A 102,793-nucleotide genomic window follows, 5' to 3' on the forward strand; every position below is an offset into this window, starting at 1 on the left:
GAGAGTGCTCGGCGGCGGCAGTTCCATCAATGCGGAGATCTATACGAGGGGTTGCCCGGAGGATTACGACGGCTGGGCAAGCCGGCATGGCTGCGACGGCTGGAACTGGGCCGACCTCAAGCCATACTTCATCAAGTCGGAGGGCAATACGCGGCTCGGCGGTCCGGAGCACGGCATCGACGGTCCGCTCGGGGTTTCGGACCTGCAGAGCTACAACGTGGTTTCCCAGGCCTATGTGCAGGGCTGCATGGACTTCGGCATGCCTTACAACCCCGATTTCAATTCGGGGCGCCAGGAAGGTGCGGGCCTCTACCAGACGACGACGCGCAACGGCCGGCGCTGCAGTGCCGCCGTCGGCTATCTGAAACCGGCGCTGAAGCGGCCCAACCTGACGCTTCGGACGGGCGTGATGGTGAAGCGCATCATCATCGAGAACGGCCGCGCGACAGGGGTGGAGATCGCCGATGGCGACCGCATCGAGCGCATTGACGCGGCGAGCGAGGTGGTTCTGACGGCAGGCGCCATCGGCTCCCCGAAGCTGCTGATGCTGTCCGGAATCGGACCTGCCGGGCACCTCGAGCAGGTGGGGCTGAAGGTGGTGCATGACCTGCCCGGCGTGGGCGAGAACTTCCATGACCACTTCTCGACCGACGTGACCTGGGTTCTCAACGGCCCGCACTCCTATGACAAGTACAAGAAGGCACACTGGAAGCTGTGGGCCGGGCTGCAATATGCGATGTTCCGCAGCGGCCCCGTGGCCTCGAACATCGTGGAGGCGGGCGCCTTCTGGTGGAGCGACCGCTCCGAGAAGACGCCTGACCTGCAGTTCCACTTTCTCGCCGGCGCCGGGGTGGAGGAGGGGGTGGGCAGCGTGCCGGGCGGGAATGGCGCCACCTGCAATTCCTATCACGTGCGGCCGCGCTCGCGCGGGTCCGTCCGGCTCCGGTCTGCCGATCCCCGCGATCCGCCGCTCATCGATCCCAACAGCTTCGCAGAGCCCTACGACCTCGAACGCCACATCGACGGCATCAAGATCACCCAGGAGGTGGGCCGCACCCGCGCCATGCGGAAGTTCGTGACGGCCGAGCATTTTCCCGGTCCTGCAGTCAAGACGAGGGCTGATTACGAGGCCTGCGCGCGGTCGAACGCGCGGTCGTCCTATCACCCGGTCGGCACCTGCAAGATGGGACGGGACGAGATGGCGGTCGTGGACCCCTTGCTGCGCGTGCGCGGCATCGAGCGGCTCCGGGTCTGCGACAGCTCGATCATGCCGGAGCTCGTCTCCTCGAACACCAATGCCCCGACCATCGCCATTGCAGAGAAGGCCGCGGACTTGATCCGCGGCAACAGGTGAAAGATGCCGAAGATCGTTGCCGCCGCCGATGCAGTCAAGGCCATCCCCGATGGCGCGACCGTCGCCGTCAACTCCTCCTCCGGCCTCAACTGCCCGGACGCCGTGCTGAAGGCTCTGGGCGAGAGGTTCGACAGGGAGAGCCACCCGCGCGGCCTCACGATGATCCACCCGATCGCCGCCGGCGACATGTTCGGAATCCGCGGTGTGGAGCACATCGCCAAGCCCGGCCTCATCGGCCGCATCATCGGGGGGTCCTACCCCTCGGGTCCCTCGACGTCGGAACCGCCGATGATCTGGCAGATGCTCGGCGCCAACGCGATGCCTGCCTACAACGTGCCTTCCGGCATCCTGTTCGACATGATGCGGGAAGCGGCGGCGAAGCGCCCCGGCGTCATCACCAAGGTGGGGCTCGACACATTCGTCGACCCGGACCGCGAGGGCTGCGCCATGAACGCCCGGGCGGCGGAAAGCCCCATCGTGCGCAAGATCTCCTTCGAGGGCGAGGAGTGGCTGTTCTTCCCGACGATCGTGCCAAGCGTGGCCATCATCCGTGCCAGCGCCTGCGACGAGCGGGGCAACATGAGCTTCGAGCAGGAGGGTGCCTATCTCGGAGCCATGGAGCTGGCCCTCGCCGCCCACAACAACGGCGGCATCGTCATCGCGCAGGTGCGCTCCATCGTCGAAAACGAGACGCTGAAGCCCCACCAGGTGCGGGTTCCGGGGATCCTCGTCGACTACATCGTCGAAGCGCCCGACCAATGGCAGACGACCCAGACACCCTACGACCCGGCAATCTCGGGCGAGGTGTTCAAGCCCATTTCCAGCTTCGGGCTGATGGAGTTCGGAACGGGCAAGGCCATTGCGAGGCGCGTGGCGCAGGAGCTGAGGAAGGGCTGGGCCGTCAATCTCGGCTTCGGCGTGTCGGCCAACGTGCCGCGCATCTTCATCGAGGAGGGCCTGCACGGGCAAGCTACCTGGGTGATCGAGCAGGGGGCGGTGGGTGGCGTGCCGCTGCTGGAATTCCAGTTCGGTTGCGCCTCCAATGCCGAGGCCTTCGTGCCCTCCGCCTACCAGTTCACCTATTTCCAGGCGGCGGGGTTCGACTGTTCGCTGCTCTCCTTCCTGCAGATCGATTCCCACGGCTCGGTGAACGTCTCGAAGCTGGGTGCGAGGCCGCATGTGACGGCGGGGGCGGGCGGCTTCGTGGACATCACCTCGCGTGCCCGCAAGATCGTCTATTCCGGCTTCTACAATGCGGGCGCGAAGATGGAGATCTCCGGCGGCCGGCTCAGAATCGAAAGGGAAGGCAAGGTCAGGAAGCTGGTGAAGGAGGTGGAGCAGGTCTCCTTCTCGGGAAAGCGCGGCGTGGCGCAGGGCCAGGACGTGACCTACGTGACGGAGCGCTGCGTCATGAAGCTCGCGCCCGAGGGCATCGTGCTGACCGAGATCGCGCCCGGCGTCGATCTCCAGGCCCACATCCTGGATCAGTCCGAGTTTCCGCTCATCGTCTCGCCTGATCTCAAGGAGATGGACAAGCGCCTGTTCCAGCCGGAGAAGATGGGGCTGGCACTCGATGGCTGACACGGGCGACAGCCGCATCAGGCTCAGCTTCGAAGGGCCGCTTGCCACGATCGTGATCGCGCGACAGGACAAGCTCAACGCGCTCGATTACCGCATGGTGCTGGCGCTCGAGCAGGCCGCGCGGCTGGTCGAGGAGCAAACGGCCGTGCGGGCGGCGATCATCACCGGCGAGGGCGAGAAATCATTCTGCGCCGGAGGCGACATCGAGGCGTGGTCGGCGCTCAGCCCCGGCGAATTCGGCCTCGCCTGGGTGCGCCACGGCCACCGCGCCTTCGATGCCCTGGCGCGACTCAGGCAGCCGCTCATCGCGGTGCTGAACGGGCACACGCTGGGAGGCGGGCTCGAACTCGCCGCCACGGCCGATTTCCGCATCGCCGAGCAACACGTGAAGATCGGGTCTCCCGAAACGGGGCTCGGCATCATACCCGGCTGGTCGGGAACCCAGCGCAGCGTCAACCGCTTCGGGCCGCAGCTGGTGCGGCGCATGGCACTCCTGGGCGAGCTGTTCACGGCCGAGGAGGGCCTCGGCCTCGGGCTCGTCGATGCCCTGGCCCCGCGCGGGCGAGGGATGGCGGCGGCCACCGAAATGGCCCAGAGAATCATGCACCGGGGCCCGCTCGCCACCCAGTCCGCCAAGATGCTGATCAATGCCGCCGAGGGGGAGGAGGTCCACCGGCCCCTGGAGGCGCTGGCCGGCGGGCTCGCCTCCTCCAGCGAGGAGCTGAAGGAAGGCCTCGCCGCCTTCCGCCAGAAGCGGCCGCCGGAGTTCTGAAGAAATCCCGTTGCGGGAAATCCGGCAAGACGATAAGGTCGTAACGAGCTGGTTACTTAATTGATGCGTGCGAGGCCCTGCGGCCTGGCACGACAGGGCGCCCGAGGCAAGCTGCCGAAGGGTGCCGATAATGCCGGCTTTGGAGCAACTCAGGGAGGTTTCACATGTTGCGCAGGTTCTTGCTTACCACTGCAGCCCTCGTCGGGATCACTGCCATGGCACAGGCCGACGAGGTCGAGGTGCTGCATTGGTGGACATCCGGCGGCGAAGCGGCCGCACTCGACGTCCTGAAGAAGGATCTCGAATCGAAGGGCGTCACCTGGAAGGACATGCCGGTCGCGGGCGGCGGCGGCGAGGCGGCGATGACGGCACTCCGCGCCCGCGTCACGGCCGGCAATCCCCCGACGGCCGTGCAGGCCCTGGGCTTCGACATCACCGATTGGGCCCAGCAGGGCGCCCTGGGCGACCTCAACGAGGTGGCCACCGCCGAGGGCTGGGACAAGGTCGTTCCCGCCGCCCTGCAGAACTTCTCAAAGCACGACGGCAAGTGGATCGCGGCGCCGGTGAACGTCCACTCCACCAACTGGGTGTGGATCAACAAGGCGGCGCTCGACGCAGCCGGGGGCAAGGCGCCCGAAAGCTGGGATGAGCTCGTGGCCGTGCTCGACAAGATGAAGGCCAACGGCATCACGCCGCTGGCGCATGGCGGCCAGCCCTGGCAGGACGCCACCATCTTCGACGCGGTCGTGCTCTCCATGGGGCCGGACTTCTACAAGTCCTCCATGATCGACCTCGACCCCGGGGCACTCTCCGGCGAAAAGATGGTGGAGGTCTTCAACCGCATGGCCAAGCTCCGCAGCTATGTGGACGACAACTTCTCCGGCCGTGACTGGAACCTCGCCTCGGCCATGGTCATCGAGGGCAAGGCCGGCATGCAGATGATGGGCGACTGGGCCAAGGGCGAATTCCTCAAGGCGGGCAAGAAGCCCGGCGCGGACTTCGTCTGCATTCGCTTCCCCGGCACGCAGGGCGCCGTCACCTTCAACTCCGACCAGTTCATGATGTTCAAGGTGGGCGAAGGACAGCAGAAGGCCCAGCTCACCATGGCCTCGGCGATCGAGAGCCCGGCCTTCCAGTCTGCCTTCAACGTGGTGAAGGGTTCGGTTCCCGCCCGCACCGACGTTCCGAACGACGCCTTCGACGATTGCGGAAAGAAGGGCATGGCGGATCTCGCCGAAGCCAACGAGAAGGGCACGCTCATGGGCTCCATGGCGCATGGCCACGCGGCCCCCGCTTCCATCAAGAACGCCGTCTACGACGTGGTGACGCGCCACTTCAACGGCGAGATGGACGCGGCCGCCGCCGCCAAGGAACTGGCGGACGCCGTTGCCGCCGCCAAGGGCTGACGACAATGCGGCCCCGGCGATGCCGGGGCCGCCGCCTCCCATGCCGCTTGATCGAAGGAATATTCCTGATTGCGGAAAATAATCCTTGACAGCGCGCGATCAATCCGGCACGAAGGGGGATACTCCACACATGGGTGAGACGATGAGCGGCGCAGGTGCCGCTCGCAGACGAGGTGAAGAGGACAACGCTCCGTGACCGCCACCGCCGCTCCACGCGCCGTGCTCCAGGCCTGGCTGCCGCGCCTCGTGCTCGCACCGAGCTTTGCGCTCGTCCTGCTGTTCATCTATGGCTTCATCGTCTTCACGGGCGTCTTGTCCTTCACCGGTTCGAAGATCCTGCCCGACCTTTCGAACTGGGTCGGCTTCAACAACTACATCCGCCTGTTCAACCATCCGAACTGGCTGACGGCTCTCAAGAACCTCGCGATCTTCGGCACGCTCTACATCGCGGTGAGCAGCGTGCTCGGGCTGGGCCTCGCAATCCTCCTCGATCAGAAGATCCGCGGCGAGGGCATGCTGCGGCCGGTCTATCTCTATCCCATGGCGCTGTCCTTCATCGTCACCGGCGTCGCGTGGAAATGGTTTCTCGATCCCGGCATCGGCCTCGAGCAGGTGGTGCGGTCCTGGGGTTTCGAGTCCTTCTCGTTCCGATGGATCAAGGAAGGGAGGATGGCGATCTACACGGTGGTGATCGCCGCCGTCTGGCAGTCATCCGGCTTCGTGATGGCGATGTTCCTCGCCGGTCTCCGCGGGGTCGACAACGAGATCATCAAGGCCGCGCAGATCGACGGCGCGACGAACTGGACGCTGTACCGCCGCATCATCATTCCCATGATGCGACCGGTCTTCCTCTCGGCCTTCGTGGTGCTGGCGCATCTCGCCATCAAGTCCTACGACCTGATCGTCGCGATGACGAGCGGCGGGCCCGGCACCGCCACCTGGACGCCGGCGCTCTTCATGCAGAACTTCACCTTCACGCGGAACGAGATGGGCATGGGTGCATCCTCCGCCATCGTCATGATGATGATGATCGCCGCGATCATCGTGCCCTATCTCTATTCCGAACTCGGCCAGGGGCAGCGCAAATGAGCGGCGGGCAGCAGGAGACCGCAGTCCGCACCGGAGCCCTCGTGCGGGCGCTCGTCTACGGGCTTCTGATCCTGTTCGCCGTCTATTACCTGCTGCCGCTCTACGTGATGCTGGTCAATTCGGTGAAGCCCCTGACCGAGATCCAGCAGGGCCGCATGCTCGCGGTTCCCCTGCAGTTCACGCTCGATCCCTGGTCCACCGCCTGGTCGACCGCGCAGATCGGCGTCCAGCCCACCGGCCTCAAGCCCTACTTCCTCAATTCGCTCATCATGGTCGTGCCGGCGGTGGCCATCTCCACCTTTCTCGGCGCCCTCAACGGCTACGTGCTCACGAAGTGGCGCTTCCCGGGCGACAACGTCGTTTTCGCGCTGATGCTGCTCGCCTGCTTCATCCCGTTTCAGATCGTGCTCATTCCTTCAGCCCGGATCCTCGGACTGCTGGGCCTTGCCGGCACCACGTCGGGGCTGGTGCTGGTGCACGTCGTCTACGGCCTCGGCTTCACCACCCTGTTCTTCCGGAACTACTACGAGGCCTTTCCGACGGAACTCGTGCGCGCCGCCATGATCGATGGCGCGGGCTTCTGGAAGATCTTCACGCGCATCCTGCTCCCGAGCTCAGGCCCCATCGTCATCGTGACGGTGATCTGGCAGTTCACCAACATCTGGAACGACTTCCTGTTCGGCGCCTCGTTCTCGGACGCGGATTCGATGCCGATGACGGTGGCGCTCAACAATCTCGTCAACTCGTCGACGGGGGTGAAGGAATACAACGTGCATTTCGCGGGCGCCATTCTCGCCGCCCTTCCCACGCTCATCGTCTATGTCGTCTCTGGCCGTTACTTCGTGCGCGGCCTGATGGCGGGCTCGGTCAAGGGTTAGCGCATGGCATTCCTCGAAATCGACAATCTCGAAAAGAAGTTCGGCGCCGTGGACGTGCTGAAGGGCATCACCCTCGAGGTGGAGGAGGGCGGCTTCCTGGTGCTGGTGGGCCCGTCGGGCTGCGGCAAGTCCACGCTGCTCAACACCATCGCCGGCCTCGAGTCGATCACCTCGGGCGAGATCCGCATCGCCGGGCGCAGGGTGAACGATCTCCACCCTTCCGCGCGCGACATCGCGATGGTGTTCCAGTCATACGCTCTCTACCCGAACATGACCGTTGCCGGGAACATCGGCTTCGGCATGGAAATGCGCGGCGTTGCCAAGGCGGAACGGGAGAAGGCCATCCAGCAAGTGGCCGAGATGCTGCAGATTTCCCATCTTCTCGAACGCAAGCCCTCGCAGCTTTCCGGAGGCCAGCGCCAGCGCGTGGCGATGGGGCGCGCGCTCGTGCGGCGCCCGCAGGTCTTCCTCTTCGACGAGCCGCTTTCCAATCTCGACGCCAAGCTGCGCGTGGACATGCGCACCGAGATCAAGCGGCTCCATTCGCGGCTCAAGACCACCATCGTCTATGTGACGCATGACCAGATCGAGGCGATGACTCTCGCCACCAAGATCGCGGTGCTGAAGGATGGCGTTCTCCAGCAATCGGGGACGCCAGCCGAAATCTACAACCGGCCGGCCAACATGTTCGTCGCCGATTTCATGGGTTCGCCCGCCATGAACCTTCTCTCGGCCAAGGTCATCGGCAGCGGATCGTCACTGTCGCTCGAGGTTGAGCAGCGTGACCGGGCGCCGCTGGCGCTGCAGCTTCAAGACGCGCAACTTGCCCCTTGGGCCGGCCGCAAGGTCGTCTTCGGCATCAGGCCCGAGGCCATCACCGATCCCGAAGGCGCAGACCGCCTCTCGCGCAACATCGTCGAGGCCGACTGCCTCATCGAAGTCGTCGAGCCGGCCGGCGCGGATACCTATGCGGTCACGTTCCTGGGCGGAAGGGAAGCTGTGGCCCGGCTTCGGGCGGACGCCAAGATCCAGCCCGGAAACGTGAGCCGGCTCGCCTTCAATCTCGACCGCGCGGTGTTCTTCGACCCCGAAAGCGAAGCCCTTATCGCCTGAACAGTGCTGCAGGTGGAATAAAAGGGCACGCCCGTTCGTCCATGTGTAAGGATGGGCTTGAACTTCAGGGCAACCACAAGAAAAGCCACTGACCGCGATGCATTTGCCGGTTGAAAAGAGGCTCGAGGCCTATAGTGCGCGGTTGCTGGCCTACGCAAACGCGTTGTGCCGCGACCGTGAGGCTGCTCAGGATCTCTTTCACGAGGGTGTGGTGCGGGCACTCCAGGCCAGGAACATTCCGGACGCCGAGCCGGCGTTCCGCGCCTGGCTGTTCACCATTCTGCGCAACGTCTGGATTGACCAGCTGCGGTCAATCAGGCGCAAGGCCGAGATCGAAGAGGAGTTTGCCGCCGACCTGGCTCCGGCGCCGGTCTCGCTCGAGACGGTGGTGGTCGATGCCTTTGCGATACGCCAGGCCTATGCCTGCCTCAGCGTAGGCCATCGCGAGATCTTGGCGCTCGTCGACGTTACCGGTTTCAGTTACGAAGAGGCCGCGGCCATCATCGGGGTGCCGGCCGGAACCGTGATGAGCCGGGTAAGCCGCGCCAGGAGGGCTCTCGCCGCCCGGCTGGCAGACGACAACATCGTGTCTCTTGCCCGGCGGCGGGCGGGTGGAAAATGAGCGGCACCGAGGACATATTCGACTCATTGAGTGCGTACATCGACGGCGAGCTCGACCCGGTGGAAACCGCCCGCATCGCCCATCGGATCGCATCTGACGAAGCGGTGGCGCGGAACGCCGCCCGGCTGGCGGAAATGAAGTCCGCAGTCGCAGGACTTCTCGAGCCGGTCGTGGTGCTTCGCCTTCCCAGGCCTCGCGGGCGGAAGCACCCTCTGATCCGCCCCCTGACGGCTGCATGCCTTGTCGCCGCCCTCGCGAGCGTGATCCTGGCAAGCCTCCTGCTGAATGGGCAAGGCCATCGACAGGCCAACGCCATTGTGGAGGCGATCGCGCGCCATGACGCGTGGCTGGAGAGCGTTGACCTTCCGGGAACGCCGTCGTTCTCTCCTGCGGCAAGCCCGACTGCGCCCGATCTGCTGGCCGCTGGACTCTTCCTCGCCTTCGAGCACCCCGGCCTGCACATCGATGGACGACCCGCGACACATACGGCCTACGTCGGCCGCAACGGATGCCGGCTCAGCCTGTTCTCTCTGGCTGGAGGGGCTGCGCGCGAGAGCTTCGCGATCTCAGGCGAAGAGGGCTTGCTGCGCGCCTCCTGGTCGGACGGCGCGATCGATCATTTCCTTGTTGCCAGGGCCATGTCCGAAGCACGATTTGCCGCGATCGTCAGCGTTCTGCGGTCGGGGCAGCGGCGCAAGGAGGAGGCGGTCGCCGGCCTCGACGTGATGCGCCAGCCCTGCATCGGTTGAAAGAACGTCCGGCCATTCTGCGGACGGAGGGAATTTTTCCAGCACTTCCATCGTTTCGTCCACTTGTCGGCACCCGTTGAACTGCACAATCGAGGACACAGCCGTGCCTCGGCAAGGGAGGATTTGACAATTGGAAAATAATCTTACGTTGAAGCGCCGTGGATTTCTCGTGGGAAGCGCAAGCGCGCTGGCTGCAGCCGGGTTCGGCGCGCCGGTGCCGATCGCCGCGGCGCAGGAGGCGAAGCCGCTGCCGGATTATGTCGCCTGGAAGAATGCCGGATCGCTCATCGTACACAGCGACAAGACGCTCGAAACCAAGCGCGGCGAGATCGGGGCGGGGATCATCACGCCGGCCGACCGGCTCTACATCCGCAACAACGTGAACGTGCCTGACGATTCGATCGTTGCGGACCGGGATGGCTGGATGGTCGAATTCGCGGGCGTGAAGGAGCCTCGGTCCATAAGCGTCGGTGAGTTGAAGACGTTGGGCGTCGAGACTGTGGCGGCAGTCCTGCAATGCTCCGGCAACGGTCGTGCATACTTCGAGCACAAGCCGAGCGGAACCCCCTGGACGGTCGGTGCTGCAGGATGCGTCCTCTGGTCTGGTGTTCCGTTGAAAGCCGTCATCGAAGCAATGGGCGGTGCGGTCGAGGGAACAAGATTCGTCACGGGAACAGGTGGAGAGGTGATCCCGGAGGGCCTCGATCCAAAGGACCTGATCGTCGAGCGCTCCGTGCCGGCCGAGGCCTTGGAGAGCATCATACTCGCCTGGGAAATGAATGGCGCTCCCGTTCCGCTTGCTCATGGCGGCCCGCTGCGCATGATCGTTCCCGGTTACACCGGCGTCAACAACATCAAGTATGTAAAGAAGGTCGCCCTGACGGAGAACGAGACCGACGCCAAGATTCAGGCGACGCGCTATCGAATCTACCCCGTGGGCGGCAAAGCCTCGACGAGCGATCCGTCGGTGTGGAAGATGGAGGTCAAGTCCTGGATCACGTCTCCGCTCGAGGTGGCGAAGGCTGGAAAGGTGCAGGTCACCGGTGTTGCTTTCGGCGGATTCCATGCCGTTTCGAGCGTCGAGGTCTCTGCCGATGGCGGTGAGACGTGGAAGAAGGCCGATTTCGTCGGGCCGGATCTTGGGCGCTATGCTTGGCGGCCATTCGTGATCAGTCTCGATCTGCCGGCCGGGCGCCATACGCTCGTCAGCCGCGCAACGGACAGCGAGGGAAAGAGCCAGCCCCGCGAGTTCGAGCCCAACCAGTCCGGGTACAGTCACAATGGCTGGCTTGCCCATGGCGTCACGGTCGATGTGGCGTGATCGACGCAGCCCCTTGCGCTCAGCGAGGGGCTTCTCCAGCAACTTGTGGGAAGCTTCATGAAGCATCCGGTCCCGTTGCGGCTGGCCTGTCTCGCCTGGCCGCTGTTTCTTGGCCTGAACGTAGCTCGGGCCGACCAGGCCGAGATCGATCTCGGAAGGGAAGTGTTTCTCACGATCTCGGAACCGGATTGCGCCCTGTGCCATACGCTTGCCGATGCGGGATCGAAGGGCAAGGTGGGCCCAAGCCTCGACGATCTCATGCCTGACGCGGATCGCGTCCGGAAGGCGGTCACAGAGGGCGTGGGCGTGATGCCGCCAAACGAGGTCCTGACGGCAGAGCAGATCGAAGCGGTCGCGCGCTACGTCTCCACGGTCGCTGGCAAGAACTGACAGACTCCCCGCGTGGCGCCTGCCTTCAGAATGGCGTCACTCCGCGGCTTCGACGACCGTTCCGCGCTTCGTCCCCGCGAGGGCGAGGCCGAAGGCCCTGGCGCTGGCCAGGGTGATGGCGCGCAGGTCCTCGGGCTCGATGTTGCGCACGTCGGTCTTGCCGGTGCAGCGCGCCATGATCGAGGCCTCCGCCGACATGGCGTTGATGATCGAGGCCGCGGCATCGACCCGCTCGTCGTGGCTGCGATCGCCGAAGAAGGCGAGGCCGCGCGGCCCCAGTTCTCCGCCGAGCGCCATGGCCATGGTCATGCCGATGGCGCCGGCCTTGGCGCCGAGGCCGATCAGCTTGGCCACGTCCGTGCCGGAGCGCACGCCGCCGAAATAGACGAAGTCGATGTCTTCCTCGCGGTTCAGCTTGCGCACGATGCGCAGAGCGTCGCGCAGCACGGTGAAGTCCGGGTAGCCATTGAGCTCCGGCCACTGCCCGGTGAGTCCGGACGAGCCGTCGAGCAGCACCATGTCGAAGCCGTGCTCGAGGGCGAAGGGGATTGCCGCCTCGAGATCGGCGGCGCGCGCCACGAGGCCGAGGATCAAGCCCTGCTGCTTCTCGGGCGCAAACGCGGCGAAGCCCCCCGGCATGGCATAGACATGGCCCGCGGCCGCCCCGTCCGGCGTGTCCTCGCCCACACGTACGAGCTGCAGCCAGGGCGCCTTGCTGCCGGGAAGGGCGCTCCGGCCCAGATAGGCGGAGCCCACATTGGCCAGCGCCGCACCGAGCGCCGTCTTCGCCTCGGCGGGAAGCCCGTCGAGGCCGGCGGCGATCACCGGAATGTCCAGCTTCACCTTGCCTGCGATATCCGTCGCCGTGTTGCAGGCGTCGCGATAGGGGTCGATCACCAGGCGCGAGAGGTTGGCGGGGAGCAGCACCAGGTCGTCGAAGGAGGCGTGGTGGTTCTCCGGGAAGGGGTTGGCCTTGGGCTCCAGCCGCTTCTCGAGAATGGCCTTCTGCGTGCGGAGGTCGCTCACGGGGGTGCGCGCCATGACGAAGATGTCCTCGCGCGTCTTCACCGAATAGTCGGTGGAGCCGGTCTCGGCGTCGCAGCGGTAGCAGCGCGCCGCCTCCTCCTTCGCGGTGACGTCGTCGTAGGTGGTCTCGATCTCGGGGAAGGCGACCGGGTTCGCACCAAGGCCGTTGAACGTCTGCTCGCGGCGCGGAAAGATTTCCCAGTTGATGTCCTGCGCCACCGGCACGCGCCGGGTGCGGTAGGGGGTGCGGTAGGGCAGGGGCTCGGCGATGCCGTCGAGATGCGCCTTCACGTAGTGCGCGGCGCGGTGGCCGTGCATCATCGCCATGACGATGGTGGAGCCGCCGAAGGCGCCGTCGCCCGCCTCGAACACCTGGGGGTCCGCCGTGCGCATCGAATCCCAGTCGGTGCGCACGCGGTCGCCCGCCATCAGGCCCCTGGCTTGGAGCTCGTCCGATTCCGCCTTCTGGCCCACCGCCATGATCACCATGCCGCAGTCGAGGTCGCGCTCGGAGCCGGGCACCGTCTCGGGCTTGCGGCGGCCGTCGGCGCCGGGCGCGCCGAGCCGCGTCTCCACGCAGCGCAGCGCCAGGCCGGCGCCATTGCTCACAACCTCCACCGGCTGGGTGTTGTAGACGATCTCGATGTTCTCCTCGATCGCCTGCTTCAGCTCTTCCTTGCGGGCGGGGATTTCCTTCGGGCCGCGGCGGTAGACGACCTTCACCTCCTTCACGCCCGGCATGCGCAGCGCGGCGCGGCAGGCGTCCATGGCGACGTCGCCGCCGCCCACCACGATCACCTTCTCCGGCAGCGTGGGGCGCTCGCCGGCGTTGATGCGGCGCAGGAAGCCGACGCCGTCCACGACGTTCGGATTGTCCTCGCCCGGAATGCCCATGGGCTTGCCCCACCAGGAGCCGATGGTGAGCAGCACCGCCGCGTGGCGCTGCTTCAGCTCGTCCAGCGTCACGTCCTTGCCGAGCGCCACGCCGCAATGGATGGTGATGCCCGGGCAGTGCTTCAGCATGCGCTGCATGTCTTCCTCGATGATGCCCGGCGGCAGGCGGAAGCCCGGAATGCCCCACACCATCATGCCGCCCGGCTTGTCCATCATCTCGTAGACGTGGACTTCGAAGCCGGCCTCGGCCAGGTCCTGCGCGGCGGTCAGCCCGGCGGGACCTGCGCCGACGATGCCCACCGTCTCCTTGCGGGTCACGGCGGCGGGCGGAAGGTGATGGTCCTCGCCGAGCTTGTCCATCACGTAGCGCTTGAGGTTGCGGATGGCCAGCGGGCCGTCGCTCTCGGTGCGGCGGCAGGCGGGCTCGCAGGGCGCATCGCAGACGCGGCCGCAGATCGAGGAGAAGGGGTTCGTGGCGGTGATCGCCTCGAAAGCCTCGGCGTATTTCTCCTCCCAGATGTAGCCGATGTAGGAGGGCGCATCGGTGCCGACGGGGCAGGCCACCTGGCAGGGCGCGGGCACGAAGTGGGGGTCCTGCGTATCGTCGCGGGCGGGGGCGCGGGGCGGCCGCACGCGGTTGATGTCATAGACGGTGATGACGTTCGTGCTCATCGCGGGTGTCCTGTCGTTGTCTGGCGGTGTCAGGAGGCCTTGCGGAGGTCCTGGTCGCGTTCGCGGTATTCCGGGTGATAGGGCAGCCTGGTGATGGCCGCCGCCTCGGGCGTCAGCGCCACCAGATCGTCGCGCGAGATCTGGTGCGGGTTGGCATAACCCAGCGCCTGGGTGATGGCGGCGATCTGCCAGCGCACGGACTCGAGGAAGCGGTGGATGTTCTGCGCCTCGAGGGGGACGTTGTAGCGCTTCTCATGCTCCGGGTCCTGGGTGGCGATGCCGGTGACGCAGGTGCCGACATGGCACTGCAGGCAGGCGATGCAGCCGCCGGCGATGATCGCCGAGGTGCCGAGCGCCACGGCGTGCGCGCCGAGCGCCAGCGCCTTCATGGCGTCGATGCCGTCCTTGATGCCGCCCATCAGCACGATTGGCATGTCGAGCCCTCCGACCTCCGTCAGCGCGTCGCGCGCCTCCTGGATGGCGGAGAGGGTGGGAATGCCGACGAACTCCAGAACCTCGTTGCCGGCGGCACCGGTGGAGCCCTGCATGCCGTCGAGCTCCACGAAATCGAAGCCGTCCTTCCAGGCGATCTTGATGTCGTCGCGCACGCGGCCGGCGCCGAGCTTCACGGAGACGGGGATGCGGTAGCCCGTCGCCTCGCGGAATTCCTCGACCTTGATGACGAGGTCGTCCGCGCCCAGCACGTCCGGGTGGCGCGAGGGCGAGCGCAGGTCGATTCCCGCCGGGATGCCGCGGATGCGGGCGATCTCGGGCGTCACCTTCTTGGCCATCAGCTGGCCGCCGAGGCCGGGCTTGGCGCCCTGGCTGATATAGATCTCGAGGCCGTTGGCCTGCTGCATGTCATGGATGTTCCAGCCCAGCCGGCCCGCGAGGCACTGGTAGATGAGCTGGTCCGCCTCCTTGCGCTGCTCCTTCGACATGCCGCCCTCGCCGGTGTTCTCCGAGATGCCGGAGAGGCGGGAGGCGATGGCGAGCGCCAGCTTGGCGGACTTCGACAGCGCGCCGTAGGACATGGGCGCGATCATCACCGGCATCGACAGCTTCAGCGGGTTGGCGCCGGAGCGGCCGCCCACTTCGGTCTTGAGGTCGACCTTCGACAGCACGTCGGGGTCGGTGCCGATGGCCGGCAGTATGTCGCGCTTGAAAGCGATGTCGGAGAGGTGCGGCATGGGCCGCGCCGCGCCATATCCGCGGATGCGGTAGCGGCCGATCTGCGCCTTGATGTGGATGTCCTCCTGCACCTTGGCGTTCCAGTAGGCGTTGTCGGCGAAGCTCTCGAAGAAGGGAATGGCGCGGCGGCGCGGCTCGCTGCGCGGATAGCGCAGCTTCTGGCCGGCGTTCACGATCTTCTGGAAGGTGCCCTTGAAGGGGATCTCGTACTTGTCGAGGAAGGCCATGATCTCGTCGCGCTCGGCGGCGGGGAGGTCGATGAGCATCGCGTCGGTGCCCATCTGGCCGAGCTTTCCTGCCACGTAGATCGAGCCGCCGGTCATGTCCTGGCCGACCTTCTCGCCGGACTCGCCCAGGATGATCAGGCGGCCGCCATACATCATGTAGCCCGCCATGAAGTTGGCGTTGCCGCAGGCCAGGAGCGTGCCGGCCTTCATCACCTGCCCGGCACGCGAGCCGATGTTGCCCTTGACCACGATCTCGGCGCCGCGGATGGCGACGCCCGGAATGGCGGAGGCGTTGCCGTTCACGACGATGGAGCCGCTCAGCATGTTGTCGCCCACGCCCCAGCCCACGTTGTTGTCGACGAGGAAGCGCGGGCCGTCCGTCAGGCCGCCGCAGAAATAGCCGGCGGAGCCGCGGATGTGCACGTTGATGGGATGCGTCAGCCCGACGCCGATGTGGTGGCGCGCATCGGGGTTGAGCACCTCGACGTCGACACCTTCCGCTCCATGCTTGCGCAGGAGCTCGTTGGCTTCGCGGACGGGTGTTACGCTGAGGTCGATCGTTGCCATGTATCGTAGGTTCCGGGAGCTGGTTCGGAGGTGTTGAGGGCGCGGCCGGGGAAGAGGCGGTTGAGCGAGACTTCCTCGGAGGCGATCGCGATGATCTTGTCGTCCTCGTACTTCACCATCGGCTTCGCCGCGAGCTTGTCCTTGGCGTAGCCGATCTCGTCCTTCGTCGAGACGAGGAAGGAGAAGGTGCCGTCGAGATCGTCGATCGAGGTCTTGAGCGCCTCCTTCAGCGTGTGGCCGTGCTTCAGCTTGTCGGCGAGGTAGACGGCGATCAGCTCGGAGTCGTTGTCGGTGTTGAAGAAGTAGCCCTGCTTCTCGAGGCGGCGGCGCATCTTGTAGTAATTCGTGATCTGGCCGTTGTGGACGATCGAGATGTCGGCGAAGCCCGTCGCCCAGAAGGGGTGGGTGGCTTCGGGCGCCACGTCCGACTCCGTGGCAAGCCGCACATGGCCGATGCCGTGCGTGCCCTTGAAGTTCTCGATCTCGTAGACATTGTCCACGTCATGGGCGCCGCCCAGGTCCTTGATGATGTCGAGGCTCTCGCCGATCGAGGAGAGCTTGGCGGCGTGCTCCATCTCGAAGGCGAATCTCTGCAGGTCGCCGTCGAACTTGACGAGAACGGCAAAGGATGAGCCCTTGTGCTCCTCCTCCACGATGCGGGCCTGGAACTCGGCGAGCTTCGCCTTAACCCGCTCGATGCCCTTTTCGGCTGCCTCGCCCGAGCCGACGATGAAGCGCAACCGCAGATGGCCGGGCACCGGGTCCCGGTAGAGCGAGAAACCCGTTGAGTCCGGACCGCGGTGCTGGCAGCCGTCCAGCATGTCGATCAGCGCCTTTCCGACCTTCGCATCGGCCGAGGAATTGCCCTTGTAGAGGATTCCAGCTATTCCACACATGGTGAGGCTCAGCTCCCGTTCTGTTGTCGGCGTCACCCTAGGGCAGAGGCCTTTTTCGCGCAATAGGAATTCAACTTTTATTCCCCTCAGGAAAGCACTGGCCTGGGGACTGGCCCTTGCCCGATGCCCTCCGCGCGAGGAATTCCGCTGTGGACGGGCCTTGCCGAAACCGGAACCAAATCCCCCGCCAGCCATTCCTGTGAGGCTGCCTGTGTCTCATACGTGACACAGCCACAGCGGCGCGCGCAACAGGGGCCAGGGCACCCGTCGCAGTTTTCAATCTCATTTCCAATCGTTGAGACGTGACAGAGCAAGAAGATCATTTCGACAGCAACTACCCGCGCCCGCAGTTTCGCCGCGCTCGATGGCTCGACCTGTGCGGGGAGTGGGGCTTCGCCCATGACGATGGCGACCGCGGGGTGATGGAGAAGTGGTTCGGCACCCCGGCGCCGTTCACCCGCAAGATCGCCGTTCCCTATCCGCCGGAAAGCCGCCTCTCCGGAATTCACGAGCCAGGGTTTCATCCGGTCGTATGGTATCGCCGCGAGCTTCATCTGGAGGAGCCGGAGGCCGCGGGCAGGCTCATGCTGCATTTCGGCGCCGTCGACTACAAGGCTTCCGTTTGGGTGAACGGCGCTCTCGCCTGCAGCCACGAGGGGGGACACACGCCATTTTCCGCCGACATCACGCCCTATCTGCGGCCCGACGGCCTCCTGGTCATCACGGTGCGTGCCGAAGACGATCCGCACGACCTCCAGCAGCCGCGCGGCAAGCAGTACTGGGAGGAGAAGCCCGGCTATATCTGGTATCACCGCACCACGGGCATCTGGCAGCCGGTCTGGCTCGAGCCGCTTCCCCCCGTGGCAGTGGCGGAGATTCGCTGGACGCCGGATCTCGACCGGTTCGGGGCAGGCCTCACCCTGCGGCTTGACAGGGAGCCGCCCATCGGCTGGCGCGTGAGGATCAGGCTCAGCGGAGGCCGGCCGGCCGGGCTGCTGCTGGAGGACGTGTGTCTCCTCACCGGCAGTGAATTGCGGCGGGATCTGCTTCTCAACATCAGCAATGCCGCGGTGCGGCGGCGCCGGAGTCTCATCTGGTCGGCCGAAAATCCCAATCTGATCTGGGCAGAGATCGAGATTCTCGACGAGGAGGGGCGGGTCGTCGACCGGGTGGAGAGCTACTTCGGCTTGCGCCGCATCGAGCTCAACGACGGCTATTTCATCCTGAACGGCATCCCGACTTTCCTCCGCCTCGTGCTCGCACAGAACTACTGGCCGGAGTCCCATCTCGCGGCACCCTCGGGCGAGGCGCTGCGGCGCGAGGTGGAACTCGCGAAATCGCTCGGTTTCAACGGCATCCGCATTCACCAGAAGGTGGAGGACCCGCGCTTCCTCTACTGGTGCGACAGGCTCGGCATGATGGTGTGGGGCGAGACCGCGAATGCGTATGTCTATTCCGACCGCGCCGCCACGATGCTGACGCGCGAATGGATCGAGGTCCTGCGCCGGGATTACAACCATCCATCGATCGTCACCTGGGTGCCGCTGAACGAGAGCTGGGGCGTGCCCGATCTCGACCGGTCCGAACAGCAGCGCGCCTTCGTGCGCGCGCTCTATGCCCTGACCCGGGCGCTCGATGCCACAAGGCCGGTCATCGCCAATGACGGCTGGCAGCATGCCGTCGGCGACATCTTCGGCATTCACGACTATGCACCGCATGCCGACATGCTGCGCGAACGCTATGCCGACAGGCGGGCGATCGAACGCACCCTGAAGGAAGTGCGGCCGCATCACCATCCACTCCTCGGCGAAGGCGGGGCACTCTCGGGCCAGCCCATCGTCATCAGCGAATATGGCGGCCTGTCCCACAAGCCGGAGGCCAGCGAGGACTGGTTCGGCTACGGCCAGTTCGAAAGCACGGAAGACCTGCTCGAACGCTACGAAGCCCTGACCGCCGCCCTGCTCGAATCCACCGCTCTTGCCGGCTATTGCTACACCCAGCTCACCGATACCGAGCAGGAGTCGAACGGTCTGCTCACCGGCAACCGCGAACCGAAGCTCGACCCCGACAGGGTGCGCGCGATCAACAGCCGGCCTTCGCGCGCGGTGCCGAGCGAAATGCTCGATGCTCTGATCAAGCAGGAGGTGGAGCTCAGGCGGCGGAAGCGCGGGCAGGAAAGATGAGCACCGCGCAGCTTCCGCGCCGCTCGGAACTCGGCAGTCTGCGCGCGCCGGACACGTTCTGGTGGGCGACGGGCATAGAGGACACGTTCATTACCGCGCCCCACCCGATCACGTGGCGGACACTCGACGAGTATGAGCTCACCGGCCATTACCGGCGCTGGCGCGAGGACCTGGACCTCATGGCAAGCTTGGGCGTCAAGGCCGCCCGATACGGAATTCCGTGGCACCGGATCCAGCCCGAAAGGGGCACGTGGCAGTGGCAACACGCCGACGAACCGCTCGAGCGCCTGCTCGAACTCGGGATTTCGCCGCAAGTCGACCTCGTCCACTATGGCCTGCCGAGCTGGATCGAGGACGCCTATCTCAACCCGGATTACCCGCAGCACGTGGCGGAGTATGCCGCGCGCATCGCAGAACGCTTCCGCGGGCGCATTCACTGGTACACGCCGCTCAACGAGCCGCGGATCACCGCCTGGTATTGCGGGCGGCTGGGCTGGTGGCCGCCGCATCACCGCAGCTGGCGCGGCTTCGCACGGGTGATGCTGAACGTGGCGGCGGGCATTCAGGCGACGGTTTCGGCACTGCACGACGTCGACCGCGAGATCGTGGCCTATCATGTCGATGCCACCGACCTCTACGACAGCGAGGAGAAGTCACTCGCGGAGGAGACGGAGCGCAGGCGCCAGATCGTGTTCCTCGCCCTCGATCTCGTCTCCGGGCGGGTGGATGAGAGGCATGCCCTGCATGGCTGGCTCTCCGGATTGCTGGGGAGCACCGCAGCCATCGAGCGGCTGACGGAACACCCGACGCCTCCTGAGGTGATCGGCCTCAATCTCTATCCGATGTTCACCAGCAAGCGGCTGGTCCGTGACAAGAACGGCAAGCTTCGCATCCGGATGCCATACACCGAGGAGGGCCTCGTGGAGGGTGTCGCACGGGGCTACCACGAGCACTTCCGCGTGCCCATGATGATATCCGAGATCGCGACGGCAGGCTCCGTGCAGCGGAGGCTCGCCTGGCTGGACGCCTCGCTCGAGGCGGTGCGGAGCCTCCGCGCGGATGGAGTGCCGATCGTCGGCTATACCTGGTGGCCCATGTTTGCGCTCGTTACCTGGGCATGGCGGCAGGGGCGAAGGACAGTCGCCGAGCATCTCCTGCAGATGGGGCTGTGGGATCTCGACCCCGATCTCAACCGCATACCCACTGCGCTGGTCGAGGCCTATCGCAGCGTGGTGGCGCCCGACGCCGTGTCGATCGGCAGCCTCAGAACCGATCCTCCCGAGAAGACATGAGGAGAAACCCGATGTTCAACAGCTTCTTTCTTGCCGGCTTCGAAGGATCGACCGGGTACAACAGGAACGGCCACTGGTTCGACCAGGTGGTCGCCACCGGGCATGACGGCAGGGCCGACGGTGATTACCGCGACATCGCTGCAATAGGGCTGCGGGCAGCACGCGAGACGGTGCGCTGGCCGCTGGTGGACCTGGGGAGGGGGCGCTACGACTTCTCGAGCATCGACCCCTTCCTGGAAGCATCCCGCCGGCATGAGGTTGAGGTGATCTGGGACCTGTTCCATTATGGCTACCCGCGCGACCTCGACCTGTTCAGCCAGGACTTCCCCGATCGCTTCGCCGACTACTGCCACGCAGTCGCCCGATACATCGACCGCCGCACCGAGGGCATCTGCTATTTCACGCCCGTCAACGAGCCGAGCTTCATGGCCTTTGCAGGCGGGCATGCTGGTCTCTTCGCGCCCCATCTCACGGACCGCGGGGAGGACCTCAAGATAGCCCTGTGCGGGGCGGCCATCGCCGGAATCGAGGCGATCTGGGCAGCCAGCCGTGGTTCGCGGATCGTCAACGTCGATCCGCTGTGCCGGGTCGTGGCCCATCCCGAACGTCCGCATGAACAGGGTGCGGCCCAGCATTTCAACGACAGCATCGTCTTCGAATCCTGGGACATGCTGTCCGGCCGGCTGCACCCCGAACTCGGGGGCTCTCCCGCCCACCTCGACGTCGTCGGCATCAACTATTACTGGACGAACCAGTGGGAATGGGGGCGCGAGCCGCTTCCGGACGGGAGAATTCCCCCGCTCGACGATCTCGACCCGCGCCGCGCCACCCTTGGGGAACTGGTGCGCAGCGTCCACCAGCGCTACGGCCACGAACTCATCATCAGCGAAACCGCACATGTGGGCGAGGAACGGGCCCCCTGGCTTCTCGAGGTTGCCCAGCAGTCCGAGGTGCTGCTGCGGGAGGGCATCCCGCTGCGCGGCGTCTGCCTCTATCCCATTCTTGGAATGCCGGAGTGGCACGAGCCGGAGGTGTGGACGCCGATGGGGCTCTGGGACCCGGTCTGCCATCGCGAGCCCGGAGGCGAGCGCCTGATCTGCGAGCCGATGCTCGAGGCGCTCCGCAGTGCTGCGCATCTGCAGGTGCCCCGGCACGCAAGGCCGGGAGCGCGGCCGAACCTTCGTCTTCCCGCCTGACGAACAGGGCCGAGAGGCCGGATGCATGTGATCCATCGAGGCGTCTGGCGATTGACCCTCGCCGCCGCTCACCGTGCCATGGACTGTGCCCGTGCCATCATTTCGGGGGTTACATCCGTCCCGATCGGTGGCAGTGGATCACCGTCTCTCCTGAGGTCACCCTCCATGCCGGACAGGAGGAGCTTCATCGCCGTGATTTCAACCATCTGAGACTCGATGATGCCGTCGGCGAGCCGGCGGACACGGGGATCTCTGAGGGTGGCCTTGCGTGCGTTGTTCACGGCAATCGAGTGATGAGGGATCATGGCGCGCAGGAAATCCGCATCCTGCACGAGAGCTTGCGACCTGTTCACGAAGAGAAGGGCTGCACCCGCGATTGCAGCAATCGAAAGGACGGCAATCTTCAGCTTAACACCGGAGTACATCGACCACATGAACGCCAGCATGACGATGGTCATGACACAGGCCATGATCAGGGCGGCCAGGAGACGGTTCACGCTGAACGTGGCGTGGTCGATGGAATAGACGAGCTGATACATGAGGAAGAACATCAGGACGGTCGAAACCGCTATCATGGCGGCAAGGCGGCTCCACCCCATCTGCATCGAGTGCTGTTGCCGGTTCGCTTCCACGTTGCTCAAGCCCCATGTCGAGGTTCACAGCTTTCACAACCATTCCTTCCGGTGCGGGTTCCCGGCAAGCGGCGTGAGTTGCCTTTCTATCCGTATCCATCAGTAGTGCTGCCTATGGCGCTGGCCGCACGGGATGGCCAGTCTTGCCAAGCGATGCCGCCTCGGGGAACTTTTGCCGTGCTGCTGCGTTTTGAGCCCCGGTGACGCCTTGGGGAGATGAGCACCCGTTCAGAGTGGATGATAACGAAAAAGCTGCACAACCTTCCTCCGCCGCCGCCGGACCTGCTCCGCGGCGGGAGCCTCTTCCTCGATTTCGATGGAACTCTTGTCGACATTGCGCCCCGGCCGCAGGACGTGACGGTGAACAGCCGTCTGAGCCGGCTCATGTCCTCTCTGGTCTCCAGATTGGAAGGCAGGGTGGCGATCGTGACTGGGCGTCCCCTCGAAGAGCTGCGCCAACTCTTCAAAGGACCCGAGTTCGCCGTGGCCGGAAGCCATGGCGCCGAACTCTCATGGATGGACGGGCGCATCCGCAGGCCGACGGAGGCCAGGCTCGACGATGAGCTTCTCGCCCAAGTGGGAAGCCTCGAGGCTTCCCACCCCGGCGTGATTTTCGAGCGGAAACCGTTCGGCCTTGCGCTTCACTACCGGCTGGCGCCCCAGGCGGAGCACGCCTGCCGGCAGCTGGCGCAGAGGCTTGCGGAAGAAAGGGGATTCATCATTCAGAACGGGAAGAAGGTGATCGAACTGAAGGCCGTCCCCTACCACAAGGGCGATGCGGTGGACGCCATGATGAGGGAACCGCCCATGGCCGGTACCTTTCCTGTGTTCGTGGGCGACGACGAGACCGACGAGGCGGCCTTCCTCGCCGCACGCCGGCACGGCGGTGCCGGGATACTCGTTGGGCCATTGCGGCCCACATCGGCCAACTATCACCTGGCGGACGTCGGGCAGACGCTGGCCTGGCTCGACGCGGCGGGAGGAGAGGCGTGGTGACGACCTCCCTCGACCTGTGGCTGATCGGGAACTGCCAGGTGAGTGCGCTCATCGACCGCGCCGGCCGCTTCGTGTGGGCCTGTGTGCCGCAGGTCGATGGTGACCCGCTGTTCTCCTCGCTTCTGAGCGACAGGGACCCTGCGGGCGAATCGGCCGCCGGGCTCTGGGCGGTGGAGCTCGAAGGTTGCGTTTCGGTGACGCAGCACTATCGGAGAAACACGCCCATCCTCGTCAGCATTCACCGCGACGAGGCAGGGAACGCGATCGAGGTGATCGACTTCTGCCCCCGCGTCCAGCGCCTCGAGCGCGTGTACAGGCCCATCGCCTTCGCGCGCATCGTTCGCCCGCTTTCCGGCGTTCCGCGTATCCGGGTGCGCCTTCGCCCGACATACGCCTTCGGTGAACGCAGCGCCGCAAGGACCTTCGGTTCGAACCACATCCGCTATGTCACCGACAGCCATGTCTTCCGGATGACGACGAATGCCGCCGTGAGGCTCGTCTCCGAAGAGCTTCCCTTCCGCGTCGAACGGCCACTGCATTTCTTTCTCGGACCCGATGAGGGCCTATCCGGGCAGATCGGCGGCACGGTGGACCAGATGCTGGCGGACACCACCGCAGAATGGCGGCTCTGGGCGCGCGGCCTCGCCACGCCGCCGGATTGGCAGGAGGCGGTGATCCGCGCCGCCATCAGCCTGAAGCTGTGCCAGCACGAAGAGACCGGAGCAATCGTCGCCGCACTCACCACGTCGATTCCGGAACATGCGGGTTCACAGCGCAACTGGGACTATCGCTACTGCTGGATCAGGGACGCCTACTACACCGTCCTGGCACTGAACCGCCTCGGCGCACTCGACGTCCTCGAGGGCTATCTGAGCTACCTGCGCAACATCGTCGATGCGGCGAAGGGCGGGCATATCCAGCCGCTCTACAGCGTTCTCGGCGAGGCCGTCCTGGAAGAGCGCATTGCGCCCAGTCTGCCGGGCTACCGCGGATGCGGGCCCGTGAGGATCGGCAACGAGGCGTTTATCCAGCTCCAGCACGACGTCTATGGGCAGATCGTTCTTTCCAACGTCCAGGCGTTCTACGATGCCCGGCTCCTGCGCATCTCGGGGCTGCAGGACCTCGAGGCTCTCGAGCGGGTGGGCGAGCGGGCGTGGCAGCTCTACGATCAGCCGGACGCCGGACTTTGGGAGTTGAGGACGCAAAAGGCGGTGCACACCTATTCCGCCGCCATGTCCTGGGCGGCCTGCGACCGCCTGGCAAACGCGGCCAAGGCCCTGGGCCTCGCGGAGAGGCATGGGCTTTGGGCAGAGCGCGCGGCCCGGATCCGGGAATTCATCGAGGTCAACGGCTGGCGGCCGGACCGGCAGACGATGTCTGCAACACTCACGGGCGATCATCTCGACGCGAGCCTCATCCAGCTTCTCGATCTCAAGTTCTTCAAGCCGGACGATCCGCGCTTCCAGGGCACGATGAAAGCCGTCGAGACGGGGCTTCGCCGCGGTGCCTACATGCTGCGCTACGCCACGGAGGACGACTTCGGCCTGCCCAAGACCGCCTTCAATTTCTGCACCTTCTGGCTGATCGAGGCCCTGCACATCATGGGGAGGCAGGAGGAGGCGCGAGCGCTGTTCGAGGAAATGCTTTCCCGCCGCACGGCGTCCGGACTGCTGTCCGAGGACATCGATCCCGAGACGGGCGAGCTGTGGGGGAACTTTCCCCAGACCTATTCCCTGGTGGGGCTGATCAACTGCGCGCTGCTCCTCAGCAGGCCATGGAGCACCGTGCGATGAGGGTATCGACTCTCCTGCCGATGCGCGCCGGCCACCTTCTGCGGTATTCCGCGATCGGCATTTGTCTGGTCCTCGCGCTCGCAATCCTGGCGCTCCCGGCATCGAAGCTCCTGCTCGAGCAATGGTCGCGGAGCGATGTCGAGGCGAGGTCGCGGCTCGTCTACTCGGCGGTTCAGGTTTCGGTGCAGCGGGCATTGGTCGCGCGTGACGACGCCCGGCTCGCGAGCATATTGGAGGGCGTCGCCCAGGACGACCGCATACTTGCCGTCGGCCTGTGCGATCGTGCCGGAGTGCTCACCGGGGCAACTCCGCTGATGCCTGAGAACTTCTCGTGCGAGAGCGTTGCCCGCACGGGGGGCGAGAGCTTTTCCAGCATCGTGCACGACGGCAGGCGGGTGCTGGTCGCGGCCTTCCCGATCGCCGTGCGCGAAGCACGGATCTACCTCGTGGTGCTGCATGACCTCACCTACCTCGACGAGAGGGTAGGGCAGGCGCAGACCTACCTCATCGCGGGCCTCTTCGGCTTTGCCTTCGTCATCGCCGGCTCGGGCGCCGTCCTCATCTTCCTGTTCATCAGGCGCTGGATCGCGTCGCTCCGCCAGGCCATCGACGACGTGCGCGAAGGGAGGCTGCTGCCCGGGCCGGCCCACAACCGCACGGCCATCGAACGGCAGGTGCAGCAGCTGTTCAAGGAACTGGAAGCCTCCCGGGCCAAGGCCGAGGCCTCGGACGTCAGGTGGTCGCCCCAGGCGCTGCACGATCTCCTGAGCACGGCACTGCCCGATGCGCAGGTCATCATCATCTCCAATCGGGAACCCTACATCCACAACAGGACGGAGACGGGCATCGAGCTCCAGACACCGGCAAGCGGGCTCGTCTCCGCGCTCGAGCCCGTGATGCGGGCGTGTGGCGGAACGTGGATCGCGCATGGCAGCGGTACGGCCGACAAGGAAACCGTCGACCGGGACGACCGGCTCCTGGTTCCTCCTTCGGCCCCCAGCTATACCTTGCGCCGCGTGTGGATCACGGAGGAGGAGCAGAACGGCTACTATTACGGCCTCGCCAACGAGGGGCTCTGGCCGCTGTGCCACATCGCCTTCGTCCGCCCCACGTTCCGTGACGAGGATTGGCGGTACTACAAGGAGATCAATGCGCGATTCGCCCAGGCGGTGGCACGCGAGGCTGCCACCGAGGATCCGATCGTCCTCGTTCAGGACTATCATTTCGCGCTGGCGCCGCGCATGATCCGCGAACTCCTTCCCAAGGCAACCATCATAACGTTCTGGCATATTCCATGGCCGAATGCCGAAACCTTCGGCATCTGTCCCTGGAAGGAGGAGATCATCGAAGGGCTGCTGGGCAGCAGCATTCTCGGGTTTCACACGCAGTTTCACTGCAACAACTTCCTGGAAACGGTCGACAGGTTCATCGAGAGCCGCATCGACCGCGAACACGCTGCCGTCACCCTGCAGGGGCACGAGACGAAGATCCGGCCATACCCGATCTCGATCGAGTGGCCTCCGGCTGCACTCGAGCAGCAGCCGCCAGTCGAGGCCTGCCGCAGGAGGGTACGCGAAAGGCTCGGCATCGAACCGGACATGCGAATCGCAGTCGGCATCGAGCGCTTCGACTACACCAAGGGCATACTCGACCGCATGCGCGCGATCGATGTGCTGCTCACCGAACGGCCGGAATGGAAGGGGAGCTTCGTGTTCGTGCAGGTGGCTGCGCCTACGCGGAGCAAGCTCGCAAGCTACAGCACCCTCCAGGAGGAGGCGATCGGGCTGGCGCAGGAAATCAACGCGCGTCACGGCAGCAGCGGCTACCAGCCGATCAGGCTGATCGTCAGGCACCATGAGCCGCATGAAGTCTACGAGCTGTTCCGTGCTGCCGATCTCTGCGTCGTCAGCAGCCTGCATGACGGGATGAATCTCGTGGCCAAGGAGTTCGTGGCCTCGCGTGACGACGAGGAGGGCGTCCTGATCCTCTCGACCTTCGCCGGCGCTTCACGGGAGTTGACGGAGGCCCTCATCGTCAATCCATACGATGTGCATGCGATGGCGGAATCCCTGCAGATCGCACTGCGGATGCCGCAACAGGAGCAGCGCGAGCGCATGCGTCTGATGCGCCAGCAGGTAAAGGAGCAGAATGTCTACCGATGGGCAGGCCGGATGCTCGTCGACGCCGCCCGCATCAGGCAGCGGCAGCGAATTCTGGCTCTGACCGAAGGCTGAGGCGACTTACTGGCTGGCCCAGACGATGCGGCCCATGTACTCGACATCCCCGGGCTCGACGAGCACGTCGCGGCGAGACTTTCCCCCGAGCATGAGGGCTATGCATTTGCCATCCCGGTAGAGAAGCGTTCCGCCCAGCGTGCCGTGCACGGACGATTCGACCACGATGCGGTCGCCGACGGAAATCGGAACCTGATCGGTGACGATCAGACGGTCTCCGTGGCGGTACAGCGGCATCATAGAATTGCCCTGGACGGTGATCGTCTTGCCGCCGGCGACGAAAGGCTCAGCATAGGTCATGGCGAATCTCCAGGCTTGGTCGTCCATCGAAGGATGTCGCCCGGGGCGGAGCGCTGCCATAGGCAGAGGTACCTACACGTCCTGAGACGTCCTGGCGTCGTTTCGGGCGAGCAGAAGAAAGCGCAGGAGTTGCGGCAGGGACGTGGCCTGCATCTTGGCGAGAATCGCGGCGCGATGATGGTCGACGGTCCGCACGCTGATGTTCAGTTCCGCTGCAATGGCGGAACTCGCATAGCCTTCCACCACCAGCGCTGCGACGTCCTGCTCCCGGGGCGTGAGGGTGGCGAAGCGCTCGCGGACTTCGCGGGCGAGCCCGGTCTCCTCGACCGCCCGCCTGTGCTGGGCCAGAGCCGCCTCGATGCTCTGCGCAAGATCCTCGTCGATCACCGGCTTCTCGAGAAAATCGACGGCCCCGAGCTTCATCGCCTGAACTGCCATCGGCACATCTGCATGACCCGTGATGATGATCACCGGAATCTGCACGCCCGCCGATTGCAGGAGCCGCAGGGCGGTAAGGCCATCCATGTCCGGCATCCTGACATCGAGAACGATGCAGTCGCATTGTATTCCGGAAATTGCATCGATGGCCCGTGCCGCCGAACCGAAGCAGGTGGTCTCATAACCATAAGTGCCCAGCACGGAAGAGAGCGAGTGTCGTACGGCCTCCTCGTCGTCGATGATCACGATGGAAGGCTTCGAGTGTCTTCGGGCTCTGGACATGGCAGCGTGAACACGAAACGTGCACCCACCAGTGCGCTCCCGTCAAGCCAGAAGTCTCCGCCGTGGCTGCGGATGATGGTGCTGCACAGGGAGAGACCGAGACCCAGCCCTTCAGGCTTTGTGGACTGAAGAGGAAGGAAGAGCAGCGATTTGAGCTCGGGCGGAACGCCGGGTCCCGTGTCGGCGATCGACACTTCGACGAAGCCTGGCCTGGTGGAGCGCGAGGCCGTCACTTCAATCACGCGCTTCGCGCTGCCATGCGCAACGATCGCTTCCCTGGCATTCTTGATCACATTGAGAAGAACCTGCTGAATCTGCACCTCGTTGCAGAGCACGGGAGGCAGCGCGCCCGCGCCCGACGTCACCAGCGTGATGCGCGCGCGCTGCAACTCTGGTTGCACGAGGGCGGTGCAATTGGCGATGATCGACTGGATGTCGTGCGGAGCGCGGTGAACCGTTCCGCGTTCGAGGAAATTTCGCGTCGAGCGCAGCAGGGAGGCGGCGGCGTCCACCTGGCCCACTGCCGCGTCGATGTCCGAGATCAGCGCATTGCGGTCGATGCGCCTCGAATCGAGCTTGCGCCTGACGGCCCGCACGAAGTTCCGGACGGAGGATAGCGGCTGGTTCAGCTCGTGGGCCAGTGCGGCCGCCATTTCGCTGGCCAGCGAAAGGCGCGAGGCCTGCAGCAGGGCCAGTTGGCTTTCCTGAAGGCGGACATGGCTTTCCTTGAGGTCCTTTACGGCTCGCGAGCGGTCGGAAATGGCAGTCCCGAGCAGAAGCCCGGTTATGGAGAGCGAGAGCATGAGGAACTGGAGTTCAACCATTGTGGAGGATTCGAAATCGCGCCAGTAGAGAATGGCGATCATCAGCAGGTCGCTGACGAATACGGAGAAGGCAGCGGCCGTGAAGCCGTCTCTCACGGTGAAGGCGATCACCGGCAAGAAGACGAGATAGAAGAACTTGAATTGGTCGACGCCGCGGATTCCGAATACGATGAAGGAGATGATCACCAGGCCGCCGAATGCCAGCCAGTGGAAGGCTGACCAGCCGGAGAGATAGCTGGTGATGCGCGAGCTCTTTTCGGTGGGCATGAAAAGCGGGACGACGGTGAGGATGCCTACGAGATTCCCGATCGAGAGGGTCACGGTGAAGGGCAGCAGGTATTTCGGCTCTATGCCCACGCTCAGCCAGAGCGTTCCTATGCGTATGATGGCGTAGGCGGCGGTGACGGCCGCCGAGAAGGCGAAGAAGAGCAGCAGCGATGGAAGAGAGGGAACGGAGCTCCGCAAGACGACGGGTGCCGCCGCCGCTGCGGCACCGGTGAAGATGGCTGCGCGCGAGATCGCCGAAAAGTGCTCCCAGACGCCGGGAAGCGGCCATCCTCCCAGCCGCGTGCTGACCAGGATCGCGAGGCTCAGTGTCACCACCGCGGGCCAGCGCAAAATGAATCCGGCGGCGACGGCTATGCCCGTTTCGGGATTCCACGGCGTGGCCCTCAGCTCGGTCGTCTGGAACACGAACGACAGGCGTGAGACCGCCAGGAAAGCGATGAAGAGGCCAAGGTGAATGAGCAGGTTGCGAAACGTGAGATGCAGCCGGAGCGCATCCAGTGTGGCTCGAATATTCACCTCAGCTTCGCTCCGATGCCAGACCTGCCATCCTCGAAGCGAGCCTAGTGCGAAGCTGCAACCCCGGCAATGGAGGGCCGCGCATCACGTGGGGATGAGGCAGGAGAATGCGCGGCCCTTCCCGGGTCCTCCCCGACCTGGGCAATGCCGGTGACGAGCGTCATCGGCCACATCTTCTTGCAGCCGTCGGCCCGTTTTTCCAATGGGCAGCACTACCTATGGCCCGTTCGATGCGCCTGGCTAAGCTTTCGGGGAAAGCGAAAGCCTGCCTCGCATTCACGAGGAGACCGGGAATTGTTCCGTCCACGTCAGCAGAGTTCCACCGCCGCTAGAATTCTCAATTGGATCTGGCCGCGGATCGGCATTCGCCGGGCATGGGAATACCGCATGCTGAAACTGTCGCGGCTGCGGGTCAGCAGCCACACCCTCTCCCTCGGGTTTGCCGCCGGCGCGTTCGCATCCTTCACGCCCTTCATCGGATTTCACTTCCTCATCGCAGCCCTCATCGCGCTGGCGGTGCGGGGGAATGTGGTGGCCTCGGCAGTGGGAACGGTCGTCGGCAATCCCCTGACCTTTCCGGCGATCTGGCTTGCCACGTACGAACTCGGATCGGCACTCGTGGGCGGTGGGGCGGCAGGTACTGCGGCCGCCGCGAGCCCGGAAGGCGCCATGAGCGCCTTGATGACAGGAACGCTGTCCGAAGCGTGGAACATCGCGGGACCGGTGCTGTGGCCGATGCTCGTCGGGGCCGTCCCGCTGGGACTGGCCGGAGGGGCGGCATCCTACGCTCTCGTCTACCTTTCGATGTGTCGCATGCGCGCCAGGCCCATCTTCCGCTTACGCTCCCTGGCGGTGCCCGGACGCGAATGAAGTTGTTGCGCGGCTCACGTGCCGCGCGAAGCCTGGGCCTTGGAAGTGACGGGGCGCAGGCACTTCGACGGGTACACGTCGCTCGTTCCACAGCGGCTGCAGCGCAATTCCAGGAGGGAGATCGCGGCGCCGCCCGGAGGCAACAGGATGAGCGCTCCGCAGGCACTGCAGGGCAGACCGACCCGTCGCGCAGCGAAGTCGTCTGCCTCTGCAGTCTTGCCTCCTGCCGCCGCGAAGTCCTTCTTGAGACTGGCTGCCGTCACGAGTGCACCACGAAACAACAACGGCAACCGGAGACGCCCGTGCGGGCCTCTTTCACCTCGATCCACACCGGCGTGCTTCCCTCGAAGACAAGCTCCAACGGTTCGCCGCTGTTGATCGCCTCGAAGGCCCGGCAATCTTCCGAGTGGAAATGGCCCTCGCCCGCCACGGAAAAGAAGGAGCGTGACAGCCTGAGCTCCGCCGTGATCGGAATGCTGCGTCCATCAGGGAAGACGAGCCGGGCGCGGCCCTGCAGCGCCTCGCTTGGCCGCGGACCCACTGAAGGCGCCATGTCCAGAAGCCACCTGCCAACGCCCCGTTCGATTTCTTGAAGCGACATGCCATCGGGCTCCCTGTTCGATGCGATAGGGCGATGACACCACCATCGACACCGCGCCACCATAGGCAATGGTGCCTAGCATTTGTCGCAAAGGGGAAGCTTCCTCCTGGCGCGGGAAATGTGGGACGTATCAACGGCTTGGGGAGCAGGCTGCGACGCGGTGCGGTTCTGTGCCGCCAGGCCGTTCACTGCCGGCTCATGCTCCTGGAATGTCTGCGGACACGAGAGCGATTCGCATGCGCGGCGTCCACGGCAGGAACGTGGGTCAGCGTGGTTACCAAACCCTTCGCGGTTTCACTCGGATTTTGCAGCCAGAGTTTGCATGATCGTGAGAGTTTCAATGTACAAACGTTTTCAGGTGTCCAGCACCTCATAGAGAAAGAAACACAGGAGAACTCGACATGAAGACCCTCTTTCGCTTCCTCGCCAACGACAGCGGCGCCACTGCAATCGAATACGGCCTGATCGCCGCGGCTGTCGGCGGCGTTCTGCTGGCCGTCATGCCGAGCCTCGCCGGCTCGCTCAACACGACCTTCAGCAGCATCGCCACCGGCATGTCTGGCGGCGCGCCGGCCCCCTAATTCGAGCTCTGGTCTTACAGCACCAGATCTTCAAATTCCCGCAGGCGAAAGCCTGCGGGATTTTGAGTCTTGTGGCTTCGCGTGAAATGCGTTTCACCGTTCCGGCGCGCCGCCTGCGGGCGCTCGGGCGCATCACGGCATAAGGAAATCTCAACTGCTTTCCACGATTGTCCCACGCGTCAGCGTTGCAGGGATCGATCGAAATGGAGCGCGCAGTGGAGGAAGATGCCGGACGGTTGCGCGATCGCGTTCTCACTTTACTCGCAGCCGGAGGCAGCCTCCTTCTCGTCGCCGCGCTGATCTTCAGGGCCTGGACGGAAGAGGGCGGAACGAACTCCTACGCGCTCGTGGCGGAGAGCCTGCTGACGCAAACGCCCTGGGCTTCCGCCTGCTTCGATGGGGACTGTGCGCTCCGCGACGGGCTTCCCTATGTCGTTTTCCCGCCCTTTCCGGGCTTTCTCGCAATTCCGCTCGTTCTGGCGGGCGGCACCGGGCAGGCGGGTTTCGTCGCGATTTCAGCCCTGCTCTATGCAGGATCGCTGCTGCTGTGGAACGGCATCTTTCGTCACTTTGGGCTCGATTCCGCCTGCCGGGCCTGGGCTCTGGCGGCTGTGGGACTTGCAAGCCCCCTCTATTACGTGAGCCTGAGAGGCGACGGCGTGTGGTTCTTTGCCCAGTCGACGGCATTCTTCTGCCTCGCCCTGGCCCTGCACCAGGTGCTGATCAGGCGCAACCTCGTTCTGGCGGGCGTGGCGCTTGGCGCCGCGATGCTTTCGCGGCAGATGTCGGTCTTCTATCTTCCGCTGCTGTTCCTCATCTTCTTGCGGGAGGAACCGCTGTTTCGCATCACCCCCGAACGGCTGAAGGCTGCGGCGAGCCTCTGCGCTGCACCCGCTTTCGCCCTCCTGCTTTATTTCGCCTACAACCACTGGCGCTTCGGCGATCCTCTCGACACCGGATACGACTACATCTTCGCCGGCGGCGAGACGAACTCGATGCTTGGCAAACGCGTGGCCGAACATGGGCTGTGGAGCGCCGCTTACGTTCCGTTCAACCTGTTCTACACTTTCCTTCAGGGCTTCCACGCGGAATTCGCGGATCCCGCGAGGCTTGACCTCACCGGCCTCGATCCCGCCGGCAGCTCGCTCCTGGCGGCCAGTCCCTGGCTCCTTCTCATGTTCTTTGCGCCGGCGCGGCGGCTGACCTTCGCCGCCGTGGCGATGGCGGCCTCGTTCACGCTCATGATGCTGTTCTATCACTCGAACGGCTTTTCCCAGTACAACACCCAACGTTACGCGCTCGACTGGCTGCCTGCGGCCCTCTGCGTGGCGGGGCCACTGGTCACGCCCGAGCGCCTGCCGTGGGTGCGCCTTCTTGTGACGTGGGGCATCCTGCTCAACGTCGCGACCGTTGCCGTACTGGGTCTCACGCAGGCCAGCTGAACCGTTCAGCCGTGGCGGAATGTGACCCGGGAATGGCCGGCGAAATTCGCGACCGCCCCCAGTGCGAGCGCGGCGGCATGTGCCCCTGCTTCCACCAGTGGCGAGGCAGGCAGGACCAGGCTGGCCAGTTTCAGCAGCAAGATCGCGGCGATGGTGACGAGGGCACCGGATGCGGCATTGACCGCGACGAAGCCGGCGAGCTGATGCAGAAGAGGAGTCCTGCTTCCGGGCCAGACCAGGCCGCGGTAGAGAAGGAAACCTGCCGCCATGCCGATCAGGAAGGCGAGGATGACCGCGTCCCGGAACTCCAGCCAGTTGGAGAGGAGAATCCGCGCCAGCCAGTTCACCAGCGCCGCCGCCGCTCCACAGAGGAGGAACAAAAGGCTCGTGCGAGACATCACGTCACGCTCCACTGGAGCGGAAGTGACACCGTGGAAGCAAGGATAAACGCCGCCGCCACGGTGCCGCCAAGTGCGAGGGAAGGGCGGTCCCTCACGGCGAACGCGACCGGGTCGTCGTTCAGCTGTCCCCGCTGCGACAGGAGCCAGACGCGGCCGAGCCACAGGAACACGGCCACCGGCGCAATCCACAGGAAGGCGGGAGAAGCATAGAGTGATGCATGCGCCATGTCCGACATCAAATAGAGCGAGAGGAATGTAATCGATGCCAGCGCCGCGCCCGTGCCAAGTCCCAGCACGAGGGGCTCGTCCACCGCGCCATAGCCGCGGCCCAACAGCGCCCGCTCGCCCGAGCCCTTGAGCTTGACGACCTCGGTGTGGCGCTTGGCGAGGGCGATCGAGAGAAAGAGCGCGGTCGAAAACACGAAGAGCCAGGGAGAGAGCACTGCGCCGATCGCCACCACGCCGGTGAGCAGCCGGAGAGAGAACAGGCCGGCGATGATCAGCGTGTCGAGAATGGGAATGCGCTTCAGCCAGAATGAGTAGGCGAGAGTGGCGGCGGCGTAGAGCGCCACCAGCGCCAGAACAGCGCCTCCCGCTTCGAAGGCCGCCATGCCGCCGATGAAGGACAGGACGGGAATTGCCAGGAAGGCCGTGCGAAGGGGCAGGGTGCCGGAAGCGAGCGGGCGGAGGCTCTTCGTGCGGTGTCGCCGGTCATGTGCGAGATCGAGAATATCGTTCACGAGATAGGTGCCGGCGGCCACCAGCGAAAAGCCGAGAAAGGCGAAAAAGGCCAGATACCACGCCCCGGCATCGCCGTAGCGGCCGGCAAGAAGCAGGGGCGCGAAGATCAGCACGTTCTTGACGGCCTGCTGCAGGCGGACAGCCCGTGCAAAGGTTTTCCAACCGTGCTGGGGGCCGGCAAGCTGATGCACGGGAACGCCTGCTCGCGTAACGGCGGCGACGAGCGAGGCGGGTGCTCCGACCGTTACGGCGGCTGCCGATCTCTTCCAGACGGGTAAATCGGCCGTACTGTCGCCCGCATAGATGAAACCGCCCGGGAAGGATTCCATTAGCACGTCGCGCTTGCGGCCGCCCTTGAGGTTCCGCGTGGCGTCGCTGGCGAAGACACGGGAGATGAAGGGGAAGCGCTGAGCGAATCGGCGGGCGATGAGCTCGTTGGCGGCGGTGGCAAGCACGACGGGCCGGCCAGCTGCGTGCTCCCTTTCCGCGAGGCTTGCCACAGCGGCATTGACCGGCACGAAAGCGATGTCCGGGTAGGCGATGTCGGCGAGCTTCGCCTTCAGCAATGGCCGCCCGCCGCTGACAAGCCACCAGATGCAGAGAATCACACTGAGCGGATTGCGCCGGACGACAAGTGCCAGGCTCTCCAGCAGCATGTCGCCCAGCAAGAGCGTGCCGTCGAGATCGAGAATCAGCGGGGCGCTGAGCGGCACCGTCCTGAACTGGGACGGGGGAGGGACGGCGTCATTGCGGGTGCTTGTCGTAGGGTTCAGCACTGGGACCTCTTCGGTTTTGAGATGCCCAGCCCTGCACGCCGCATACCAGAAAGTGCATTTCCTGCCGAAAAGGCACCCTTAACCTTACTCCGGCGGCCCTAAACCCCGGTTTAGGGCGTGCATCTCCGCCTTCAGGCGAGCCCTCCTAAACCCCGCGCCAATGGTGTCTGCCGGCCATGCGCCCGATAGCTCGGCCACCGGTGCATCCGCCCGGCGCACAAGCAAAGAGGTTCCCACATGACGATCAAGATCACCCGGCTCTCCCTCGCCATGGCGCTGCTCCTGCCCGCATCCGCCGCATTGGCCGAGGCTGTCCTGACGCCCGAGACCGAGCAGAAGGTGCGCGATACCCTGACCGCGCAGGGCTACGAGGTGGCAAAGGTCAAGATCGAGGACGGCCTCTTCGAGGCATACGCCAAGAAGGAAGGCGAGAAGCTCGAGATCTTCCTGAACGAGAAGATGGAAATCGTGAAGACTGAAAAAGACTGATCGGCAGTGCGGGCGCGGTCCCACCGGCTGCGCCCTCCTCTTGAACCCGGAGAAAACCGATGACGTCGAAAAAGGTCTGGGACCCGTTCGTGAGGGTCTTTCATTGGTCGCTCGTCGTGCTGATGACGGCCAACGCATTCGTGCTGGACGACGAGTCGAAAACTCACCAGTGGGTGGGCTATGCTGTCGCAGTCCTGGTGATGGCCCGCCTCGTCTGGGGGTTCGTGGGCCCGCATTATGCCCGTTTCTCGAGCTTTCCGCCCAGCGCAAAAGCCTCGGTCGAGCAGCTGGCGGACATCGCCAGCGGTCGAAAGACCATTCATTTGGGCCACACGCCACTCGGCGCCCTCATGATCTACAATCTTCTGGCCGCAATTCTCGTCATCTGCGTTTCTGGGCATTTGATGACCACGGACGCCTTCTGGGGCGAGGAATGGCCGGAGGAGCTGCACGAGGCGGCGGTGACATGGGTCGAACTCTCCGTCCTGGCCCATGTACTGGCCGTGATCCTCGAAAGCCTCCGGACGAAGGTCAATCTTCCCCGTGCCATGATTACGGGCTACAAGCGCATTCCGTGAAACGGTTGACGGTTGGTGAATGAAGACGGGCCTGCCCACGCTGGTTGTGGGGCTCATCGCGGCGCAAACGGTTTGCGCCGCGATATTCCTGGCCGATGTGGTGGCCGACTACTCCGAGATGCTGACGATGGATTGGCATCTCGTGCCCGAGGCGCTCGCCAGCATTGCGCTTTTCGTGGGGATCGGCTTCGAGATCTTCTACCTCATGCATCTTCTGCAGCGGAAAGCGAGCCTCGAGCGGAGCGTTGGCATGGCTTCCGCGGCACTGCAGGACGTCATCCAGAGCCACTTCGACGAGTGGAAGCTTACGGCGAGCGAGCGCGACGTCGCCGCCCTCATGGTGAAGGGGCTCAGCATTTCCGAGATCGCGGGTGTCCGCGGCACGGCGGAGGGCACGGTCAAAGCCCATCTCAACGCCATTTACCGGAAAGCGAATGCGAGGAATCGCGCCGAGGTTCTGAGCACCATCATGGACACGCTGATCGACAAGCCGCTGCTCGCGCGGGCGGATTAGCTCTCAGGCTGCTTCCCCGAGAATCGCCAGGTAGTCGCCCGGCGTTGGGGGGCGCGGGTTGGTGGCGTGGCAATGGTCTTTCATGGCCTCTTCCGCGACGTGCCGCATCATCTCTTCCGTCACGCCCATCTGCGACAGTCCGGCGGGCATGCCGATGCGGTCATTGAGCCGGACGATGGCCCTGTCCGGTGCTTCTCCGAAGAAGGCTTCCAGCTTCTGCCATTTCTCGCCGATCGCAGCCCGGTTGAAGCGAAGGACGGCAGGCATCAGAACGGCGTTGAGCGTTCCGTGGTGAAGGTTGAGTTGCCGGATCGCGCCGAGCGGATGGGTGAGGGCATGAACTGCGCCCAACCCCTTCTGGAAGGCCATCGCGCCCTCCAGAGCGGCCATCATCATGGCGTTCCTGGCCTTTCTGTCGGACCCGTCCCTGACCGCCTTCTCCAGGGCCCCCCAGCCGCGGGCGAGCCCGTCGAGGGCGATGGCGTCCGCCGGCGGGTTGAAGGCTGGCGCCATGAAGGTTTCGAGGCAATGCGAGATCGCGTCCATGCCGGTTGCGGCCGTGAGGCCGGACGGCAGCCCGAAGGTGAGTTCCGGGTCACAGAGCGCAATCGATGGCAGCATGTGGGGCGAAACGATGCCGAGTTTCCTCCCCTCCGCGGTGATGATGACGGCAGCACGGCCCACTTCCGAGCCTGTGCCAGCGGTCGTCGGGACGGCGATCATGGGGCAAATGCGCCCATGGATGCGGGAGATTCCGCCCGCTACCAGCGTATACTGCGAGAGCGGCCCCTCATGGCCCGTGAGAAGCCTCACTCCCTTGGCGAGATCGAGTGCCGAGCCTCCGCCGAGGCCGACGATGCCGTCGCAGCGAGCCTCCCGATAGAGCGAATGGGCTGCCGTCACCGCCTCTTCGGTGGGGTTTGCGGGAGTCCCGTCGTACACCACGGGGTCCGAGTTCAGGAGGCCCAGGACCTTGTCCACCAGCCCCGTCGCCACGAGGCCGCGGTCGGTAGCAATGAGGGGACGCTGCACCCCCAGCACATCGAGGAACTCCTGAAGCCGGGAGATCTGGCCATCCCCGAATTCGATGCGGGTGAGATAGGAAATGGTGCTCATGAAGGAATCCCGGACGAGGCGGATCTGCTCGCCGCCGACCAGACACGCAAGGGGGCGGGGGTGTCAATCCGCCGATCCGGCATGGCAGGTTGCAAGGGCAGGGCGCAGGTCGCGAGCAGCTTTTCCAGCGCGCGGTGAAAATTCTGCTTTACTAATATTAGAGAAGCATAATATACAAGGGGCGCCGGGCAGACCGGCCACGTCAAGAGGGAAATTCCGTATGAACATCGATCGAGCCGTACTGGCCTTTGCGGGCATCATGGTGCTGGTTTCCGTGGCGCTCGCGCATTTCGTGTCACCGTGGTGGCTGCTGCTCACCGCCTTCGCAGGCCTCAACATGCTGCAGGCGTCCTTCACCGGCTTCTGCCCAGCCGCGATGATCTTCAAGGCGCTGGGTTGCCGGGCCGGCGAGGCCTTCCGCTGACAGCCTGAGGTTCCGCTCCGACATTCGGCGCGCCCACTGAGGCGGGCCGGGAGGATTAGCATGCCAATGACACTCAGAACGATACCTCACCGCGCGCTTGCAGCGGCCCTGGCCCTCGCTCTCCTTGGCGGCTCCGCGCTGGCGGAGGAATTCAAGGTGAAGGCCGCAGACACGCCGGAACTGAAGGCGGTGTTCGGACGGGTGGAGAGCCGCGACATCGTGCCCGCCCGGGCGCGGATCGGCGGCACCATCGTGTCGCTTGCGGTCGAGGAGGGCTCGGCCGTCAAGGCCGGGGACGTGGTGGCGGTGGTCGTCGACGACAAGCTCGCCCTGCAGCTCGGGGCGGTGGACGCCCGGCTCAAGGCCCTCGGTGCGGAACTCAAGGATGCCGAGACCGACCTCGAGCGGGGCAAGAAACTGCTCGAGAGCGGCGTCGTATCGAAGCGGCAGGTTGATGCGTACCAGACCAAGGTCGACGTGCTGACCAACCAGATGGCCGCGGCCGAGGCCGACCGTGCCGTTCTCGACCAGCAGCGCACCGAAGGTGAGGTGATCGCGCCAGCACCGGGCCGCGTGCTCAGCGTTCCGGTCACCAAGGGCTCCGTCGTCATGGCCGGCGAGACGATCGCGCGCGTGGCGGGCGGGGGCTATTTTCTGCGTCTCTCGCTTCCCGAACGCCATGCCGCCCACATCAAGGAGGGCGACGACGTGACGGTCGGCAGCCGCGGGATGTCCAATCTCGGGGAAAAGGCACCGATCGGCCGCGGCCGCGTCGTGAAAGTCTATCCGGAGATCGAGGGTGGCCGCGTGCTCGCCGATGTCGAGGTCGAGGGGCTTGGCGACTTCTTCGTGGGCGAGCGCACCCGGGTGTGGATTCCGGTGGGTTCGGAACGGATGATCGCCATCCCCGCCGCGGCCGTCACCACCCGGGCCGGCGTCGACTACGTGCGGGTTGCCCTGCCAACGGGGCCGATGGACGTCCCGGTCATCGTGGGTGACAGTTTCGAGAAGGATGGCAAGACCTACTTCAAGGTGCTGACCGGCCTTGCCGATGGCGACACCGTGGTGCTGCCATGAAGCTCGGGATTGCCGGCAGCCTGACAAAGGCGTTCATCCAATCGCCCCTGACGCCGCTGATCCTGCTGGCTTCCTTCGCTGTCGGCCTGGTGGCGCTGCTGACGCTGCCGCGAGAGGAAGAGCCGCAGATTTCCGTGCCGATGGTGGACATCATGGTTCGCGCCGACGGCCTCAAGGCGGAAGATGCGGTGAAGCTCGTCACCGAACCGCTGGAAACCATCATCAAGAGCATCGATGGCGTCGAGCACGTCTATTCGCAGACGCGCGACGACAACGTGATGGTCACCGCCCGCTTCCTGGTGGGTACGAGCTCAGACGCTGCCGTGCTGCGCGTGCACGAGAAGGTTCGCGCCAACCTGAACCGCATTCCCGTCGGCATCCCCGAGCCGCTGATCGTCGGGCGTGGCATCGACGACGTGGCCATCGTGGTGGTGACGCTCGCTCCCAAGCCCGAAGCTGCAACGCGCTGGACGGCGAACGGGGTGAGCCGAGTCGCGCGCGAGCTTCAGGTGGAGCTGGCAAAGCTCGACGACATCGGCCTCACCTACATCGTCGGGAACCAGCCCGAGGAGATCCGAATCGCGCCGGATCCGGAGCGCCTCTCCCTCTACGGCGTCACGCTGCAGCAGCTCACGGGCAAGATCGCTTCCGCCAACCGCTCCTTCGAGGCGGGGCAGCTGCGCGACGGCGGCCGCCAGATCTCGCTCATGGGCGGCCAGACGCTGCAGTCGCCTGCCGACATCGCCAACATCCTTCTATCCGCGCGCGACGGAAGGCCGGTCTATGTGCGCGACGTGGCGGACGTGTCGCTGATGCAGAACAGCCGCGAGGTGCGTGCCAGCAATGTGCAGAAGGTGAATGGCGAACTCGTCGCCACCCCTGCCGTTTCGCTCGCGCTCGCCAAGCGGCCCGGAACGAATGCCGTCATCATCGCCGAGCGCATCACCGAGCGCCTGCACGAGCTCGAAGGGCAGATCATTCCCGAAGACATCGCCGTCCAGATCACGCGCGACTATGGCGAGACGGCGAACGAAAAGGCCAACGAGCTTCTTTTCCACCTTGGCCTCGCGACGGTATCCATCGTGCTGCTGGTGGCGGTCTCCATCGGCTGGCGCGAGGCGATCGTGGTGGCGATCGTCATCCCCTCGACGATCCTTCTCACCCTCTTCGCCGCGCGCATCATGGGCTATACGCTGAACCGCGTCAGCCTCTTCGCGCTCATCTTTTCGATCGGCATCCTGGTCGACGACGCCATCGTGGTGATCGAGAACATCGCGCGGCACTGGGCGATGAAGGATGGTCGGAGCCGCGTCGAGGCGGCAATCGACGCGGTGGCGGAAGTCGGCAACCCGACGATCGTGGCGACGCTCACCGTGGTGGCGGCACTGCTCCCCATGCTCTTCGTCTCCGGGCTGATGGGCCCCTACATGAGCCCCATTCCCGCCAACGCTTCCGCGGCGATGATCTTCTCCTTCTTCATAGCGGTGATCGTCACGCCCTGGCTGATGATGAAGTTCGGCGGCGGCCAGGGCGACGGAAGCCACGCCTCGCATGGCGCATCCGACGGCGGCGTTCTGGGGCGGATCTATCTCGCCTTCGCGCGGCCGATCATCAAGTCCCGCGCCCGCGCCTGGATCTTCCTCGTCATCGTGGGCGTGATCACGCTCGGTTCGCTCTCCCTGTTCTACACCAAGAGCGTTACCGTGAAGCTCCTGCCTTTCGACAACAAGTCCGAGCTCCAGGTGGTGGTTGACCTGCCGGAGGGTTCCTCGATCGAGGACACCAACCGCGTGCTGAGCGAGGTGGCGCGGGTGGCGCTGGAGCTTCCCGAGGTGCATTCCGTCCAGACCTACGCGGGCGAGGCCGCGCCGTTCAACTTCAATGGCCTCGTGCGGCACTATTACATCCGCAGCTCACCCGAGCTCGGCGACGTGCAGATCACGCTCTCCGGCAAGGATGAGCGCGAAAGGACAAGCCACGACATTGCGCTTGAGCTGCGCCGCAACCTGGGTTCCCTCACGGTGCCGGAGGGCACCTCGATCAAGGTGGTGGAGCCGCCACCGGGCCCGCCCGTGCTCGCGACGCTCCTTGCGGAAATCTACGGTCCAGATCCCGATGCACGCCGCGCAACCGCCGCCAAGGTGCGGGAGGCCTTCGCCAAGGTGCCGTTCATCGTCGACATCGACGACAGTTTCGGGCAGCAGACGCCACGCATCCGCATCGCCATCGACCAGGACAACCTCGAATACCAGAAGGTTGAGGAGGGCGACGTCTATGATACGCTGCAGGGCCTCTATGCCCAGAACACGGTGGGCTACTCGCACCGCGGCGGCGGCAGGCAGCCCATCCCCATCACGCTGGGGCTGCCAAAGTCGCAGAAGCTCATCGACGAACGCGCTCTTTCGACGCCCGTACCGGCCAATGCTCTGCCGGGCGACAGGGGCGTGGTCGAGCTTGGCGACGTGGTGAGCATCGAGCGCGAGCTCTCCTCCTTCCCGATCTTCCGCCACAACGGCAAGCCCGCGGAGATGGTGACGGCGGAACTGGCCGGCGCATTCGAGGCCCCCGTCTATGGCATGATCGAGGTCGGGAAGGCTCTGGATTCCCTGGACTGGACCGGCCTCGAGAAGCCGACGATCGCACTCCATGGCCAGCCCATCGACGATTCGAAGCCGGTCCTGCTGTGGGACGGCGAGTGGGAGGTGACATGGGTGACCTTCCGCGACATGGGCGGAGCCTTCATGGTGGCACTGCTCGGCATCTACATTCTCGTCGTGGCGCAGTTCGGCTCCTTCAAGCTGCCGCTGGTGATCCTGACACCCATTCCGCTGACGCTGATCGGCATCATGTTCGGCCACTGGCTGTTCGGCGCGGCCTTCACCGCCACATCGATGATCGGCTTCATCGCGCTTGCCGGCATCATCGTGCGCAACTCGATTCTGCTCGTCGACTTCGTGAAGCATGCCAACGAGCCCGGTGCAGACCTGCGCGAGGTGCTGCTCAGGGCAGGCGCCATCCGCTTCAAGCCGATCCTGCTCACCGCCATCGCCGCCATGATCGGCGCGGCGGTGATCCTTGCCGATCCGATCTTCCAGGGCCTCGCCATCTCGCTGCTGTTCGGGCTCGCGTCCTCGACGCTGCTCACGGTGCTGGTGATCCCTGCCATCTACATGGCGCTCCGGTACCGGGCGCCCAAGAACGAGAGTGCAGTGCCTGCCGCCTGAAGACAATCAACATGGGAGAGTGAAACATGGCGCATGTCGTCATCCTCGGTGCCGGATTGGGCGGCACCATCATGGCCTATGAGATGAAGGACCAGCTGCGCCCCGGCGACACGCTCACGGTCATCACCAAGGACCCGAAGTATCATTTCGTGCCCTCCAACCCGTGGGTGGCCGTCGGCTGGCGGAAGCCCGGCGACATCGAAGTCGACCTCGCGCCCGTCTTCGCGAAGAAGGGCATCGCCTTCCGCCCGGTGGCGGCCAGAAAGCTGTTTCCCGACGAGAGCCGCATCGAACTCGAGGACGGCAGCAGCGTCTCCTACGACTATCTCATCAACGCCACGGGCCCCGAACTCGCCTTCGACGAGATCGAGGGGCTGGGGCCGGAAGGGGCCACCCAGTCCGTCTGCCACGTTTCGCACGCGCTGAAGGCGCATGATGCTTTCGAGGAATTCTGCAGGAATCCGGGGCCCATCATCGTCGGCGCGGTGCAGGGTGCCTCCTGCTTCGGCCCGGCCTACGAGTTCCTGTTCATCCTGGAGACCGAGCTCCGCCGGCGCAAGATCCGGGACCGTGTGCCGATGACCTTCGTCACCGCCGAGCCTTACATCGGGCACCTGGGCCTCGACGGCGTGGGTGACACCAAGGGCCTGCTCGAGAGCGAGATGCGCTCGAAGCATGTCAAGTGGATCACAAGCGCGCGCGTCAAGAAGGCCGAAGCCGGCAAGATGACGGTCGAGGAAGTGGCGGATGACGGGGCGGTCAAGGCCACGCGCGAGCTGCCCTTCGGCTTCGCCATGATGCTGCCGGCCTTCCGCGGCGTGGCCCCGCTCCGCGGCATCGAAGGCCTGTCGAATCCCAGGGGTTTCACCCTTATCGACAAGTTCCAGAGGAACCCGAAGTACCAGAATATTTTTGCGGTCGGCGTCTGCGTGGCAATTCCGCCCACGGGCCCAACGCCGGTTCCCTGTGGCGTCCCGAAGACCGGCTTCATGATCGAATCCATGGTGACGGCGACCGCGCAGAACATCGGCCTGCTGCTGAGGGGAGAGGAACCCCGCCACCAGGCCACCTGGAACGCGGTCTGCCTCGCCGACTTCGGCGACTCTGGCGTGGCTTTCGTGGCCCAGCCGCAGATTCCGCCGCGCAACGTCAACTGGTCTTCGTCAGGCAAGTGGGTGCATGGCGCCAAGATCGGCTTCGAGAAGTACTTCCTGCACAAGATCCGGCGCGGAACCAGCGAAACCTTCTATGAAAAGCTGGCCCTGGATATCCTCGGGATCGACAAGCTGAAGCAGACGGTGGAAGTGCGCTCCTGAGCTTCCGTTCCGACGCTGAGTCATAAGGGAACCTCCTTCCGGCCCGCCGGGTTTTCCCCGGTGGGTACGGTTCAGCCACAGCGAAAGGAATCACACATGGCTCAGAACAGGGATCGCAACTGGCAAGACGAGCGTGACCAGCAGCATGGCGGCAGCACTGGCCGTGGTGGCTGGCAGGGTGGCGATGATTTCGGCCAGGGAGAGCGTGGCCAGCAACACTATCAGGGCTTTGACGAGGAGTCCCGCGGACGCGGCCGGTGGAGCGAAGGCCGCGAGAGTTTCGGCGGGGGCCAGGGTAGCTGGCAGGGCCGCGGCTTCGGCGGCAGCCAGGGCGGCGAATGGAACCGCATGGGTCGCTACGGCGAGGAAGGCTGGCAGGGCGGCGGACAGGGCCGCTGGGGCCAGGGCGGAAACTATCGCATGGACAGGGACTACGGCCAATCCGGCATGCGCAGCGGCAGCCAGGGTGAGTGGGGCAGTCAGCAGGGCGGCTTCGGAAGCGGACACGAGCCCTTCGGCGGAAGGTCATACGTTGGCGAATCGAGCTATGGCAGTTCGCGCGGCGGATCCGGCGGCGGTTTCGGTTATGGCGGCGGCGGCTTCGGCGGAACCTCCGGCCGGTATGGATCCGGCTATGGCGGGTCGAGTGGGGGCTATGGCTCCGGTTCGGGCGGCTATGGCTCCTCCTGGGGCTCCGGCTACGGTGCCGCGGGCTACGGCTCTCGCGGGCAGGGCGGCTCGCAGGGTGATCGCGGCTTCTGGGAGAAAGCGAGCGATGAGGTCTCATCCTGGTTCGGAGACGATGAAGCCCGCCGCCGCCGCGAATTCGACGAACATCGCGGACGCGGCCCGAAGGGCTACACCCGGTCCGATGACCGCATCCGTGAGGACGTGAACGACCGGTTCACTGACGACGGCTGGCTCGATGCCTCCGACGTCGAGGTTCAGGTGTCGAACAGCGAGGTCACGCTCACTGGCTTCGTCCACAGCCGCGAGGACAAGCGGCGGGCTGAAGACATCGCCGAGGCGGTGTCGGGCGTCAAGCACGTCCAAAACAATCTGCGCGTGAAGGACCGCACGCAGTCCGCGAGCGAGACATCCACCGCTCATTTCGGCAGCGGCTCCTCCGGGACTTCCACGGGTTCAACCACGGGCAGCACGGGTACGGGCAGTTCGACGTCAGGCTCGAGCACCAGCCAGTCCTCCACCTCGCGGACAGGCGGCACACGCTAAGCCCTTTTCAACCCCGGGCCCGGCAGGAGGAGCGCCACTCCCCCGCCGGGCCGTCTTGATTTGCGAGGATGCGATGGATGCGCGAACACTGAAGATGCAGGACTGCATCGACGACTGCCTCCGCTGTTACGCCACCTGCTTCGGCATGGCGATGACCCACTGCCTCGAGGCAGGTGGAGAACACGTGGCGGCTCCGCATTTCCGGATCATGATAGCATGTGCTGAAATCTGCCGCACGGCGGCACACTTCATGCTGATGCGATCAGCGCACGCGGGCCATGTCTGCCGCGAGTGTGCCGAGATCTGCGAGCAGTGCGCCGCCGACTGCGAAAAGCTCGGCGACATGGACGATTGCGTCGCCCAGTGCCTCCGTTGCGCGCGGAGCTGCCGCGCGATGGCGGATCAGCCTTCCGCCTGACCCACACTGTCCCGCCTCGGCCGGACGGTGGGAAAGCGAAGCTCGAAACATGTGCCCTCGCCCGGGCGAAATTCGCTGGTGCCCTCGAGCTGCAGCGTCAGCGCCCGTATGAGCTTGAGGCCGAATCCCTTCGTTTCCCGTTCCGGCGAGGCGGCGAACTTGCCGTTGTCGCACACGCGCAGCAGCAGATCCTTGCCCTCACGCCTGAGGTTTACCCGTACCGTAAGACGATCACCGCCGCTCTCGGCATGCTTCAGGGCGTTCGTGACGGCTTCGCTCAGGATGAGGGCGAAGGGAACGGCGCGTTCGAGATCGATGGGCGTCGGCTCGGCCTCGACCTCACAGCGCGCCTCGCGGTCCGCGGCGGCGGTGAGGGCGGAGCAGAGCGTGGGGATGTAATCCGCGAGATCGAGATCGGTGGCCTCGGCTCGCGAGTAGAGGAGCTCGTGCACCAGCGACATGGCCTGGATACGCCGTTCAAGGTGGCCGGCGCCCTCGCCATGGCTTTCCTGGAGCCGGGCAAGGCTCGAGATGATCTGGAGATTGTTCTTCACGCGGTGGTGCACTTCGCGGAAAAAGGCGGTCTTCTCTTCCAGAGCGCGGTTCAGGTGGCTGGTCCGCTCTTCGACAAGTCGCTCGAGGTTGGCGGCATTGGCGAGCAGCATCCGGTGTTGCCGCCAGGCGAGATAGCCCAGAGCAAACAGGATGATGAAGCTCGTCGCGAAGAAGGCGACGTAGGAAACGACGTTGCGCCGCCAACGCGCGGTGATGGCCTCTTCGCTCATGCCGCGGCCGACGTAGACCGGATACCCGTCGACCCGCGCAAAGGCATAGCTGCGCCAGACCCCATCCAGCGCCGAAATCCGCTGCAGGGTACCGCGGTCACCGGCGGCGAGAACTGCCGTGAACCGGGGGTCGGAGGCATAGTTGCTTCTGTTGAGGCTTGCGGGGTAGCGCACGAGAACCTCACCATCCTCGCGAAACAGGCTGGCGGAGCCCTCCGGATCCCCCGAGGTCTCGAGAGACTTGAAGAGCTTGCGAAAATATTCTGTCGAGATCACCGTTCCCACGAAGCCGCCGAAGGAGCCGTCCGGCGCATCGATCCGGAAGGACACGTTGAACACCTCTTCCTTTGCGCCGCTGATAGGACTGAACGGACGCGTCACCACGACCTTTCTCGTCGTGGTCTTCAGGTTTCGGAAATATTCGCGGTGGGAGACGTCCGTCGGCGGCTGAGGAAAGGCAAGGCTGCTGGCCCTCGCGATGCCGTCTGCATCGTTCAGCCAGATCGAATGGACCTGCGGGAACTGCCGGGCAGTCTCCGCCAGGTAGTCGTGGATTTCTCGTGAATCGCGGATCTCGTTCCAGTCCATCCCGCGGATGCGGATCATGATGCTGCGCGCAATCACCTCATGCGTCAGGAAGATCGAAAGCGCGTGCTGGTGCAGCAGGTCCCGGCTGCTCGCCACCTCCGCCTGTGCCTGGGCCCTGACGCTCTGGTAGTCGCGCCAGGTGGCAAGCGCCAGAAGAAGGATCGGCAGCACGAGCACGGCGACGATGAGAATCCCCGCGGCAAGCAAGCCTCCGGGCTTCCTGCCGGACTCCCGGCCACGGGGCCCCTGGTGATGTGCAGTCACAGACCGCTTAACTCGCCGTTCGCCTGCCGAGAGGGGCCACACCCATCGCGGCCGCCAGGCCTCGCGCCAGCTTCTCCTGTGTATAGGGCTTGTCGATTACCGTCGCCGCGGCGCCGCTGGCAAGACGCACCTCGCCATACCCGGTGGCGAAGAGCACCGGCACGCCACGCTCGATCAATACCTCGGCCACCGGATCGATCCGCTCGCCGCGGACGTTGACGTCGAGAACCGCAGCGTCGATGGCTTCCTCCCGCGCCAGCGCCATGGCTGCATCGATGGTCGCCGCGGGGCCCACGACCTCGCTTCCCAATTCCGTAAGCATATCCTCCACCATGACGGCGATGAGAGCTTCATCTTCCACCACAAGGATGCGCTTTCCCCTCAACCACGGCATGCATGTCCTCCCGGCACTGACAACGGCATTTCTATCACGCAGACCACGCCGGCCGGATCAAAAGACATCTCGACGCTGCCGTCGAGGTCACGCGCCAGCGTCCGTTCGAGAAGCAGCGAGCCAAATCCGCGATGGGCCGGCTTGCTCACGGGCGGACCGCCCGTCTCGCGCCAGGCAATCTGCAGCTTGCGTTCGCTGTCGAGGCAGCGCCAGCGCAAGTCCACCTGGCCTTCGTCATTGGACAGGGCGCCGTACTTCATCGTGTTGGTGAAAAGCTCGTGCAGCGCGAGCGCGATCGAAAGGGCGGCATGCGGACTGAGCAGAATGGGCGGTCCGTCCGCCGTGATGCGCTGGCCGGCCGCGCTGCGCAGCTGCAGCGCGTCCGTGACCAGCTGGTGGAGAGAGGTGTTTTCCCAGTGCGAGCGGGTGAGAAGGTCGTGGGCGCCGGACAGGGCCTGGAGGCGGCCCTCGAAGGCCTTCCTGACCTTTCCGTCCGTTTTGCGGAAGGTCTGGTAGGCAATTCCCTGCACGACGGAGAGCGTGTTCTTCACACGGTGGTTGAGTTCCGCGAGCAGCAGTTCGCGCTGCTCCTCGGCATGCTTGCGCTCGGCAATGTCCGCCACGGTGGCGATGACGCGCATGCCTTCGGACGTGAGGATCGGGTTGACGCCGATTTCGAGTGGAATGTCGCGACCATCCTTGCGCCTACCCGTGACCTCGCGGTTCACGAGGTGCGGTCCGGGGCCCCAGACGTGCCGGTCCCGGAGGGAGGGGTGCTGCTCACGCATGGCGGGCGGCACGAGCACCTCGATGAACTGGCCGATGAGCTCGCCCCTTTCGTAACCGAACAGCCTCTCGCAGCGCGCGTTGATCATCATGATGCGGCCGTCGCCATTCGTCATCACCATGCCGCTGGGGGAGGCCTCGACCACAAGGCGGAAGCGCTCCTCGCTCTCCCGCAGGGCCTTCTCGGCCCGGATCCGGTCTGTGGTATCGGTATTGACACCGGTGAGGCCCATGAAGGTGCCATCCACCGAAAACCGCGGGTGCGCCACGGTCTCCAGCGTGCGGTATTCGCCAGCCGCATTGCGGTATCGGCCGGAGACGGTGACGCTCACATGGTCGCGCAGGGCGGCGCCCATGTGGCCCATCACGTGGTCGATGTCCTCGGGGTGCATCGAACTGCGCCAGTCGAAATTCTTGATATCGGCCTCGCCGACATTCCAGAAGCGCCGGAGCATGCCGTTGAGGTGCAAGCACCTTCCCTGCATGTCGCACATCCAGATCATCACCGGCGCATGCTCGGCCATGATGCGGAAGCGCTGCTCGGATTCCTGGAGCTCTTGCAGGACGGCGAGCCTCGCCTTCTCGGCCTGGGCACGCTCGAGGCTGAAACCCAGCTGCCGCGCGATCGTCACTGCCAGCGTCTTCGCCGCATCGCTGTAGGTGTGGGGCGCGGCATGGTAGGCCATGAACTTGCCGATGACCTTGCCTTGGGATGTGAGTGGAATGAAGGCCAGCGCACGGATGCCTTCCGCCTCGATCGTTCGCTTCACCGAGTCGCTTTCCTGCGTCTCCCGGATGTCGGAGACGAAGATGGGTGGTGGATCGACCGTTCCGGGCCGCCAGGGCGTGTGGCCCTCGAGCGACTTGCGATAGTGCTCGGAGAGGCCACGCCAGGCGACAAAGCGCATCACCCCGTCCGGATCGAAGAGGAGGATGGAACACTTGGGGCAGCCGAGGCCTTCCGAGATGGCGTCGAGACCCGCTTCCAGCATGGCTCCGACGTCGTTGGCGCGGTAAAGGCTGTCAGTGAGGCGGTAGAGTGTTTCAAGATGGGCGGCGCGGCCCTTACCGCCAAAACGCAAGCGTCCACGCGGTGCTGGTCTTGCACCTGCGGCGTCCGTCTGGTCTGTCCGTCCCAGAATCAATCGACCCGTTCCCGGCACTGCCAACCGCTTCCGGCCAGCCCCCAACATAAACCCGTTCTTTGTCTTAGTCCCTCTGCACTGGGCGCAAACGCGAACGGCGCGGAAAGGTTCCCTTGCCGAGGAACTCTTGTTCCAAACCATCGTTTGCCGCGGATGTATCTGGCGCGCTTCTATCTCCCGCTCCGCGACAATGAAGGCGAACCCTTCCCGACCCTGATGTTCAGGGTGGTCGAGGCCGAGTTGTCGAGGCACTTCGGCGGTGTCACGGCCCACCTCGAATCCCCGGCCAGCGGGCTTTGGCGCGAGAAGGGCAAGACGCACGCCGACGAGGTCGTCATCTTCGAGGTGATCGTCGAAGATCTCGACCGGTGGTGGTGGACGTCCTACCGCGAGAGACTGGAACGGGATTTCCGGCAAAAGCGCATTCTGCTGACTCTCCAGCCAGTCGAGGTGCTCTAGGAACTCCCCGCGGCCTGCAGCATTGAACACCCCATGGCAATTGTAAGGCCGAGCAAGACTTCCACGCGCCGCCGCGTCCCGGCGCACAGTTCCGGGCGGTCCAACCGGCGCATCCGGAATCGCATGGAAGAGCGTGTCTCCCTTCTCTCCCGCCGCAAGGCTGCGATACCCCAGCGGCTTTCGGACCTCGACCGAGAATGGGACATTGAACGCGCCATCGAAGCCAATGCCGCAGTGATCGCGATGAGCGGGGTGGCGCTCGCGGCTCTGCATGACCGGCGCTGGCTGGCCTTGCCGGCACTGGTCACGGGTTTCCTGCTGCAGCATGCGGTGCAGGGCTGGTGCCCTCCGGTTCCTGTGCTGCGCGGCCTGGGATTCCGCACTGCAGACGAGATCAATGCAGAGCGAATGGCGCTGAAGGCAATTCGCGGCGATTTCAGGGGTCTCGAGAAGTCGCCGCAGAGGGCGCTCGAGGCCGCCCGCCGCTAGCCCGCCCGAAAGACATCCCCGAAGCGCTTGCGAAGCTCTGCCTTCTGCACCTTACCCATTGCATTCCTCGGCAGTTCCGAAACCGCGAAAATGCGTTTCGGAACCTTGAACTTCGCAAGGTTCCTGGAGAGGACGGCGATGAGTTCCGCCTCGGGCGGTATGGGTCCGCTCGCCGTCACCACCGCAACAACGCCTTCGCCGAAGTCCGGATGATGCACGCCTATGACAGCGGATTCGGCAATCCCCTCAAGCCCGTCGAGGGCTTCCTCTATCTCCTTGGGATAGACGTTGAAACCGCCGCTGATGATCAGGTCCTTGGCACGTCCGACGATGCTGACGCGGCCTTCCTGATCCATCGTGGCGAGATCGCCCGTGATGAAATAGCCGTCTGCGCTGAAATCCTCCCTTGTCTTCTCAGGCATGCGCCAGTAGCCCTTGAAAACATTCGGTCCTTTCACTTCGAGAACGCCAGGCTGCTCGCCCCGGATGCGTACCGATACGTCGGGCAGCGCAAAGCCGACCGTGCCCGGCACCCGCTCCCCTTCGTAGGGATTGGACGTGATCATGCCCGTCTCCGTCATCCCGTAGCGCTCCAGAATGGCGTGGCCGGTGCGCGCTGCGAATTCCCTGTGCGTCTCGGGGAGAAGCGGTGCCGAGCCTGAAATGAAGAGGCGCATGTTCGAAGCCGCCGCGCGCGTGAGGCCACCCTCGGCGAGGAGCCGCGTGTAGAAGGTGGGCACGCCCATCATCAGCGTGGCAGAAAGCATTTCGGCCAGCATGGCCTTCGCATCGAACTTCGCAAACCACACGATTTCGCTGGCTGCGAGGAAGGCAGTATTGAGCGCGACGTAGAGACCGTGCACGTGGAAGACGGGAAGCGCATGGAGCAGCCGGTCCCCCGCCGTGATCCGCCAGAGGCTCACCAGGGTGGCGGCGTTCGACTCGAGATTGCCGTGGGTGATCATCGCACCCTTGGAACGGCCGGTGGTCCCGGAGGTGTAGAGCAACCCCGCGAGATCGTCGCTTCCGCGCATGGCCGTGTCGTGCCGGTCCTCCATTGCCGCTGCAAGTGTGGCGAGAGAACCTTCCCCTTTCGCGTCCAGATTGACTACGGCGAAAACCTTGCAGCGGTCGGCCAGCTGTCGCATCTCAGCGTGCCGGGAAGGATCACACACGATCACCTTCGGCGCGGCATCCTCCACGAAGTAGGCCACCTCGGCCGCCGTGTAAGCAGCATTGAGCGGCTGGTAGACGGCACCCAGCTTCAGAACTGCGAGGTAGAGCAGCACATTGGCGATGGATTTCCCGACCTGCACGGTCACCCGGTCGCCGGGCTCCACGCCGAGGGTGGCGAGAGCATTGGCATACCGCGCAGCCCCGCCTGCAAGATCGGCGAAGCTGAGGTGCCCCCCTCCATCAACTGCGCGGATCGCCGTCCGCTCCGCATTGGCGGAAAAGGACTGTTCGAAGCGGCAATAGAGATTGGCGTTGCTCATGCTTCGAGGAAGGCTTTCATGCGCTTCAGCGCCTCGGCGAGGTCGGCCTCGCTCGCCGCGTAGGAGAGCCGCATGAAGCCCTTGCCGTTGGCGCCGAAGCTCTCGCCGAAGATCAGTGCCACATGGGCCTTGTCGAGAAGTTCACGGGCCAATTCGCGCGATTGCCAGCCTGTGCCCGCGATGTTTGGGAAGGCATAGAAGGCCCCGCCCGGGACACGGCAGCGCACACCCCTTATGTCGTTGAGGCCCTTCACCACCATGTCGCGGCGGCGCTGAAAGCTCTTGCGGAAGCCTTCGATCTCGTCCATCGGCCCGGTGATTGCCGCAAGGCCCGCCATCTGGGTTGCCACGCTGGTGCAGGAATGATCGACCGTGATAAGCTTTTTTACATATTCTATCAGGTGCTTGGGCCATATTCCGAAACCAAGGCGCCAGCCGGTCATCGCAAATGTCTTGGACCAGCCGTCGAGAATGATGGTGCGGTCGCGGAGTTCGGGAAACGAAAGGAAACTGGTGAAATCGACCCCGTCATAGATCTGATGGCTGTAGATCTCATCGGAAAGCACGGCGACGTCTGGATATTTTGCCAGGCCTTCGGCGAGCTTGGTGATCTCCTGGCGCGAGACGACGCCACCGGTCGGGTTGGCGGGCGAATTGATGATGATGAGGCGCGTCGCCGGTGTGATCAGCGAAAGCACCTCTTCGGCATCGAAGCCGAAGTCCTTCTCTTCGCGGATGGGATAGGGCACGGGTTTGGCGCCGCTCGAGCGGGCGGCATCGCGATAGGGCGGGAAGCCGGGATCGGGGTAGAGGATTTCCGCGCCCGGTCCGCCGAAAATCTGGCAGGCGAAGTAGAAGGTCACCTTGCCGCCCGGCACGATGACCACCTCTTCGCCGGAAATCGGCACGCGAAAGCGGTTGCCCACATATTGGGCCACGGCATCGCGCAGCACGGGCAGCCCCTGCGGGCTCGTATAGCCATGGGGCCCGTCGCGCACCGCTTTCTCGGCCGCCTCGAGAATATGCCTCGGCGGGGTGAAGTCTGGCTGGCCGATCCCTAGGTTGATCACGGGGTGTCCCTTGGCCTTGAGCGCATTGGCCCGGTCGAGCACGGTAAAGGCGGTCTCTTCCTCGATGGCCGCCACGGCAGGATTTATCTTGAGCATCAGGTCACATCATCGATTGCGGGGTCGAGCAGGTGGCTGACGTTCCGTCCGCCATGGCCCGTTTGTACGGCCTGCGTGAAGATGTCCGCAACGGAATCCGTCAGCCGCGATCTGCAACCCAGCCCTTCCGCCAGCTCCGCATAGTAGGAGATGTCCTTGGCGGCATTGGCCAGGGTGAAGCGATAGCCGTCGAAATCGCCCTTGAGCGCCGGCTCGACCATCTTGCGCAGCACGCCGGAATTGCCCGAGCCGTTGAGCATCACCTCATAGAGGTCCTTCCAGTCGACCTGGGCCCGGTGGGCGGCGTTGAAAGCCTCCGCCACCAGCGCCACCATGCCGGTGACGAGATAATTGGAGATGACCTTGGCGGTATGCCCGGATCCCGGAGGGCCGAAATGCCTCACCGTGGAGGCAAAACAGGAGAGCAGGGGGCTGATGCGGGCAAATATTTCCTCGCTCGCTCCGCAGAGCACGCCGAGTTTCCCCTGCTCGGCCTGTTCCGGGCCTCCCGTCAGGGGAATATCGGCGTAGCCGACATCCAGGAGCTTCAGTTCGCGCGCCAGCCGCCTCGTCACCTCGGGTGCGGAGGTTCCCGCATCCATGAGGACCTGGCCTGCGCGCAGGTGAGGCCTGAGACCGGAGATCGTCTCCTCCACTACGTTTGACGTGGTGAGACAGAGCAGGATTGCCTCGGCCTTGGCGATTTCCTCCAGCGAGCGCGCCTCACTCGCACCCCTCGCCACGAGGTCTTCCACGGGCTCGCGATTGCGGTGCGCGATCACGCTCACCCGATGGCCATGCCGCAGGAGATTGACAGCCATGCCATGTCCCATCATCCCGGCACCGATCAGTCCGACATGCATGCTTGCCTCAATTGCCCGGCCTCCGTATGGTCCCGCCCGAAAAACGCAGGGAGTTGGGCATCATGGCGCTGCATCGCAATTTCATCAATGGCGAATGGCTGGAAGGTAAGGGCGTTCGGGAGAACGTAAACCCCTCCGACATCACCGATGTGGTGGGCGAATATGCCCAGGCGGACAAGGCCCAGACTGAAGCCGCCATCGCCGCGGCCAAGGCTGCCCAGCCCGCCTGGGCCGCTACCACGCCGCAGGCCAGGGCCGATATCCTCGAATTCATCGGCTCCGAACTCCTGGCACGGAAGGACGAAATCGGCCGGCTTCTCTCGCGCGAGGAGGGAAAGCCCCTCTCCAACGGCATTGCCGAGACGATGCGGGCCGCGCAGATCTTCAAGTTCTTCGCGCAGGAGGCACTGCGCGTCGAAGGCGTTGCGATCTCCTCCGTGAGGCCCGGCGTGGACGTGACGATCACGCGCGAGGCCCTGGGCGTCGTCGGCCTGATCTGCCCGTGGAACTTCCCCATCGCCATTCCCGCCTGGAAGATGGCGCCGGCACTGGCCTTCGGCAATGCCGTGGTGTTCAAGCCGGCGGATCTCGTTCCGGGCTCGGCCTGGGCGCTCGCGGAGATCATCTCGCGCTCGGGAATTCCGAAGGGCGTGTTCAACCTCGTCATGGGGCGGGGTTCCGTCGTCGGACAGACGCTGCTCGACTCGCGTGACGTCAATGCGATCTCCTTCACGGGGTCAGTCGATACGGGAGCCAAGGTGGCGATGGCCTGCGCGGCGCGGGGCGCCAAGTTCCAGCTGGAGATGGGCGGCAAGAACCCGCTCGTGGTGCTGGACGATGCCAATCTCGACATTGCGGTGGCGGCGGCGCTCGACGGCGCCTTCTACCAGACAGGACAGCGCTGCACCGCCTCCTCGCGCCTCATCGTGCAGTCGAAGGTGCATGACGCCTTCGTCGAGCGCATGGTCGAAGGCATGCAGAAGCTGAAGGTCGATCACGCGCTCAAGGAGGGAACTGTCGTGGGCCCCGTCGTCGACGAGAACCAGATGGCGCAGGATGAACGCTACATCCAGATCGCGCGTGACGAGGGGTGTGAACTCGTTTGGGGCGGCGAACGGCTCAACCGGGACACCAAGGGCCACTACCTCAGCCCGGCCCTGTTCATCGGCACCAACAACGCCATGCGCATCAATCGGGAAGAAGTGTTCGGACCGGTTGCCTCGGTCATCAAGGTCGATAGCTATGAGGAGGCGCTGGGAGTCGCCAACGACACGGCCTTCGGCCTTTCTTCTGGGATCATCACCACCTCGCTCAAGCATGCGAGCGACTTCCGCAAGAAGTCGGCAGCGGGCATGGTGATGGTGAACCTCGCCACGGCCGGCGTGGACTACCACGTGCCTTTCGGCGGTCGCAAAGGCTCGAGCTATGGCGCGCGCGAGCAGGGCCGCCACGCTGTCGATTTCTACACCTCGATCAAGACGGCCTATACGCTGGCGTGAAGCCTCCCGCCCGCTCCCGCTCAGTCGGCGGGCGCGGGCACTTCCCGCATCTTGCCCACCGAGGCCTCGCGGGCGAAGACGACGAGCCCGCTCGCCACCACGATGCCGGCACCGATGAGCGTCCAGAGATCGGGCACATCGCCGAAGAATGCGTAGCCGGCGATGATCATCCAGACGATCTGGGTATAGAGGAAGGGTGCCAAGGCGCTTGCCGGCGCGAGGCGGTGGGCCTGGATGAGCATCAGGTGACCCACCGCACCTGCAAGCCCCATGAAGCCCAGCAGCAGCCATTGCAGGCCCTGCGGCATCTGCCACAGCAGGGGCAGGGGAACGGCCGCGGCGAGTGTTCCGACGAAACCCACGTAGAACAGCGATGTCTCCGCCCGGTCGCGGGCGCCGACCTTGCGGGTGACGATATTGTAGATCGCACCGCAGAAGGATGAGCCGACCGAGAGCAGCATCGCCCAGTGAAAGCCGTCGCTGCCCGGACGCATGATGACGAGCACGCCGAGGAAGCCGACGATCACCGCCACCCAGCGCCGCCAGCCCACATGCTCACCGAGGATCGGCACGGACAGGGCGCAGACCCAGAGCGGGATGGTGAAAAAAATCGCCGCCGTCTGAGCCAGTTGCAAGTGCATCATGGCAAGGAAGTTCAGGATCGTCGACACCATCAGGAGGACGCCGCGCAACGCTTGCAGCACCGGGTGCCCGGTCGCGAAGAGTGCCATTCCGCCAGTGCGGAGCACGACGACGACCGAGATCAGGAACGCCACCGAATAGCGCCCGAACACGGCGACGGCTGCAGGCAGCTCCTGAGTGACGAGCTTTGCCGCCGTGTCGAGGCTGGTGAAGACGACCATGGAGGCCATCATCAGGAGGATGCCCGTGATGCGCGGTGTCATGCGGCAGACTGTTAGCGCGGCTTCCGACGCCATGACATCCGCTGCAGCGGCACACACCCCTGCGATTCCCGCATGGGGAAGACAGCCCGTCAGGCCAGAACGATGCCGCGATCAGCGAAGGACTTGCGCGCCTGGTCCGCCGAACCTTGAAGATCGATGGCCCGGCATGCGGCCTCGATCACCTCCGTGTCGAAGCCCAGCATGCGGGCATCCTCGGCCGAGAAACGCACGCAAAAATCAAAAGCAAGGCCGACGCATACGACCTTTTCGAATCCGCGTTCCCTCAGATAACCGCCAAGCCCCGTCGGTGTCTTGTGGTCATTTTCGAAGAAGGCGGAATAGCTGTCGATCTCCTCGCGGAATCCCTTCCGGAGGATGAGTTCGGCGTGGGGGATGTGCAGGTCCGCATGGAGGGCGGCGCCCGGGGTGTCCTGGATGCAGTGATCCGGCCACAGCGTCTGCGGGCCGTAAGGCATCATCGTGGTCTCGAAGGCGCTCTTGCCCGGGTGCCGAGAGGCGAAGGACTTGTGTTCCGCAGGATGCCAATCCTGCGTCAGGACCACGTGGCGGAAACTCTTCGCGAGCCGGTTGATGAGCGGCACCACCTCGTTCCCGCCCGGCACGGCCAGCCTGCCCCCGGGGCAAAAGTCGTTCTGCACGTCGATGACGAGGAGTACGTCGGTGTCCTTCCACATGGTTTCACCTCATATCGGCAATGGCCGCCGCGCAGCCCTTGAATGCAGGGAACCTGTCGATGATCACATAGACGGGGATCGGCCGCATCACATAGGCGAGCCGGCCCTTCTCCTGGAAGATGGTGCGGAAGGGGCCATCTTTCAATTTTCCGACGATGGAAGGCGCGATGCCTCCCGCGAGGTAGACCCCGCCCTTGGCCTGCATGGTCATGGCCGCATCGCCCGTGATCCGCGCGAGCCAGGTGATGAACTGATCGAGCGTCCGCACCGCCGCCTCATCGGTGCCGGCGAGAGCGGCCTGCAGAACCGCCTCTGGCGTGGCGAGCGAGGGTCTTTCCGCCACGGCCCGGTACATGCGCAGCATGCCTCCCCCGGTAATGGCGTCCTCCGCCTCGAAGGGAACCCCGGGTTTCGACATCTTTCCGCGCCAGTCGAACTCCTCCTGGGTGACGACGGGGAGGGTGACGTGGCCGACCTCTCCCGGCAGCGCCATCCAGCCCCCCTGTGGCAGTGGCGCCAAGGTAGCCATGCCGAGGCCGGTGCCGGGGCCAAGGACGATCTTGACGGCCGGCTTCTCCGGTGTTCGGCCACCGATCTGCACAACGTCCTGCGTACCGAGATGAGGGAGCGAGAGGGCGAGGGCCTCGAAGTCGTTGAGGAGCCGGAAGCAGCTCGCCCGCGCGGCGCGCTGGAGAGAATTCCGCGTGAAACGCCAGTCACGGTTGGTGAGCGCCACCGTCTCGCCCTCTACGGGGCCGGCGACGGCGATGGCGGCTCCGGAGAGGGTCGAAACCGCCCTGGCCCCCAGATAGGCGGCAATCGAATCTTCGAGGCAGGCGAAATCATCATTCTTCTGGACGGCGATGTCCTGCACGGCGACCGAGCCTGGCTCGACCAGCCCGAAGCGGGAATTGGTGCCCCCGATATCGCCGACAAGTGCCAGTTTCGTCATGTCTTTCCCCTTCTTTCCAACTGCCACGGGAACAGGCTTTGAGCAACAGCGAAAGCTTTACCCTGCCGCAAAAGCCGGTTAGGAAGCCGGCCAAACCCCTTCAGATTTCAGGATTTCCTGTGACGAACCCGCTCGAACAGGAGGTGGCGCGCCGGCGCACCTTCGCCATCATTTCCCACCCGGATGCCGGCAAGACGACCTTGACCGAGAAACTCCTGCTGTTCGGCGGTGCGATCCAGCTGGCCGGCCAGGTGCGCGCCAAGGGGGACCGCAGGCGCACCCGATCAGACTGGATGGCGATCGAGCGGGCACGCGGCATCTCGGTCGTCACCTCGGTGATGACCTTCGAATACGAGGGCACGGTCTTCAACCTGCTCGACACGCCGGGCCACGAGGACTTCTCGGAAGATACCTACCGCACCCTGACCGCAGTCGACGCAGCAGTGATGGTGATCGACGCGGCCAAGGGCATCGAGGCCCGAACACGCAAGCTGTTCGAAATCTGCCGTCTGCGGGACATTCCGATCATCACATTCGTCAACAAGATGGACCGCGAGTCGCGCGAGCCGCTGGACCTACTCGACGAAATCGAGAAGGGCCTCGCGCTTACGGTCGCTCCCATGGTCTGGCCCATAGGCCAGGGCAAGGATTTCGCCGGCACCTATGACCTGTCGAGCCCGCGCGTGCGCCAGATCGAGAAGGATCCGGAAGGCGTCCCGGTTTCCGGGCCCGACGATCCGCTGATCGGCAATCTCATCAAGGGCGATACGCTGGTGAAATGGCGGGACGAGATCGAACTGGTGAAAGACCTCTGTCACAGCTTCGATCGCAAGGCATTCCTCGAAGGCCATTTGTCGCCGGTCTATTTCGGCTCGGCGCTCAAGAATTTCGGCGTGCGCGACCTTCTCGAGGCATTGATCGCCTATGCCCCGCCACCGCGCGACCAGCAAGCTTCCTCGCGCGTGGTGCATGCGACGGAGCCCAAGATGACGGGCATCGTCTTCAAGATCCAGGCGAACATGGACCCGAACCATCGTGACCGCATCGCCTTCATGCGGCTCGCCTCCGGCAAGCTCACGCGCGGCATGAAGGTGAAGCTGGTCCGCACCGGCAAGACGGTTGCGCTCAATGCGCCGCAGTTCTTCTTCGCACAGGATCGCTCGATTGCCGACGAGGCCTATGCGGGCGACGTGGTGGGCATTCCCAATCATGGGCTGCTGCGCATCGGCGATACGCTGACCGAGGGCGAGGACATCGTGTTCACGGGGGTTCCCAGCTTCGCGCCCGAAATCCTCAGGCGCGTGAAGCTGGGCGATCCGATGAAGGCCAAGAAGCTTCGCGAGGCGCTGCAGCAGCTCGCAGAGGAGGGGGTGGTGCAGCTCTTCATCCCCGCCGACGGTTCTCCGGCCATCGTCGGCGTGGTCGGCGCCCTGCAACTCGACGTGCTGGCCGACCGTCTCGCCAATGAATATGGCGTTCCGGTGAGCTTCGAGCCGGCGCGCTATGAAGTGATGCGCTGGATCTCCAGCGAGGACGGGAAGAAGCTCGAGGAGTTCATGGCGGCCAACCGCTTCTCGATTGCCCACGACCTTGACGGAGACCCCGTCTTCATGGCGCAATCGGCGTTTAGCCTGAACTACACGCTGGAGCGCGCTCCGGAGATCAGGACGGCGGAGATCAAGGAGATGCACAAGCCCGCATGAACATGCTGAGCCCCTTTCTGCCGCAGGATCTCGGCCTGGCCGAAGCCATCGCCTCTGCGCTGATCTTCCTCTTGTGGGGGCTCTATACGCCGATCCTCAAGCTGATCGGCAGGGGTTCGCTCAACATGCAGCTCCATGCGGTGCGCCTGCGCTGGCTGCAGATGCACCAGGGGATCGAGCGTGAGCACCGGGTGTTCGACGCAATCCTGCTCGGCCACATCTCGTCGTCGATCTCCTTCTTCGGCTCGGGCACGCTGATCGTGCTGGCGGGGCTCGTCGGTGCACTGGCCAACGTGAACAGCCTCTATCACCTCACGCGCGGCCTCACCTTCCTCGACCAGGAGATGTCGCTCGAGCTTTTCACGCTCTACTTCTGCATGCTCACGCTGATCCTGGCGCTATGCTTCTTCTCATTCACATATGCGCTGCGCAAGATGGCCTATACCTTTGCCATGCTCGGGGGGCTGCAGGCGACGCGCGCCGACACCGTCCAGTCGCGCATCATGGGCGAGCAGTCGGCCGTGGTGCTCACCGAAGCGATCCGCTCCATCAATACCGGCATCCGGGGCTTCTATTACGCTGTGGCGACCCTGTTCCTCTTCGCGGGACCTTATGCCTCGCTCGTCGCGACGGTGGCGATCACGGCACTCCTCTATTACCGCCAGCTCTTCTCGCCCACGGCGATGGCCATCGCGAAATATGTGGATGTGCTGAAGGAGACGAAGGGATAGGCCGGCAATTCCGGACCTAGCCCCGCAGCCTTGAGGCCTCGGCGGCGAGCCTTTCGATCCCCGCCCAGTCCTTGGCCTCCACCATCTTCTTCGGAGCCATCCAGGAGCCACCGACGGCGATGACGTTGGAGAGCTTCAGGTAGGACGGCGCCCTCTCCGGCGTGATGCCACCCGTGGGGCAGAAGCGGATCTGCGGCAATGGCGAGGCGAGCGAGGCAAGCGTGGCGGTGCCGCCAGAGGGCTCGGCCGGGAAGAATTTCTGGATCGAGTAGCCCCATTCGAGCAGTGCCATGCATTCGGACGCGGTGACGCCGCCGGGCAGGAAGGCGATGTCATGATCCTCCGCCGCTCCCAGAAGCGTGCCGGTGGCACCGGGCGAGACGGCAAACCTGCAGCCCAGCCTCTCGCTGTCACGGAGCTGTTCAGGCGTCAGCACGGTTCCGGAGCCGACGATTGCGCCCTCCACCTCGTCGATGATGGCGCGGATGCAGTCCATCGCCTTCGCGGTGCGGAGCGTGATCTCGAGAACGGGAAGCCCGCCTCTGACGAGCGCCCGTCCCAGCGGTACGGCATCCTCGATGTTCTCGATCACCAGTACCGGCACCACGGGGACACGGGTGAGCGTGTCTGCCAACGCCTTCTGGTATTCCTTCGCCATCATGCCACCTCGAAGATCGATGCGCCCGCATCGGCCCGTCCTGCAATGGCACGGAAGGCCTGAAACAATTCGCGGCCCGTGCCCGCCACGTTGGCAGAGAGATCGGGAATCATGTCGTCGCGCGAAGAGAGATCGGCCAGAACCTCGAGCGTGCCCCTGTCTGCATCGAGGCGGATCACGTCGCCGTCGCGGATTTTCGCTATGGGCCCGCCGTCGACTGCCTCGGGTGTCAGGTGAATCGCGGCAGGCACCTTGCCGGAAGCGCCCGACATGCGGCCGTCGGTGACGAGCGCCACGCGAAAGCCCTTGTCCTGCAGAACCGCGAGGGGCGGCGTCAAGCGATGCAGTTCCGGCATGCCATTGGCCTTGGGCCCCTGGAAGCGCACCACCGCCACCACGTCCCGGTTCAATTCGCCCGCCCTGAACGCGGCCTGCAACTCCTCCTGAGAGTGAAACACCCGCGCGGGCGCCTCGATCACGTGCCGGTCCGGGGGGATGGATGAGGTCTTGATGACAGCGTTCCCGAGATTGCCGGAGAGCACGTTCAGCCCGCCGGTGGACTGGAATGCGCTCGACACGCCGCGCAGGACGCTTTCGTCCTGCGAGCGCGACACGGCTTCCTCATAGACGAGCGAGCCGTCGGACCGGAGCTTCGCTTCCTTGACATAGCCGGACAGTCCGCTGCCCATGATGGTCGTTACGTCCTCGTGCAGGAGTCCCGCGCCCAGCAGTTCGCGGATCAGGAAACCCATGCCGCCCGCGGCGTTGAAGAGGTTAACGTCCGCCTTGCCGTTGGGATAGACGCGCGCCATCAGCGGCACGACCTTGGAAAGCTCGGCGAGATCGTTCCAGGTCAGTGAAATTCCCGCCGCCGCGGCCATGGCGATCAGGTGGATCGTGTGGTTGGTGGAGCCGCCGGTGGCGAGCAGGCCGACGACGCCGTTCACCACCGCCTTCTCGTCATAGATGCGACCGATGGGGCGGTAGTCGTTGCCGAGCGCCGTGATCGCCAGCGCGCGCTTCGCGGACTCGCGGGTGATGGCATCGCGGAGGGGCGTTCCGGGGTTGACGAAAGTGGAGCCCGGAAGATGCAGCCCCATGATCTCCATGAGCATCTGATTGGAATTGGCGGTGCCATAGAAGGTGCAGGTGCCAGGCCCATGATAGGATTTCGCTTCCGCCTCGAGGAGTTCATCGCGCCCAACCTTCCCCTCGGCGTAGAGCTGGCGAATCTTCGCCTTCTCGTCATTGGGCAGCCCGCTCGTCATCGGTCCAGCCGGAATGAACACGGCAGGGAGATGCCCGAAGGAGAGTGCGCCGATGATCAGCCCCGGCACGATCTTGTCGCAGACTCCGAGATAGACAGCAGAATCGAACATCTGGTGAGAGAGGGCAACCGCGGTGGACAGAGCGATCACGTCGCGCGAGAACAGCGAGAGTTCCATGCCTGTCTCGCCTTGGGTGACGCCGTCGCACATGGCTGGCACGCCGCCCGCCACCTGCGCCGTGCCGCCCGCCTCACGCGCTGCCTCGCGAATCTTCTCCGGATAAGTCTCGAAGGGCTGATGTGCCGAGAGCATGTCGTTGTAGGCCGTGACGATGGCGAGGTTCGGAGCATCGCCGTTCCGCAGCGCCGCCTTGTCTTGCGGCGAGCAGGCCGCGAAACCATGGGCGATATTGGCGCAGCCCAGCGCCTTGCGCTTCGGACGTGCGGCGGCGGCGGCCTCTATCCTGTCGAGGTAGCGGCTGCGCTTTTCCCGGCTGCGCTCGACGATCCTTTCGGTTACTGCGGAAACGATGCCGTTCACGGACACTTGGATCACCTCCTTCGTTCAGGGCGCCCAGTAGAGAGTAAGGGGTGCGGCGCTCCGCAGCAGGGCTCTCACCGGCATTTCCTCGGCAGGACCATCGGAGAGCGCCTTCTGCAGCACCTTCCGCTTTTCTTCACCCTCGATGTGCAGCGCAAGACGCCCCGCCTGCGCGATCGCCGGCAGATTGAAGGTGAGGCGCGGTTCGCCGGCGCCCGGCGCGGTGATCGCGATCAGCCGCGTTCCGGCGCTGTCGTCCAGTGCGTCCTTCAGCCGATCGCCGCCAGGGAAGAAGGACGCGGTGTGTCCGTCGCTGCCCATCCCCAGGATCGCCACGTCGAAGGGCACGGACTTTTCGGCCTGCGGGTTGTCGAGCAGCGGGATGAAGGTAGCGGCGGCAGCCTTGTTCTGCAGCAGGTGTCGGCGCACCAGCCGGGCATTGGAGCGCTCGCTCGTTTCCGGCACCTGGCGCTCGTCGATCAGCGTCACGCTGACACGAGACCAAGGGATTCCGGTCGCGGAAAGCTTCTCAAAAAAGAGCTTTGGCGTCGTGCCGCCAGAGACGGCGAGCGTTGCCTTGCCCTTCGCTTCGATCGCTCGCTCGAGTTCATCCGCCACGTCGCGGGCGAGCGTCTCGGCCAGGGCCTCCCGGGCCTCGAATATGCGTTCGGCTTCGATCATAGGTCTTGGTCCTCATACCAGGTGCGGCCATCGCGCTCGATAAGCGCCACGGCGGCGGACGGGCCCCAGGTGCCCGCCGTGTATGGCTTCGGCATGTCGCCGGATGTGCTCCAGGCTTCGAGAATGGGGTCGATCCAGTCCCACGCCGCCTCCACCTCGTCGCGCCGCATGAACAGAGCCTGGCTGCCGCGCACGACGTCCATCAGAAGCCGCTCGTATGCGTCCGGGTTCCGGACGTTGAAGGCATCGGCGAAACTCATGTCGAGCGGCACATGGGAAAGCCGCATGCCGCCGGGCCCGGGATCCTTGATCATCAGCCACAGCTTCACCCCTTCGTCCGGCTGCAGGCGGATGACGAGGCGGTTTGGCGCAATGGGGCCTGCCTGCCCGTCGAACACCGAATGCGGAATGGGCTTGAAGGTGACGACGATCTCCGAAACACGGCTCGCGAGGCGCTTTCCCGTTCGCAGATAGAAGGGAACACCGCTCCAGCGCCAATTGGCGATCTCAGCCTTGAGCGCCACGAATGTCTCGGTTCTCGATGTGACGGCGCCGAGTTCCTCGAAATAGCCCTTGACCGCCTCGCCTTCGACAGCCCCCGCCCGGTATTGGCCCCGCACGGTGAGGCCCGCGACGCCATCGCCAGAGACGGGTTTCAGCGCTTTCAATACCTTCAGCTTCTCGTCGCGCAGTGCGTCGGCGGCAGTCGAGATCGGCGGCTCCATGGCGACAAGGCAGAGAAGTTGCAGCATGTGATTCTGCACCATGTCACGCAGCGCCCCGGCCGTGTCATAATAGCCGGCGCGGCCCTCCACCCCCAGCGTCTCGGCCACGGTGATCTGCACATGGTCGACGTGGCCCGCATTCCACACCGGCTCGAACAGGGCGTTCGCGAAACGTAGCGCCATCAGGTTCTGGACCGTCTCCTTCCCGAGATAGTGGTCAATGCGGTAGATTTGCGGCTCGCTGAACACGCGGCCGATCGATTCGTTCAGCGCCCGCGCCGAGGCGCCCGACTTTCCGAGCGGCTTTTCGATGACGACGCGCGTCCGTGGCGTCACGAGATGCAGCGACGCCAGCCTGTCACAGATCGGGCCGAAGAGATCGGGTCCGACGGCGAGATAGAAGACGCGGATCCGATCGCTCTCCGGTTTCAGGAGCCTGCCGAGATCGGCCCAGCCATCCTCTGCTCCGGCATCCGCGGCGACATAGGCGAGGCGCGCGAGAAAACGTGACACCACGTCCGGCGGGCGTTCGGCGTCGGGCACGTGGTCCTCGATGGATTTCCGGGCGAGGGCAGCAAACTCTTCGGCGCTCAAGCCTCGCCGCGAACAGCCGATGATGCGTGATCCCGGCGGGATCTGCCCCTGCACATCCCGGTGAAACAGCGCCGGCAACAACTTCCGTTGCGACAGGTCGCCCGTGGCGCCGTACACCACGAGGTCGAACAGATCCACCGGAATGATGCGGGGAGTCATGAAAATCTTTCCGCCGTTGTTGATGTGCGCCCCTCAAATAGCGGCTCCGCCTTACGAGTCAATGAAGGGGGCATGGAAGCCAGCTCGCGGGGTAGTTGCCAATCTCCACCGGCTGACACATGATCGCTGCAAAATCAGGAACTTGGGAGAGAAAACGTGATCCTGTGCTGCGGCGAGGCGCTGATCGATTTCCTGCCTGAAAATTCGGCAGAAGGTGCCATCCGCTATCGCGCTCTGCGCGGCGGCTCGATCTACAACACGGCAATCGCGCTCGGCCGCCTGGATGTGCCGGTTGCACTCTTCTCCGGCATCTCCCGCGACGTCTTCGGCGGCATGCTGCTGAAGGGGCTCACGGCCAGTGGCGTGAGCCTGAAACACGTGCGAATGTCGGATCGGCCTTCCACCCTGGCCTTCGTGACCTTCGAGGACGGCCATGCCCGCTATTCCTTCTTCGACGAGAACTCGGCCGGCCGCATGCTGACGAGGCGGGATTGGCCGAAGCTGGAGAAGAAGGTCGAGGCGCTGCATTTCGGATCGATCAGCCTCATCCACGAGCCGGGGGCCTCCACTCTCGAGGCGCTGCTGCGGCGCGAGGCGAAGAAGCGGGTCATTTCGCTCGACCCCAATATCCGCCCTGCCCAGATCGCCAACCGGCGGGCCCATCTCGCGCGCCTCAACCGCCTGATCGCCATGGCGGACATCGTGAAGGTTTCGGAGGAGGACGTCGACTGGATGACGGGAAAGACCGATGCAAGCGCCACGGCAGCAAAATGGCTGAAACTCGGCGCCAGGCTGGTGGTGGTCACCCGGGGGGCAAAGGGGGTCGAGGCCTTCACCTCGCGCCTTGCCCTGAACTTTCCCGCTGAAACGGTGAAGGTGGCGGACACCGTGGGTGCGGGCGACACTTTCATGGCGGGGCTCCTCGCAGCGCTGCGCCAGGCGAAGCTCCTGGACAAGACGTCGCTCAGAGCCATCGAAGAGCTGGAGCTCGAAAAGGCGCTGGCCTTCGCGTCCCGCGCCGCCGCACTCACCTGCTCCCGGCCGGGTGCGGATCCGCCCTGGGCGCATGAGCTTGCTTGACATTCGCCGCGCTGCCCACGAGGTGAGCGGCATGGAGTTTCCCGTCGACCAGATCATTCCCCGCCTCTCGGGGGCATTGGGCTCAGGCCCTTCGGCGCTACTCGTGGCCGAACCCGGGGCGGGCAAGACGACGCGCGTGCCGCTCAAGCTTCTCGAGGCGCCCTGGCTTCAGGGGCGAAAGATCGTGATGCTGGAGCCGCGCCGGCTCGCCGCGCGCAATGCCGCCCATCGCATGGCGGAAACGCTGGGCGAGGAGGTGGGGGAGACGGTCGGCTACACGGTGCGTCTTGAACGCCGCGTCTCTTCGCGCACCCGGATCGAGGTGGTGACGGAAGGCATCCTCACTCGCCGGCTGCAGTCCGACCCGGAGCTCTCCGGCACCGGACTCGTCATTTTCGACGAGTTCCACGAACGTTCGCTCGATGCCGACCTCGGCCTGGCCCTGACGCTCGACATCCAGCGCGGGCTTCGCGATGATCTGAAAATCCTCGTCATGTCGGCCACGCTCGACGCGGCGCGGGTGGCGGCGCATCTGGGCAATGCACCCCTGATCGATGCGCCGGGCCGCGTTTTCCCGGTCGAGACACGCTATCTCGAGAAGGCGCAGCGCCAGACCATCTCCGCCGATGCCGCGCGCGCCGTGCAACGCGCACTCGGCGAAACCGAGAAGAGCATCCTCGTCTTCCTGCCAGGCGAGGCGGAGATCCGCCGCACCGAGGAAGGGCTCGTTGCCGCGGGCCTGCCCAGCGGCACGGTCGTGCGCCCGCTCTACGGCGCAATGAGCTTTGCTGAGCAGGATGCGGCCATCAGGCCCTCGCCACCGGGCGAGCGCAAGGTGGTGCTCGCCACGACAATCGCGGAGACGAGCCTCACGATCGACGGCATCGGCGCCGTTATCGATACCGGATACAAGCGCGTTCCCCGCTTCGATCCGGCCTCCGGCATGACGGCGCTGGAAACGGTGCGCGTCTCGCTCGCCTCCGCCGACCAGCGCCGCGGCCGCGCCGGCCGCCTTGGCCCCGGAATTGGTTATCGTCTATGGCCCGAGGCAGAGACGCGGGCGCTGAAACCCCACGACGAGCCTGAGATATTCGTCGCCGACCTGGCACCGCTGGTGCTCGAACTGGCGGCATGGGGCGTCAGCGATCCGAAGGTGCTGCCTTGGCTCGACCCGCCGCCCGCCGCACCCTTCGCCCAGGCCCGGGATTTGCTCAAGCGCCTCGAAGCGCTGGACGCCGCAGGCATGATCACTTCCATGGGCAAGGAGATGGTGCGGCTGCCGCTCCATCCCCGTCTCGCGCATATGGTGGTGAGGGGAAAGAGCACGCTTGCAGCCGAACTGGCCGCCCTCCTTTCCGAGCGTGACGGGCTGGCGCGCCACGCCGGCGTCGACATCACGGCACGGCTCTCGCAAGCGAAGGGCGGCGCCCGCGACCGCATCCGCCAGGCGGCAAGGCAGATCAGGCAGATCGCCGGCATCCGCAATGAGGAGAGCGAGGTGAGTGCCGGTGTGCTCGTGGCCTATGCCTTCCCCGACCGCATCGCCCAGCGCCGCGGTGGCGACCGGCGCTATCGTCTCTCCGGCGGCGGCGGCGCGGTGTTGCCCGAGCATGATGCCTTGGCGACGGAGGATTTCCTGGCCGTGGCGACGACCGACGGCGCCTCGGGCGACCAGAAGATCTTTCTCGCCGCGCCCTTGTCGCTGAAGGAGATCGAAGAACATTTCGGGAGCCAGATCGAAATCCGGGACGGGGTGTTCTGGGACAGCCGTGCGAAGGCCATAAGCGCCATGAAGTCCCGCCGCCTGGGAGCGCTGGTGCTCGATGAGAAGCCCTCGATCAATGCCGGTCCATCGCTCATCGCCGAAGCGATGACCGAGGGTGTGCGTGAGTTGGGGCTTTCCGCCCTGCCATGGAGCGACGGAGCCCGGGCCTTGCGGGCACGGGCCATGTTCCTGCGCCGCCTCTTCCCGGAGGAAGGCTGGCCGGACCTCTCCGACAAGGCGCTGATGGCGAGCCTGCCGGACTGGCTCACCCCCTGGCTCGCCGGGATCAGCCGCAAGGCGCATCTCGACAGGCTCGACATGCATCAGATCCTTCAGGGCATGATCCCGCATGAGCTTTCCCGCAGGATGGACCGCCTCGCCCCCGTGCGGATCGAGGTTCCCTCGGGTGCCGATGTGCGGATCGACTATGAAACCGAGGGCGATCCGGTGCTGCGGGTCCGCCTGCAGGAGATGTTCGGCCTCGCCCGCACCCCTGCCATCGCGGAAGGGCGAAGCCCACTGCGGATCGAGTTGCTCTCTCCGGCGGGGCGGCCGCTCGCCGTCACCCAGTCGCTCGAGACTTTCTGGACCAATGGCTACCCCTCCGTGAGGTCCGACATGCGGGGGCGTTATCCCAAGCACGCCTGGCCCGAGGACCCGCTCGCCGCCGCGCCGGTGAAGCCGAGGCGGCTGAGATAGCTCCTCTTTCCTGCGTCCCCGAGGCTTGACCTCGCAGGGTGCCAATGCCAAACACCCGGCCAATCATGATCGACACCGCTCACATCCGCAATTTCTCCATCATCGCCCATATCGACCACGGCAAGTCGACGCTGGCCGACCGGCTGATCCAGCTGTGCGGCGCCGTCTCCGACCGCGAGATGATGGACCAGATCCTCGACTCGATGGATCTGGAGCGCGAGCGCGGCATCACCATCAAGGCCAACACCGTCCGCCTCGATTACACGGCGAGGAACGGCGAAAAATACGTGCTCAACCTCATCGACACGCCCGGGCACGTCGACTTCGCCTACGAGGTGTCGCGCTCGCTCGCCGCATGCGAGGGCTCGCTTCTTGTGGTCGACGCCTCACAGGGCGTCGAAGCCCAGACGCTCGCCAACGTCTACCAGGCCATCAACAACAATCACGAGATCGTGCCCGTCCTCAACAAGGTCGATCTTCCCGCCGCCGATCCGGACCGGGTGCGCCAGCAGATCGAGGATGTCATCGGCATCGACGCCTCGGATGCGATCGCGATCTCGGCCAAGACCGGTGTCGGCGTGTCGGATGTGCTCGAGGCCATCGTCAACCGCCTGCCGCCGCCCAAGGGCGAGCGCAGCAAACCGTTGAAGGCGCTCCTCGTCGACAGCTGGTACGATCCCTATCTCGGCGTCGTGGTGCTCGTGCGCATCGTCGACGGCGTGATGAAGAAGGGCATGAAGGTGAAGCTCCTCTCCACCGATGCGGTCTATCAGCTCGACCGTGTCGGCGTGTCGCGGCCCAAGAAGGAGAACGTCGATGCGCTGGGCCCCGGCGAAATCGGCTTCTTCACCGCCTCGATCAAGCAGGTGGCGGATACACGCGTCGGCGATACCATCGTCGACGAGAAGGCGGTCGACGTCACGCCGCTTCCCGGCTTCCGGCCGGCGCAATCCGTGGTGTTCGCAGGGTTCTTCCCCGTCGATGCCGCGCGTTTCGAGGACCTGCGCGACGCGATGGGCAAGCTGCGCCTGAACGATGCAAGCTTTTCCTTCGACATGGAGACCTCGGCCGCCCTTGGCTTCGGCTTCCGCTGCGGCTTCCTTGGCCTGCTCCATCTCGAGATCATCCGGGAGCGCATCGAGCGCGAGTTCAACGTCGACATCATCACGACCGCCCCCTCCGTCATCTACAAGGTGAACCTGCGCGACGGAAACCAGATCGAGCTCCACAACCCGGTGGACCTGCCCGACCAGACGCTGATCGAGACGATCGAGGAGCCGTGGATCGAGGCGACGATCCTGGTGCCGGACGATTACCTGGGCTCCATCCTGAAGCTCTGCGAGGATCGCCGCGGCCGCCAGAAGCAGCTCACCTATGCGGGCTCGCGCGCCATGGTCGTCTACGAACTGCCGCTCAACGAGGTGGTGTTCGACTTCTACGACAGGCTCAAGTCCGTCTCGCGCGGCTATGCCTCCTTCGACTACAAGATGATCGGCTACGAGGAGGGCGATCTCGTTCGCCTTGGCATCCTCGTCAATGGCGAGCCGGTCGATGCGCTGGCGATGATCGTTCACCGCGGCCGGGCCGAGCAGCGCGGCCGCGTGATGTGCGAGAAGCTCAAGGAGCTGATCCCACGCCACATGTTCCAGATCCCCATTCAGGCGGCGATCGGCGGAAAGATCGTGGCGCGCGAGACGCTTTCCGCGCTGCGCAAAGACGTTACCGCCAAGTGCTACGGCGGCGACATCAGCCGCAAGCGCAAGCTTCTGGAGAAGCAGAAGGAAGGCAAGAAGAAGATGCGCCAGTTCGGCAAGGTCGAGATCCCGCAGGAAGCATTCATCTCCGCCCTCAAGATGGACGAGAACTGAGAGGCTGATCTTCAATCGGGGCTGGACCGTAGTTTGGAACGATTCTAAACTCGTGACGAACCGAAGGGATTTCGAAGGCCTTGAAGAGCTTTTCCGACCTCACCGAACAGGAACTCCTGGCGCTCGCCATCTCGAGCGAGGACGATGATGCGCGCGCCTATGCGGGGTTCGCCCATTCGCTGATGGACATCTACCCGGCCTCGGCCAAGGTCTTCATGGAGATGGCGGAAGAGGAGCATGAGCACCGCCGCTGGCTGACCGAACTCTACGCCCGGAAGTTCGGCGATTTCATACCGTTGATCCGCCGCTCGGACATCCAGGGCTTCGTGCGCCACAAGCCGGCCTGGACCATCGGCAAGATGAACATCGAGGAGATGCGCCAGCGCGCCGAGGTGATCGAGCTCGAGAACTACCGTTTCTACAAGCAGGCCGCCGAGCGCTCGCAGGACGAGCAGGTGAAGAAGCTTCTCCTGCAACTCGCCGAGGCGGAGAAGGGACATGAGTCGATCGCGGTGAAGCTGGGGCTTACCCACCTCACCGCGGATGCCAAGCTCGAGGAGGGCGAGGCCAAGCGCCGGCTGTTCCTGCTGCAGGTGATCCAGCCCGGCCTCGTGGGGCTGATGGACGGCTCTGTCTCGACGCTTGCTCCGCTCTTCGCCGCCGCCTTCGCCACCGGCGATACTTGGGAAACCTTCCTGGTCGGCGCGGCGGCATCGGTCGGTGCGGGCATCTCCATGGGTCTTGCCGAGGGCCTGTCCGACGACGGCAAGCTGACGGGGCGCGGCCATCCGCTGATCCGCGGCTTGGCGGCCGGCATCATGACGGCCGTCGGCGGCCTGGGCCATGCGCTGCCGTATCTCATTCCGGATTTCCAGCTCGCCACCTGGATCGCCATCGCCGTCGTCTTCTGCGAGCTCTGGGCGATCTCGTGGATCCGCTACAAGTACATGGACACGCCGTTCCTCAAGGCGGCTTTCCAGATCGCGGTGGGAGGCTTCCTCGTCTTCCTCACCGGCATATTGATCGGCAGCGCCTGAGCAGGCGTCTTCAGCCGAGGCGGATCAGAGCGGCGCCAGCGACGATCAGGGCTGCGCCAGCCAGCCGGGGGAGGCTGACTGTTTCCTTCAACACCCGCATGGAGAGCAGCATGACGACGAGAATGCTCGTCTCGCGCAGCGCCGCGACGCTGGCGACGGGCGCGTGTGTCATCGCCCAGATGGCGATCCAGTAGGCGCCGCCGGAGAGCAGGGCACCGGCAAGCCCGGTCTTCCAGTAGGGTGCGACGTCCCTGGCGATGCCTGGACCTCGCATCGCCAGCGCCACAAGCCCGAACAGGATCGAATCGAAGACGAAGACCATGCCCGCATAGGAGGCGGGTTCGCCAGAAAGGCGCCCGCCCATGCCGTCGACGATGGTATAGGAGGCAATGAAAACCGAAGTCCCGAGGGCGAAGAACAGCGTCATTCCGTCGGGCCTGATGCCTCGCTGGCCGAGCAGGCTCACGAACCAGATACCCAGCACGAGCAATCCAACACCCAACGCGCCTGGCAGGCTCGGTTGCTCCTGCATCACGGCCCAGGCGGCTGCGAGGGTGAGGAGTGGGGCAGCGCCGCGGGCGATCGGATAAACCTGGCTCAGGTCTCCCGTCCGGTAGCTGCGCACGAGGAAGAGGTTGTACCCGAGGTGCAGGATGCCCGACGTGACGGCGTAGGGGATGCTCGCCGGAGCGGGCCAGGGGAAGGCCGCGACCATGGCCAAACCCATCACCCCGATCATGCTTTGAATCAGGACGAGCGAAAGGAACCTGTCGAGCTTGAGCTTGACAAGCACGTTCCAGCCCGCGTGCATGACGGCCGCCGCGAGCACAGCCAGAAAGACGGTGAGATCCAAGGTGAAGGCTCCGCCGGCCCCGGATTAGTGCATCATCGGCGAAAGTGGAAATGCCTTTTCAGCAGCCGCTGCAGTTCAGCCGGCTGGACTGGCGTGGCCGGAGCGAAATCTGCTCTCTCAGGACGAAGGTGCTTGCGCCCAGGATCTGCTCGCCGAGGAAGCGTGCAATGAAGGGACGATAGTTGGTGCACATCACCGCGACCACCACGTCGTTGCCGTCGGTCATGAGGGTTTCCATGCCCTCTGTCGAAGGATTCTGGCAGTTCGGGCCGGTTCCCGAAATGCGGCCCCAGACGTGCTCGACCGCGCCCGAACCGGAGGCCATGCGGTAGGTGTGGACCTCCACGCGGATGTCCTCCATGTCGTAGGGGCTCATCGCCATTTCGGCCGCCTTGAAGTAGTCGTCGATCCGGGCAGCGCTCACCTCGAGCTCGTTCTGGGTCACGAGATCGGCCACGACGCTTGTCCCGTACGTCAGTTTGCGGTTGATCGTGATCAGCCCTGTGAGGTCGAAGAGACCGAAATAGAGGAGCATCAGTACCGGCAGGATCAGGGCCACCTCGATGGCGGCGATGCCGGACTGGTCACGTCTGAAGCGCGATGAGGTGGTTCTCATGCCGGACGGTCTCAGAAGGGCTCGTTGCGAAAGGTCGCGATGCCGTAAAGCCGCCGGGCCTTCCCTTCCCGGATGTTGCCCAGAAAGCTCATGAAGGGGAACGCAAAACCCCAGTCATAGGTGGCGATGACGGTGACCGCACGCGACGCACCGCCGGGGCTGAAGGTCCACTCCCGGTCATAGGTCTCCCCGGCTTCGAGCGGTCCCACTTCGATTGGATCGGGAGCAGCACTCGAAAGGTCGCTGAAGTTCGACCGGTTGTCGACATAGATACGGAGCTTCTTCACGCAATCGGGGATCGCGGATCCGCTGTCGCAGATCTTGGCCTTGAATTCCGTGTCGGTCATGATGAGGCTGCCGTCGCTCTTGGTGACCTGGCCGGTCCGGACGAGGCGGCCCGCTTCCTGCACCGAGTTCTGGATCACGTATTCGGTGAAGAGCATCACCCCCGTCTCGCAGATGCAACCCAGGACGAAAATGAACGGGAAGAACACCATTGCGAATTCCACCGAGGCGGCACCCTCCTCGGACCGGCGATAGCGCATCCACCTGCTTGTGCGAGACGTCGTCATCCAGTTCTCCCGGAGCGCCGCCCATGGGGAGGGCGAGTCGCTGAACGAGATACTGGCAGAACGGTGTTTCCGCGCGGTGAAGCGTTTGAGTAGAATTGTACGGAACTTTTGGGTCAGGGTGCCGCAGGCTGCTCGCTCGGCGCGGCGCTGCTGGTCTCGCCGGAGGGCTGGCTTTGCGCCGATCCCGACTTCCTTGAGATCTGGCCAACGACCGAGTCGAAATACTCTGTGGAGTCACCCGCCTGCAGCGCTGGCTGACAATCCGTCTTGCAGTCGTATGATTCGCGCTTGCCGGACTTGAACATCACCACGGCATAATCGCTTCCGCCGCTGGTGACATTCACGTCGTACTCCACGATCTCGCGGCCTTGCTCGTCGAGCACGATGATGTTGGTGTTGCCGAAGGCCTTGCCGTGGAGAAAGAGCAGGTTGCCGCTCAGGGTAATGTCGGCGATGCTCGGATTGCCGACGACCACTGTGCCCGGTGCTCTCGCGAGTTCAATGATCCGGGACTTGTCCGTTTGGAGTGTCAGTGGTTCGGCAGCTGCGATGCTCACGCCGGAGGCCAGCAAAAGGCCGCCCAGGGCGTTTCGGATCAGCTTGGTGGCGTCAGACATGTCCAGACAGGCTCCCTTGCTCGGTCCGCCCAAGGGCGGTGCAGCACCTGCGCCGCATGTTGCTTCGAGAATGGTGAATCTTCCCTTAAGTTGCAGAACGGCGGGGCTTTCCGGCATCCTCCCCTGCCGTTTTTCAGTTTTACAGCGCATCGCTCGCCGCTTTCAAACTGGCGAACCATTCAATCTATAGTAAGTCTAACTCGGTGCGGCTGGATCTAGCGGCGCTTCAACCTTGCATTGCTTGAATCGACCTTTTTGTTTTCCAAGTTTTTCTAGCTTCCAGTGAGACATACGGAAGTATTTACTATAGAATACAGTCGATACACTCAAGTGACTGACAGTATATTATCGCCTTTGTTTCTGATGCCCCTTGAGAAATGAAATAGTTCTTGAGTATTTGTTGTGCGAATTTACTGCGCATTAAATGCCCGCCGCTAGTTTCACTCTCATGGTTCAGAGAGGCCGCGCGGGGCGCAGGCTGGGTTTGAGCCAAGTGCTGTAAGACCATTGGAGATAACAACATGTCGAAGTTCCTCGCTTTCCTGAAGAACGAGTCGGGTGCCACCGCGATCGAGTACGGCCTCATCGCTTCGGCCATTGGCGGCGTTCTCATCGCCACGCTGCCCACGCTGCGTAACGCCCTCACGGCCAATTTCAACAGCCTCTCGGGCTCGATTGACGGGTTCTAAGGTCTCTCCACGCTGGACGTGGAACTTGCTCCGCCGGCTCTCGAGGCCGGCGGAGTTTTGTTTGGCGGCACGCTTCCGGACCTGCAGGTACCGGCAAATTATTCCGTCATCACCGCAACGGAATTTACTCCGTCTAAAGCACGGTGCGAAAGGATGCCGTCCAACCAGCCAGAGACGGCCTCCACATGATCCCATTTCTTTCCGCCTTCCTGTTTCCCGCCTTGATGACCGTTGCGGGCACAGGCGATGTTCTGACGCTTCGCATTCCCAATTGGCTCAATCTGCTGATCGCAGCTCTCTTCTTTCCCATGGCGCTCGCGGCGGGCATGCCGGCGGAGACCATCATCCTGCATAGCGCCGTCGGCGCGGCGATGCTCGTGGCCGGTTTCGCGCTCTTCTCTCTGGGACTGTTTGGCGGCGGAGACGCAAAGCTCCTGGCTGCAGCAGGCCTCTGGGTGGGATGGCCGGCGCTGCTGCCCTTCCTGATGGGCACGGCAATTGCGGGCGGAGTTCTCGCCGTGGCCGTCGGCGTCTGGTCGATGGTGGGACTGAGCGCCGAGATCGAGGACACACCCATCCTGAGGCGGCTCACATTCATCAAACCGAATGTTCCCTACGGCTTTGCATTCGCCGTTGGCGCCATTCTCGTCTTCCCGCAGACCTGGTGGATGATGATTCCCTCCGGTTGAGCGCGGTTAACCCAAATTTGACCATTACACCGGAAAGTGGGCAGTGAACGGCGCAGGCCGTCGTCGAGGACAGAACAATGAACAAGGCACGGCTCCTGATACTCGCTCTGGCTCTCGGCTCTGCAGGGCTGGCCAGCATGCTGGCCAAGGGCATGCTGGGTCAGAGGCCCGCGACCAACATTGTCGAAGTCAAGGGCGAGCCAGAGGTGCAGGTGCTGGTCGCCGCCAAGGATCTCGTGATCGGAGAGCGGCTCGGTGATCTCGCGATGACCTGGCGCGACTGGCCGAAGGGCAATGTCACCGAGCTGATGATCACCAAGGAGGCGCTGCCCGACGCCATAGAAGAGATGAAACTCGCCCGGGCCAGGCTCCCGATCTACAGCGGGGAGCCGATCATGCAGCGCAAACTCGTGACCCCGGGTGAGCGCGGATTCATGAGCGCTATCCTGCCGAAGGGCATGCGCGCCATTTCCGTGGCGATTTCCGAGCGTTCCGCGGTGAGCGGCTTCATCCTGCCGAATGACCGGGTGGACGTGATTCTCACCCGGCGGCTCGATGATCCACGCGGCTTCGGGGGAGCCAAGCTCGTGCGCAGCGAAACCGTGCTCTCGAACGTCCGCGTGCTCGCCATCAACCAAACCTTCCGGCAGGAGGGGGAGGACAAGGTGACCGTGGCGGAAGGCAAGACAGCCGTGCTCGAGCTCGATCCGCAGCAGGCCGAAGTCATCACCAAGGTCGAGGCGGCGGGCGAGCTTTCCCTCGCATTGAGGTCGATCGCGGAAGGAGGCGATGCAGGGCTCACCGACGAGAAACCCATCTTCCACGATCCCTTCGGCAACGCCAAGACGGACGATGCGGGACCCGTCATCGTCCGCTACGGCGTCGAAACCGCCACCACATCCCGCTGAGATTTCAGATGCCCTTCACCCTCACTCCGGATCATCTCATCGGCAAGCGCTCCTGGCGGGCGAAGGCAAGCCTGGTTGCAGCAGCTGTCATGGCGCTCGGCTCTTCCGCCAGCCTTCTGCCACACGCGGCCAAGGCCACGGACGCGGATGTGGTGGAGAGCTCCGGCGCCCGCGCCGACAGCCGCTACCTGCGGCTGGGGCTTTCGAAGAGCGCCGTCATCAAGCTCCCCGCCGCCGCAAAGGACGTCGTCGTCGGCGACAATGCCGTGGTGGACGTGGTGCTGCGCAACCGCAATACGGCCTATCTTTTCGCGCGTGCTCCAGGCCAGACGAACGTGTTCTTCTTCGATGCGGAAGGCCGGGAAATCCTGCACCTCGATTTCGAGGTGACACTCGATACGAAGGGCCTCAAGAAGCTGATCGACCGCTCGCTTCCCGGCAACCAGATCGAGGTCGACAGCACGGGACCCAATGTCGTGCTCAAGGGCACGGCTGCCAATGCGCAGGAGGCGAAGCTCGCGGTAGAGCTCGCCAAGAGCTTCGTTGTCGGCACGAGCGGCACCGCGGCGAACAGCGGCGACGACTCCGTCGGGGTGCTCAATCTGCTGAAGATCGCCGAGGGCGACCAGGTGATGCTCAAGGTGCGCGTGGTGGAGCTCAAGCGCACGGTGCTGAAGGAGCTCGGCGTAAACGTCGGCGCCGAGATCTCAGTGGGTAACTTCTTCCTGGACTTCAACTCGAACACCGTTCCGATCAGCAACGACACGGTTCTGGACGCAGTCGGCGGCTATCTGAGCTCGGACGTCAAGGTGGCTGCGCGCATTCGCGCACTCGAGAACCAGGGGCTCGCGACCGTGCTCGCCGAGCCGACCCTGACCGCCATCTCGGGGGCTCCGGCCCGATTCCACGCCGGCGGCGAGTATCCCTACACCGTTTGCGAAGTCCCCGAAAACAACGTGACCCTGTGCAACGTCGAGTTCAAGCCCTACGGCATCTCTCTCGACTTCACGCCCACGGTGCTGTCCGAGGGCCGAATAGCCCTCAACATCAGAACTGAGGTGAGCGAGCTCGGGGACACGACACCCGGCAGCCAGCCCGCGATCGATACGCGCAATGCGCAGACTTCGCTCGAGATCCCGAGCGGCGGTTCGATGATGCTGGCAGGCCTCATCAAGGACGTGACGGCCCAGAGCCTCGACGCCACGCCCGGGCTGCGCTCGATCCCGGTTCTCGGCGCGCTGTTCTCCAGCCGTGCCTATCAGAACGATCAGAGCGAACTCGTGGTGATCGTGACGCCATACATCGTCAATCCGACGCATGAGAGCAAGCTGGCCACGCCCACCGACGGCTTCAACCCGCCGACCGACCTGCAGCAGATCTTCCTGAGCCGCCTGAACAGGATCTACGGCCCGCCGGGCGAACACCCGAACGGCATCTATCATGGCCAGATCGGCTACATCGTCGAATGAAGTGGGGTTTCAGATGAGCTTTCCCGGGAAGAACCTTATGGGCTCCACGAGATCCGCGGCGCTGGCTCTCCTCGTCCTCGCGGCGGGCGGTCTCGCCGGCTGTTCACAAGACTTCGAGACATCGAGCGATGTCTATGTTCCGAGGGTGGCCGAGGAGCGATACCCCATTCGGGTTATCGAGAAGCCGGTGAAACTCACGCTGCAAGGCAGGGCGGGCAGCCTGAAGCCCGACCAGGTGAATAGCGTCTCGGCCTTTGCCCGCGACGCCCGGAGCAACGCCACCTCCGCCATCTCCATCGCCTATCCGAAAGGCAGCAGGCAGGCGCGGAACACGGCACACGAGGCGCTTCGCGTGCTCACCAGCCATGGCGTGCCGCGCTCGATGGTACATGTCTCCGCCCGCGCTGGAGCATCTTCCAGCGTGACCCTCAGCTTCACACGCAAGGTGGCAGTAACCCAGGAATGCGGAGACTGGTCCAGCAACGTCATGGGAAACCAGTATAACGAGACTTATTCCAACTACGGATGCGCCCTGCAGCATAACACGGCTGCCATGGTGGCCAATCCGGAGGACTTCGAACGGCCCCGTGGCATGCCGCCGGCGCTGGCAGGCGCGCGCGGGACCGCGATGGAAACCTATGTCACCGGAAAATGGACGGTTCCCAATTCCGACCCGGGCTTCTCCGAAGAGAGCGGCTCCGACTCGGGCAGCTCGGGTGGCTCCGGCAGCTCGGCACCCACAAACTGAACAAGACACGCTTCATTGCAGGACATGCCAAGATGATGACTCCCACCGCGCAGAGCCAGTCAGCCTCCTCCAGGGGCGATCAGGGTCTCGTCGCCGCGGTTCCGCGCATCAACATTCATGCCTTCTGCGAGAGCCAGCAGACCGCCGAGACCTTCCAGCTGGCGGCTGCGGACCGGAGAATGAGCCGGGCGCATTGTTCGGTGCAGCTCGGGGGCATCATGGCGGCCGTTCAGGTGTTCCAGGCGCAGGCAACGCCCAACGTGCTCGTGGTGGAATCCCGCAGCCCGCGCGAACAGGTCATGGCGGAACTCGCTTCGCTGGCGGAGGTCTGCCAGCCTGACACCAAGGTCGTCGTCGTCGGCCACCTCAATGACGTCGTGCTCTATCGTGAGCTGATCCGACAGGGTGTCAGCGAATACCTCATCGCGCCGCTCCAGCCCTTCCAGCTCATCGAGAGCATTGCATCGCTCTATCACAATCCAAAGGCTGCCCCCCTGGGGCGGGTGTTCGCCTTCGTGGGCGCCAAGGGCGGGGTGGGTTCCAGCACCCTGGCCCACAATATCGGCTGGCTCATGTCGAAGAAACTCGACGCCGAGACCGTGATCACCGATCTCGACCTCGCCTTCGGGACCGCTGGCCTCAACTTCAACCAGGATGTCACCAACGGTGTCGCGGATGCGCTTGGCCAGCCGGACCGGGTGGATCCCACGCTGCTCGAGCGGCTCCTGACCCGGCTTGGCGACAAGCTCAGCCTGCTGAGCGGTCCCGGCGGCGTCGATCGCGACTTCAACATCGAGTCTCATTCCATCGAGACCATCCTCTCGGCGCTGCGCTCGAGTGTGCCCAACATCATCGTGGACGTCCCCAACATGTGGGCGCCCTGGATCAAGTACACGCTGCTTCACGCCGACCAGGTCATCATCACGGCGACACCCGAACTCGCCAGCCTTCGCAATGCGCGAAATCTCGCCGACCTCCTGAAGGCGGGACGGCCCAACGACCCGCCGCCCAAGCTCATCCTCAACCAGGTGGGTGTTCCCAAACGGCCGGAGATTCCCGCGGCCGACTTCTCCAAGGCCGTCGGTCTGGAGATCTCGGCCATCATTCCTCATGATGCCACGAGTTTCGGCACAGCCCAGAGCAACGGGCAGATGGTGTTCGAAGTGGCGCCGAAGTCCAAGGTGGTGGAGGCGATCGCCGGGTTCGTGGAGCTTCTCGCCGGCACCGACAAACCGGCGAAGAAGCCCGTGCGCTCCGGTCTCCTTTCCAAATTGCCGTTGCTGGGTCGGAAGTGATGTTCGGAAAGCGTTCAGAAGGTGCCTCCAAACAGGGCGTCGTGGTCCAGACGGCAGCTGCGACGCCTCCGCCTGCCTTTGCCGCCGGTTCCGCCACGATTCCCGATCTCGGGCTGCCGTCCAGCGCCGGCGCACCCGGCTTCCGCCCCAGCGGGGCTGCTCCGGCCGCACCTGCGTCCTCCGCACCGAAGAAACCCGATGCGCCCATCGCGTCCCGCAGGTCGGAGAATTATTACGACATCAAGAGCACGATCTTCAACGCGCTGATCGACGCGATCGACCTTACGCAGCTCGGACAGCTCGACCGCGATGCGGCACGCGACGAGATCCGCGACATCGTGAACGAGATCATCACGCTCAAGGACGTCGTGATGTCCATTGCCGAGCAGGAGGAGCTGCTCGAGGACATCTGCAACGACGTTCTGGGTTACGGTCCGCTCGAACCGCTGCTGGCCCGCGACGACATCGCCGACATCATGGTGAATGGCGCCAACACGACCTTCATCGAAGTCGGCGGCAAGATGCAGAAGACGGGCGTTCGCTTCCGCGACAACTCGCAGTTGCTCAACATCTGCCAGCGCATCGTGAGCCAGGTCGGCCGGCGCGTGGACGAGGCAAGCCCGATCTGCGACGCCCGCCTCCTAGACGGCTCGCGCGTCAACGTGATCGTGCCGCCGCTGGCGATCGACGGCCCGACGCTCACCATTCGAAAGTTCAAGAAGGACAGGCTCAAGCTTCCGGACCTCGTCAAGTTCGGCTCGATCACGCCGGAGGGCGCCACCATCCTCGAGATCATCGGCCGCGTGCGCTGCAACGTGCTGATCTCGGGAGGCACGGGTTCGGGCAAGACGACATTGCTCAACTGTCTCACCGGCTACATCGATCACGACGAGCGCGTGATCACCTGCGAGGACGCCGCCGAGCTCCAGCTGCAGCAGCCGCACGTCGTGCGTCTCGAAACGCGGCCGCCGAACCTGGAAGGCGAGGGCGAGATCACGATGCGTGACCTCGTGAAGAACTGCCTGCGTATGCGGCCGGAACGGATCATCGTGGGCGAAGTCCGCGGACCCGAAGCCTTCGATCTGCTGCAGGCGATGAACACCGGCCATGACGGGTCGATGGGCACGCTTCACGCCAACAGCCCACGAGAGGCGCTCTCGCGTCTGGAGTCCATGATCACCATGGGCGGCTTCTCGCTTCCCTCCAAGACCATCAAGGAAATGATCTGCGGTTCGATCGACGTGATCGTCCAGGCCGCCCGCCTGCGCGACGGCTCGCGCCGGATCACCCACGTCACCGAGGTCGTGGGCATCGAAGGCGACGTGATCATCACCCAGGACCTCTTCGTCTACGAGATCATGGGTGAAGACGCCCAGGGGAAGATCATCGGGCGACATCGTTCGACCGGCATCGCAAGGCCCCATTTCTGGGACCGCGCGCGCTACTACAACGAAGAGCGCAGGCTGGCCGAGGCGCTCGAGAAGGCCGAAACCAGGAACGACGAGAACTGATTTGCAATGATCCCCGGGGCCGACATCACGCAACTGGCCTTCATCGCCCTCGTCGGGCTGACGGTGGCCGGCGTTGCCGTGGCGCTGCTCTATCCACTGATGGCGCCGAAGAGCCCCACGGCGCGCATCAAGGGGCTCGAAGGCGGAAAGCAGGGTTCGTCCCACAAGCAGTCTGCTCTCAACAGGTTTCTCGATGGGGCCAAGGAAAATCGCCGCAAGCAGGTGATGGAATCCCTGAAGCAGGTGGAGGAGCGGGAAAAGCAGCGCAAGGCCAAGGCCACGCTGCGCTCGCTGATCACGCAGTCGGGCCTCGAGATCACCGTGAGGATGTTCTGGCTGTTCTCGATCGTCAGCGGCGCTGTCTTCGGCGCCGTAACGTTGATCACGGGCATGCCCTGGTATGCCGCGGCACTGGCCGGGCTCGTCGGGACCTTCGGCTTTCCCCGCTGGGTCCTCGGCGTGCTGCGGGCCCGGCGGCAGGCGGTCTTCCTCAATGACTTTGCCGACGCCATCGACGTCATCGTGCGCGGCCTCAAGGCGGGTCTTCCCGTCTCCGACGCCATGAAGATCATCGCGGCTGAAACGGGGCCGCCGGTGGGGCCGGAATTCAAGGAAGTGGTGGAGGGCCAGCGCGTCGGCATCACGCTGGAGCAGGGCATCGAGCGCATGTACGAGCGTGTTCCGCTGGCGGAAGTCAACTTCCTCGCGATCGTCATGAGCATCCAGTCCAAGACCGGCGGGAACTTGTCCGAGTCCCTGAACAATCTCTCGAAGGTGCTGCGCGACCGTAAGAAGATGAAGGGCAAGATCAAGGCCGTCTCGCAGGAGGCGAAATCCTCTGCCGCCATCATCGGCGCCTTGCCGTTCCTCATCGGCGGGATCGTAACGATGACCAATCCTTCCTATCTCGATCCGCTGTTCAACACGAACATTGGCAACATCATGCTGGTCGGCTCGGCTGTCTGGATGCTCACGGGCGTTCTGGTCATGCGCAAGATGATCAACTTCCAGATCTGAGGCAGCGTCATGGAGCTCATCACCAGCCTTTTCCAGGTCGAGACCCTGATAACGCTGCTCATCGGCGTTGCAGCTTTCGCCACCGTCCTCACGGTAGCCTCGCCACTGATGCAGACCGACCCCCTCAGGGCGCGGATGAAGGCCGTCAGCCTCGAGCGCGACAAGCTCCGGGCGGCCCAGCGGGCTCAGCTGATGGGCAACAACGAGGTGAGGCTGCGCGAGAAGAAGCAGGCAAGTCTTAGCCAGCAGATCGTGGACACGCTGAACCTCAGGACGCTGTTCGAAGCCGAAGCCTCGCGTGACCTTCTGCGGCAGGCAGGCCTTCGCAACGAGCACCATCTCGTCAGCTTCCTCGCGGCGCGGGTCGCAGTTCCGCTGGTGCTGGCGCTCCTCGCCTTCGTCTATTCCTCGACCATCTATGCCGACAAGCTGACCCCGCCGATGCGGCTGGCGGCAACTGGCGGCGGACTGGTGGTTGGTTACTATCTGCCGGCCATCCTTCTCCAGAATCTCGTCAACCGGCGGCAGGACTCGATCAAGAAGGCTTGGTCTGACGCGCTCGATCTCATGCTCATCTGCGTCGAATCCGGCATGTCCATCGAACCGGCCATGCAGCGCGTCGCGCGCGAGATCGGCTCCGCGTCGGTGCCTCTTGCAGAGGAGCTGACGCTGACGGTGGCCGAACTCTCCTACCTGCAGGACCGCCGCAAGGCCTATGAGAACCTCGGCAAGCGCACGGGGCTGCCAACGGTGAAGTCCGTCGTTACCAGCCTCATCCAGTCCGAGCGCTACGGCACGCCGCTCGGCACCGCGCTGCGGGTGTTGGCGCAGGAGAACCGCGATACGCGCATGTCGGAAGCCGAAAAGAAGGCGGCCGCGCTGCCCCCGAAGCTCACCGTGCCGATGGTGCTGTTCTTCCTGCCGGTGATTTTCATCGTGATCCTTGGTCCGGCGATGATCGGCGTGCTCGGATTGAAGTAGGCGAGGGGGCCCGTCCTCTAGCCCTGGGTCTCGCCTTCGCTGATCTGCTGCCAGGTGTTGGGCTGCGAGAGCATTTTCCTGAGATAGGCCATGTTCTCTTCCACCTGTTCTTGCGGCAGGTTTTCGCGCGCCAGCGCGCTCGCCTCGTCGAATCGGCCCTGGAGGCCCACCACCAGGGCAAGGTTCTGGCGTATCCGCGGCTCGGATCCGGATCGGGGCAGGGCGTCCGCCTGCCGGAGCGTGGCTTCCGCCTGCTTCAGGTTTCCCTCGAGCGCGTAAGACATTCCGAGATTGTTCATGACAATCAGGTTCTGCGGATCGGCAGCGAGCGCCTTCTCGTATTCGGCCCGTGCCTTCGAGTAGAGGCCCTGCTGGTCATAGGCTGAACCCAGCGCGGAGTGCACGCGCCAGTCCGCGCCGCCGGCGGCGATGGCGCGGTCGAGCACCGGGATGGCCTCGGGATTGCGCCCCGCGGCCACGAGCTTGCGGCCGTAGAGCCCGGCCAGCTTCCCGTTTTCCGGATTGAGCTGCACGAGCTTGGCATAGACCTCGAGTTGCTGATTGGACTGGCCGATCGATTCGAGCCCGTTGGCGTATGCGAGACCTCTATTGACGTCTGCCGGTTTGGCCTGCCACTTCTTGCCGAGTTCGGCCACGGCCTCGTAAGAGAGGGGCGCGGTCGATGCGGTCTTCAGGCTTGCTGCCGGATCGAGGCTCGGTCCCGAACTGTTGCAGCCGGTGAGAAGTGTCGCCGCCGCGAGGGCTGAAACGAAGGTGAGGTAGGTGCCGCGTGCCGACATAGCAAACTCCAGTCCGATCAGCGGGGACTTTGCGGCCGACTCGTCAATAATTGATTAACCATAGAAAGCCTTGGCTGTAAGGGGGGAAGAAACATTGGAGTTCACGATGGCGAGCCCGGAAGACCTGATCCTACCCTCCTCCCGGAAGGCAATTTCCATCCTCGCTGTTGCGAAAGGGGGGTGGGACAGGACGCGCCGGCGCCTTGATGCGGCGGCGCGCGCCTGGGCCGAGGCAAATGGCTTCGAGGGTCAGGCCGGGCGCTTTCTTGCCGTGCCGGGATCCAATGGATCGCTCAAGCAGGTGATTGTCGGTGCCCCCGCCGACGGTGATCCCTTCGCTTGGGCAAAGCTATGCCGGAGCCTGCCACAGGGGACCTATGCGTTTGAGATTTCGCCGCCTCGTGCTGATCTCGTGACGCTGGGCTGGTGCCTCGAGGCTTATAACTTCGAGCGCTACGGCAAGACGGCGAACGCGGCCGCGAAGTTCGCCTGCCCGCCGGACGTGGACCGTGAGGCCGTTCTGAGGGCTGCGCGAGCAAGCTATCTCGTGCGCGATCTCGTCAACACGCCCGCCTCGGACATGGGGCCGGACGACCTTGAGGCGGCGGCGCGGCGCCTCGCGCAGTCTCACAAGGCCAAGATCTCCGTCACGGCAGGAAAGGCGCTGGAAAAGGGCTTTCCGATGATACACGCGGTGGGCAGGGCCAGCGCCAGCGCCCCCCGCCTGATCGACTTCACCTGGGGCGCACCACGCGCGCCGAAGGTCACGCTGGTGGGAAAAGGCGTCTGCTTCGACACGGGCGGACTCGACATCAAGCCAGCCACCGGCATGGCGCTGATGAAGAAGGACATGGGTGGAGCGGCCAACGTGCTGGGGCTTGCGAGCATGGTCATGGAGGCGAAGCTCCCGGTGCGGCTCCGCGTGCTGATCCCCGCCGTCGAGAACGCAATCGCGGGAAATGCTTTCCGGCCGGGCGACGTGCTCCGCAGCAGGAAGGGCATCACGGTGGAGATCGGCAACACCGACGCCGAAGGCCGCCTCATCCTGGCCGATGCACTGGCGCTGGCGGATGAGGAAGCGCCCGACTTGCTGATCGACTTGGCGACGCTCACCGGCGCGGCACGCGTGGCCCTCGGCCCGGACCTGCCCCCCTACTACACCGACGACGAGGAATTGGCGGGAGCGATCGCCGCCGCCGGCATGGCCGAGAACGATCCGGTGTGGCGGTTGCCTCTGTGGCAGCCATACATGCGCCTTTTCGAATCTGCCGTGGCCGATCTCAACAATGCGGGGGACTCTGGCTTTGCCGGGTCGATCACGGCGGCGCTGTTCCTCCGCCGTTTCGTGGAGAAGGCAAGAGCGCATGTCCATTTTGACGTGTTCGCCTGGACGCCGACGCCCCGCCCTGGCCGGCCGAAAGGTGGCGAGGCGCAGGCGATGCGGGCGCTGTTCACCGTGATCAAGGATCGCTACGCGTAGCTTCTTGCCAGCAGGGCCGATTGCCGCCACACTGAAACGGACCCGAAACAACCATCGAGGTTGCGCAGGAAGCCCCGTATGTCCCATGTGTTGACGACCGCCCAGGCCCTGACACTCTGGCACGACGTCGCTCTCGCCATGGTGCGCGATGACGAGCCGGACCTTTCGGTAAGGCAGATGTCCATCCTGCTCACCATCTATCTCGAGGCGCCGCCGCACACGGTGCGGGACCTGGCGCGCAAGCTGGGCGTGTCGAAGCCGGTGATCACACGGGCGCTCGACACCATGGGAAAGCTCGAGCTGGTGAGCCGGCGGCGTGACGAGAAGGACCGCCGCAACGTCCTCATCCAGCGCACGGTGAAGGGTGCTCTCTACCTCGAGCGCCTTGCCGACACGATTGGCAAGCTCTCGCAAAAGCTCTAGTGAGCAAACATGACGAAGCTGGACCCGCGCCTTCATGCCTACCGGCCCGACCTTGCGGACATCGCGCTCCAAGGGCGCGTGGAGGCGGAGCGCTACGTGTCCCCCCGCCTGGTGGAGGTGATCGAGCCCGTCCTCTCCCTCCGCAAGGCGCCGCGCTTCGATGCGATGCAGCTCACCCAGGCTATGCTGGGAGAAGAGGTGAAGCTGTTCGACGAGCAGGAAGGCTGGGCCTTCGTGCAGCTCGCCCGCGATGGCTATGTGGGATACGTGAACGCCAACGCGCTTTCCCCGAACAGGCGCGCCGCAACGCACCGCGTCGCCGTTCCCTCGACCTACATGTATCCGGAGGCCGGCCTCAAGACGCAGCCCGCGGTGGCGATCACCCTCAACGCGCAGGTTGCCGTCATTGCGGAAGAGGGGCAGTTCTCCAGGCTCGACAATGACCGCTTCGTGTTTTCGGCACATCTGAGGCCGGTCGAGACGGTCGAGGCCGATTTCGTCGCCGTGGCCGAGTTGTTCCGCCACGTTCCGTATTACTGGGGCGGCAAGTCCGTGCAGGGGCTCGATTGTTCGGGCCTCGTGCAACTCGCATTCGAGGCTAGTGGCATCGCCGCACCACGTGATAGCGACATGCAGGAACGAGCTCTCGGCGAGGAACTGCCAGCCAACGCCCTCGGAGAACTTGCGCGCGGCGACCTCGTGTTCTGGAATGGCCATGTCGGCATCATGACGGATGCTGAAACGCTTCTCCACGCCAACGGACATCACATGATGGTGGTGGCCGAACCGCTGCGCCAGGCGGTGGACCGGATTGCGGCGCGCCACGGTGAGATCACGAGCATCAAGAGGGTCGCTCTCTAGCGGTCATCCCGGCTTACGAGGGAATGCGCCGGGAGTATTGTTCAATACCCCCGCGCCCGATCCACGAGGTTTTCGAGAGCCTCGCCCCGCCGGTGGCGGCGAATGTTGTTGGCCACATAGGAGCAGATCGTCTCGGGGTCACTGTCTGCGGCGCAATGCGGGGTCAGGGTCACCTTCGGATGCGTCCAGAAGGGGCTGTCCTCCGGCAGCGGCTCTGGCACGAAAACGTCGAGCGTCGCGGCGTGCAACTCACCGGCATCGAGCGCAGCGAGCATATCTTCCGCCACCTGCTGGCGGCCACGGCCCGCATTGATCACGATCGGCGCCCCGAAGGGACCTTTCCGGGACAGTTTGCGGATCGTTTCCCGATTGATGATGCCGTCCGTGTCCGGCGTGGCGGGAAGCAGGGACACGAGAACGTCGGTCCTCGCCAGGAAGGCATCGAACTCCTCCTCTCCCGCGAAGCTTTCGATACCCGGAATGGTCTTGCGGCTGCGGCTCCAGCCTGCAACGCGAAAACCGATATCGCGCAGCTTCAGGGCGGAGTCCGTTCCCATCACGCCCATGCCCATGATGCCGACGCTCAGGTCCTTTGCCGCATGGGTAGGGAAGGAATCCCAGACCTTCTTTCTCTGGTTCTCGTCCAGGCGGCGCTGCTGGCGGTGGTGCATCAACACGTGCAACACGATGTATTCCGTCATGCGGCCCGTCAGATCGGGGTCGTTCACCCGCACGATCGGAATGTCCCGCGGCAGGGTCGGATCCTTCAGGATCGCGTCGACGCCCGCGCCCAGCGACATGATGCACTTGAGGTTAGGCAGGCTTTTCACCACGCCGGGCGGGGGAAGCCAGGCGGCGCAGTATTCAATGTCCTCGACATTGCCCATCCTGTCCGGCCAGACGCGGACGTCGAGATCGGGTGCAACCTTCCGCATGGCGGCGGTCCAGACATCGATGGGCCATGTCGGCAGAATGAAGAGAAAAGCCATCTATTCGTTCACCACACCTTCGGGCGCGGTCTTGAGGTTCAAGGCCGCAGCGATCAGGGCCTTTGTATAGTCGGTCCTGGGATCGGAGAAAACCTCCGCCGTGGGGCCGCTCTCCACCGTCACGCCGTTGCGCATCACGATCACCTCGTTGGCGAGCGCGCGCACCACCCTCAGGTCGTGGCTGATGAAGAGATACGCGAGATCGTGCCTCCGCTGGAGGTCGCGCAGCAGGTCCACGATCTGGGCCTGAACCGACATGTCGAGGGCAGAGGTGGGCTCGTCCAGCATGATGAACTTCGGCTCGAGCGCCAGCGCCCGGGCGATCGCGATGCGCTGACGCTGCCCGCCGGAGAATTCATGCGGATAGCGGTCCATGGTCGCGGGATCGAGGCCCACCTCGGTGAGCGCCTTGGCCACGATCTCCCGCCTTTCCTCATAGCCGTGATCGCGCCCCTGGACTGTCAATCCCTCCTCGACGATCTGCTGGATCGACAGGCGCGGGGACAGCGAGCCGAAGGGATCCTGGAAGACGATCTGCATGTCCTTGCGCAAGGGGCGCATCATGGCATTGTTGTAGCCGTCGATGCGCTGTCCCATGTAGACGATTGGCCCCTCCGAGCGGATGAGGCGCAGGAGGGCGAGACCCAGCGTGGTCTTGCCCGAGCCGGACTCGCCGACGATCCCCAGCGTCTGGCCCCGCCGCACCGTCGCATCGACGCCGTCGACGGCCTTGATGTGGCCCACCGTCCTGCGGAAAAAGCCGCGCTTGATGGGAAACCACACCTTGAGGTTCTTCGTCTCGATCACGGCGGGAGCGGAGGCATCGCTGGGCGGCGGCGCCCCCTTGGGCTCGGCGGTGAGCAGCAGCTTGGTGTAAGGGTGCTGCGGATCGGCGAAGACGGCCTTGGCATCGCCGGTCTCGACCGCCTTGCCGCGCTGCATGACGACGACCTTGTCCGCCATGTGCCGAACGATGCCGAGATCGTGGGTGATGAGCAGCATGGCCATGCCGAACTCGGCCTGCAGCTCCTTGAGCAGTTTCAGGATTTGCGCCTGCACCGTCACGTCCAGCGCGGTGGTCGGCTCGTCGGCGATCAGCAGGTCCGGGTTGTTCGCGAGCGCCATGGCGATCATCACGCGCTGGCGCTGGCCACCCGAGAGCTGGTGCGGATAGTCGAGAAGCCGCGATTCGGGATCCCTGATCCCCACCTTGCCGAGCAGTTCCACGATGCGGGCGCGTGCCTTTTCGCCCTTGACGTTCTGGTGGAGCTCGAGGATTTCGCCGATCTGCCGCTCGACCGTGTGGAGCGGGTTGAGCGACGTCATCGGCTCCTGGAAGATCATGGTGATGTCGTTGCCGCGCACTTGCATCAGGTCGCGCTCGTCGGCGTCGAGAAGTTCCCGGCCCTTGAAGGTGATGGAGCCCGACGGGTGCGAAGCCGCGGGATAGGGCAAGAGCTTCAGGATCGATAGGGCGGAGACGGATTTTCCCGAGCCGGATTCACCCACCAGCGCCAGCGTCTCGCCGCGCGCGATGGAGAAGGAGACCTTGTCGACGGCGAGGGTGGTCCGCCCACCCTGCGAGAAGGCGACGGAGAGATCCTTCACCTCGAGGAGCTGCTCCGTCATGCGAAGGTCTTCCGGGGATCGAGCGCGTCGCGCACCGCCTCGCCGATGAAGACGAGGAGCGACAGCATGACCGAGACGATGAAGAAGCCGGTGAGCCCCAGCCACGGCGCCTGGAGATTGTTCTTGCCCTGGGCGATCAGCTCGCCGAGGGAGGGCGATCCCGGCGGCAGCCCGAATCCCAAGAAGTCGAGCGAGGTCAGCACCGTCACCGAACCAGCAAGGATGAAGGGCATGAAGGTGATGGTCGAAACCACGGCGTTGGGCAGGAGATGCTTGAACATGATCTTCCCGTCGGAGAGGCCGAGGGCGCGGGCGGCGCGCACATATTCGAAGTTGCGCGCGCGCAGGAACTCGGCGCGCACCAGCCCGACGATCGAGGTCCATGAGAACAGGATCTGGATGAAGAGCAGGATCCAGAAAGTGGGCGTGATGAAGGCGGCGAGAATGATCAGCAGGTAGAGGCCGGGCATCGAGGTCCAGATCTCGATGAAGCGCTGGAAGATGAGGTCCGTCCAGCCGCCGAAATAGCCCTGAACCGCCCCCGCCGCCATGCCGATGATCGAGGACACGATGGTGAGGATGAGGCCGAAGGCCACCGAGATTCGGAAGCCGTAGATGAGGCGGGCCACCACGTCACGGCCCTGGTCGTCGGTGCCGAGCCAGTTGAGGTTGCCGAACACGCAATTCGGGTCCTCCGCGCCCTGAGGGTACTTGGCGCAGGCCTGCTCGCGCGTGAGATTGAAGGCCGGAGGCGAAGGCGCGGGCAGCGGCAGCTCGTTGTTCACCGTGTTGTAGGAATAGCGGATCGGCGGCCATATCATCCAGCCATTCGCTTCGATTTCTTCCTGGTTCACGGGGTCGCGATAGTCGGTGCGCGCCAGGAAGCCGCCGAACTTCGACTCCGGATAATCGATGAAGACAGGGTAGAGCGTCTCGCCCTTGTAGGAAACGAGGATCGGCCGGTCGTTTGCGATGAAGGGCGCGAAGACCGAGGCGAGGAAGAGGACGGCGAAGATCCAGAAGGACCAGAAACCGCGCCTGTTCTGGCGGAAGAGCTGCCAGCGGCGCTTGTTGAGGGGCGAGAGGCCGGGGCGCGCCATGGCCTAGACGTCCCGCTTCTCGAAGTCGATCCGCGGATCGATCCAGGTGTAGGTGAGGTCGGAGACGAGCTGCACCACCAGCCCCATCAGCGTGAAGATGTAGAGGCTGGCGAAGACGATCGGGTAATCGCGGTCGAGCGTGGCCTTGAAGAAGAGATAGCCGAGCCCGTCGAGCGAGAAGATCGTTTCGATCAGGAGTGAGCTGGCGAAGAAGGCGCCGATGAAGGCGCCGGGAAAGCCCGCGATGACCAGCAGCATGGCATTGCGGAAGACGTGGCCATAGAGCACCCGCGATTCGCTCAGGCCCTTGGCGCGTGCCGTCATCACGTATTGCTTGCGGATCTCGTCCAGGAAGGAGTTCTTCGTCAGCATGGTCATGGTGGCGAAGCTGCCGATCGCCATGGCGAAGAGCGGCAGCGCCAGGTGCCATGCATAGTCGGCGAGCTTGCCCCAGAGGCTCAGCTGCTCGAAATTGTCCGAGGTGAGGCCCCTGAGCGGAAACCAGCTGAAATAGCTTCCCCCCGCGAAGAGCACGATCAGCATGATGGCGAAGATGAAGCTCGGGATGGCATAGCCGATGATGATGACGCCCGAGGTCCAGACGTCGAAGGTCGAGCCGTCCTTCACCGCCTTTCTGATGCCCAGCGGGATCGAGACGAGATACTGGATAAGCGTCAGCCAGATGCCGAGCGAGATCGAGACGGGCAGCTTCTCGGCGATGAGGCTGACGACGGAGCGGTCGCGGAAGTAGCTCTCGCCGAAATCGAAGGTGAGGTAATTCGCCATCATCAGCAGGAAGCGCTCATGCGCCGGCTTGTCGAAGCCGAACTGCCGCTCGAGGTCCTTGATGAATTCGGGGTCGAGCCCCTGAGCGCCGCGATACTTGAAGGCGGTGCCGTCGCCGGCGGACCCCGGAGCCTGCTGGGAGCCGCCCGCCTCGTTCCCAGTATTGCCGCTGATGCGGCCGGTCGAATCCGAGTCCGTTCCCTGCATCTTGGCGATGACCTGCTCTACGGGCCCACCCGGCACGAACTGGATCACCGCGAAGGTCATCAGCATGATGCCCAGCAGCGTCGGGATCATCAGCAGGATGCGTTTCAGGATGTAGGCGCCCATGGAGCGGGATCAGTTTCCTGTGGCGATTCGCTTGGCCTTGGCCTCGTCATACCACCAGGTATCGAGGATGCCACGGTCGTATTTGGGCTTTACCGCGGGCCTCCCGAACTTGTCCCAGTGGGCAATCCAGTGGCTGCCCTTGTGCCAGTTCGGCACCCAGAACTGCTCGGCCCTGAGCACCCGATCGAGCGCGCGGCCGGCGACATAAAGCTCTTCCCGCGACTTCGCCTCGACCAGCCTGTCGATCAGCGCATCGATCTCGGGTGAGGCGACGCCCGACATGTTGTAGGTGCCGGGTTTCCTGGCGGAGTCCGAGCCGAAGAAGATGCGCAGACCGTCGCCGGGGGTGAGCCCTGCCATGAAGCGGCTGGAGATCACGTCGTAATCGTAGTTCTCCTGGCGGTCCTGGTACTGCGCCTCGTCCACGGTGCGGATCGTGGCGTTGACGCCGAGCAGGCGGAGGTTCTTCACATAGGGGCCCAGGATCCGCTCGAACACCGGGCTGTCGATCAGGAATTCGACGTCGAGTGTCTCGCCCCGGGCGTTGCGCCTCAGCGTGCCGTCCGCCGCCCAGCCTGCCTCGTCGAGGAGCTTCGAGGCCTCGCGCAGGAGTTTCCTGTCCTGTCCGGACCCATCGGAAACGGGCGGCTGCGCCACCTCGCCGAAGACCTCCGGACGAAGACTTCCGCGGAACGGCTCGAGAAGCGCGAGTTCCTCGGCCTTGGGCAGACCCTCGGCCTTGAGCGGCGACATCTCGAAGAAACTTGCAGTGCGCTCATAAAGGCCGAAGAACAGGTTCTTGTTGGTCCATTCGAAATCGAACGCGAGGTTCAGCGCCTTCCTCACGCGGATGTCCTGGAACTTCTCGCGCCTCAGGTTGAAGAAGAAGCCCTGGGCGCCCGAGGGCGTCTCGTCAGGAAGAACCTGCTGCAGGACGCGGCCGTCCTTCAGCGCGGGAAAGTCATAGGCCGTGGCCCAGTCGCGCGAGGTGTATTCCTCGCGAAGGTCGATCGTGCCGGCCTTCAGCGCCTCGAAGCCCGCGGTGCGGTCGCGGAAATAGTCGAAGCGCACCTCGTCGAAATTGTAGCGGCCGCGGTTCACCGGAAGGTCCCTCGCCCAGTAATCCTCGCGGCGGCCATAGGTGACGTATTCGCCCGGCCGGAAGGACTTGACCGTATAGGGCCCGGAGCCCAGCGGCGGCTCGAGCGTCGATTTCGAGAAGTCGACCTTTTCATAATAGGCCTTGGAGAAGATCGGCAGCGCCGCAACGGTGAGCGGCAGGTCGCGCGTGCGTTCGCCCTTGAAGCGGTAGCGCAGCGCATGAGGCGAGATGACCTCGCAGGCCTCGACGTCCCGGATGGTGATGCGGATCCTCTCATGACCTTCGGTGGAGAGCAGCCGGAAGCTGTCGCACACGTCTTCCGCGGTGAGCGGCGTGCCGTCGGCGAATTTCGCTTCCTGGCGCAAGGCGAAGGTGATGCTCTTGCGGTCTTCTGCAATGTCGGCCGTTTCGGCAACCAGGCCATAGAGCGAATCCGGCTCGTCGGTCGCCGTGGCCATGAGGCTGTCGAACATCAGTTCATAACCCTGCACGGCATCGCCGCGCAGGATGTAGCCGTTGAAGCTGTCGAAGGTGTCGACCGGCACGGGGCCGATCAGCGCGATCCTGCCGCCCTTGGGCGCATCCGGGTTGACGTAGTCGAAGTGCCGGAAGTTCGCCGGGTACTTGAGATCCCCGAATGCGGAGATGCCGTGGCTCGGTGCGGCCGGAGCCAGCGGCGCACCGAGCGCCAGCGCCAGGAAGGCGGCGGCAATCCGCCTCACTTCGCGGCCACCTTCTTCGCCTTCTCCTCGTCCCACCACCAGACGGAGGGAAAGCCGGTCGAGAGGTCGGGCAGCTTCTCGGGCCGCCCGAAACGGTCCCAGCGGGCGGTGCGCTCATAGTCGATGTACCACATCGGCACCACGTAGTGGTTCCAGGTCAGGGCCCTGTCGAGGGCCTTGCAGGCGGTGACGAGGCTGTCGCGGTCGGGTGCGTAGATCAGGGTCTCGATCAGCGAGTCGATCGCGGGGTTGGCGATGCCGACGAGGTTGCGGCTGCCGTTCCGGCTGGCCGCCTCGCTCCCCCAGAAATCGCGCTGCTCGTTGCCGGGCGAGAGCGACTGGCCCCAGTTGCCCACCACCACGTCGTAGTCGAATGTCTGGATGCGCCGCTCATATTGCGCGCTGTCCACCGTCTTCACCCCCACGCCGATTCCGAGGAGTTCGAGCTGCTGCTTGTAGGGGAGCGCGATGCGCTCGAAGAGCGGCGAGTCGAGCAGGAACTCGATGGTGAGCTGTTCGCCCGTGGCATTCTTGAGAATGGAGCGGCCGCCATCCTGCGTCACCGTCCAGCCGGCATCGTTGAGGAGCTTCGCGGCCTGGCGCAGGTTCTTGCGCCGGTTCTGCGGCGTGTCGTTCACGGGGTTCCGGTATTCCGCGGTGAAGACCTCGGGCGGCAGCTGCGCCTTGAGCGGCTCGAGCAGGGCAAGCTCCTGGGGCGAGGGCAGGCCCTTGGCCTCCATCTCGGAATTGTTGAAATAGCTCCGTGAACGGACGTATTGCCCGTAGAACAGGTTCTGGTTCGCCCATTCGAAGTCGAAGGCATAGTTGAGCGCCTGGCGCACCCGCACGTCCTGGAACTTGGGGCGGCGAATGTTCAGGGCCCAGGACTGCATGCCCTCCACCTGGCGCAGCCTGATCTCCTCCTTCACCACCCTGCCGGAGCGGATGGCAGGGAAATCATAGCCCGTAGCCCACATCTTGGAGGAGGACTCGGTGCGCCAGTCATACTGGTCGCCCTTAAAGGCCTCGAAGGCCACGTTCGCATCCCGGAAATAGATATACTCGATTTCGTCGAAGTTATCCTGGCCCACGTTCACCGGCAGATCCTTCGCCCAGTAGTCGGCAACGCGCTTCAGGCGGATCGAGGTGCCGGGCTTCACCTCGGCGGCGACATAGGCGCCGGAGCCCAGAGGCACCTCCAGGCTCGTCTCCTTGATGTCGCGCTGGCGGCCCTTCTCGTCCTTGCCCGTCCACCAGTGCCTGGGCAGTACGGGCATCTGGCCGGTGATCAGCGGCAGCTCGCGGTTGCCCTTCTGGGCGAAGGTGAAGGTCACCTCGTGATCGCCCGTCTGCTCCACCTTCGTGATGTTCTTGTAGTAGAAATTGTAGAAGGGGCTCGCCTCGCGGAGCGAAAGCATGCTCCAGATCACGTCCTCCGGCGTCATCGGCTTGCCGTCATGGAAGCGGGCCTCGGGCCGCAGCCGGTAGACGACCAGAGAACGGTCCTCGGGATGCCAGACGCCGCTCGCGACGAGGCCGTATTCGGTCGAGGGCTCGTCGAGGGCGGAGACGAGCAGCGCGTCGTTCACCACCGCGCTGCCGGCCTCGCCCTTGAAGGTGTAAGGATTGAGATTGTCGAAGGAGCCGACGAGGCCGAAGCGCACCCGCCCGCCCTTCGGCGCATTGGGGTTCACATAATCGAAATGCTTGAAGTCCGGTGGATACTTCACGTCGTTGAACAGTGTCAGGGCGTGGCGGAATTCGCGGTCCTGCGCTTCGGCGACTTGCACGCCGACGATCTTCGCGGCGGGCGCGAGGCCCGCGAGCTTGAGCAGGGTGCGGCGGTTCATGGTCATGAGGCTTAAAGAACTCCAAGCGCGGCGGCTGGTTCGAGTAAAGCAACCCCGCGGACAAAAGAAAACACCGGCAAGCGGCTTGCCGGTGTTAAATCTTCGTGAGCTTTGCGGCGTTTACGGGGCAGGGAAGGGCACCGGACTATCCGAGAGCGTGCCCAGATAGGCCAGCAGATTGGCCCGGTCGGCATCCTTCTTCAGGCCGCCATAGGCCATCTTGGTGCCGGGGATCGCCTGCTTCGGCGCGTGGATGAATTCGTTCAGCGCCTCGTAGGTCCAGGGTTCGGCCGATTTGGCGGCCATGGCCTCGGAATAGGCGAAGCCCTGCGCGGCTGCGTGGTTCCGGCCGACGATGCCCCACAGGTTCGGTCCCACCTTGTTGGGGCCGCCCTTGGCTGCGTCGTGGCAGGCGGCGCAGGCCTTGAACACCGCCTGGCCCTTCGCCGCGTCGGCCGAGGCGAGCAGCGTGCCGAGCGACACGGCCGGCGTTTCCGCCGCTTCCCCGCCCGCCGGCGTTTCCGCTTCCGCCACCTCGACGGCGAAACCGGGCTTCTCCGGCGTCTCCGTGTGGTAGATGATTCCTGCGAGTTCGTTCAGGCCGAACACGACCAGGGCCGTTCCCAGCACTGCTCCCGCAATCTTGTTGAATTCAAAGCTGTTCATGAAGGATCAGACCCCTTGAGCCGTCAGTCGGGCGCGGAAACTAGTGCTTTCTTGGGCCCGCCGCAATAGTATAAGGGGAATTGTATCATTTTGCCGCGCCTGCCCTTAAGCCCATGATAGAAAATCAGAATACCATCGTCGTGATCCCTGCCCGGATGGCCTCCACCCGGCTTCCCGGCAAGCCGCTGGCCGACATCAACGGCCTGCCGATGATCGTGCATTGCTGGAAGCGGGCGGTGGAGGCCAATGTCGGCCAGGTGCTCGTGGCGGCAGCCGAGATCGAGATCGCGGATGTGGTCCGGGCGCACGGCGGCGATGCGATCGTCACGAATCCGGCGCTGCCGTCCGGCTCGGACCGCATCGCCGAAGCCCTCTCCCTGCGCGATCCGCAGCGGCGCTTCGAACATGTGGTGAACCTCCAGGGCGATCTCCCGACCATCGACACGCTGTCGATCCAGCGCTGCCTCGCCGGCCTCGTCAACGAGGTGGCCGACATCTCCACCATCGCCGCCCGGATCGAGCGCGAAGAGGACGTGGCCAATCCCAACATCGTCAAGGCGGTCGCCCCCTTGAGCGAGGAGCGCGAGGTGGCCTTCGCGCGCGACTTCGTGCGCCGGGTGGGGCCGGAGCATTCCGGGCCCTTCTGGCATCACATCGGCGTTTATGCCTACCGCCGTCCGGTGCTCGAGAAGTTCGTGTCGCTTCCGGTGAGCGCCAGAGAGGCGGAGCGCAAGCTCGAGCAGATGCGGGCCATGGACAACGGCATGCGCATCGTGGTTGTGCGGGTTGACACGGTGCCCCTGGGCGTGGATACGCCCGATGACCTCGAAACCGCCCGCCGCATGCTGAGGAAAGCCTGATGCCTTCGAAGATCGCCTATCAGGGCGAGCCCGGTGCCAATTCGCACATTGCCTGCATCGAAGCCTATCCCACCTTTGAGCCCTTGCCCTGCGGCACCTTCGAGGACGCCTTCCAGGCGGTGGCCGACGGCGAAGCCGCGCTCGCCATGATCCCCATCGACAATTCGGTGGCGGGGCGGGTCGCGGACATTCACCACCTCCTGCCGCGCTCCAACCTGTTCATCATCGGTGAGCATTTCCTGTCCGTCCACCACCAGCTGATGATCGTGCCCGGTGTCGCCGCCTCGGATATCCGCACCGTCCACAGTCACGTGCATGCGCTGGGGCAGTGCCGGAAGGTGATCCGCGAGATGGGGCTGAAGCCCGTCGTGGCGGCGGACACCGCAGGCGCCGCCCGCGAACTCTCGCAGCTTCGCGAGCGCTCCCGGGCGGCGATCGCCACGCGGCTCGCCGCCGAGATCTACGGTCTCGACATCATTCGCGAGAACATCGAGGACGAGAGCCACAACACCACCCGCTTCGTGGTGCTCTCCGCCACCCCGCAGGACGCCGAGCCCGAGGACCAGCCGGTGATCACCAGCTTCGTGTTCCGGGTGAGGAACGTTCCGGCCGCTCTCTACAAGGCGATGGGCGGCTTCGCCACCAACGGCGTGAACATGACCAAGCTCGAGTCCTACCAGATCGAGGGCCAGTTCTCGGCCACCCAGTTCTACGCCGACATCGAGGGCCATCCCTCCGAGCGCAACGTGCGCCTCGCCATGGAGGAGCTCGAGTTCTTCACCAGCTACCTGCGCGTGCTCGGCATCTACAAGGCCTCGCCGCACCGCGCCGAACTCGCCAAGCGCCTGGCGCGGGGGTGAGCAGCCCGGTTCCCGAAATCCCCTCTCCCCTGGCGTGAGCCACGGGAGGGGGTGCCCGGAGGGCGGGTGAGGGCCTCCTTCCACGCGGATAGCGCGGTTTCCATGCCCTCAGCCGTCGCGTCTCGGAAACGAGCGAAGGAATCCTTCCGCCTCAGCCGGCGAGTGCCGTCTTCACCAGCCCATGGGCGATCGCCATCGGATTCGCCGCATAGAGTCCTTCCGGATGCGTGCGCTCCACCATCTGGCGGGCCTCGCTTTCCTCGAACCAGCGCGCCTCTTCGAGCTCGTTAGTGTCGAGGGTGATCTCGGAGGTGAGCGCCTCGCCGATGAGGCCGATCATCAGGTTCGAGAGAAAGGGCCATGGCTGGCTCGCCACGTAGCGCACCTCTCCCACGCGGATGCCCGCTTCCTCGAAAACTTCGCGGCGCGCGGCATCCTCGATCGTCTCGCCGGGTTCAACGAAACCCGCCAGTGCCGAATACATTCCCGGCTTCCACGCCTTCTGGCGCCCAAGCAGCACGCGTCTTCCGTGGCGCACGACAATGATCACCACGGGGTCGGTGCGCGGAAAATGGTCCATGCCGCAGCCCGCGCAGTGGCGGCGGTATCCCGCATCCGCGATCTCCAGCGTGTGGGCGCAATTGGAGCAGAAGTTCCGCCGCTCGTGCCACTGGATGAGAGAGCGCGCCTGGGCGAGGATGCCCAGTTCCTCGGGCGGCAGTGCTTCCTCCATCGCGAGGCTCCTCAGGTCCCTGAGACCCTCGGTCTCCTCCGTGCGGCAGGCGAACCATGGCGTTCCCGAACGGTCGAGACCGAGGAACACGGTGAGGCCGCCCGAGGGCGCGTTGGCGGTAAGAAGGCGGCCTGCGGCGATCAGCGTCTGATCGCCCGCGATGCGCACGAGCTTTGCATCCGGCCTCTGCCTCTGGCCGGCGATCCACTGCGCATCGGGCCGGTCATTGGCCCGGCGGTCGAGGGGATTCAGCACATAGGCGAGCGGCATGAGGCGATCCGGATGGAAAAAGGCACCCGGGTTTTCACCCGGATGCCTCTGAACGTGCAAGCTCCAATCGGAAGCGTCAGCTGTTGGCGGCCTTGGGCGCTGCGGACTCGCGCTCCTTCAGCATGCCGTCGACGACGACGACCGTGCGCTCGAGATCGGCAATGGCGTCCTCGAGCTCGACCCGCTGCTTCCTGAGCGCCTCGAGGCGCTCGCGCATCTTGGTCGAGGCGATGCGGAGCTGCGTCAGCTGGCCATCGCGGAGATTGTAGAGATCGAGCATTTCCTTGATCTCTTCGAGCGAGAAGCCAACCTTCTTGCCGCGCAGGATCAGCTGCAGGCGGGCCCGGTCGCGGTAGCTGAACAGCCGCGTCCAGCCGCGGCGGGCGGGGTGGAGAAGGCCCTTCTGCTCGTAGAAGCGCAGCGTCCGGGGGGTGACGTCGAACTCCCGGCACAGCTCCGTGATGGAGTAGGTGCGGTCACGGTTCGACCGCTCTTTGGTTTCAGTCATGCTCATGGTCAAGTGCTCCAAACCGAATGTGTCTCGCCGATACTGCCAGATATAGCCGCCTTTGCGTCAATTGTGTATCCCCTGCGTCAATTCCGCAAAACTGCCGGGAAAAGCTGGGTGCCAACCGATTTCAGGCCTCGCTGGAAGGTTTTTTCGTACCTCGGCGCGGCGAATCGGGCCGAAGGATCAATCGCTTAACTGAATCTTTACCAAACCGATTAACCTTTGGACAGGGAAATCCCGCGCTCTTTTCGTGGCCATTTCGTGGTGGCCGTTTCGGGGGGTGTCGGCAATCGAGAGAAGAAACATCATGAAACCGGGCATTCCGTGGAGCGTCAAGGGCATCGAACCCGAGGTCCGGGAGGTCGCCAAGGATGCCGCCCGCCGCGCCGGGATGACGCTGGGCGAATGGCTGAACAGCGTGATTCTCGAGCAGAACGAGCAGGCGGATGCCAGGCCGCAGCACGCGCCCGCTCCGGTGGAGCGTTTCACCGGGCGAGAGGCCTCGCCCGAGCGCCATGAAGCCTCTCCGCCGCCCGCTGCCCGGCGCGACGAAAACACACTGAGGCTTCAGGACATCGCACGGCAGCTTGCCGATCTCGCGCAGCGCGAGCGCGAATCCGCCGCCGTCCAGAGCTTCGAGCCGCCGCGCCCGGCGGGCGAGGACGAAGAGGTGCTGTCGCGCATCATCGAGAGGATCGAGGAGAACGAACGCCAGACGGTCGAGGCCTTCACCGCGGTGAACGAGAGGCTGTCCGTCCTCGGTCAGCAGATGGCGCTCGTGCCGCGCCAGCAGATGCCGGGCCGCCCGGAGGACGTCCCGGGCTACCCCGCGCTCGAAACCGCGATTCGCAATGTGGTGGAGCATCTCGAAGTCAGCGAGAAGCGGACGCGCGACCAGATCAGGGCCATGCAGGACAGGCTGGGCGAGGTGGCGGAACGCAGTGCCAGGCCCAGCGATCCGGAAGAGCTGCTGCGCGCGGCTCCCGCCTTCACCACCCTCGAGACTCGGATCGCCGATCTCGCCAGCCGCATGGCGCGCTCGGAGAACCTCCTCCATTCCGGCATGCCTGAGCCGGTCCGCCGCGAACTCGGAGAGCTCGGCGCCCGCATCGACGGTGTGCGCGAATCGACCGAAAAGATGGTGAGGGAGGCGCAGAGCGCAGCGCTCGGCGAGGCCCGCAGCGAACTGCGCGACATCGAATCCCGCATTCTCGACATCCTCAAGGAAGCGCAGACGACGATCGGCAGCCAGAGCAGCGCCATCGCGGACCTCGGCCGCATGCGCGCCGATCTCGGCGGCCTCGGCCGGCGCATCGAGGAGGTGAAGGGCGCCGCCGCAAGCCAGCACGACCTCCATGCCCTCCGGGTGGCCCTCGAGCAGCTCTCCACCCGGGTCGCACAAGGCCCCGACATGCGCCCGCTCGCCGACATGGACAGGCGCATCGGCGAGTTGTCCCGCCGCATCGAGCAGACGACGGCGGCGGCCCGCGAATTGCCGCAGTTCGGCGAGATCGAGCGCCGCATCGCCGAGATCGACCACCGTCTCGGCGAAGCCATCAGGCTGAAGGGTGACGGCGAGTCGATTGCAGCGCTGGAGCATACGATGGCCGCGCTCGGCGAAAGGGTGGGCCGCACCGAGGAGCAGCTGCAGCATCTCGAAACCATGGAGCGTGCCATCCGCCAGCTCTACGACGGGCTGGAACAGAGCCGCGCCACCTCCCGGGAGACGGCGGAAGAGGCGGCGAACCGCGCCGTCGAGCGCATGCTGGCTGCCCAGGGCGAGGCGGCTCCCTCGCCGGAGCTTAAGGCGCTCGAGGAAGGGCTGCGGGCGGTGCGCGAGAGTGCCGCGAGTGCTGACGAGCGCAACCAGGAGACACTCCAGGCCGTGCACGAGACGCTGGCCCAGATCGTGCAGAGGCTGGCGGAATTCGACGCGCAGCCGGCGCAGCCGCAGGACACCGCGCACGAGCAGCCCGTCTCGGCCGTTCTCCCGAAGCCACCGGCGGAGCCGGAGAAGACCAACGCCTTTGCTTCGCTGACGCCTGAACAGGTGCAAGCGGGCTTCGAAGCCGCGGCAAGTGCGGCGGCAGCTGTGCCGGAGGCCGCCAGCGCAGCTTCGGCGCCGCTCTCCGCCGGCGACGACTTCATCGCCGCGGCGCGGCGCGCGGCCCAGGCGGCCGCGTCGCGACCCTCGGCACTCCGCGCCGAATACACTGCCGTGCAGGAGCCGGCCAAGCCGAAGCGCTCGTTCTCGCTGCCCTTCCTGCGCAAGAAGTCCAAGCCGGCCGAGCCCATCCTCGCTGGAGATCTTCCGCCTCCGGCACCGGCCGAAGCGCCCAAAGCCGTCAAGGCGGCGAATGAGAACCGCGCCCGGCGCCGCCAGCTCGTTCTCCTCGGGATCGTGCTTCTCGCGGCCGCCTCGGCCTTCGCCTTCAACATGCTCGCCAAGCCCGGCAAGCTCCCCGGCCAGACGAGTGGCGTCGAAGAGCCTGCCGCGCCCTCGGCCCAGCAGGGCTCCGCTCTGGGGCTTGAAGCCCCGGGCCGCATCGGCCTCATGGACGTGCCCACGGATTCGCGCATCACCGGATCGCTTCCCGCCCGCAAGACGGATGCCTCGCTCTCCTCGATCGTGGCGGAACCCTCCGCCGCGCGCGCCGAGATGCCGCCGCCCGATGTGGGCACCCAGGCGCTTCGCGAGGCGGCCGCCCGCGGCGATGCGAAGGCGCAGTTCATCATTGCCAGCCGCTACCTCGATGGCCAGGGCGTGGCGCAGGATCTGACCAAGGCTGCCTACTGGTATCAGCAGTCGGCCTCGCGCGGTCTCGCTCCCGCACAGTACCGGCTTGGTACGCTCTTCGACCGCGGCAAGGGCGTGCCGCAGGACGCCGCCGCCGCCCAGCTCTGGTACGAGCGCGCCGCCGCCGGCGGCAACGTCAAGTCGATGCACAATGCCGCGGTGATCGCGGCCGGCACGCTTCTCGGCACGCCGAATTACGACAAGGCGTTCCGCCTCTTCAAGGAGGCGGCCGAGTACGGGCTGCATGACAGCCAGTTCAATCTCGCGGTCCTCTACGAGCGCGGCCTCGGCACGGGTATCGATGCGGCGGAGGCGTGGCTCTGGTATTCCCTTGCAGCCCAGCAGGGCGACGGCGACGCGGCAAAGCGCGCTGACACCCTGGCGAGGACCTTGCCGCCGGATGAGCTGAAACGGCTGAAGGCGAAGGTCGCGGCCTGGGGGCCCAAGAACAACGCCAAAGCAACCAACGTCGTGGCGGTCCCCAACCCCTCCTTGCAGCCCGCCACTGAAAACGCCACCCCCCCCCCCCTCCCTCCAGAACC

The 102,793-nt window shown here is 64.7% G+C and carries 90 protein-coding genes and 1 pseudogene (1 of these 91 running past the window's edge); 53 read left to right on the forward strand and 38 right to left on the reverse strand.

Annotated features, from left to right (window positions below):
- From ACK4HL_RS07825 to ACK4HL_RS07875, 11 genes are all read left to right on the forward strand, one after another.
- Positions 1-1,354, forward strand: the 3' portion of a protein-coding gene (locus tag ACK4HL_RS07825; RefSeq protein WP_409758228.1) for a GMC family oxidoreductase. 233 nt of this gene lie to the left of the window's left edge; 1,354 of the gene's 1,587 nt are visible here — the last part of the coding sequence; its start codon lies off the left edge, out of view; it ends in the stop codon at positions 1,352-1,354.
- Between the two features lie 3 nt (positions 1,355-1,357).
- A complete protein-coding gene (locus ACK4HL_RS07830; protein WP_409758231.1) occupies positions 1,358-2,935 on the forward strand; it encodes an acyl CoA:acetate/3-ketoacid CoA transferase in 1,578 nt (525 codons plus the stop codon).
- Complete coding sequence (locus ACK4HL_RS07835) at positions 2,928-3,707, forward strand: enoyl-CoA hydratase/isomerase family protein (protein ID WP_409758234.1); 780 nt, start codon at positions 2,928-2,930, stop codon at positions 3,705-3,707. The genes ACK4HL_RS07830 and ACK4HL_RS07835 overlap by 8 nt, the downstream gene beginning before the upstream one ends.
- A 164-nt stretch (positions 3,708-3,871) precedes the next feature.
- Complete coding sequence (locus ACK4HL_RS07840; protein WP_409758237.1) at positions 3,872-5,113, forward strand: ABC transporter substrate-binding protein; 1,242 nt, start codon at positions 3,872-3,874, stop codon at positions 5,111-5,113.
- A gap of 192 nt (positions 5,114-5,305) precedes the next feature.
- Positions 5,306-6,202: a carbohydrate ABC transporter permease gene (locus tag ACK4HL_RS07845; RefSeq protein ID WP_409758240.1), complete on the forward strand. Its 897-nt coding sequence runs from the start codon at positions 5,306-5,308 to the stop codon at positions 6,200-6,202.
- Entirely contained in the window at positions 6,199-7,080 is an 882-nt protein-coding gene (locus ACK4HL_RS07850; protein ID WP_409758243.1) for a carbohydrate ABC transporter permease, read from the forward strand. Before ACK4HL_RS07845 ends, ACK4HL_RS07850 begins: the two co-directional genes overlap by 4 nt.
- Before the next feature lie 3 nt (positions 7,081-7,083).
- Positions 7,084-8,193 (forward strand): ABC transporter ATP-binding protein, encoded by a 1,110-nt coding sequence (locus ACK4HL_RS07855; RefSeq protein WP_409758246.1) that lies wholly within the window; start codon positions 7,084-7,086, stop codon positions 8,191-8,193.
- A 97-nt stretch (positions 8,194-8,290) separates the two neighbouring features.
- The gene (locus tag ACK4HL_RS07860) at positions 8,291-8,815 is read left to right on the forward strand and encodes an RNA polymerase sigma factor (RefSeq protein WP_409758249.1); all 525 of its coding nucleotides are present in this window, start codon (positions 8,291-8,293) and stop codon (positions 8,813-8,815) included.
- The gene (locus tag ACK4HL_RS07865) at positions 8,812-9,564 is read left to right on the forward strand and encodes an anti-sigma factor family protein (RefSeq protein WP_409758252.1); all 753 of its coding nucleotides are present in this window, start codon (positions 8,812-8,814) and stop codon (positions 9,562-9,564) included. Before ACK4HL_RS07860 ends, ACK4HL_RS07865 begins: the two co-directional genes overlap by 4 nt.
- A gap of 130 nt (positions 9,565-9,694) precedes the next feature.
- Positions 9,695-10,885, forward strand: coding sequence for a sulfite oxidase (locus tag ACK4HL_RS07870; RefSeq protein ID WP_409758254.1), 1,191 nt, complete (start codon positions 9,695-9,697; stop codon positions 10,883-10,885).
- 57 nt (positions 10,886-10,942) lie between these two features.
- Positions 10,943-11,275: a c-type cytochrome gene (locus ACK4HL_RS07875; RefSeq protein ID WP_409758257.1), complete on the forward strand. Its 333-nt coding sequence runs from the start codon at positions 10,943-10,945 to the stop codon at positions 11,273-11,275.
- A 36-nt stretch (positions 11,276-11,311) separates the two neighbouring features.
- Here ACK4HL_RS07875 and ACK4HL_RS07880 read toward each other — a convergent pair whose 3' ends face one another.
- The 3 genes from ACK4HL_RS07880 to ACK4HL_RS07890 are packed head-to-tail and all read right to left on the reverse strand — an operon-like array spanning position 11,312 to position 16,784.
- A complete protein-coding gene (locus tag ACK4HL_RS07880) occupies positions 11,312-13,867 on the reverse strand; it encodes an FAD-dependent oxidoreductase (RefSeq protein ID WP_409758259.1) in 2,556 nt (851 codons plus the stop codon).
- A gap of 29 nt (positions 13,868-13,896) precedes the next feature.
- Positions 13,897-15,852, reverse strand: coding sequence for a glutamate synthase-related protein (locus tag ACK4HL_RS07885; protein WP_409758262.1), 1,956 nt, complete (start codon positions 15,850-15,852; stop codon positions 13,897-13,899).
- Complete coding sequence (locus ACK4HL_RS07890) at positions 15,828-16,784, reverse strand: class II glutamine amidotransferase (RefSeq protein WP_409758265.1); 957 nt, start codon at positions 16,782-16,784, stop codon at positions 15,828-15,830. Before ACK4HL_RS07890 ends, ACK4HL_RS07885 begins: the two co-directional genes overlap by 25 nt.
- Positions 16,785-17,050: 266 nt before the next feature.
- On the opposite strand from ACK4HL_RS07890, the gene ACK4HL_RS07895 reads away from it, so the two are divergent.
- From ACK4HL_RS07895 to ACK4HL_RS07905, 3 genes are read left to right on the forward strand one after another with little or no spacing between them, the layout of a single operon-like run.
- Complete coding sequence (locus tag ACK4HL_RS07895) at positions 17,051-18,931, forward strand: glycoside hydrolase family 2 protein (RefSeq protein ID WP_409758268.1); 1,881 nt, start codon at positions 17,051-17,053, stop codon at positions 18,929-18,931.
- Entirely contained in the window at positions 18,928-20,223 is a 1,296-nt protein-coding gene (locus ACK4HL_RS07900; RefSeq protein WP_409758271.1) for a family 1 glycosylhydrolase, read from the forward strand. Before ACK4HL_RS07895 ends, ACK4HL_RS07900 begins: the two co-directional genes overlap by 4 nt.
- 11 nt (positions 20,224-20,234) lie before the next feature.
- Positions 20,235-21,419 (forward strand): glycoside hydrolase, encoded by a 1,185-nt coding sequence (locus ACK4HL_RS07905; protein WP_409758274.1) that lies wholly within the window; start codon positions 20,235-20,237, stop codon positions 21,417-21,419.
- Between the two features lie 68 nt (positions 21,420-21,487).
- Here ACK4HL_RS07905 and ACK4HL_RS07910 read toward each other — a convergent pair whose 3' ends face one another.
- Positions 21,488-22,024, reverse strand: coding sequence for a DUF305 domain-containing protein (locus tag ACK4HL_RS07910; RefSeq protein WP_409758277.1), 537 nt, complete (start codon positions 22,022-22,024; stop codon positions 21,488-21,490).
- A gap of 243 nt (positions 22,025-22,267) precedes the next feature.
- On the opposite strand from ACK4HL_RS07910, the gene otsB reads away from it, so the two are divergent.
- The 3 genes from otsB to ACK4HL_RS07925 are packed head-to-tail and all read left to right on the forward strand — an operon-like array spanning position 22,268 to position 27,074.
- A complete protein-coding gene (gene otsB, locus ACK4HL_RS07915) occupies positions 22,268-23,047 on the forward strand; it encodes a trehalose-phosphatase (protein ID WP_409758280.1) in 780 nt (259 codons plus the stop codon).
- Positions 23,044-24,840, forward strand: a complete 1,797-nt coding sequence (locus ACK4HL_RS07920; RefSeq protein WP_409758283.1) for a glycoside hydrolase family 15 protein — start codon at positions 23,044-23,046, stop codon at positions 24,838-24,840. The genes otsB and ACK4HL_RS07920 overlap by 4 nt, the downstream gene beginning before the upstream one ends.
- The gene (locus ACK4HL_RS07925; protein ID WP_409758286.1) at positions 24,837-27,074 is read left to right on the forward strand and encodes a trehalose-6-phosphate synthase; all 2,238 of its coding nucleotides are present in this window, start codon (positions 24,837-24,839) and stop codon (positions 27,072-27,074) included. Before ACK4HL_RS07920 ends, ACK4HL_RS07925 begins: the two co-directional genes overlap by 4 nt.
- 6 nt (positions 27,075-27,080) lie before the next feature.
- On the opposite strand, the gene ACK4HL_RS07930 is transcribed toward ACK4HL_RS07925, so the two are convergent.
- From ACK4HL_RS07930 to ACK4HL_RS07940, 3 genes are all read right to left on the reverse strand, one after another.
- A complete protein-coding gene (locus ACK4HL_RS07930; protein WP_409758289.1) occupies positions 27,081-27,374 on the reverse strand; it encodes a S24 family peptidase in 294 nt (97 codons plus the stop codon).
- A 72-nt stretch (positions 27,375-27,446) separates the two neighbouring features.
- On the reverse strand, positions 27,447-28,058 hold the full coding sequence (locus tag ACK4HL_RS07935; RefSeq protein ID WP_409758292.1) for a response regulator transcription factor: 612 nt from the start codon (positions 28,056-28,058) through the stop codon (positions 27,447-27,449).
- Positions 28,055-29,722, reverse strand: coding sequence for an ATP-binding protein (locus ACK4HL_RS07940; protein WP_409758295.1), 1,668 nt, complete (start codon positions 29,720-29,722; stop codon positions 28,055-28,057). Before ACK4HL_RS07940 ends, ACK4HL_RS07935 begins: the two co-directional genes overlap by 4 nt.
- A 144-nt stretch (positions 29,723-29,866) precedes the next feature.
- Between ACK4HL_RS07940 and ACK4HL_RS07945 the strand changes: the two genes are divergently transcribed.
- Complete coding sequence (locus ACK4HL_RS07945; RefSeq protein WP_409758298.1) at positions 29,867-30,592, forward strand: DUF2062 domain-containing protein; 726 nt, start codon at positions 29,867-29,869, stop codon at positions 30,590-30,592.
- 259 nt (positions 30,593-30,851) lie between these two features.
- Here ACK4HL_RS07945 and ACK4HL_RS07950 read toward each other — a convergent pair whose 3' ends face one another.
- On the reverse strand, positions 30,852-31,193 hold the full coding sequence (locus ACK4HL_RS07950; RefSeq protein WP_409758301.1) for a hypothetical protein: 342 nt from the start codon (positions 31,191-31,193) through the stop codon (positions 30,852-30,854).
- A 401-nt stretch (positions 31,194-31,594) separates the two neighbouring features.
- Here ACK4HL_RS07950 and ACK4HL_RS07955 point away from each other — a divergent pair, with 401 nt between their 5' ends.
- Together ACK4HL_RS07955 and ACK4HL_RS07960 are read left to right on the forward strand one after the other, a co-directional pair.
- A complete protein-coding gene (locus tag ACK4HL_RS07955) occupies positions 31,595-31,774 on the forward strand; it encodes a Flp family type IVb pilin (RefSeq protein WP_409758304.1) in 180 nt (59 codons plus the stop codon).
- A 203-nt stretch (positions 31,775-31,977) separates the two neighbouring features.
- A complete protein-coding gene (locus ACK4HL_RS07960; protein WP_409758307.1) occupies positions 31,978-33,216 on the forward strand; it encodes a hypothetical protein in 1,239 nt (412 codons plus the stop codon).
- Positions 33,217-33,221: 5 nt separating this feature from the next.
- On the opposite strand, the gene ACK4HL_RS07965 is transcribed toward ACK4HL_RS07960, so the two are convergent.
- Both ACK4HL_RS07965 and ACK4HL_RS07970 read right to left on the reverse strand, forming a co-directional pair.
- On the reverse strand, positions 33,222-33,614 hold the full coding sequence (locus ACK4HL_RS07965) for a GtrA family protein (RefSeq protein WP_409758310.1): 393 nt from the start codon (positions 33,612-33,614) through the stop codon (positions 33,222-33,224).
- Complete coding sequence (locus ACK4HL_RS07970) at positions 33,614-35,071, reverse strand: UbiA family prenyltransferase (protein ID WP_409758313.1); 1,458 nt, start codon at positions 35,069-35,071, stop codon at positions 33,614-33,616. Before ACK4HL_RS07970 ends, ACK4HL_RS07965 begins: the two co-directional genes overlap by 1 nt.
- A 300-nt stretch (positions 35,072-35,371) precedes the next feature.
- Here ACK4HL_RS07970 and ACK4HL_RS07975 point away from each other — a divergent pair, with 300 nt between their 5' ends.
- Genes ACK4HL_RS07975 through ACK4HL_RS07985 form a run of 3 tightly spaced genes read left to right on the forward strand, consistent with a single transcriptional unit; the run spans position 35,372 to position 36,715 of the window.
- The gene (locus tag ACK4HL_RS07975) at positions 35,372-35,623 is read left to right on the forward strand and encodes a PepSY domain-containing protein (protein WP_409758316.1); all 252 of its coding nucleotides are present in this window, start codon (positions 35,372-35,374) and stop codon (positions 35,621-35,623) included.
- 59 nt (positions 35,624-35,682) lie between these two features.
- Positions 35,683-36,201: a cytochrome b/b6 domain-containing protein gene (locus tag ACK4HL_RS07980; RefSeq protein WP_409758319.1), complete on the forward strand. Its 519-nt coding sequence runs from the start codon at positions 35,683-35,685 to the stop codon at positions 36,199-36,201.
- A 19-nt stretch (positions 36,202-36,220) separates the two neighbouring features.
- Positions 36,221-36,715 carry a helix-turn-helix transcriptional regulator gene (locus ACK4HL_RS07985; protein ID WP_409758322.1) on the forward strand — a complete coding sequence of 165 codons (495 nt, stop codon included), beginning with the start codon at positions 36,221-36,223 and terminating at the stop codon, positions 36,713-36,715.
- 3 nt (positions 36,716-36,718) lie between these two features.
- On the opposite strand, the gene ACK4HL_RS07990 is transcribed toward ACK4HL_RS07985, so the two are convergent.
- Positions 36,719-37,831 carry an iron-containing alcohol dehydrogenase gene (locus tag ACK4HL_RS07990; RefSeq protein ID WP_409758325.1) on the reverse strand — a complete coding sequence of 371 codons (1,113 nt, stop codon included), beginning with the start codon at positions 37,829-37,831 and terminating at the stop codon, positions 36,719-36,721.
- A 220-nt stretch (positions 37,832-38,051) separates the two neighbouring features.
- On the opposite strand from ACK4HL_RS07990, the gene ACK4HL_RS07995 reads away from it, so the two are divergent.
- The 6 genes from ACK4HL_RS07995 (at position 38,052) to ACK4HL_RS08020 (ending at position 45,523) form a co-directional block, all read left to right on the forward strand.
- On the forward strand, positions 38,052-38,255 hold the full coding sequence (locus tag ACK4HL_RS07995) for a DUF2892 domain-containing protein (RefSeq protein ID WP_409758328.1): 204 nt from the start codon (positions 38,052-38,054) through the stop codon (positions 38,253-38,255).
- Positions 38,256-38,315: 60 nt separating this feature from the next.
- The gene (locus ACK4HL_RS08000) at positions 38,316-39,332 is read left to right on the forward strand and encodes an efflux RND transporter periplasmic adaptor subunit (RefSeq protein WP_409758331.1); all 1,017 of its coding nucleotides are present in this window, start codon (positions 38,316-38,318) and stop codon (positions 39,330-39,332) included.
- The gene (locus ACK4HL_RS08005; RefSeq protein ID WP_409758334.1) at positions 39,329-42,556 is read left to right on the forward strand and encodes an efflux RND transporter permease subunit; all 3,228 of its coding nucleotides are present in this window, start codon (positions 39,329-39,331) and stop codon (positions 42,554-42,556) included. The genes ACK4HL_RS08000 and ACK4HL_RS08005 overlap by 4 nt, the downstream gene beginning before the upstream one ends.
- A gap of 26 nt (positions 42,557-42,582) precedes the next feature.
- Positions 42,583-43,872 carry an NAD(P)/FAD-dependent oxidoreductase gene (locus tag ACK4HL_RS08010; protein WP_409758337.1) on the forward strand — a complete coding sequence of 430 codons (1,290 nt, stop codon included), beginning with the start codon at positions 42,583-42,585 and terminating at the stop codon, positions 43,870-43,872.
- A gap of 96 nt (positions 43,873-43,968) precedes the next feature.
- Entirely contained in the window at positions 43,969-45,105 is a 1,137-nt protein-coding gene (locus ACK4HL_RS08015) for a BON domain-containing protein (RefSeq protein ID WP_409758340.1), read from the forward strand.
- A 73-nt stretch (positions 45,106-45,178) separates the two neighbouring features.
- Entirely contained in the window at positions 45,179-45,523 is a 345-nt protein-coding gene (locus ACK4HL_RS08020) for a four-helix bundle copper-binding protein (protein ID WP_409758343.1), read from the forward strand.
- Here ACK4HL_RS08020 and ACK4HL_RS08025 read toward each other — a convergent pair.
- From ACK4HL_RS08025 to ACK4HL_RS08035, 3 genes are all read right to left on the reverse strand, one after another.
- Positions 45,508-47,103 (reverse strand): sensor histidine kinase, encoded by a 1,596-nt coding sequence (locus tag ACK4HL_RS08025; RefSeq protein WP_409758346.1) that lies wholly within the window; start codon positions 47,101-47,103, stop codon positions 45,508-45,510. The genes ACK4HL_RS08020 and ACK4HL_RS08025 overlap by 16 nt on opposite strands.
- 64 nt (positions 47,104-47,167) lie before the next feature.
- The gene (locus tag ACK4HL_RS08030) at positions 47,168-47,554 is read right to left on the reverse strand and encodes a response regulator (RefSeq protein ID WP_409758349.1); all 387 of its coding nucleotides are present in this window, start codon (positions 47,552-47,554) and stop codon (positions 47,168-47,170) included.
- Entirely contained in the window at positions 47,542-49,422 is a 1,881-nt protein-coding gene (locus tag ACK4HL_RS08035; protein WP_409758352.1) for a PAS domain S-box protein, read from the reverse strand. The genes ACK4HL_RS08030 and ACK4HL_RS08035 overlap by 13 nt, the downstream gene beginning before the upstream one ends.
- A gap of 216 nt (positions 49,423-49,638) precedes the next feature.
- On the opposite strand from ACK4HL_RS08035, the gene ACK4HL_RS08040 reads away from it, so the two are divergent.
- Both ACK4HL_RS08040 and ACK4HL_RS08045 read left to right on the forward strand, forming a co-directional pair.
- Complete coding sequence (locus tag ACK4HL_RS08040; RefSeq protein ID WP_409758355.1) at positions 49,639-49,944, forward strand: hypothetical protein; 306 nt, start codon at positions 49,639-49,641, stop codon at positions 49,942-49,944.
- Positions 49,945-49,977: 33 nt separating this feature from the next.
- The gene (locus tag ACK4HL_RS08045; RefSeq protein WP_409758358.1) at positions 49,978-50,433 is read left to right on the forward strand and encodes a hypothetical protein; all 456 of its coding nucleotides are present in this window, start codon (positions 49,978-49,980) and stop codon (positions 50,431-50,433) included.
- On the opposite strand, the gene ACK4HL_RS08050 is transcribed toward ACK4HL_RS08045, so the two are convergent.
- Genes ACK4HL_RS08050 through ACK4HL_RS08060 form a run of 3 tightly spaced genes read right to left on the reverse strand, consistent with a single transcriptional unit; the run spans position 50,430 to position 53,958 of the window.
- Positions 50,430-51,929, reverse strand: coding sequence for an AMP-binding protein (locus ACK4HL_RS08050; RefSeq protein ID WP_409758361.1), 1,500 nt, complete (start codon positions 51,927-51,929; stop codon positions 50,430-50,432). The two genes, ACK4HL_RS08045 and ACK4HL_RS08050, sit on opposite strands and share 4 nt — an antisense overlap.
- A complete protein-coding gene (locus ACK4HL_RS08055; RefSeq protein ID WP_409758364.1) occupies positions 51,926-53,095 on the reverse strand; it encodes a pyridoxal phosphate-dependent aminotransferase in 1,170 nt (389 codons plus the stop codon). Before ACK4HL_RS08055 ends, ACK4HL_RS08050 begins: the two co-directional genes overlap by 4 nt.
- On the reverse strand, positions 53,095-53,958 hold the full coding sequence (locus ACK4HL_RS08060) for an NAD(P)-dependent oxidoreductase (protein WP_409758367.1): 864 nt from the start codon (positions 53,956-53,958) through the stop codon (positions 53,095-53,097). Before ACK4HL_RS08060 ends, ACK4HL_RS08055 begins: the two co-directional genes overlap by 1 nt.
- 62 nt (positions 53,959-54,020) lie before the next feature.
- On the opposite strand from ACK4HL_RS08060, the gene ACK4HL_RS08065 reads away from it, so the two are divergent.
- Positions 54,021-55,457, forward strand: coding sequence for an aldehyde dehydrogenase family protein (locus tag ACK4HL_RS08065; RefSeq protein WP_409758370.1), 1,437 nt, complete (start codon positions 54,021-54,023; stop codon positions 55,455-55,457).
- A gap of 20 nt (positions 55,458-55,477) precedes the next feature.
- Here the strand turns inward: ACK4HL_RS08065 and ACK4HL_RS08070 are convergent, their stop codons facing one another.
- The 3 genes from ACK4HL_RS08070 to ACK4HL_RS08080 form a co-directional block, all read right to left on the reverse strand.
- Positions 55,478-56,362, reverse strand: coding sequence for a DMT family transporter (locus ACK4HL_RS08070; RefSeq protein ID WP_409758373.1), 885 nt, complete (start codon positions 56,360-56,362; stop codon positions 55,478-55,480).
- A gap of 89 nt (positions 56,363-56,451) precedes the next feature.
- The gene (pncA, locus tag ACK4HL_RS08075) at positions 56,452-57,057 is read right to left on the reverse strand and encodes a bifunctional nicotinamidase/pyrazinamidase (protein WP_409758376.1); all 606 of its coding nucleotides are present in this window, start codon (positions 57,055-57,057) and stop codon (positions 56,452-56,454) included.
- Between the two features lie 4 nt (positions 57,058-57,061).
- A complete protein-coding gene (locus ACK4HL_RS08080; protein WP_409758379.1) occupies positions 57,062-58,009 on the reverse strand; it encodes a glucokinase in 948 nt (315 codons plus the stop codon).
- A gap of 119 nt (positions 58,010-58,128) precedes the next feature.
- On the opposite strand from ACK4HL_RS08080, the gene ACK4HL_RS08085 reads away from it, so the two are divergent.
- Entirely contained in the window at positions 58,129-59,712 is a 1,584-nt protein-coding gene (locus ACK4HL_RS08085) for a peptide chain release factor 3 (protein WP_409758382.1), read from the forward strand.
- On the forward strand, positions 59,709-60,443 hold the full coding sequence (locus ACK4HL_RS08090; protein ID WP_409758385.1) for a DUF599 domain-containing protein: 735 nt from the start codon (positions 59,709-59,711) through the stop codon (positions 60,441-60,443). The genes ACK4HL_RS08085 and ACK4HL_RS08090 overlap by 4 nt, the downstream gene beginning before the upstream one ends.
- A 16-nt stretch (positions 60,444-60,459) precedes the next feature.
- Here the strand turns inward: ACK4HL_RS08090 and eda are convergent, their stop codons facing one another.
- The 4 genes from eda to zwf are packed head-to-tail and all read right to left on the reverse strand — an operon-like array spanning position 60,460 to position 65,068.
- Positions 60,460-61,104: a bifunctional 4-hydroxy-2-oxoglutarate aldolase/2-dehydro-3-deoxy-phosphogluconate aldolase gene (gene eda / locus ACK4HL_RS08095; protein ID WP_409758388.1), complete on the reverse strand. Its 645-nt coding sequence runs from the start codon at positions 61,102-61,104 to the stop codon at positions 60,460-60,462.
- The gene (gene edd / locus ACK4HL_RS08100; RefSeq protein WP_409758391.1) at positions 61,101-62,924 is read right to left on the reverse strand and encodes a phosphogluconate dehydratase; all 1,824 of its coding nucleotides are present in this window, start codon (positions 62,922-62,924) and stop codon (positions 61,101-61,103) included. The genes eda and edd overlap by 4 nt, the downstream gene beginning before the upstream one ends.
- Before the next feature lie 9 nt (positions 62,925-62,933).
- Positions 62,934-63,590, reverse strand: a complete 657-nt coding sequence (locus ACK4HL_RS08105; RefSeq protein WP_409758394.1) for a 6-phosphogluconolactonase — start codon at positions 63,588-63,590, stop codon at positions 62,934-62,936.
- Entirely contained in the window at positions 63,587-65,068 is a 1,482-nt protein-coding gene (gene zwf / locus ACK4HL_RS08110; protein WP_409758397.1) for a glucose-6-phosphate dehydrogenase, read from the reverse strand. The genes ACK4HL_RS08105 and zwf overlap by 4 nt, the downstream gene beginning before the upstream one ends.
- Positions 65,069-65,224: 156 nt before the next feature.
- Between zwf and ACK4HL_RS08115 the strand changes: the two genes are divergently transcribed.
- From ACK4HL_RS08115 to mbfA, 4 genes are all read left to right on the forward strand, one after another.
- On the forward strand, positions 65,225-66,148 hold the full coding sequence (locus ACK4HL_RS08115; protein ID WP_409758400.1) for a carbohydrate kinase family protein: 924 nt from the start codon (positions 65,225-65,227) through the stop codon (positions 66,146-66,148).
- Positions 66,135-68,612: an ATP-dependent helicase HrpB gene (gene hrpB, locus ACK4HL_RS08120; RefSeq protein WP_409758403.1), complete on the forward strand. Its 2,478-nt coding sequence runs from the start codon at positions 66,135-66,137 to the stop codon at positions 68,610-68,612. Before ACK4HL_RS08115 ends, hrpB begins: the two co-directional genes overlap by 14 nt.
- 65 nt (positions 68,613-68,677) lie before the next feature.
- Positions 68,678-70,480 carry a translation elongation factor 4 gene (gene lepA, locus ACK4HL_RS08125; RefSeq protein WP_409758406.1) on the forward strand — a complete coding sequence of 601 codons (1,803 nt, stop codon included), beginning with the start codon at positions 68,678-68,680 and terminating at the stop codon, positions 70,478-70,480.
- Positions 70,481-70,560: 80 nt separating this feature from the next.
- The gene (gene mbfA, locus ACK4HL_RS08130) at positions 70,561-71,517 is read left to right on the forward strand and encodes an iron exporter MbfA (RefSeq protein ID WP_409758409.1); all 957 of its coding nucleotides are present in this window, start codon (positions 70,561-70,563) and stop codon (positions 71,515-71,517) included.
- Between the two features lie 10 nt (positions 71,518-71,527).
- Here the strand turns inward: mbfA and ACK4HL_RS08135 are convergent, their stop codons facing one another.
- The 4 genes from ACK4HL_RS08135 to ACK4HL_RS08150 all read right to left on the reverse strand — a co-directional run bounded on the left by ACK4HL_RS08135 (position 71,528) and on the right by ACK4HL_RS08150 (position 74,175).
- A complete protein-coding gene (locus ACK4HL_RS08135) occupies positions 71,528-72,370 on the reverse strand; it encodes an EamA family transporter (protein ID WP_409758412.1) in 843 nt (280 codons plus the stop codon).
- Between the two features lie 58 nt (positions 72,371-72,428).
- Positions 72,429-72,986, reverse strand: a complete 558-nt coding sequence (locus tag ACK4HL_RS08140; protein ID WP_409758415.1) for a TadE/TadG family type IV pilus assembly protein — start codon at positions 72,984-72,986, stop codon at positions 72,429-72,431.
- Between the two features lie 11 nt (positions 72,987-72,997).
- Positions 72,998-73,558, reverse strand: a complete 561-nt coding sequence (locus ACK4HL_RS08145; RefSeq protein ID WP_409758418.1) for a TadE/TadG family type IV pilus assembly protein — start codon at positions 73,556-73,558, stop codon at positions 72,998-73,000.
- Between the two features lie 113 nt (positions 73,559-73,671).
- Positions 73,672-74,175 carry a pilus assembly protein N-terminal domain-containing protein gene (locus tag ACK4HL_RS08150; protein WP_409758421.1) on the reverse strand — a complete coding sequence of 168 codons (504 nt, stop codon included), beginning with the start codon at positions 74,173-74,175 and terminating at the stop codon, positions 73,672-73,674.
- Positions 74,176-74,696: 521 nt separating this feature from the next.
- Between ACK4HL_RS08150 and ACK4HL_RS08155 the strand changes: the two genes are divergently transcribed.
- The 9 genes from ACK4HL_RS08155 to ACK4HL_RS08195 all read left to right on the forward strand — a co-directional run bounded on the left by ACK4HL_RS08155 (position 74,697) and on the right by ACK4HL_RS08195 (position 83,482).
- Complete coding sequence (locus tag ACK4HL_RS08155) at positions 74,697-74,864, forward strand: Flp family type IVb pilin (protein ID WP_409758424.1); 168 nt, start codon at positions 74,697-74,699, stop codon at positions 74,862-74,864.
- 185 nt (positions 74,865-75,049) lie between these two features.
- Entirely contained in the window at positions 75,050-75,553 is a 504-nt protein-coding gene (locus ACK4HL_RS08160; RefSeq protein WP_409758427.1) for a prepilin peptidase, read from the forward strand.
- A 77-nt stretch (positions 75,554-75,630) separates the two neighbouring features.
- The gene (gene cpaB / locus ACK4HL_RS08165) at positions 75,631-76,461 is read left to right on the forward strand and encodes a Flp pilus assembly protein CpaB (RefSeq protein ID WP_409758430.1); all 831 of its coding nucleotides are present in this window, start codon (positions 75,631-75,633) and stop codon (positions 76,459-76,461) included.
- Between the two features lie 8 nt (positions 76,462-76,469).
- Positions 76,470-77,930, forward strand: a complete 1,461-nt coding sequence (locus ACK4HL_RS08170) for a type II and III secretion system protein family protein (RefSeq protein WP_409758432.1) — start codon at positions 76,470-76,472, stop codon at positions 77,928-77,930.
- A gap of 13 nt (positions 77,931-77,943) precedes the next feature.
- Positions 77,944-78,678 carry a CpaD family pilus assembly protein gene (locus ACK4HL_RS08175; protein ID WP_409758435.1) on the forward strand — a complete coding sequence of 245 codons (735 nt, stop codon included), beginning with the start codon at positions 77,944-77,946 and terminating at the stop codon, positions 78,676-78,678.
- A gap of 32 nt (positions 78,679-78,710) precedes the next feature.
- Positions 78,711-79,973: a CpaE family protein gene (locus ACK4HL_RS08180; RefSeq protein WP_409758438.1), complete on the forward strand. Its 1,263-nt coding sequence runs from the start codon at positions 78,711-78,713 to the stop codon at positions 79,971-79,973.
- Entirely contained in the window at positions 79,973-81,484 is a 1,512-nt protein-coding gene (locus ACK4HL_RS08185; RefSeq protein WP_409758441.1) for a CpaF family protein, read from the forward strand. Before ACK4HL_RS08180 ends, ACK4HL_RS08185 begins: the two co-directional genes overlap by 1 nt.
- A gap of 6 nt (positions 81,485-81,490) precedes the next feature.
- The gene (locus ACK4HL_RS08190; protein WP_409758444.1) at positions 81,491-82,501 is read left to right on the forward strand and encodes a type II secretion system F family protein; all 1,011 of its coding nucleotides are present in this window, start codon (positions 81,491-81,493) and stop codon (positions 82,499-82,501) included.
- Between the two features lie 9 nt (positions 82,502-82,510).
- Positions 82,511-83,482 carry a type II secretion system F family protein gene (locus ACK4HL_RS08195; RefSeq protein WP_409758447.1) on the forward strand — a complete coding sequence of 324 codons (972 nt, stop codon included), beginning with the start codon at positions 82,511-82,513 and terminating at the stop codon, positions 83,480-83,482.
- Positions 83,483-83,499: 17 nt separating this feature from the next.
- Here the strand turns inward: ACK4HL_RS08195 and ACK4HL_RS08200 are convergent, their stop codons facing one another.
- Entirely contained in the window at positions 83,500-84,282 is a 783-nt protein-coding gene (locus ACK4HL_RS08200) for a tetratricopeptide repeat protein (protein ID WP_409758450.1), read from the reverse strand.
- A 106-nt stretch (positions 84,283-84,388) separates the two neighbouring features.
- Here ACK4HL_RS08200 and ACK4HL_RS08205 point away from each other — a divergent pair, with 106 nt between their 5' ends.
- From ACK4HL_RS08205 to ACK4HL_RS08215, 3 genes are all read left to right on the forward strand, one after another.
- Complete coding sequence (locus tag ACK4HL_RS08205) at positions 84,389-85,762, forward strand: leucyl aminopeptidase family protein (protein ID WP_409758453.1); 1,374 nt, start codon at positions 84,389-84,391, stop codon at positions 85,760-85,762.
- Between the two features lie 78 nt (positions 85,763-85,840).
- A complete protein-coding gene (locus ACK4HL_RS08210) occupies positions 85,841-86,185 on the forward strand; it encodes a MarR family transcriptional regulator (protein WP_409758456.1) in 345 nt (114 codons plus the stop codon).
- Between the two features lie 9 nt (positions 86,186-86,194).
- Entirely contained in the window at positions 86,195-87,046 is an 852-nt protein-coding gene (locus tag ACK4HL_RS08215; protein ID WP_409758459.1) for a C40 family peptidase, read from the forward strand.
- A gap of 41 nt (positions 87,047-87,087) precedes the next feature.
- Here the strand turns inward: ACK4HL_RS08215 and ACK4HL_RS08220 are convergent, their stop codons facing one another.
- From ACK4HL_RS08220 to ACK4HL_RS08250, 7 genes are all read right to left on the reverse strand, one after another.
- Positions 87,088-88,035, reverse strand: coding sequence for a 2-hydroxyacid dehydrogenase (locus ACK4HL_RS08220; RefSeq protein WP_409758462.1), 948 nt, complete (start codon positions 88,033-88,035; stop codon positions 87,088-87,090).
- Positions 88,036-89,664, reverse strand: coding sequence for an ABC transporter ATP-binding protein (locus ACK4HL_RS08225; RefSeq protein WP_409758465.1), 1,629 nt, complete (start codon positions 89,662-89,664; stop codon positions 88,036-88,038).
- Complete coding sequence (locus tag ACK4HL_RS08230) at positions 89,661-90,764, reverse strand: ABC transporter permease (protein WP_409758468.1); 1,104 nt, start codon at positions 90,762-90,764, stop codon at positions 89,661-89,663. The genes ACK4HL_RS08225 and ACK4HL_RS08230 overlap by 4 nt, the downstream gene beginning before the upstream one ends.
- Positions 90,765-90,767: 3 nt before the next feature.
- Positions 90,768-91,880, reverse strand: coding sequence for a microcin C ABC transporter permease YejB (locus tag ACK4HL_RS08235; RefSeq protein WP_409758471.1), 1,113 nt, complete (start codon positions 91,878-91,880; stop codon positions 90,768-90,770).
- 9 nt (positions 91,881-91,889) lie between these two features.
- Entirely contained in the window at positions 91,890-93,704 is a 1,815-nt protein-coding gene (locus ACK4HL_RS08240; protein WP_409758473.1) for an extracellular solute-binding protein, read from the reverse strand.
- Positions 93,701-95,560, reverse strand: a complete 1,860-nt coding sequence (locus ACK4HL_RS08245; RefSeq protein ID WP_409758476.1) for an extracellular solute-binding protein — start codon at positions 95,558-95,560, stop codon at positions 93,701-93,703. The genes ACK4HL_RS08240 and ACK4HL_RS08245 overlap by 4 nt, the downstream gene beginning before the upstream one ends.
- A 114-nt stretch (positions 95,561-95,674) precedes the next feature.
- Positions 95,675-96,220, reverse strand: a complete 546-nt coding sequence (locus ACK4HL_RS08250; protein WP_409758479.1) for a c-type cytochrome — start codon at positions 96,218-96,220, stop codon at positions 95,675-95,677.
- 113 nt (positions 96,221-96,333) lie between these two features.
- Between ACK4HL_RS08250 and ACK4HL_RS08255 the strand changes: the two genes are divergently transcribed.
- Both ACK4HL_RS08255 and ACK4HL_RS08260 read left to right on the forward strand, forming a co-directional pair.
- On the forward strand, positions 96,334-97,080 hold the full coding sequence (locus ACK4HL_RS08255) for a 3-deoxy-manno-octulosonate cytidylyltransferase (protein WP_409758482.1): 747 nt from the start codon (positions 96,334-96,336) through the stop codon (positions 97,078-97,080).
- Positions 97,080-97,940, forward strand: coding sequence for a prephenate dehydratase (locus ACK4HL_RS08260; protein WP_409758485.1), 861 nt, complete (start codon positions 97,080-97,082; stop codon positions 97,938-97,940). Before ACK4HL_RS08255 ends, ACK4HL_RS08260 begins: the two co-directional genes overlap by 1 nt.
- Before the next feature lie 151 nt (positions 97,941-98,091).
- On the opposite strand, the gene nudC is transcribed toward ACK4HL_RS08260, so the two are convergent.
- Both nudC and ACK4HL_RS08270 read right to left on the reverse strand, forming a co-directional pair.
- On the reverse strand, positions 98,092-98,943 hold the full coding sequence (nudC, locus tag ACK4HL_RS08265) for an NAD(+) diphosphatase (RefSeq protein ID WP_409758488.1): 852 nt from the start codon (positions 98,941-98,943) through the stop codon (positions 98,092-98,094).
- 76 nt (positions 98,944-99,019) lie between these two features.
- Positions 99,020-99,451: a MerR family transcriptional regulator gene (locus tag ACK4HL_RS08270; protein WP_409758491.1), complete on the reverse strand. Its 432-nt coding sequence runs from the start codon at positions 99,449-99,451 to the stop codon at positions 99,020-99,022.
- 310 nt (positions 99,452-99,761) lie between these two features.
- Between ACK4HL_RS08270 and ACK4HL_RS08275 the strand changes: the two are divergent.
- Positions 99,762-102,793, forward strand: a pseudogene (locus ACK4HL_RS08275) (hypothetical protein); the annotation flags it as partial.

Source organism: Aestuariivirga sp. (assembly GCF_046294715.1).
In the GTDB taxonomy this organism is placed as follows: Bacteria; Pseudomonadota; Alphaproteobacteria; order Rhizobiales; family Aestuariivirgaceae; genus Aestuariivirga.

Coding starts and splice junctions, on each gene's coding strand:
- ACK4HL_RS07945 (WP_409758298.1), top strand. CDS start 29,867: ATGCCGGTGACGAGCGTCATCGGCCACATCTTCTTGCAGCCGTCGGCC.
- ACK4HL_RS07900 (WP_409758271.1), top strand. CDS start 18,928: ATGAGCACCGCGCAGCTTCCGCGCCGCTCGGAACTCGGCAGTCTGCGC.
- ACK4HL_RS08235 (WP_409758471.1), bottom strand. CDS start 91,880: ATGGGCGCCTACATCCTGAAACGCATCCTGCTGATGATCCCGACGCTG.
- ACK4HL_RS08150 (WP_409758421.1), bottom strand. CDS start 74,175: ATGTCTGACGCCACCAAGCTGATCCGAAACGCCCTGGGCGGCCTTTTG.
- ACK4HL_RS08270 (WP_409758491.1), bottom strand. CDS start 99,451: ATGACTGAAACCAAAGAGCGGTCGAACCGTGACCGCACCTACTCCATC.
- ACK4HL_RS08090 (WP_409758385.1), top strand. CDS start 59,709: ATGAACATGCTGAGCCCCTTTCTGCCGCAGGATCTCGGCCTGGCCGAA.
- ACK4HL_RS08070 (WP_409758373.1), bottom strand. CDS start 56,362: ATGACACCGCGCATCACGGGCATCCTCCTGATGATGGCCTCCATGGTC.
- ACK4HL_RS08055 (WP_409758364.1), bottom strand. CDS start 53,095: ATGCTCAAGATAAATCCTGCCGTGGCGGCCATCGAGGAAGAGACCGCC.
- ACK4HL_RS08145 (WP_409758418.1), bottom strand. CDS start 73,558: ATGACGACGTCTCGCACAAGCAGGTGGATGCGCTATCGCCGGTCCGAG.
- ACK4HL_RS07860 (WP_409758249.1), top strand. CDS start 8,291: ATGCATTTGCCGGTTGAAAAGAGGCTCGAGGCCTATAGTGCGCGGTTG.
- ACK4HL_RS08080 (WP_409758379.1), bottom strand. CDS start 58,009: ATGACGAAACTGGCACTTGTCGGCGATATCGGGGGCACCAATTCCCGC.
- ACK4HL_RS08005 (WP_409758334.1), top strand. CDS start 39,329: ATGAAGCTCGGGATTGCCGGCAGCCTGACAAAGGCGTTCATCCAATCG.
- ACK4HL_RS07980 (WP_409758319.1), top strand. CDS start 35,683: ATGACGTCGAAAAAGGTCTGGGACCCGTTCGTGAGGGTCTTTCATTGG.
- ACK4HL_RS08205 (WP_409758453.1), top strand. CDS start 84,389: ATGGCGAGCCCGGAAGACCTGATCCTACCCTCCTCCCGGAAGGCAATT.
- ACK4HL_RS08010 (WP_409758337.1), top strand. CDS start 42,583: ATGGCGCATGTCGTCATCCTCGGTGCCGGATTGGGCGGCACCATCATG.
- ACK4HL_RS08180 (WP_409758438.1), top strand. CDS start 78,711: ATGATGACTCCCACCGCGCAGAGCCAGTCAGCCTCCTCCAGGGGCGAT.
- ACK4HL_RS07830 (WP_409758231.1), top strand. CDS start 1,358: ATGCCGAAGATCGTTGCCGCCGCCGATGCAGTCAAGGCCATCCCCGAT.
- lepA (WP_409758406.1), top strand. CDS start 68,678: ATGATCGACACCGCTCACATCCGCAATTTCTCCATCATCGCCCATATC.
- ACK4HL_RS07835 (WP_409758234.1), top strand. CDS start 2,928: ATGGCTGACACGGGCGACAGCCGCATCAGGCTCAGCTTCGAAGGGCCG.
- eda (WP_409758388.1), bottom strand. CDS start 61,104: ATGATGGCGAAGGAATACCAGAAGGCGTTGGCAGACACGCTCACCCGT.
- cpaB (WP_409758430.1), top strand. CDS start 75,631: ATGAACAAGGCACGGCTCCTGATACTCGCTCTGGCTCTCGGCTCTGCA.
- ACK4HL_RS08200 (WP_409758450.1), bottom strand. CDS start 84,282: ATGTCGGCACGCGGCACCTACCTCACCTTCGTTTCAGCCCTCGCGGCG.
- ACK4HL_RS08185 (WP_409758441.1), top strand. CDS start 79,973: ATGTTCGGAAAGCGTTCAGAAGGTGCCTCCAAACAGGGCGTCGTGGTC.
- ACK4HL_RS08060 (WP_409758367.1), bottom strand. CDS start 53,958: ATGCATGTCGGACTGATCGGTGCCGGGATGATGGGACATGGCATGGCT.
- ACK4HL_RS07905 (WP_409758274.1), top strand. CDS start 20,235: ATGTTCAACAGCTTCTTTCTTGCCGGCTTCGAAGGATCGACCGGGTAC.
- ACK4HL_RS07955 (WP_409758304.1), top strand. CDS start 31,595: ATGAAGACCCTCTTTCGCTTCCTCGCCAACGACAGCGGCGCCACTGCA.
- ACK4HL_RS07885 (WP_409758262.1), bottom strand. CDS start 15,852: ATGGCAACGATCGACCTCAGCGTAACACCCGTCCGCGAAGCCAACGAG.
- ACK4HL_RS07865 (WP_409758252.1), top strand. CDS start 8,812: ATGAGCGGCACCGAGGACATATTCGACTCATTGAGTGCGTACATCGAC.
- ACK4HL_RS07880 (WP_409758259.1), bottom strand. CDS start 13,867: ATGAGCACGAACGTCATCACCGTCTATGACATCAACCGCGTGCGGCCG.
- ACK4HL_RS08105 (WP_409758394.1), bottom strand. CDS start 63,590: ATGATCGAAGCCGAACGCATATTCGAGGCCCGGGAGGCCCTGGCCGAG.
- ACK4HL_RS08030 (WP_409758349.1), bottom strand. CDS start 47,554: ATGCCGTGGTTGAGGGGAAAGCGCATCCTTGTGGTGGAAGATGAAGCT.
- ACK4HL_RS07965 (WP_409758310.1), bottom strand. CDS start 33,614: ATGTCTCGCACGAGCCTTTTGTTCCTCCTCTGTGGAGCGGCGGCGGCG.
- ACK4HL_RS07855 (WP_409758246.1), top strand. CDS start 7,084: ATGGCATTCCTCGAAATCGACAATCTCGAAAAGAAGTTCGGCGCCGTG.
- ACK4HL_RS08225 (WP_409758465.1), bottom strand. CDS start 89,664: ATGACGGAGCAGCTCCTCGAGGTGAAGGATCTCTCCGTCGCCTTCTCG.
- ACK4HL_RS07840 (WP_409758237.1), top strand. CDS start 3,872: ATGTTGCGCAGGTTCTTGCTTACCACTGCAGCCCTCGTCGGGATCACT.
- ACK4HL_RS07925 (WP_409758286.1), top strand. CDS start 24,837: ATGAGGGTATCGACTCTCCTGCCGATGCGCGCCGGCCACCTTCTGCGG.
- ACK4HL_RS08020 (WP_409758343.1), top strand. CDS start 45,179: ATGGATGCGCGAACACTGAAGATGCAGGACTGCATCGACGACTGCCTC.
- ACK4HL_RS08220 (WP_409758462.1), bottom strand. CDS start 88,035: ATGGCTTTTCTCTTCATTCTGCCGACATGGCCCATCGATGTCTGGACC.
- hrpB (WP_409758403.1), top strand. CDS start 66,135: ATGAGCTTGCTTGACATTCGCCGCGCTGCCCACGAGGTGAGCGGCATG.
- ACK4HL_RS08015 (WP_409758340.1), top strand. CDS start 43,969: ATGGCTCAGAACAGGGATCGCAACTGGCAAGACGAGCGTGACCAGCAG.
- ACK4HL_RS08000 (WP_409758331.1), top strand. CDS start 38,316: ATGCCAATGACACTCAGAACGATACCTCACCGCGCGCTTGCAGCGGCC.
- ACK4HL_RS08215 (WP_409758459.1), top strand. CDS start 86,195: ATGACGAAGCTGGACCCGCGCCTTCATGCCTACCGGCCCGACCTTGCG.
- ACK4HL_RS08170 (WP_409758432.1), top strand. CDS start 76,470: ATGCCCTTCACCCTCACTCCGGATCATCTCATCGGCAAGCGCTCCTGG.
- ACK4HL_RS08140 (WP_409758415.1), bottom strand. CDS start 72,986: ATGAGAACCACCTCATCGCGCTTCAGACGTGACCAGTCCGGCATCGCC.
- ACK4HL_RS08255 (WP_409758482.1), top strand. CDS start 96,334: ATGATAGAAAATCAGAATACCATCGTCGTGATCCCTGCCCGGATGGCC.
- ACK4HL_RS08175 (WP_409758435.1), top strand. CDS start 77,944: ATGAGCTTTCCCGGGAAGAACCTTATGGGCTCCACGAGATCCGCGGCG.
- ACK4HL_RS08210 (WP_409758456.1), top strand. CDS start 85,841: ATGTCCCATGTGTTGACGACCGCCCAGGCCCTGACACTCTGGCACGAC.
- ACK4HL_RS08045 (WP_409758358.1), top strand. CDS start 49,978: ATGGCAATTGTAAGGCCGAGCAAGACTTCCACGCGCCGCCGCGTCCCG.
- ACK4HL_RS07930 (WP_409758289.1), bottom strand. CDS start 27,374: ATGACCTATGCTGAGCCTTTCGTCGCCGGCGGCAAGACGATCACCGTC.
- ACK4HL_RS08040 (WP_409758355.1), top strand. CDS start 49,639: ATGTATCTGGCGCGCTTCTATCTCCCGCTCCGCGACAATGAAGGCGAA.
- ACK4HL_RS07875 (WP_409758257.1), top strand. CDS start 10,943: ATGAAGCATCCGGTCCCGTTGCGGCTGGCCTGTCTCGCCTGGCCGCTG.
- ACK4HL_RS08245 (WP_409758476.1), bottom strand. CDS start 95,560: ATGACCATGAACCGCCGCACCCTGCTCAAGCTCGCGGGCCTCGCGCCC.
- ACK4HL_RS08195 (WP_409758447.1), top strand. CDS start 82,511: ATGGAGCTCATCACCAGCCTTTTCCAGGTCGAGACCCTGATAACGCTG.
- ACK4HL_RS07950 (WP_409758301.1), bottom strand. CDS start 31,193: ATGTCGCTTCAAGAAATCGAACGGGGCGTTGGCAGGTGGCTTCTGGAC.
- ACK4HL_RS07910 (WP_409758277.1), bottom strand. CDS start 22,024: ATGCAGATGGGGTGGAGCCGCCTTGCCGCCATGATAGCGGTTTCGACC.
- ACK4HL_RS08190 (WP_409758444.1), top strand. CDS start 81,491: ATGATCCCCGGGGCCGACATCACGCAACTGGCCTTCATCGCCCTCGTC.
- ACK4HL_RS08160 (WP_409758427.1), top strand. CDS start 75,050: ATGATCCCATTTCTTTCCGCCTTCCTGTTTCCCGCCTTGATGACCGTT.
- ACK4HL_RS07850 (WP_409758243.1), top strand. CDS start 6,199: ATGAGCGGCGGGCAGCAGGAGACCGCAGTCCGCACCGGAGCCCTCGTG.
- ACK4HL_RS08250 (WP_409758479.1), bottom strand. CDS start 96,220: ATGAACAGCTTTGAATTCAACAAGATTGCGGGAGCAGTGCTGGGAACG.
- ACK4HL_RS07975 (WP_409758316.1), top strand. CDS start 35,372: ATGACGATCAAGATCACCCGGCTCTCCCTCGCCATGGCGCTGCTCCTG.
- ACK4HL_RS07995 (WP_409758328.1), top strand. CDS start 38,052: ATGAACATCGATCGAGCCGTACTGGCCTTTGCGGGCATCATGGTGCTG.
- ACK4HL_RS08065 (WP_409758370.1), top strand. CDS start 54,021: ATGGCGCTGCATCGCAATTTCATCAATGGCGAATGGCTGGAAGGTAAG.
- ACK4HL_RS08155 (WP_409758424.1), top strand. CDS start 74,697: ATGTCGAAGTTCCTCGCTTTCCTGAAGAACGAGTCGGGTGCCACCGCG.
- ACK4HL_RS08260 (WP_409758485.1), top strand. CDS start 97,080: ATGCCTTCGAAGATCGCCTATCAGGGCGAGCCCGGTGCCAATTCGCAC.
- ACK4HL_RS07985 (WP_409758322.1), top strand. CDS start 36,221: ATGAAGACGGGCCTGCCCACGCTGGTTGTGGGGCTCATCGCGGCGCAA.
- ACK4HL_RS07990 (WP_409758325.1), bottom strand. CDS start 37,831: ATGAGCACCATTTCCTATCTCACCCGCATCGAATTCGGGGATGGCCAG.
- ACK4HL_RS08230 (WP_409758468.1), bottom strand. CDS start 90,764: ATGGCGCGCCCCGGCCTCTCGCCCCTCAACAAGCGCCGCTGGCAGCTC.
- zwf (WP_409758397.1), bottom strand. CDS start 65,068: ATGACTCCCCGCATCATTCCGGTGGATCTGTTCGACCTCGTGGTGTAC.
- ACK4HL_RS07960 (WP_409758307.1), top strand. CDS start 31,978: ATGGAGCGCGCAGTGGAGGAAGATGCCGGACGGTTGCGCGATCGCGTT.
- nudC (WP_409758488.1), bottom strand. CDS start 98,943: ATGCCGCTCGCCTATGTGCTGAATCCCCTCGACCGCCGGGCCAATGAC.
- otsB (WP_409758280.1), top strand. CDS start 22,268: ATGAGCACCCGTTCAGAGTGGATGATAACGAAAAAGCTGCACAACCTT.
- pncA (WP_409758376.1), bottom strand. CDS start 57,057: ATGTGGAAGGACACCGACGTACTCCTCGTCATCGACGTGCAGAACGAC.
- ACK4HL_RS08050 (WP_409758361.1), bottom strand. CDS start 51,929: ATGAGCAACGCCAATCTCTATTGCCGCTTCGAACAGTCCTTTTCCGCC.